This is a genomic window from Kitasatospora purpeofusca (genome assembly GCF_042691725.1).
GTDB classification, from domain to species: domain Bacteria; phylum Actinomycetota; class Actinomycetes; order Streptomycetales; family Streptomycetaceae; genus Kitasatospora; species Kitasatospora purpeofusca_B.
Window position 1 is genome coordinate 4,539,897 of record NZ_CP170483.1, and the last position, 114,045, is coordinate 4,653,941.

Genomic DNA, 114,045 nt, shown 5'->3' on the forward strand with positions numbered 1-114,045 from the left:
GCTCTCCAGCGCGCGGGCGATGCCGAAGTCCATGACCTTGACGTTGCCCTTGCGGTCGAACATGACGTTGCCGGGCTTGATGTCGCGGTGCACCAGGCCCATGTCGTGCGAGGCCTCCAGCGCGTTCAGCACGCCGACGATGACCCGCAGCGCCTCCTCGAGCGCGATCGCGCCCTGCTGGGCGACCGCCTCGTTGATGGCGTCCCGCAGGCCCTTGCCGTCGATCAGCTGCATGACGATGTACGGGGTGCTGGAGCCGTCCGGGGCGATGTCCTCGCCGCTGTCGTACACCGTGACGATGTTGGGGTGCTCCAGCCGGGCCACCGCCTGCGCCTCGCGGCGGAACCGCTCCTTGAACGAGTCGTCCCGGCCCAGCTCGGCGTGCATGCTCTTGAGCGCCACCGACCGGTCCAGCACGCTGTCGTACGCGAGGTGGACCGAGGCCATGCCGCCCTCGCCCAGCACCCGCTGCAGCACGTACCGCCCGTTGCCCAGGGAGTAGCCTTCGACCGCCGCGTTGCCGTGCTCGCTCATGGTCCTCTGCTCCCCCTCGGTGCGGCCCTGCCGCCGCGACCGTGACATTCGGTCTCGTCCGTGCTGTGTCCGGGCCCGGCCCGCTGGCCCGCCCGACCCCTGTCGCGGTGCTCGCCCGGCCTGCGACAGGGGCCCAGGGTATCGGCTCGCGCCGACGCCGACCGGCCCAGGGCCGACACTGTGTCCGGCTCGCGACCGGGCGCCGGCCGCTCGTGCGTCCGGCACCGGGGCGCCCTGTCGCGCCCGGTGCCCCACGGCCCCGACGGGGCCGTGGCGGTACGGGTACGGCCTACAGGTAGGGGCCGGAGCGGATGCCGCGGCCCTCGCCCGGCTCCTCGCCCTCCGGATCCCCGCCGTGCAGGCCGGGCGGCAGCGCCCGCCGCATCTGCTCCAGCTGCGCCCGCGCCGCCATCTGCTGGGCGAACAGCGCGGTCTGGATGCCGTGGAACAGGCCCTCCAGCCAGCCCACCAGCTGCGCCTGCGCGATCCGCAGCTCGGCCTCGGTCGGGATCGAGTCCTCGGTGAACGGCAGCGACAGCCGTTCCAGCTCAGCGACCAGCTCGGGGGCCAGGCCGAGCTCCAGCTCCTTGATCGAGCTGGCGTGGATGTCCTTCAGCCGGGCCCGGCTGGCCTCGTCGAGGGGAGCCGCCCGGACCTCCTCCAGCAGCTGCTTGATCATGCTGCCGATCCGCATGACCTTGGCGGGCTGCTCGACCATCTCGGTCACCGGCAGCTCACGCGGGCCGTCCCCCTCGTCGTCCCCCGCCATGCCGACCATCCCCTGGCCGACCGGCAGCCCGTCCGGTCCGACGATCAGCACCTTCTGGCCGTCCTGCGACTGCCCGCCCATGGCCTGGTGGAACTCGTGCGACGAGCGCTCGTTCATCGGATTCGTCATGAACCACATTCTCCCTCACTGGGATTGCCCGGGTGGAGGCCCCCGGCCACCCGGACACGACGCTACGCCCCGGACCCGGGGCCGGGTATCCGTACGGATACTCAGTCCGCCCGGGTACCGGGGCGCGGCGGGCGCGCGGTCAGCCGCGCCGCAGCCGCAGGCCGATCAGGCCCAGCCCGCAGCCGATCAGGCCGAGGCCGGCGCCGAGCGGGAACTGGCGGGTGGAGACGTCGTCCCACCGGGTGGGCAGCACGAGGGGGGCGGCCGCCACGCTCTGCGGCCCGGGGCCGCCGAGCGCCAGCGTCCCGCTCCCGGAGCCGTCGGCGGGCCCGGCCGGGGCGTCCTCGGCGGGATCCGTCCCGGTCTCGGCGAGCTGCTCCGGGGTCTGCTCGGGAGGCTGTTCCGGGGCCTGTTCGACGGCCTGCTCCGGGCTCTGCTCGGAGCGTTCGGGCGCCGAGGCCGGGCGGTGCCGCTGCCGGCGCTGCTCCCACTCGGCCCAGGGGACGCCGGGGCGCAGGCGCCCGGCCCGCTGCCACCCGGGCGCACCGGCCGGCACGACCGCGGACGCGCCGGCGGTCACGGGCGCCTCGGCGTCGTCGGACGCCGTGGCCTCGGACGACGGGCCCTCGGCGGCGGGCTCCGCGTCGTCGGCCGCCTCCGGGGACGGGAACGCCTCGGGTGACGGGGCGGACGCCACCGGGACCGGAACGGCACCGGCGGAACCGGTCGGCACGGCCACCGCCACCGGGCCGACGGCCAGCGGCACGGCGAGCCCGAGCACCGCCAGCACCAGCAGCCGCCGCGCACGGCGCCCGGCACGGTGGGTGCCGGGCCGCACACGGCCCCGGGCGCGCCCGGGGAGGCGGCGGGAGGAGGACGGCGGCGGTGCTGCGGGCAGCGGCCCGAGGAACACGGACGAAGGTGCGGGCACGGTCGAGGTCCTTCCGCGACGGCCGACCGCGCGGGGCGGGGTCGGCGGCGGGACAGCTCCCGTCCAGCGTCACACAGACCGACAATCCGGGCATGTCGGACGGTCCGGCCCGGCCGGACGGCGGAGCGGCGGGTCCGGGGACCCGCCGCTCCGCCGTCCGCGCGCGGGCTCAGGCCCGCAGCACCACCTTGCCGACCTGCGCGCCGGCCTCCAGCACCCGGTGCGCCTCGGCGGCCTCCGCCAGCGGCAGCACCCGGTCGACCACCGGCTTCACCACCCCGGAGGCGACCAGCGGCCAGACGTGCTCGCGCACCGCCGCCACGATCGCCGCCTTCTCGGACAGCGGCCGCCCGCGCAGATTGGTCGCGATCACCGCGCCGCGCTTGCGCAGCAGGGTGTTGAGGTTCAGCTCGCCGTTCACCCCGCCCTGCAGCCCGATGATCACCAGCCGCCCGTTGACGGCCAGCGCGTCCACGTTCCGCTGCAGGTACCTGGCGCCCATGATGTCGAGGATGACGTCCGCCCCGGCGCCGCCGGTGGCCTCCCGGAGCACCTCGACGAAGTCCTGCGCGCGGTAGTCGATCAGCACGTCGGCGCCCAGCTCCGCGCAGCGGGCGAGCTTCTCCGGGCCGCCCGCCGTCACCGCCACCCGGGCACCGACCGCCTTGGCCAGCTGGATCGCCATCGTCCCGATGCCGCTGGCGCCGCCGTGCACCAGCACCGTCTCGCCCGGCCGCAGGTGCGCGGTGAGGAAGACGTTGGACCACACCGTGCAGACCACCTCCGGCAGCGCGGCCGCCTGCTCCGGGGTCAGCCCCGGCGGCATCGGCAGCAGTTGGCCGACCGGCACCGCGACCCGCTGCGCGTAGCCGCCGCCGACCAGCAGCGCGCAGACCTCGTCGCCGACCGCCCAGCCGGACACTCCGGGGCCCAGCGCGGTGATCCGGCCCGCGCACTCCAGGCCGGGGTACCGCGGGCTGCCGGGCGGCGGGTCGTAGAAGCCCTGCCGCTGGAGCAGGTCGGCGCGGTTGACGGCGGTGGCGGCCACCTCGACCAGGACCTCGCCCTCCCCGGGCACCGGATCCGGCACCTCGGCCCAGACCAGCGCCTCGGGCCCGCCGGGTTCAGGAATCGTCATCGCATGCATGGCCCGACGCTACTGCGCGGCGGCGGCCCGGCGGGCGGGCGACCCGCCCCGTCAGCCGGCCAGGCCGGGGAGCAGCACGGCGCCGGGCAGCGCGGCCGCCACCCGGCCCGGCAGGATCAGCTTGCCCCGCCGCCGCCCGCTGCCCACCAGGACGAACGGGGTCTGCGCGACGGCCTCGTCGACCAGCAGCGGCCAGCCGGCCGGCAGCCCGACCGGGGTGATGCCGCCGTACTCCATGCCGGTCGCCTCGACGGCGGTGTCCATCGGCGCGAACGAGGCCTTGCGGGCCTCCAGGTGCTTGCGGACCGTCCGGTTGACGTCGACCCGGGTGGTCGCCAGCGCCAGGCAGGCGGCCAGGGCGCTCTCCCCGCCGCGCTTGGCGGCGACCACCACGCAGTTCGCCGAGGCGGCCGGCGGCACGCCGTAGGTCTCGCAGAAGACGGCGGTGTCGGCCTTCTCCGGGTCCGTCTCGACGTACAGCACGGACCGGGCGGCCTCCCGGTCGTCCCAGTTCTTCAGCGCGTCGGCCACCGGGGCGACCAGCCGGTCGGCCACCTCCAGCGCGGGGGCGGAGAAGTCGAACGTGCCGAACGGGAGCTGCGGTTGACCGGTCATGGAGCCGACCCTACGCCCCCTCCGCCGACTTGATGACGATCACCCGGTCGGTGAGCTGGAGCGTCCGCGCCTCCGGCTCGGTGTAGTTGATCACCCGCCGGCCGCGCACCACCGCCACCACCAGGTCGTCGAGTTCGCGCGGGCTGTGCCCGGCCTCGGCCCGGGTGACCGGGCGCTCGACCACGTCCAGGCCGTTGCCGTAGGTGAGCAGGTCCTCCATCACCGCGCCGGTGTGCGGGCTGAGCATCGACATGCCGAGCAGCCGGCCCGCCGAACTGGAGCTGGTGACCACCACGTCGGCCCCGCTCTGCCGCAGCAGCGGGGCGTTCTCGTCCTCCCGCACCGCCGCGACGATGGTCGCCGAGCGGGTCAGCTGGCGGGCGGTCAGGGTGATCAGCGCGGCGGTGTCGTCCCGCTCCGGCGCGACCACCACCCGGGCGGCGGTGGGCAGTCCGGCGCGCAGCAGGGTGTCGGTCCGGGTGGCGTCGCCGACCACGCCCACCAGGCCCAGCTGGGCGGCCTGGTCGATCGCCTTGCGCTGCGGGTCCACCACCACGATCTCGTCCTTGCGCGCCCCCTGCCCGAGCAGGGTGTCGATGGCGCTGCGGCCCTTGGTGCCGAAGCCGATCACGACGGTGTGCTCGCGCACGGTGGACCTCCAGCGGTTCAACCGCCACTGCTGGCGGGTGCGTTCGGTGAGCACTTCGAGGGTGGTGCCGACCAGGATGATCAGGAAGAGCACCCGCAGCGGAGTGACCACGAAGATGTTGGTGAGCCGGGCGCTGTCGCTGAACGGGGTGATGTCGCCGTACCCGGTGGTGGAGAGCGTCACGGTGGCGTAGTACGCGGAGTCCAGGAAGCTCAGCCCGCCGCCGGCGTTGTCGTTGTAGCCGTCGCGGTCCAGCCAGACGATCACCGTGGTGGCGACCAGGACGCCCAGCGCCAGCAGCAGCCGGAAGCCGACCTGCCGCAGCGCCGGGGCGGTGCGGCGGGCGGGCAGCACGATCCCGGAGTCGGCCCAGGGCTCGGTACCGGGAGCGGACGGCCCGGCCAGCCGCTCGCGGACACGTCGGACACTCACGGTGCCTCCAGCAGTTCGATCGTCTCGCCCGCCGCCGCGCCGCCCGGCGGCACCACCGCGAGCGCCTCGGCCCGGGCCAGGCCGCGGAGCATCGCCGGGCCGTCGTACGGGAGGGGGACCACCCCGCGGGCGGTCCGGCGGACCGGCAGCAGCCGGGTGTCCGCCGGGTGGCCGGGCAGCGGGTCGACGGCGGTGGCCAGGACCGGCTCGCCGGTGCTCCGGCCGGCCAGCGCGTGCAGCAGCGGCAGGGCGAGCGTCACCATGCCGGCGACCGCGGCCAGCGGATTGCCGGGCAGGCCCACCAGGTGCCGCCCGCCGGGGAGTTCGGCCAGCAGCATGGGGTGGCCGGGGCGGACGGCGACCCCGTCCACCAGCAGTCGGGCACCGGACTCGGCGAGCACCCGGTGCAGGAAGTCCACCGGACCGGCCGCCGTCCCGCCGGTGGTGACCACCACATCGGCGGCGGAGTGCCGCAGGGCGTCCCGGAGCAGGTCCACGTCGTCGCGGACGGCCCGGGGTTCGCCGGTCTCGGCGCCGGCCGCGCGCAGCCACGGCGGCAGCAGCGGGCCGAGCGCGTCCCGGACCAGGCCGGGCCGGGGCAGACCGGAGCCGAGCAGCTCGTCACCGAGCACCAGCAGCTCCACCACCGGGGGGCGGTGGACGGCCAGCCGGTCGTGGCCGCAGGCGGCGGCCAGGCCGAGCACCGCCGGGCCGACCGCGGTGCCGGCCGGCAGCAGCACCTCGCCGCGCCGGCACTCCTGGCCGCGTGGCCGGACGTCCTGGCCGGTGGTCAGCGCACCGGGGGTGCGCTCGGACAGCAGCGCCCCGCCCGGCTCGCCGTGCTCACGGCGGAGCACGGCGGTGGCGCCGGGCGGAAGCTGCGCGCCGGTGGCGATCTCGACGGCGGCGCCGTCGGCCAGCGGGCCGCCGGCCGGGCGCCCGGCGAGCAGCCGGCCGGTCACCCGCCAGGGGCCGGGGCCGGCGACCGCCCAGCCGTCCATCGCCGAGGTGTCGAAGGCCGGCAGGTCGCTGAGCGCGGTGAGCGGCTCGGCGAGGGTGCGGCCGAGCGCGCGGTCCAGCGGCAGGCTCAGCGGCGGCAGCGCGCGGCGGCCGGCCCGGCGGGCGGCCTCCGGGCCGCCGCCCAGCGGGCCGGGCGGGCCGGGGCGGGCGCGGCGGGTTGCGCCATCACGCTCACGGCTGCCCCGGGTCGACGGCGCGGGCCGCCGCCCAGCGCTCGGCGAGCGCGGCGGTGTGCCGGGACGCCTCGGCGACCGCCTCCGGGCCGCCGCCGCGCTGCGCGGCGGCGTAGCCGATCAGAAAGGCGGTCAGCGGGGCGGCGGGCCGGTCCACCCCGTGCGCGACCACCCGGGCCAGGTCGAGCAGGCCGCGGACGTCGACCTCCAGGTCGATGTCCAGCTCGGCACGGACCTCGGCGATCCAGTCATCCAGCGTGCGCTCCATGCGCACATGCTGCCCGATCGGTGGTTGACCCGGGATGTTTGCCCGGTGAGCGACGCGCGTCGTTTCGCTCACGTCCGGGCGCCGGGCCGGTGAGCGGCCCGGTGAGCGGGCCCGGTGAGCGGCCCGGTCCGGGCGGGGGTCAGTCCCGGGCGGCGTCGCGCGCGCGGGCCCGTTCCAGGTCCTCCCAGGTGTCGCAGTCGTGGGCGACGTCCTCGGTGTCGGCCAGCCGGAGGGTGGGCAGGGCGCCGGTCAGCCGGCGCAGCGGGAGGCCGGCCGGGTCGCCCGCGGCGGCCAGGGCGGCGCGCAGGGCGGCGGTGCGGTAGGCGGCGGCGAGCGGCTGGTCGCGGCCGGCGGCGTCGACCAGGACGGCCGCCGCGGTGTCCGGCCCGGCCCCGTCGAGGGCGGTGGCCAGCCGGTGGACGGTCCGCCGGTCGAGGAACGGCAGGTCGGCGGCGAACAGCAGCACCAGGTCGGCGGTCACCTCGGTAAGGCCGGCGGCGACGGCGGCCACCGGCCCGCCGCCGGGCGGGCGCTCGCGGGTCCACCGGATCCCGGGCCGGGCGGTGGGGCGGGCCGGGCCGACCACCACCGTGGTCCGGGCGCCCGCGCAGGCGGCGAGCACCCGGTCCAGCAGGGTGGTCTCACCGACGGTCAGGCCGGGCTTGTCGGCCCCGCCGAGCCGCCGGGCGGCGCCCCCGGCCGGGACGATCACGTCGTACGGCGTCATGCCGCCAGTATCCGCCCGAGGCTCAGGCGGTGTCCCCGTCGTCCTCGGGCTCGCGCACGACGGCCGCCTCGACGGTGTCGTCCGGCTCGGCGGCGACGGCTGCGGTCTCCACGGTGTCGTCCGGCTCGGGGGTGGACGGCTCGGCGGTGGCCGGCTCGGCGGCGGTGGCGGCGGTGCGGGCCGCCGCGGTGTTGGCGGCGGCGCTCAGCTCCAGCACGGCCGGCAGGGTCAGCTCCCCGTACCGCTCGTTCACCGCCGCGGCCAGCGCCTGCGCGTCGTCCGGGTGCTCGGCCAGCAGCCGGTCGAAGTCCTGCAGGTACTCCCCGGTGAACGCCAGCACCCGGCCCGCGTCGTCGCCCTGGTCGGGCGCCCGGTGCCCGGCGATCACCCGCTGCGCGCCGAGCTCGGCGATCCGTCCCAGGTTACGGACCCACGCGGTGCGCTGCTCCGGCGTGGTGTCGGCGGTCCAGACGTGGGTGCCGTTGTACACGAAGTCGCCGGCCACCACGGTGCGGATGCTCGGCACGTGCACCACCGTGGAGCCGCCGCAGTCGCCCTGCCCGAGCAGCAGCACCGGGATCACCTGCCGGTCGATCATCAGCGGCTGGGGCAGCAGCGGGGCCGGGACCAGCGGGTGGTCCGGGATGTCGTCGCCGTACACCGGCTTCCACTGGGCGACCTTCGCGGCGGCGGTGCGCAGGATGCCGTCGACGACGGTCGGCGCGGCCAGCAGCCGCGCCTCGGGGAACAGCCGCAGCACCTCCTCGGCGCCGAAGTAGTGGTCGGGGTGCTGATGGGTGATCACGATGGCGAGCAGCCGGCGGCCCTTGCCCGCCACCCACTCGGCCAGTTGGCGCCCGGCGCTGCGGGTGAGCTGGGCGTCGACCAGGATCGCCGTGTGCTCGCCGAGGATCAGCGTGGAGGTGGCGAAGAAGGCCGACTCGGGGCCGGTGAAGACGTCGACCTCCAGCGGCCGCACCGGCGCTCCGGCGGCGGGCGCCGCGTCGACCGGGTCCGCGCCGGCGTTCTCCTCGGACGGGGACGACGTCACTGGCTGCTCCCTCTGGTCGGCGGTCCCGGTCCCGGTCCGGCGTCGGTGGTGCGTACGGCGCGGCGGTGGCCGCGCGGCCGGGGCCGTACCCCGCGCCCTACAGCATGGGAGCACGGCGCGCGGAAAACGCGGAAGGCGCGCCCGGTGGGGCGCGCCTTCCCGCTCACGTGTCCGGGCGGTGACCCTCCGCCGCGGGGATCAGCCCTTGCGGCCGGTCAGCTTGGCGAAGCGGTCGGCGACGCCCCAGGAGGTGACCCGCCAGAGCGCCTCGACGACGATGCTCCGGCTCATCTTGGAGGCGCCCAGCTCCCGCTCGACGAAGGTGATCGGCACCTCGGCGACCTTGAAGCCGGCCTTCACCGTCCGCCAGGCCAGGTCGACCTGGAAGCAGTAGCCGGCCGAGGCGACCTGGTCCATGCCGAGGCCGAGCAGGGTCTCCTTGCGGAACGCCCGGTAGCCGCCGGTGACGTCCCGGATCGGCACGCCCAGCATCAGCCGGGAGTAGGTCGAGCCGCCGCGCGAGAGCAGCAGCCGGGACTTCGGCCAGTTCACCACCCGGCCGCCGGGGACCCAGCGCGAGCCCAGCACCAGGTCGGCCCCGCGCAGCGCGGTGAGCAGCCGGCCCAGCTCCTCGGGGCGGTGGGAGCCGTCGGCGTCCATCTCGACGAGCACGTCGTAGCCCTCGTCGATGCCCCAGCGGAAGCCCGCCAGGTAGGCGGCGCCCAGCCCCTCCTTGCCCCGGCGGTGCATGACGTGCACCTGGGGGTCCTCGGCGGCCAGCTTGTCGGCCAGCTCGCCGGTGCCGTCCGGGCTGTTGTCGTCGGCGACGAGGACGTGCACCTCCGGCACGGCGGCGCGCACCCGGCCGACGATGAGCTCGACGTTCTCCGCCTCGTTGTAGGTGGGGATGATCACCAGCACCCGGCCCAGATCGGCGAAACCCTGCTGGTTGACGGTCACGTACTAACCTCTCGGCCGGTGGCGGGACGTGCCGGTCACCATTGCCCGCACTCATCGGAAGACACAGTCCCGGCCGGCACCCCGCCGACCCGGACGACACCGTGGAAAACACTGGGTCCAGGCATCCTACTACCGCGTTCCAGGGCCGACTCTCCGCCCGGGCACTCCCGGCTGGTGCCCGCCGTTTCCCCGGCGGGGGTGCAGGTCGGCTAGGGTCGATGCCCGGCCTTTGCCCGGATTCCCGCACCCGTCCGCCCCCGCCTGCGGCCGCCTGACGGCGGCGAGGCCCACCAGCCACTGCAGCAAGGAGCAGGACCGCGCCCATGGACAAGCTCGTCAACACCGTCCGCCCGTACGCCTGGGGTTCGGTCACCGCGCTCCCCGAACTGCTCGGGCAGGAGCCGACCGGCGAACCGCAGGCCGAGCTGTGGATGGGCGCCCACCCGGGGGACCCGTCCCGGGCGGACCGGGGCGACGGGCCGCGCCGGCTGGACGAGTTGATCGCCGCCGACCCGGAGGGCGAGCTGGGCGCCGCCTCGGTGGCCCGGTTCGGCCCCGCCCTGCCGTTCCTGCTCAAGGTCCTCGCCCCGGGCATCCCGATCTCCATCCAGGCCCACCCCTCGCTCGACCAGGCCCGCGCCGGGTTCGCCGCCGAGAACGCCCTGGGGATCCCGCTGGACGCCCCGAACCGGAACTACCGGGACGCCAACCACAAGCCCGAACTGATCTGCGCGCTCGGCGACTTCGACGGCCTCTGCGGCTTCCGCCGGCCCGCCGGGGCGGCCGCGCTGCTGGCCGGGCTGGGGGTGCCCGCGCTGGAGCCGGTGATCGCCCTGCTGGGTGCCGAGGACGAGTCCGAGGCGCTCAGCCGCGCGCTGGCCGCCGTCCTCACCCTGTCCGGTCCCGCGGCGGCGGAGGCGGTCCGGGACACCGCCGAGGCGCTCGGCAAGGCCGCCGCCGAGGACCCGGCCGGCCCGTACGCGCCCTACACCCGGATCGCCCGGGACTTCCCGGGGGACGTCGGGCTGATCGCCGGGCTGCTGCTCAACCACGTCCGGCTGCGCGACGGCGAGGCGCTCTACCTGGGCGCCGGCGTCCCGCACGCGTACCTGCACGGCGTGTGCGTCGAGCTCCAGGCCAACTCGGACAACGTGCTGCGGGCCGGGCTCACCCCCAAGCACATCGACGTGCCGGAACTGCTCCGGGTGGTCGAGTTCGCCGCCTGCTCGCCGGAGCCGCTGCGCCCGGTCGCGGTCGACCGGACGCCCGGCGAGGAGCTGTACCCGGTGCCGATCGACGAGTTCCGGCTCTCCCGGTTCGTCCTGGACGGCCGGGAGCGGACGGTCGGCGGCGACGCCTCGCAGATCCTGCTCTGCACCGCCGGCGCCGTCCGGCTGACCGCCGCCGACGGCGTCGTACTGGACCTGGCCCGCGGCGAGTCCGCCTTCCTGCCCGCCACCGGCGCCGCGACCCGTCTGGACGGCGCCGCCGCCACCGTCTTCCGCGCGACCGTCACGCTCTGACGGCCGCGGTGCCGGACGGCCCCCGAGGCGCGGCCGGGCTCGCCGCGGGGGTCCATCGACGATGAGACGAGCAGAGGCAGGTCCGACGCTTCGATCGACCGCGATCCGACCACCGGACTCAGTGGGACCCATAAGAACGAATCCGGCGGCCGCCGTGATGTTCCGCAAGGCCGAACATCGGGTGCGTCAGAGCCGTATCGTGGTGAACAGGGTGGTCCCGCGCACCGCGTCCACTTCCTTCCGCTCGGTCTCGGTGAACCCGACCTTGGCCAGAACGCGGCGAGAAGCGGTGTTCCAGTCCCAGACCGTGGCCCACAGACGTTCGTACCCGGATGCTCTCGCCCATTCCAGAACCGCCAACGAGGCCTCGGTCGCGTATCCCTGACACCAAACCCGGCGCAGCAGTTCGAAGGCCAGTTCGGGTTCCCCTGCCGCTCCTCGCCCACTGTCGACCAGCCCGCAGTAGCCGATGACGTCACGAGAGGCCTTCCGCTCGACCGCCAGCAACCAGGTCGACCACACCTGGTTGGTGCGGATCGAATCCTCGAGCTCCGCGACCGTGGGGTGTCCGTCCGCGTCGATCCGGCGGTGCGGCGGCACTCGTGGATCACGTTCGGTCCACAGCTCACGCTGGACGACAGCCTCGGCTACCCGCCAAGGCCTGAGGAGCAGACGACTCGTCTCAAGTACAACCTCGCTGCCCGGAGTTGCGTCAACTGTCATGACAGAAACCATCTCACGGGCGAACGCGCTGCCCTGCCCCGGGGCGGACGGTCGGTCCTGCCGATCGTGGACGCTCGACATGCGGGACAACCGAGATCAATGACACGGGATTTGAGAACCTACACCGCCACGCCTCAGTCCCGGGTCATGTCGACGAAGCGGGAGTAGTGGCCCTGGAAGGCCACGGTGATGGTGGCGGTGGGGCCGTTACGGTGCTTGGCGACGATGAGGTCGGCCTCGCCCGCGCGCGGGGACTCCTTCTCGTAGGCGTCCTCGCGGTGCAGCAGGATGACCATGTCGGCGTCCTGCTCGATCGAGCCGGACTCACGCAGGTCGGAGACCATCGGGCGCTTGTCGGTGCGCTGTTCGGGACCACGGTTCAGCTGGGAGAGCGCGATCACCGGCACCTCCAGCTCCTTGGCCAGCAGCTTCAGGTTTCGCGACATGTCGGAGACCTCCTGCTGGCGGTTCTCGGCCCGGCGGGAGCCGCCGGACTGCATCAGCTGGAGGTAGTCGATGACGACCAGCTTGATGTCGTTGCGCTGCTTGAGCCGGCGGCACTTGGCGCGGATCTCCATCATCGACAGGTTCGGCGAGTCGTCGATGAACAGCGGCGCCTCGCTGACGTCCGGCATCCGGCGGGCGACCCTGGTCCAGTCGTCGTCCGTCATGGAGCCGGAACGCATGTGGTGCAGCGCCACCCGGGCCTCGGCGGAGAGCAGGCGCATGGCGATCTCGTTGCGGCCCATTTCGAGCGAGAAGATCACGCTCGGCAGCTTGTTCTGGATCGAGCAGGCCCGGGCGAAGTCCAGCGCCAGGGTGGACTTGCCCATCGCGGGACGGGCCGCGATGACGATCATCTGGCCGGGGTGGAGCCCGTTGGTGAGCGCGTCGAAGTCGGCGAAGCCGGTCGGCACGCCGGACATCTGGCCGTTGCGGGAGCCGATCGACTCGATCTCGTCGAGGGCGCCCTCCATGATGTCGGCGAGCGGCGCGTAGTCCTCGTTGGTGCGCTGCTCGGTGACGGCGTAGATCTCCGCCTGGGCCGCGTTGACGATCTCGTCGACGTCGCCCTCGGCGGCGTAGCCCATGCCGGCGATCCGGGTGCCGGCCTCGACCAGCCGGCGCAGCACCGCGCGCTCGTGCACGATCTGCGCGTAGTACTCGGCGTTGGCGGCGGTCGGGACGGAGTTGACCAGGGTGTGCAGGTAGCCGGGGCCGCCGACCCGCTGGAGCTCGCCGCGCTTGGTCAGCTCGCCGGCCACGGTGATCGGGTCGGCCGGCTCGCCGCGCGCGTACAGGTCGAGGATGGCGCCGTGGACCAGCTCGTGCGCGGGCCGGTAGTAGTCGGCCGGCTTGAGCACCTCGACCACGTCGGCGATGGCGTCCTTGGAGAGCAGCATGCCGCCGAGGACGGACTGCTCGGCCGCGAGGTCCTGCGGGGGGACGCGCTCGAAGCCGTCCAGGCCGCCCTCGCCGCGTTCCTCCTCGCCGCCCTGGCGCCGCTTGCCGCCGTCCCGCTGGAAGCCGCCGGAGCCGCCCTTGCCGCCCTTCTGGAAGCCGCCGCCCTGGCCCTGGCCGCCCTGGCCCTGGCCCTGGCCGCCGCGGCCGCGGGAGACCGGCAGCCGGTCGCCGGGGCCGTCCGGGAACGGCGGGTCGGCGAAGGCGCCGACCGGGAAGGGGTCGTCGGCGCCCTGCCAGTCGTCCTCCGGCGGCGGAGCGTCGTGGTCGTCGTACTGGGGGCCGGTCACGCGTGTTCCCCGATCAGCGAGTGGTGCGAGTTGGAGCGGGCCTTGCCGGTGGCTGGGACGGTGCGGAACCCGACTCCGCGCCACCGCATTTTCTACGCCACCGCACCGACAAATCGGACGCCGAGGCGGGTGGGAGTGTCGGACGGAGGGCCCACGCTAAGGCGCCGGACGGCCTTCAGCCAAGGCGGTTATCCACAGGGGGTGTGGACGAGCGGCCCACGACTGTGGAGAAGTGCCGCAAACCTGTGGACGCCCCTGTGGAAAGCCCTGTGGATAACCAGACCATCGATCCACCGTCAACCCGCTGACCTGCACTTCCCCCTTCCCGGGCCTGTGTATGAGAAATTCTTCACACGGAGCCGGGTGGCGGTGGACACACACCCGGACGACACGGTCGCTCGCTCGTACGAGTAAGCGGCACGATGGCCTGGCGTCACTTACCTGTGGATGAGTAGCCTGGAGCCCATGACCCTCACCACCGACCGCCGCCGGCACGACCGCGAGATCCTCGCCCTCGCCGTCCCCGCCTTCGGCGCCCTGGTCGCCGAGCCGCTCTTCCTGATGGCCGACTCGGCGATCGTGGGCCACCTCGGCACCGCCCAGCTGGCCGGCGTCGGCGTGGCCTCGGCGGCCCTCACCACCGCCACCGGGGTCTTCGTCTTCCTCGCCTACGCCACCACCGCCGCGGTCGCCCGCCGGATCGGCGCCGGGGACCGCCGGGCCGCGATCCAGCAGGGCATCGACGGCATCTGGCTGGCCCTGGCGCTCTCCGCCGCAGTGGTCGCGCTGACCCTGCTGCTCGCCCCTCAGGTGGCCGACGTGCTCGGCGCCTCGCCGACGGCCGCCCCGTACGCCGTGACGTACCTGCGGATCAGCGCGCTCGGCATCCCGGCGATCCTCATGGTGATGGCCGCCACCGGTGTGCTGCGCGGCCTCCAGGACACCCGGACGCCGCTCTACGTGGCCGTCGCCGGGTTCGCCGCCAACCTCGGGCTGAACGCCGGACTGGTGTACGGCGCCGGGCTCGGGGTGGCCGGTTCGGCCTGGGGCACGGTGATCGCCCAGACCGGCATGGCCGCCGTCTACGTGTGCGTGGTGGTCCGCGGCGCCCGCCGGGAGCAGGCCTCGCTGCGGCCGGACGCGGCCGGGATACGGGCGAGCGCCAGGGCCGGCGGGCCGCTGATGGTCCGCACCCTGAGCCTGCGCGCCGTCCTGATGATCGCCACCGCGGTGGCCGCCGGGCTCGGCGACGACGAGATCGCCGCGCACCAGATCGCCATGACGGTCTTCCTGTTCATCGCCTTCGCCCTGGACGCCATCGCGATCGCCGGCCAGGCCATCGTCGGCCGCCACCTGGGCGCCGGGGACGTGCCGGGCACCCGGGCCGCCACCCGGCGGATGATCGAGTGGGGCATCGGCTCCGGCGTGCTGCTGGGCCTGCTGGTGGTGGTCGCCCGGCCGCTGTACGTCCCGCTGTTCACCCCGGACCCGGCGGTGCAGCACCAGCTGAACACCGTCCTGCTGCTGCTCGCGCTCTGCCAGCCGGTCTCCGGCCTGGTCTACGTGCTGGACGGCGTGCTGATGGGCGCCGGGGACGGCCCGTTCCTGGCCTGGGCGATGCTCGGCACGCTGGCGGTCTTCGCGCCGGCCGCGCTCGCCGTCCCGTCCAGCGGCACCGGGCTCGCCGGGCTCTGGTGGGCGATGAACCTCTTCATGCTGGTCCGCGGCGGCTTCCTGGCCTGGCGGGCCCGCGGCGGCAGGTGGCTGGTCACCGGCGCCGTGCGGAGCTGAGCTGCGCCGCCCGGCGAACGACCGAGGGCCGGCCCCCTGGAAGGGGACCGGCCCTCGGGCCACTGCTACGGAGCTGACGCTACCGGTGCGTGGTCGTGGCTCAGGCGGCGACGACGGCGATGTCCAGGTTGGCCTGGACGTCCGAGTGCAGCTTGACCGAGACCTTGTGGGTGCCCACGGTCTTGATCGGCGAGGCGATCGCGACGGCGCGCTTGTCGACCGCCGGGCCGCCGGCGGCCTTGATGGCCTCGACGACGTCGGCCTGGGTCACCGAGCCGAACAGACGGCCGGCCTCGCCCGAGCGGACGGCCAGCTTGACCTGGACGCCCTCCAGCTTGCCCTTGACCTCGTTCGCGGCCTCGAGGGTCTGGATCTGGTGGATCTTGCGGGCGCGACGGATGGCGTCGACGTCCTTCTGGCCGCCCTTGGTCCAGCGGATGGCGTAGCCACGCGGGACCAGGTAGTTGCGGGCGTAGCCGTCCTTGACCTCGACGACCTCGCCGGCCGAGCCCAGGCCCGGCACCTCGTGGGTGAGGATGATCTTCATTGTTCGGTCACCCTCTCTTAGCGCGCGGTGCTGGTGTAGGGCAGCAGCGCCATCTCACGGCTGTTCTTCACGGCCGTGGCGACGTCGCGCTGGTGCTGGGTGCAGTTGCCGGTGACCCGGCGGGCACGGATCTTGCCGCGGTCGGAGATGAACTTCCGCAGCAGGTTCGTGTCCTTGTAGTCAACGTAGTTGACCTTGTCCTTGCAGAAGACGCAAACCTTCTTCTTCGGCTTGCGAGCAGGCGGCTTCGCCATTGTGTGCTCCATTGGGGTTCACGGCCGCGCGGGCGTCTCGCGACGCCCGCGGCCAGGCCGCACGAAATCTGTCAGCTCTAGAACGGGGGCTCTTCCGAGAAGCCGCCACCCGACGGGGCACCCCAGCTGCCGCCACCCTGGTTGCCACCAGAGGGAGCGCTGGACGCCCAGGGGTCGTCGGAGGGGCCGGACTGGCCGCCGGAGTTGCCACCCCAGCCGCCGCCCTGCTGGCCGCCACCGCCGCCGCCGCCCCAGTTACCGCCCTGGCCGCCGCCCTGCGGGCCGCCGCCGAAGCCGCCGCCCTGGGGACCGCCGGACCGGTTGGCCCGGGTGACCTTCGCGGTCGCCGAGCGCAGGCTCGGACCGACCTCGTCGACCTCGACCTCGAAGACCGTCCGCTTCTCGCCTTCCTTGGTCTCGTAAGACCGCTGGCGCAGCCGGCCCTGCACGATGACCCGCATGCCGCGCTGGAGCGACTCGGCCACGTTCTCCGCCGGCTGCCGCCAGACGTTGCACGTGAGGAAGAGGCTCTCGCCGTCCTTCCACTCGTTCGTCTGACGGTCGAAGGTGCGGGGGGTGGACGCGATGCGGAACTTCGCGACCGCCGCACCCGACGGGGTGAAGCGCAGCTCGGGGTCGTCGACGAGATTGCCGACGAGGGTGATGACGGTCTCGCCTGCCATGGTGGTGATGACCTCTCGGGAAGATGTCCGTTCACCGCTGTTTCACGTGAAACAGCGGTCGCGAGCTACCCGAGACCCGAAGGCCTCAGAGGTGGCTCAGTGGGTGTCCGGGCGCAGGACCTTGGTCCGCAGAACCGACTCGCTCAGGCCGAGCTGGCGGTCGAGCTCCTTGACGACCTCAGGCGTGGCCTGGAGGTCGATGACCGAGTAGATGCCCTCGGACTGCTTGTTGATCTCGTAGGCCAGACGGCGGCGACCCCAGGTGTCGATCTTCTCGACCTTGCCACCCGCGTTGCGGACGACAGCCATGAAGCTCTCGATCAGGGGGGAAACGGCGCGCTCCTCGACCGAGGGGTCGAGGATCACCATCACCTCGTAGTGACGCATGAGTAACCCACCTCCTTTGGACTCAGCGGCCACGGTCTCTCCGTGGCAGGAGGGTTGTGCAGCGTCGGCACCGGAGCAGTGACGACACCAGCCACCGTAGCGGCCGGGTCGGACAGCCCGTCCTCGTTCACCCGGAAGAGGGCAGAGGGGGGCACAACTACACCAGTGCAGACGACACACCCTACCCGCACCCGGACGGACGAACAAAACGCATAGGGGTTGTGAGACCCGTCCAACCGCCGCAATCTGGACGGAACGGGTTTCCCGCCCGTTCGTCTCCACGCCAGGAGGTGGGACTCATGGCCCAGACCGTCCACCGCATGCCCGCCCTCACCCTGAACACCGACGGACACCCGCACCCGCGGGAGAACACCCTGGTCGGCCTCACCGCCGTGCTGGGCGCGATCTCCTTCATCACGTCGTTCTTCCACAACCTGCACCTGCTGACCTCGTGGACCGGCCTGTTCGGGATCGTCACCGGTCTGCTGGGGATGTACGTCTCCGTCACCACGGCCGAGCGCTTCGTCCTGATGATCACGCTCGGCGCCTCGGCGATCGGCTTCTACCTCGGCATCGCACGCGGCGGTCTGTGGGGTTAGCCCCACCACCCCGAGGAACCCCCGGCGCCCCCGTGGCGTACTTGTCTTCAGGCGGACGGGTACGCGGCGGGGGCGCCGCCGTGCCCGCGGCCGACGGGACCCCGGACGATAGGGTCACCCCGAGAAGACGGGGCCCACCGCAGCCCGACCGACGAGGAGCACCGAGCATGAGCCTGCGCCTGAGGACGATCACCCGCGAGGAGCACCTCGCCTTCATCAGGAGCCGCGCCTCGGCGAGCCACATGCAGGTGCCGTCCTGGGGCGACGTGAAGGCCGAGTGGCGCTCCGAGTCGATCGGCTGGTTCGACGGGGCCAACCAGCTCGTCGGCGCCGGCCTGGTGCTCTACCGGCAGCTGCCCAAGCTCAAGCGCTACCTGGCCTACCTGCCCGAGGGCCCGGTGATCGACTGGTTCGACCGCGACCTCGACCGCTGGCTGCAGCCGATGCTGGCGCACCTGAAGTCCCAGGGCGCCTTCTCGGTGAAGATGGGCCCGCCGGTGGTCATCCGCCGCTGGAACGCCCCGACCATCAAGGAGGCCATCGCCGCCAAGCAGGCCAAGCGCCTGCGCGACATCGAGGCCGACTGGTACGAGCCGCGCGCCTTCGAGGTCGCCGACCGGCTGCGCAAGGCCGGCTGGCTGCAGGGCGAGGACGGCGGCGCCGGCTTCGGCGACGTCCAGCCGCGCTACGTCTTCCAGGTGCCGCTGGCCAACCGCTCGCTGGACGACATCCAGAAGGGCTTCAACCAGCTCTGGCGCCGCAACATCAAGAAGGCCGAGAAGAGCGGCGTCGAGGTGGTCCAGGGCGGCTACGACGAGCTGCCGGTCTTCCACCAGCTCTACCTGGTGACCGCCGAGCGCGACAAGTTCACCCCGCGCCCGCTGGCCTACTTCCAGCGCATGTGGAAGGCCCTCACCGCCGAGGACCCGAACCGCATGCGGCTGTACATCGCCTACCACGAGGGCGAGCCGCTGGCCGCGACCACGATGCTGGTCGTCGGCGAGCACGTCTGGTACTCCTACGGCGCCTCGGCCAACCACAAGCGCGAGGTCAAGCCGTCGAACGCGATCCAGTGGCGGATGATGCGCGACTCCTACGCCCTGGGCGGCGGGGTGTACGACCTGCGCGGCATCTCCGACACCCTGGACGAGAACGACCACCTGTTCGGCCTGATCCAGTTCAAGGTCGGCACCGGCGGCCAGGCCGCCGAGTACCTCGGCGAGTGGGACTTCCCGCTCAACAAGCTGCTGCACAAGGCCCTCGACCTCTACATGTCGCGCCGCTGAGCAGCCCTCACCGAGCCACCGAGCAGCCGTGCCCAACACTCCCTGGGAGATGACCCCATGACGCTGTCGCTCTATCTCGACACCGAACGCTGGCGCACCCACCAGCGCTCCGTACTGGCCGAGTTCCCCGGCCTGGTGCCGGTGGCGAAGGGCAACGGCTACGGCTTGGGCAACCACCGCCTGGCCGAGGAGGCGACCCTCCTCGGCACCGGCGTGCTGGCGGTCGGCACCGCGTACGAGGCGGCCGACGCGGCCGACTGGTACGGCGGCGAGCTGCTGGTGCTCACCCCGTACCGGGTGGGCGAGGAGGCGCTGCCGCTGCCGCACGCCCGGGTGATCCGGACGGTGGCGAGCGTGGAGGGCCTGCGGGCGCTGCACGGCGCCCGGGTGGTGGTGGAGTGCATGACCACCATGCGCCGGCACGGCGTCTCGGCGGCCGACCTCACCACGGTCGCCGCCGAGCTGGACGGCATCCACTTCGAGGGCCTCGCGCTGCACCTGCCGATGGACCGGCCGGACGGCTCCAGCCCGGTCGACGAGGTCGCCTACTGGGTGGAGACCGCCCGGGCGGCCGGCATCCCGGTGCACACCGTGTTCGTCAGCCACCTCGGCGCGGCGGGCATGGAGCAGCTGGGCGAGCGCTTCCCGGACACCGTCTTCCGGGCCCGGATCGGCACCCGGCTCTGGCTGGGCGACCACGGCGCGCTGGAGGTCCGGGCGACGGTGCTGGACGTCACCCCGGTGCAGAAGGGCGACCGCTACGGCTACCGCCAGCACCCGGCGCCGTCCGACGGCCACCTGCTGGTGGTGGCCGGCGGCACCGCGCACGGCATCGGCCTGGAGGCGCCCAAGTACGTGCAGGGCATGTCCTCGCGCGCCAAGGGCATCGCCCGGGCCGGGCTGGCGACGGTCAACAAGACGAAGTCGCCGTACCACTGGGCCGGCAAGCAGCTCTGGTTCGCCGAGCCGCCGCACATGCAGGTCTCGCTGCTCTTCCTGGACGGGGAGGCCAAGCCGCCGGCGGTCGGCGACGAGCTCGGCCTGCAGGTGCGGCACACCACCACGCACTTCGACCGCGTGGTGGACCGCTGAGTCCCGCCGGTCAGTCCTTGGCGGCCGGTTCCGCGGCGGGCGGCTCCTCGAGCCACGCCTCGGGGCCGGCCGGCGCGTACCCGGCGTAGCTCTCCTCCTCGCGCAGCCGGCGGGCGGTGCCGAGCACGAAGACGTCCGGGGCGCCGTCGAGCACCCCGCCGGACGGGTCGTCGCTGCCGTCCCAGCGCACCGGGTCGCGGTCCGGCAGCAGGATGTCCCGGATCACCATGCCGACCAGGTACAGCGTGCCGAGCAGGTGCAGCAGGATCGCGAAGTGGTACCAGGACTCGCCGATGCCGTGCTGCTTGGGCCCGGTGACGAAGCCCAGGTGGGACCAGATGCCCAGGGTGTAGAGCACCTCGCAGGCCTGCCAGATCAGGAAGTCCCGCCAGCGCGGCCGGGCCAGCACCGCGAGCGGCAGCAGCCAGAGCACGTACTGCGGCGAGTACACCTTGTTGAACACCACGAAGGCGGCCACCACCAGGAAGGCCAGCTGGACCACCCGCGGCCGGCGGGGCGCCGCGAGGCCGAGCCACGCTATCCCCGCGCAGCTCAGCACCATCAGGACGGCGATGAAGGTGTCGAGGTTCGCCAGCCCCACGCCCCGGTTCTGCATGAGGATCAGCCACAGCGAGCCGTAGTCCTCGGTGCGGTGCTTGCTGAAGACGTAGAAGGTCGACCAGCCCTGCCAGTTGGCCATCATGATCGGCAGGTTGACCAGCAGCCAGGTCCCGACGGCGCCGCCGAGCAGCGCCCGCAGGTCGCGCGTGCGGCCGGCCCGCCAGCAGAGCACCACCAGCGGTCCGAGCAGCAGCACCGGGTAGAGCTTGGCCGCGGTGGCCAGGCCGATGAACACCCCGGCCCAGACCGGCCGCGAGCCGGACCACCAGGCCAGCGCGACGGCGGCCAGCGCGACGGCCAGCAGGTCCCAGTTGACGGTGGCGTTGAGCAGCAGGACCGGTGCCAGGGCGAACATCAGCGCGTCCCAGGGACGGCGCCGGTGGGTGCGGGAGAGCGCGACCACGGCGACCACCGCGCAGGCCATCAGCAGGCCGGCGTTGATCGTCCAGAACCACCGCTCCTGGTCCTGCAGCGCGCCGCCGCCGGGCGTCAGCCAGGCCGCGATCTGCATGAACAGGCCGGTCAGCACCGGGTACTCGAGGAACTGGAGGTCGCCGGTGGTGCCCGGGATCCGGTCCACGTACGGGTGCAGGCCGGCCGCGAAGCCCCGCCCGGAGAACAGGTGCGGGATGTCGCTGTAGCAGGCGTGCACGTACTGCGGCGAGCCGGGCTGGAACCAGGCGGCGTTGTAGCAGGGCAGCTTCTGCGCCATGCCCAGCACCGAGACCACGATCACCACCAGCGCCAGGAAGCGCGCCGGGATCCACCAGGAGACGCCGAGCAGCGCGCGCCGTCCGGGCGGGCCGCCGATCACCTCGCTGCCGGCCGCCGCGACCGGATCCTCGTCCGCCGGCACCACCACGGTGTTGGCCTGCGGACCGGCCGGCGGCGCGGCGGGGACCTCTTCGTCACGAACGCTGGACGTCATGGCGGACATCCTGCCGCACCCCGCCCGTCCGTACGAGGAGGCCCCTGTCCCTTTTCCCGGGCGGGCGGCGACGGCCCGGCCGCCGGGTGACGGGGTACCGGCACGAATCGCTCCGAATACGGCGAAACGGCGGTGGGGGGCTCCGAAGAGCCTCCCACCGCCGTTGTCGGGTCACCGTCCTACGGAGCCGCGTTGCCGCCGCCCGTGGTCGCCGTGGCCGATCCGCTGGGCCTGGGCGGCCTGGTGGTCGGACCGCCGGTCGCGCCGCCGGCTCCGCCGCCCGGATCGGTGGTCGCCGGCGGCGTCGGCGTGGTGCAGCCGATCGGACCGAGCAGGCAGGTCGGCGACGGGCTGGTGCCACCCGTTCCGCCGCCGTTGGTGCCGCCGCCGGTACCGCCGCCGTTGCTTCCGCCGGTACCGCCGCCGGTGTTGCCGCCACCGGTACCGCCGCCGTTGCTTCCGCCGCCGGGGTTCGGGTTGGTCTTGGTCGGCACCGGCGCGGTGGGCACGGTGCCCGGGCAGTCGACGCCGGGGACGCAGGCCGGCCCCTGGGTGGCCGGCGGCTGGACCGGCTGCTCGGCGTTCGGGTCGGCCGGGGCGGTGGGCGCGGTCTCGGTCGAGGTCGGCATGGCGCTCGCCGTGCTGGGCGCGCCCGAGGAGTCGACCTGCGAGCCGACCGGCTGCGGGGTCGGGAAGTCCAGCTTCTTCTCGTTGGCCAGCGCGACCTTCATGTACCGGGTGAAGACGTCCGCCGGGACGTCACCACCGTGCACCGAGTCCTTGCCGCCGGTGCCGTTCAGCGAGAGCCGCCCGGGGTGGGTCGGGTCCTCGCGCCACATCGCCACGCTGGTGGTCAGCTGCGGGGTGTAGCCGACCCACCAGGCCGACTTGTTCTCGTCGGTGGTACCGGTCTTGCCGGCCACCGGGCGGCCCAGGGTGTTGGTCTTCTTGCCGGTACCGTTCTTCGCCACGTTCACCAGCACGTCGGTGACGTTGTCGGCGACGGCCGGCTCCAGCGCCTGCTTGGTCTCGTGCTTGCCGAAGCCGGCCCGCTCCTTGCCGTCCAGCAGGACCTTGGTGACCGAGTACGGGTCGGCCTGCTTGCCGCTGGCGGCGAAGGTCGCGTAGGCGTCGGCCATCCGGATCGGGCTGATGGTGGAGACGCCGAGCGGGAAGGTGGCGGTCTTCGCCTCCTTCTCGATGTTCTCCTTGCGGATGCCCATCGCCTCGGCGATCTGCATCACGTTCTCGCCGCCGACGTCCTGGTTCAGCTGGACGAAGGGGACGTTGTAGGAGTACTGCATGGCCATCCGCAGCGAGACGTAGCCGCGCTTGCCCTTCTCCTCGTTCTTCTGGTGGTAGGGCTTGCCGTCGTCCCCCATCACCAGCGAGCCGTCCGGCTTGCGGATCTCCGACATGTCGTCGGAGAGGTAGCGGCTGTCGGCGTTGATCCGCTTCGGCTTGCCCTTGTCGTCGGTCGCGGTCAGCACGCCGGTCTGCATGGCGGTGGCCAGCACGAAGGGCTTGAAGGTCGAGCCGACCTGGACGCCCTGGGCGTCGGCGTTGTTGTCGTGGTGGCCGTTCTCCACGCCGTCACCGCCGTAGATGGCGACGATCGCTCCGTCGTTGGGGACGACGCTGGCCGCGCCGAACTGGACGAAGTTGTCGTTGTCCGGGCGCTTCTGCGGGTTCAGGGTCTCGCCCTTGACCTCGTCCACGGCCTTCTTCAGGGCCTCGACCTTTTCCTTCTGGAAGGTCGTGTAGATCTTGAAGCCGCCCTTGTCGATCGCCCGCTGGTCGATCGACGGGTCCTTGGCCATGACGAACTTGTTGGCGGTCTCGACCAGGTAGCTGATCTGGCCGTTCATGTTGGCCGGCGGGACCTGCTTGATCGGCTCGGGGAAGGCGGTGCACTTCGCCCGCTCCTCGGGGGTGGTGTTCTTGGTCTCCACCATCCGGTTGAGGATCCACGTCCAGCGCTCCTCGGCGCGGGCGTGGTTGTCCTTGATCGTCGGGTCGTAGAACGACGCGCCCTTGAGCAGGCCGGCCAGCATGGCGCTCTGGCACAGGTCGAGGTCCTTGGCGTTGACGCCGTAGTACGCCTGCGCGGCGGCCTGGGCGCCGGTCGCGCCGCGGCCGAACCAGCTGGTGTTCAGGTACCCCTTGAGGATGTCGTTCTTCTCGAACTCCTGATTGACCTTCAGGGTGATGAAGAACTCCTTCATCTTGCGCGAGAGCGTCTGCTCCTGCGTCAGGTAGGCGTTCTTCACGTACTGCTGGGTGATCGTCGAGGCACCCTGGGTCTCGCCGCCCTTGGCCATGTTGACGACCGCGCGCATCATGCCCTTGGGGTCGATGCCGCTGTCGGTGCGGAAGGTCGCGTTCTCCGCCGAGATGACCGCGTTCTGCAGGTTGGGCGAGATGTCGGCGAGCTCGACGATCTGCCGGTTGGTCTCGCCCTTGCGGACCATCTCGGTGCCGTCGGCCCAGAAGTAGATGTTGTTCTGGTCGTTGACCAGGGCGTTCAGCTTCGGGATCTCGGTCGTCTGGTAGACGAAGAACACCGAGCCCACGCAGGCCGCGACGAAGAGCAGCGCGGCGCTCAGCCACTGCCGCCAGGACGGCAGCCAGCGGCGGAAGCCCTGCTTGCCGAAGCGCGGATAGTCGATGAACCGCTTCTTGCCGGGGCCGTCGCCCGAGCCGGCCGCCGCCGCGCCAGCGGCGGTCGCCGCACCGCGCCGACCGCCCTTCTGGGCCGCCTTGCGCATCTCGGCGCGGGTCATCCGGGGCTGCTGGGCGGTGTCCCGCCCGCCCTGGGGCCGGCGCCGGCCGAGGCCCTCCGAGCCGATCTCGTCGGGCCCGGTGCCCGCCGCGCGCCCGTTGTCTCCGCCCGGGGGACGACCGTCGCCACCTGGCGACCTGCGTCGTCGTTCGCTCATGTTCCAGCTACTCCTCGCCAGGCCGGTCGAGCCTGAAGGCAGGGTCCACGTCCGATGCCCGCAACCGCCCTAACCCCGGAGGTGGTCCTCGTGCACACGCGACAGCGTACGCAGCCCGGAACCCGACCTAATCGGGCATCAGTCGCCAATAGCCACAAAACGGCGGTAGATCATTACACGCCCGTTGCCAAGCCCGCCCGCGCGTCGGCTTGTGATCACATTCACGCGCGTCCCCCTTGCCCGTTCGGAGACCCAGGTTTACTGTTCTCGATATATCGAGCCGATACATCGGAGCGACATACCGCCGAGGGAGGCGGGTCGCGGACCGGCCGGGGAAGGGAGGACGACAGCAGTGGGCAGGCGCTCAGGAGTGCTGGAGTTCGCCGTTCTCGGACTGCTCCACGACGCCCCGATGCACGGGTACGAGCTGCGCAAGCGGCTCAACGTCCTGCTCGGCTCGTTCCGCGCGTTCTCCTACGGGACGCTCTATCCCTGTCTGAAGAGCCTGGTGGCACAGGGTTTCCTCGTCGAGGACAACCCGGACGTCGAGTACGTCCCGGCCACCGCGCTCAACGGAAAGCGGTCCAAGATCGTCTACCGGCTCTCCGCCGAGGGCAAGCAGCGGTTCGAGGAACTGCTCGCCGACTCCGGCCCGGACGCCTGGGAGGACGAGCACTTCGGCGTGCACTTCGCCTTCTTCGGCCAGACCGACCGGGCCGTGCGGATGCGCGTGCTGGAGGGCCGCCGCAGCCGGCTGGAGGAGCGCCTGGAGCGGATGCGCAACTCGCTCGCCCGCGCCCGCGAGCGGTTCGACGACTACACCGTCGAGCTGCAGCGGCACGGACTGGAGTCGGTGGAGCGCGAGGTCCGCTGGCTCAACGAGCTGATCGAGACCGAACGGGCCAACCGCACCGGCCGGACCGGATCGGCGGCCGGCGCGACCGGCTCCGCAGTACCCAAGACTTCGGACGGCCGAGGCGAGGAGGACGGGTCCGTGGACCCGCCCGGGCCACCGTACGACCGCCCGGGGCGCTCCGACCAGGAGCGCTGACACCGCGTCAGCCCTGTGCCGCGCGGCAGGAGTGGGCGCGCACGCGCCCGTCAAGCAGTCATCGAAGAAGCAGGACGAGTCCCGCCGACCCCCGGCGGCGCTCATGAGATCACAGGGAGCAACCGGAATGGGTTCGGTTCGCGTAGCCATCGTGGGTGTGGGCAACTGCGCCACGTCGCTGGTGCAGGGTGTCGAGTACTACAAGGACGCCGACCCGGCCGGCAAGGTCCCCGGGCTGATGCACGTCCAGTTCGGTGACTACCACGTCCGTGACGTGGAGTTCGTCGCCGCCTTCGACGTCGACGCCAAGAAGGTCGGCCAGGACCTCGCGCACGCCATCACGGCGTCCGAGAACAACACCATCAAGATCTGCGACGTGCCGCCGACCGGCATCACCGTCCAGCGCGGCCACACCCTCGACGGTCTGGGCAAGTACTACCGGGAGACCATCGAGGAGTCGGACGAGGCCCCGGTCGACGTCGTCCAGGCCCTGAAGGACGCCCAGGTCGACGTCCTGGTCTGCTACCTGCCGGTCGGTTCCGAGCAGGCCGCCAAGTTCTACGCCCAGTGCGCCATCGACGCCAAGGTCGCCTTCGTGAACGCCCTCCCGGTGTTCATCGCGGGCACCAAGGAGTGGGCGGACAAGTTCACCGAGGCCGGCGTGCCGATCGTCGGTGACGACATCAAGTCCCAGGTCGGCGCCACCATCACGCACCGCGTGATGGCCAAGCTGTTCGAGGACCGCGGTGTCATCCTCGAGCGCACCATGCAGCTGAACGTCGGCGGCAACATGGACTTCAAGAACATGCTCGAGCGCGAGCGCCTGGAGTCCAAGAAGATCTCCAAGACCCAGGCCGTCACCTCGCAGATCCGCGACCGCGAGCTGGGCGCCAACAACGTCCACATCGGCCCCTCGGACTACGTGGCCTGGCTGGACGACCGCAAGTGGGCCTACGTCCGCCTGGAGGGTCGCGCGTTCGGCGACGTCCCGCTGAACCTGGAGTACAAGCTCGAGGTCTGGGACTCCCCGAACTCCGCCGGTGTCATCATCGACGCCGTGCGCGCCGCGAAGATCGCCAAGGACCGCGGCATCGGCGGCCCGATCCTCTCCGCCTCCTCGTACTTCATGAAGTCCCCGCCGGTCCAGTACTTCGACGACGAGGCCCGCGTGAACGTCGAGAAGTTCATCCGCGGCGAGGTCGAGCGCTGAACCTGAGCACCTCCGGGCACTGAGCCCGGACCCGCTCGGACACCGGACGGGCCCACGGTCGACGACCGTGGGCCCGTTCATCTTCTCCCGGCGAATGTTTCACGTGAAACAGCGGCCGGTTCCATGGCACTCTGGGCACGTGGCGATCACCGAGAACGGCAGTACCCACCGTGCCGCGCACCGCGCCACGCTCCGCGACCTGCTCCGCGCCCGCGACTTCCGCCGGCTGCTGACGGCCCGGGTGCTGTCCCAGCTCTCCGACGGCGTCTTCCAGGTCTCGCTGGCCGCCTACGTCGTCTTCTCCCCGGAGAAGCAGTCCTCGCCCGCCGACATCGCCTCGGTGCTGGCCGTGATGCTGCTGCCGTTCTCGGTGATCGGCCCCTTCGCCGGCGTCCTGCTGGACCGCTGGCGCCGCCGCCAGGTGCTCTACCTGGGCAACCTGGCCCGCTTCGGGCTCGGCCTGGTCACCGGCGCGCTCCTCCTGGTCCAGGCACCGACCTGGCTCTTCTTCGCCTCCGCGCTGCTGGTCACCGCGCTCAACCGGTTCATCCTGGCCGGCCTGTCGGCGGCCCTGCCCCGGGTGGTGCGCGGCGAGCAACTGGTCACCGCCAACGCCCTCTCCCCCACCCTGGGCACCGTCGCCGCCGCGGTCGGCGGCGGGCTGGGCTTCCTGCTGCACCAGACGATGGCCCCCGGGCCGCGGGCCGACGCCGCCCTGGTCTCGCTCGCCGCGCTCCTCTACCTCTGCGCCGCGCTGGCGGCGCTGCGGATGGACCGGGACCTGCTCGGCCCCGAGCACCACCCGGGCCGCCCGGCGCTCGGCCAGGCACTGGCCCAGGCCGCCCGCGAGCTGAAGGCCGCCGTCACCCACCTGGTGCGCGACCGCCGTCCGGCGGCCCATGCGCTGGCCGCCGTGACCGCGGCCCGGTTCTGCTACGGCGTGCTGATCGTGGTCGTGGTGATGCTCGCCCGGTACACCTTCAACGACCCCGCCGACAGCGCGGCCGGCCTGGCCACCCTGGGGCAGGCGGTCGGCCTCTCCGCCGCCGGGTTCTTCATCGCCGCGGTGATCAGCCCCTGGTGCAGCCGGCGGCTCGGGCTGGCCGGCTGGATGACGCTCTGCCTGGCCGCGCCGGTGCTCTTCGTGCCCGCGCTGGGGCTCAGCTTCCGCCTGGTGCCCTGCCTGTTCGCGGCGCTGCTGCTCGGCGTGGTCACCCAGGGCACCAAGATCTGCGCCGACACCGTGGTCCAGGAGTCGGTCGAGGACGCGTACCGCGGCCGGATCTTCGCCATCTACGACGTGCTCTTCAACGTCGCCTTCGTGGCCGCCGCCCTGGTGACCGCGCTGGTGCTGCCGCTCTCCGGACGCTCGGTGCCGGTCGTCCTGGGCGTGGCCCTGGTGTACGCCGCCTCGGCCGTGCTCTATCTGCGCGCCGCCCGCCGCACCGGTCCGCTCCCCGGCGACCCGGCCCCCTGAGCGCCGCCGCCGGACCGGCGGTGGCCCCGGCGCACCGGACCCGTCGGCGCGAGTCGCTAAGGTACGTCAGATCTGTCGGAGCGACAGCAGCCTGTCTCGGGGGACAATCTGATGAGCACACCGCCTAGCGCGTACGGGCCGCCACAGCCGTACGGTCCCCCGGCCGCCCAGGCCGCGCCCCCGTACCCGCCCCAGCCCTACCCGCCCCAGCCCTACCCGCAGGCCCCCTACGGCCAGCCCTCGCCGCACGGCTACCCGCCGGTCGCCCCGCTCCCGCCCGGCGGACCGGCCGCGAAGGGCCGCGGCAAGGCCCGGCTGAAGGCGGCCGGCCTGGTCCTGAGCGCCGGCGCGCTGATCGTCGGTTACTTCGTCAGCGGTCCGGGCGTCACCGGCGCCAAGGCCGGCGACTGCGTCAAGGCCGGCGGCCCGCGCGACGTCTCGGTGGTCAAGTGCACCGACGGCAAGGCGAACTACAAGGTGCTGGCGACGTACGACTCCACCACCGACACCACCCGGTGCCGCGGCACCGCGGGCACCACCAGCACCGTCTCGGGCAAGAGCGGCCGCCGCTGGAACAAGAAGCGGTACGTGCTCTGCCTCGGCCCGCTCACCGGCGTCCCGCCGGTCAAGAAGTCCTGAACCCGCCCGACCTTCCTTCCGGGGGATCCCCTTGTCCGTTCCGCCACCCCAGCTGCCGTACGGCTCGACGCCGCCCGCCGACGGCGCCAACCCGTACGCCACCGGCAACCCGTACGCCGGTGCGCCCGCCCCGCCGCCGCCGGCCGCCCCCGCGCCGGCCGGCTACGGCTACCCGGCCGCCCCGCCGCCGGCCGCCCCGCCCGGGTACGGCATGCCCGCCCAGGCCCCGCCCGGCGGCTACGCCTACCCGCCACAGGCCGGGGGCTACCCGCCACAGGCCGGGGGCTACCCGCCGCAGGCCGGGGGCTACCCGGCTCCGGCCGGCTACGCCCACCAGGGCGGGCCGGTCTGCCGGTTCTGCGGCGGCTTCCCGGCCGTCGACACCACCGTCCGGGGCCACCAGGGCATCATCATCATCATGCGGTTCCTGAAGCAGCCGGGACCGTTCTGCCGCACCTGCGGCACCGCGGTGGTCCGCGACATGTCGGCCCGCACCCTGGTCCAGGGCTGGTGGGGCTACCTCTCCGGGATCTTCACCGTGGTCACCCTGCTGCGGAACCTCGCCGCCCACAACCGGATCAAGGACCTGCCGCCGCCGGTGCCCGGCACCCACGGCCCGCAGCTCGACCCGGGCGTGCCGCTCACCAAGCGCCCGCACATCTTCATGCTGCTGCTGCCGGTGCTCGGGATCGGCTCGACGCTCGTCCTGATCGCGACCGGGGCGTTCCTCGGTGCCCGGCACGACGACGACCCGTACCGGCCGCTGGTGCTGCCCACGCCCACCACCACGGTGACCTTCCCCACGCCGACCTTCCCGCCGGCCCACTCGCCGAGCTTCTCGCTGCCGCCGGCGCCGGCGCCGACGATCACCCTGCCGACGCCGTCCGCCACCTCCAAGGTGCCCAGCGACATCGACTTCGCCAAGGCCGGCGACTGCCTGCGCAACGAGAACGGCACGGCGGCCACCCACGACGCCAGTCCGCGGATCACCATGCTCCCCTGCACCGACACCCGGGCCCAGTACAAGGTGATCAAGAAGGTCTACGCGACCAGCGACAACGAGAAGGCCTGCGACAACGTCGACGGCACCGAGAGCACCTTCACCCGGTCGTCCAGCACCGAGGCGCTCAGCTTCGTCCTCTGCCTGAAGAAGATCTGAGCCCCGCGAACGGGGCGGGGGCGGTCCCGGGTTCCCCCGGTACCGCCCCCGCCCGCCACTGCCCGTCCTACTGCTGGGCGTCCCACCAGGAGCGCAGCGCGGCCACCGCCGCGTCGTGCTCCATCGGGCCGTGCTCCAGCCGCAGCTCCAGCATGTGCCGGTACGCCTTGCCGACCATCGGGCCGGGCCCGAGGTCGAGCAGCTCCATGATCTGGTTGCCGTCCAGCGCGGGGCGGACGGCGTCCAGCTCCTCCTGCGCCCTGAGCTCGCCGATCCGCTCCTCCAGGCCGTCGTAGGTGCGGGAGAGCGTGGCCGCCTTCTTCTTGTTCCGGGTGGTGCAGTCCGAGCGGGTCAGCTTGTGCAGCCGCTCCAGCAGCGGGCCGGCGTCGGTGATGTAGCGGCGCACCGCCGAGTCGGTCCACTCGCCGCCGCCGTAGCCGTGGAACCGCAGGTGCAGCTCGACCAGGCGCGAGACGTCCTCGGTGAGCTCCTTCGAGTACTTCAGCTCGCGCATCCGCTTGCGGGTCATCTTGGCGCCGACCACCTCGTGGTGGTGGAAGGAGACCCGGCCGTCCGACTCGAAGCGGCGGGTGCGCGGCTTGCCGATGTCGTGCAGCAGCGCGGCCAGCCGCAGGGTGAGGTCCGGGCCGTCCTGCTCCAGGTCGACGGCCTGCTCCAGGACGGTCAGCGAGTGCTCGTAGACGTCCTTGTGCCGGTGGTGCTCGTCACGCTCCAGGCGCAGCGCGGGCAGCTCGGGCAGCACGTGGTCGGCCAGCCCGGTGTCGACCAGCAGCCGCAGGCCCTTGACCGGGTGCTCGGCCAGCAGCAGCTTGTTCAGCTCGGCCTGGACCCGCTCGGCGGAGACGATCGCGATCCGGTCGGCCATCGCGGTCATCGCCGCGATCACCTCGGGGGCCGGCTCGAAGTCCAGCTGGGCGGCGAACCGGGCGGCCCGCATCATCCGCAGCGGGTCGTCGGAGAAGGACTCCTCGGGGGTGGCGGGGGTGCGCAGCACCCGGGCCTCCAGGTCCTCCAGGCCGTGGTGCGGGTCGACGAAGCCGCGGCCGGGCAGGTCGACGGCCATCGCGTTGACCGTGAAGTCGCGGCGGACCAGGTCCTCCTCGATGGTGTCGCCGTAGGTCACCTCGGGCTTGCGGGAGGTGCGGTCGTACGCCTCGGAGCGGTAGGTGGTGATCTCGATCAGGAAGGAGCCCTGCGGGGTGTCCTTGCGCGCGCCGACCGTGCCGAAGGCGATGCCGACGTCCCAGACCGCGTCGGCCCAGCCGCGCACGAGCCTGAGCACCTGCTCCGGGCGGGCGTCGGTGGTGAAGTCCAGGTCGTTGCCGAGCCGGCCCAGCAGGGCGTCCCGTACCGAGCCGCCGACCAGCGCGAGCCGGTGACCGGCCGCCTGGAAGCGGCGGGCGATCTCGTCGGCGACCGGGGAGACCCGCAGCAGTTCCTGCAGGCCCAGGGTCTGGGCCTCGCTCAGGACGGGGACGACCTGGGCGGCGGAACTGGAATGATGGGCGCCGGTCGGGTGGGCGGTGGGCTCATTGGCAGTGGACACGGCTCACAAGGGTACGTGGCCCGGCGGCCCCGTCGCCCGCGCGTTTCCACCCGCTCACTCCCCGGCCCGCAACACCGCACCCCTCACCACATCGTTACCATGCCGGTGGAACGAGTCCGGGGTACCGGCGGCGGGCCGCGGTGCCGTGCGCCGTCATGGCCACGCGGGCGACGGACGGCCACATGTTCTTCACGGCTGATCCTCACGGCATCCCCCACGGCCGGCGGAGCATCCGCAGCAGCACGGCACCAGCAGCAGCGATCGAGAACGGCGAGGGCGAACCCGTGAGCGAGGGCGGACCGCGTGAGTGAGCCGGCACGGTACCCGGGACAGCAGGCGAACGAACGCCGTGGGCGGGTCCTGCAACGGGCCGCCCGGCGGCTGGCCGGTGCGCTCGGCGCCGCGCTGGTGCTCGCCGGGACGCTGCCCGGCTTCCCGGCGGCGGCGGCCGGCGGATCACGCCCGGCGGCCGATTCGGCGGTCAGCGCCGAGTACCCGGTGACGCTGACCATCGAGTCGGTGAACAAGCCGGTGGCCGTCCCGAACGGCATCGTGACCATCTCCGGGCACGTCACCAACGGCGGGACGTCCGTCCTCAAGTCCGCGCACGCGACGGTCCGCAAGCCCTGGGCGGGCAAGCCGCTCACCACCCGCAGCGAGCTGGCCGGGGTGGTCGCCCGGACCAGCCCGCAGGGGTCGGACGGCATCTCGCTGGACAGCCCGCAGTACGCGCTGAACGAGCTCGGCCCCGGCCAGAGCCAGCCGTACACGCTGAGCGTCGCCGTCGCCGACCTCCAGCTCTCCACCGAGGGCGTCTACGAGCTGGCGGTGGACGTCTGGGGCTCGACCACCGACAACCAGCGCGACCGCCCGCTGGGCATCGCCCGGACCTTCCTGCCGTACACCCCGACGACCCAGCCCGAGGCACTGCCGTCCAAGGTCACCACCCTCTGGCCGCTGGTGCACGCCCCGGTCCTGGTCGCGCAGACCCTGTCCGACAGCGACCAGACCGTCCCGGTGCTGCGCGACGACAGCCTGGCCGCCGAGTTCGCGCCCGGTGGGCGGCTGTACGCGCTGGTCGACACCGGTGCCTCGCTGACCGGGCTGACCTGGGTGGTCGACCCGGACCTGCTGGACACCGCGTTCGCGATGACCAAGGACTACCGGGTGCAGAAGCCCGGCACCTCGGGCCACGCGGCCAAGGAGGAGAACACCGTCCGCGGCACCGGCACGGCCGCCGCCACGGCCTGGCTGGAGAAGCTGCGGGCCGCCGTCGCCAAGCCGGGCAGCCAGGTGGTGGCGCTGCCCTACGCCGACCCGGACCTCGCCTCGATCGCGCACAACGCCCCCGAGCTGGAGGGCATCGACACCGCGCTCGGCAAGGCGGCCACCGCCGGCCGGCTGACCGTCGAGGGCCGGCTCTCGGTGGACACCCGCGCCGACGTCGCCTGGCCCTACCAGGGCTACCTGGACCAGCGGATCGCCTCCGTCGCCCAGCGCGCCGGCGCCGGCCTGGTGCTGGTGAACGGTGCGAGCATGCCCGAGTCGGACGCGCTGAAGTACACCCCCTCGGCCACCCGGCCGATCGGCAACGGCCAGAGCGCCGTGGTCGCCGACCAGATGGTCTCCTCGCTGTTCGAGGAGGACCTGGCGACCCCGCAGAACCAGACGCTGGCCCTCCAGCGGTTCCTCGCCGAGACCTTCGTGATCTCCCGGCAGGAGCCGCAGAACCAGCGCGGGCTGCTCATCATGCCGCCGCGCGATCTCACCCCCGGCACCGCCAAGGTGCTCGCCAGTGCCCTCCAGACGGCCCAGGACGGCAAGTGGGTGGAGCCGGCCAAGCTGGACGCGCTCGCCCAGTCGACGCCCGACTCGAAGGCCAACACGGCCGTCCCGGCGCCCGCCGACTACCCGGCCCGGATCCGCGACTCGGAACTGCCCGCCGCCGACCTGACCGCCACCACCCGGATCCAGGCCGACCTGGACACCCTGATGCGGGTGCTGACCCTGCCGCAGCGGGTGCGCGGGCCGTTCAGCGCGGCCATGGTCCGCTCGCTGTCCACCGAGTGGCGCACCGAGGCCCCGGCCGGCAGCGTCTACCGCGACGGCGTGCAGAGCTACCTCGACGAGCTCACCAACGCGGTGAAGGTGCCACCGAAACGGGTCATCACCTTCGCCGGGGACACCGGCGTGCTCCAGGTCAGCGTCCGCAACGACCTGACCCAGACGGTCACCAACCTCAAGCTGGTGCTGAGTCCAAGCCAGCCCAACCGGCTCCGGGTCGAGATGCCGGCGGAGGAGCTGGTGCTGCCCGCCTCGCAGAGCGTCACCCTGCGCTTCCCGGCCGAGGCGAAGAACAACGGGACGGTCGGCATGACCGCCCAGCTGTACACCACCGGGCCCAACCCGGAGCCGTACGGCAAACCGGTGCACTTCACCGTGGAGGTCACCTCGGTGACCAACGGCGTGCTGTACGTCTTCGGCGGCGGCCTGGTGCTGCTCCTGCTCGCCGCCCTGCGGTTCGTCCGCCAGCGCAAGCGGCGGGTGGCGCACGACGACGAGGGCGACGCGCCGCTCGCCCCGACCGGCGAACCGGCGGACGGGCCGGACGGCGAACCGGGCGGCGAACCGGCCGACGGAGCGGCCGACGGACCTGCGGAAGGCGCGACGGACGGCCCGGCCGAACCCGACGGCGGCGGCGGAACCGCGCGGACACCGCACGACAGCCGCGCGGATGGCCGGGATCGGGCCACCAGTGATGAGAAGGTTGGTCCTTGACACCGCCGACACCGCCCGACCACGGGGCGGCCTCCCCCACGACAGCGAAGAGGTGACATGACCGGGCGCAGCGAGGAGCGGCCTCCGGGCCGCGGAGAGGTCCGTCCGGGCGCCGAGTCGCCGTCCGGCGACTGGTACGTGGCCGACACCTACGCCCAGGACCCGTACGCGGCCGACGCGTACCAGGGCGGTCCGGGCGAGCAGGACCCGTACGGCCTGCGGGCCGCCCGGCCCGCCGCGCCGCAGCAGCCGGCGGCCGCGTACGACGTGCCGCCGCAGCTGCCGCCGCAGGGCGGCGAGTACCCGGCCCCGGTGCCGCCGACGCCGTTCGCGCCGCCGGTGCCGCCGGTGCAGCCCGGCTGGGACACCCCGCCGCAGGCCGGTTGGCGCGAGGACCTGCCGCCGCAGGCCGCCGCCCCCGCCGGGCCGCCCGCTCCGCAGGGTCCGGCCGCTCCCGCCGAGGGCTGGGGCGTCGGGCCGCAGTGGCAGCCCGGCCCGGCGCACTCCGCCTGGGACTCCGAGTCCACCGAGTACGTCGGGGTGGACGCGCTGTTCGGCGGGAACCAGGTGACCGCCGAGGCACCCCGCCCGCCGGCCCAGCAGTCCCCCGTCCAGCAGTCCCCCGTCCAGCAGCCGGCGGCCGCCCAGCCGCCCGGCGCGCCGGTCCCGCCCGCCCCGCCCGCGCCGTTCCCCCCGGCCGGCGCGTACCCGGGGCAGCACGGGCCGCAGCCGCCGTACGGACCCGGCCCGGGCGTCCACCCCGGTATCCACCCCGGCGGCCACGCCCCGGACGGGCACCGTCCCTTCGTGCCGCCGATCGAGTTCGACCCGCCGCTCGCCGAGGACGAGGCCACCCTGCAGGTGGCCGCCGTGCAGCTGCCGCCCGCGGTGGAGCCGCTCGCCGACCTCGCGGCCGAGGAGCAGTCCGCCCCCGCCGCCCCCCAGGAGAGCGCCGGCCGGACGTCCGGCGGCGGCAAGGTCGCCTCGCTGCTGAACTCCAGTGCGATCATGGCGGCCGGCACCCTGGTCTCCCGGGGCACCGGCTTCCTGCGCACCATGGTGATCGCCGGCGCGATCGGCATCGCCGTGATGGGTGACTCCTACAACGCCGCCAACACCCTGCCGACCCTGCTCTACATCCTGATCGGCGGCGGCGCGCTGAACGCCGTCTTCGTGCCGCAGCTGGTCCGCAGCATGAAGAACGACGCGGACGGCGGCACCGCCTACGCCAACCGGCTGCTCACCCTGGTGATGGTCGGCCTGGCCGGCGTGGTCTTCCTGGCCGTGCTCGGGGCACCGGTGCTCGTCCAGCTGATCGCCCACAAGATGATGGAGAACCCGGCCCGCGCGGACACCACGGTCGCGCTGGCCCGGTACTGCCTGCCGAGCATCTTCTTCATGGGCATCCATGTGGTGATGGGCCAGATCCTCAACGCCCGCGGCCGGTTCGGCGCGATGATGTGGACCCCGGTCCTCAACAACATCGTGGTGGTCTTCACCTTCGGCGCCTACATCTGGGTGTACGGCGGCTTCGACGGCACCCACGTCACCCCGGAGACCATCACCCCCGAGGGCGTCCGGCTGCTCGGCATCGGCACCCTGGTGGGCCTCGCCGTGCAGTCGCTGGCGATGGTCCCGTACCTGCGGGCGGCCGGCTTCTCCTTCCGCCCGCGCTTCGACTGGCGCGGCCACGGCCTGGGCAAGGCGGCCCGGCTGGCCAAGTGGACCTTCTTCTTCGTCCTCGCCAACCAGGCCGGCTACCTGGTCATCACCCAGCTGGCCACCGCCGCCGGCAGCAACGCCGAGGCGGGCGGCCACGGCGGTGTCGGCCTCGCGGCCTTCTCCAACGCCCTGCTGATCTGGCAGCTCCCGCAGGCCGTCATCACCGTCTCGATCATGAGCGCGGTGCTGCCCCGGCTGTCCCGCGCGGCCGCCGACGAGGACGCCGGCGCCGTCCGCGACGACCTCTCCTACGGGCTGCGCACCACGGCCGTCGCGGTCGTCCCGGCGGCGTTCCTCTTCCTCTCGCTCGGCCCGGCCATCGGCCAGGCCATCTACGCGGTGGGCGGCGGCGACACCGCCCTGGACAACGCCCGCAACGTGGGCCTGATGCTCTCCGCCTTCGCCCTGGGCCTCATCCCCTACTCGGCGCAGTACGTGATGCTCCGCGGCTTCTACGCCTACGAGGACACCCGTACGCCGTTCTCCAACACCGTCTGGGTGGCCGCCTGCCAGGCCGGCTTCTCGCTGCTCTGCTGGGTGCTGCTGCCGGCCGAGTGGACGGTCATCGGCATGGCCCTCGGCTACGGTCTCGCGTACGCCGTCGGGGTGACGGTCGCGGTACCCAAGCTGAAGAAGAAGATCGGCGGCCTGGACACCAAGCGGATCGGCAAGACCTACTCCCGGCTCGCCACGGCCTCCGTCCCGGCCGCCCTGGTGGGCCTGGGCGCGAGCCTGGCGGTCACCCGGGTGGTCGACGGCTGGGCCGGGGCCGTGCTGACCGTCGTGGTGGCCGGCGGACTCCAGCTGGCCGTCTTCGTACTCATCGCGAAGCAGCTGCGGATCGAGGAACTGAACGCCATGCTGGGTATGGTGCGCGGCCGACTGGGCCGCTGACCCGGCATCGGGCCGCCCGCGCTCCCCGGACCGTCCCGGGCCGGGGCCGGCGGCCCGATGCCGACTGCGCCACATCTCTCCGCCATCAGGCAACCGCGCGGACCTCTCAGCGGTCGTACCCGGTGGAGAACAGTGGGCACAATTGTCCTGGAGCACCGGGGCCACCGGCCCGGGCGCTCCAACGACTCTCTCTCAGGCCCGGGGCGACACAAGGGGAGGCTGGACCACGGTGGCTGATGGCACCAAGGCGGTCGTCGACACGTCAGCAGCTGACGGAGCGGCGGACGAGGCCGCGCTGGCCGCGGCGATCGACGAACTCGCCGACGGCACGGCCCGGGCCACCGCGGCCGGTTCCCCGACGGGCGAGCGCCCCGCTGCGGGCGGCTCCGCCACCCGGAAGGGCCCGGCCGCCGAGGAGGACACCGAGGACGGACCCGCCGCCGAGGACGACGCCCCGGCCGAGGACGACGGCCCGGCCGAGGACGCCCCGACCCGGAGCGAGGAGACCTCGGAGATCACCGCCCCGCTGTCGGCCACCGAGATCGCCGCCGAACTGGCCGCCGGCGACGCCGCCCGCCGGGCCGAGGCCGCTGCGAAGGCCGACCGCCCCGCCAAGCGCCCGCCCCGGGACCCGCAGCCCACCCACGACCCCCGGGACACCGCCACCCTGCCGCGGACCCTGCCCGCCCCGCTGCGGCACAGCGGCGACCTCATCGGCCACCGCTACCGGCTGGACGAGTGCATCTCCTCCACCGAGACCTTCAGCAGCTGGCGCGCGGTCGACGAGAAGCTGCGCCGCGCCGTCGGCGTCCACCTGATGGCCGCCGGCCACCAGCGCGCCCGCAAGGTCCTGGCCGCCGCCAAGTCGGCGGCCCTGCTCGGCGACCCGCGCTTCGTACAGGTCCTGGACGCCGTCCAGGAGGGCGAGCTGGTCTACGTCGTGCGCGAGTGGCTGCCGCACGCCTCCGACCTCGCCAAGCTGCTCGCCGACGGGCCGATGGAGCCGCACGAGGCGTACCAGATGGTCCGCCAGGTCACCGACGCGGTGGCCGCCGCCCACCGGCGCGGCCAGGCCCACCTGCGGCTCACCCCGCGCTGCGTGCTGCGCACCGACAGCGGCCAGTACCGGATCAACGGCATCGCGGTGGACGCCGCCCTGCGCGGCCTGCCCGACGAGGACTCCGAGCGCACCGACACCCGGGCCATCGGCGCCCTGCTGTTCGCCGCGCTCACCCACCGCTGGCCCTTCCCCGAGGACCGCTACGACCTCCAGGGCCTGCCCAGGAACGTCGGCGAGGTGGCCCCGGACCAGGTCCGGGCCGGGGTCCACAAGGGCCTGTCCGACCTCGCCGCCCGCGCCCTGTTCGACCACCCGCCGCACCACGCCGAGCCGATCACCACTCCCGAGGCGCTCGCCCGGGCGATCGCGCTGATGCCGCGCATCCGCCAGCCCGAGCCCGAGCTGCCGGTCTTCACCAACCCGCCGCGGCACAACACCCACGCCCTGCCGACCGCGCCCAACCCGACCCGGGTGGTCGCCGCCCCCGGCACCGGCCCCACCCCCGTGGCGGCCCCGGTGCGGCGCGCCGGCCGGCGGCTGCGCCGGGTCGTCAAGGTGACCGCCTGGACGATCGCCCTCGGCGCCATCGGCGCGGCCTCCTGGCAGCTGGTCGACCACCTGCGCCAGGACGGCACCGCCGTCGCGGCCCCCCAGCCCAGCGCCTCCTCCGCCACACCCAGCGCCCACACGACGACACACGACCCGGTGCCGATCCCGGTCAAGGAGGCGATCTCCTTCAACCCCCTGGGCGACGGCCCGGAGGGCACGGCCAGCCTGGCCAAGGCCATCGACGACGACCCGAACAGCGAGTGGCTCACCAACTGGTACAGCGACCCCTTCCCCAGGGCCAAGGAGGGCACCGGCCTGCTGCTCGACCTCGGCTCGGTGCAGACCGTCTCCAGCGTGAGCGTCAAGTTCGGCACCCCCACCACGGCCGAGCTGAGGGTGCCCGGCAAGAACGTCAGTGCCCCCCTGTCCGCCAAGCCGAAGGACTTCGGCGTCGTCGGCAAGGAAGCCGGGACCAACGTCTCCTACAAGCTGGACAGCCCGGTCAGCACTCGCTATCTCTTGATCTGGCTGACCAGCCTGTCCAAGAACCCGGAGGGCATGGCGTCCGCCGGTCAGTACCAGGGCCACGTCTCCGACGTGAAGGTCTCCGGCTGACCCGCGGACCGCGGCGACGGGACGCGAGCGACGAGGGGTGGACGTGGCGCAGGACGGACCGGGGCGCGGCGACGACGCCGCGCTCCTCGCCCGGCACGTCGCGGGCGACCGGGAGGCCTTCGGCCTCCTGGTGAACCGCCACCGCGACCGGCTCTGGGCGGTCGCCCTGCGCACCCTGGGCGACCGCGAGGAGGCCGCCGACGCCCTCCAGGACGCCCTGGTCTCCGCCTTCCGCTCCGCCCACACCTTCCAGGGCCGCTCGGCCGTCACCACCTGGCTGCACCGGATCGTGGTCAACGCCTGCCTGGACCGCGCCCGGCGCGCCGCCACCCGCCGGACCAGGCCGCTCGACGACGACCCGCGGCGGCTGGACGCCCTGGTCGGCTCCGCCGAGCCCGCCGACTCCCCGGTGGTCCGCGCCGAGGTGCACCGCGAGCTGTCCGCCGCGCTCGCCGAGCTGCCCGCCGAGCAGCGCGCCGCACTCGTCCTGGTCGACATGCAGGGCTACCCCGTCGCCGAGGCCGCCGCACTGCTGGGGGTGCCGGTCGGCACGGTGAAGAGCCGCTGCGCCCGCGGCCGGGCCCGGCTGCTGCCGCTGGTCCGGCATCTGCGCGAGGAGCGCGCGGAGACGGGTGCCGGGGCGCCGGCGGCCGGTGTTTCACGTGAAACAGCGCCCGCCCCCGGCGCCGTCCCTCCGCCCGGGAACCCACCCGGGCCCCGTACCGTCACAGGGACGGTCCCGGACCCAGCCCGACCGATCCTGGAAGGAGACGCGAGCACGCGATGACGGCGCCCCTCTCCTCCCCCGGCCCCGCCGCGGGCGCGCACCCCGAGGTCGACGAGCTGGCCGACCTCGCCGAGGACCTGCTCCCGCCCGCCGACGCCGACGCGCTGCGCCGGCACCTGACCGGCTGCGCCGAGTGCCGGGAGACCGTCGACGCGCTCGCCGAGGTGCGGACGCTGCTCGGCGGGGCCGAGCCCCCGGCCATACCGGCCGACGTCGCCGCCCGGATCGACGCCGCCCTCGCGGCCGCGGCCTCCGGCACCGCAAAGCCGCCCCTCCCGGCCGCGCCGACCGCCCTTCCCAAGGCACCGGCCACCCCGCCGACCGCTCCGCCCGGGGCACCGACCGCCCGGCCCGCCGCCGCCACCGGACCGGGCCGCACCGCCCGCCCCCGGCGCCGTCGGACCCTGCTGCTGGGCTCGGCCGCCACGCTGCTCGTCCTCGGCCTCGGCGGGGCCTTCCTGGCCCTGCCCGGCTCCTCCCAGAAGCAGGACTCCACCACCGCCGCCAACGCGCCCGCCCCGGGCAGCACGGCCGCCGCCAAGGCCGACCGGCACCCGGACGGCACCGTCTACCGGGAGGAGCAGCTCGCCGCGCAGGTCCGGGCACTGCTCGCCGGGACCGCCGGCGGCCGCCCCGTCCTGCCCGCCAAGCCGTCCGCCGGCCCCGGCGCCGCCCCCGCGGACGGCTCCGGGGCGACCGCCGCACCGCCCGCCGAGGGCGGCCAGGGCCTCACCGGCGGCGGCCGCTCCACCCCGGCCTGCCCGCCGCCCAGCACCGCCGCCCTGCTGGCCACCGACCGCGGCAGCTACGCCGGGACCTCCGCCGAGCTGCTCGTCTACGCCCTGCCCGACCGCCCCGACCAGCTCGACGTCTACCTCCGCTCCCCCGACTGCGGACTCCTGCTGCACCGCACCCTCCCGGCCGACTGACCGGTGGTTCCCGTGCGATCCATGCCGTCGGCCGCACGACACTCCCAGAGTGCGGGCACCTGGTACTGATCCTCCTGGGAATGCGAGACACTGGTCAGTCGTTGTCCCGGGCGGCGGAGCAGGACCGCCCTCCCCGCAGCAAACGCGGGTCGCGATGCGAACCAGGAGATGCAGTGAGCGACGTCCGTAACGTGATCATCATCGGTTCCGGCCCGGCCGGCTACACGGCAGCGCTCTACACCGCCCGTGCCTCCCTCGATCCGCTGGTCTTCGAGGGTGCCGTCACCGCCGGTGGCGCGCTGATGAACACCACCGAGGTCGAGAACTTCCCCGGCTTCCGGGACGGCATCATGGGCCCCGAGCTGATGGACAACATGCGGGCGCAGGCCGAGCGCTTCGGCGCCGAGCTGATCCCCGACGACATCGTCGCGGTCGACCTCACCGGTGACGTCAAGACCGTCACCGACTCCGAGGGCAACGTCCACAAGGCCCGCGCCGTGATCGTCACCACCGGCTCCCAGCACCGCAAGCTGGGCCTGCCGAACGAGGACCAGCTGTCCGGGCGCGGCGTCTCCTGGTGCGCCACCTGTGACGGCTTCTTCTTCCGCGACCAGGACATCGCGGTGGTCGGCGGCGGTGACACCGCCCTGGAGGAGGCGACCTTCCTCTCCCGTTTCGCCCGCAGCGTCAAGGTCATCCACCGCCGGGACACCCTGCGCGCCTCCAAGGCGATGCAGGAGCGCGCCTTCGCCGACGAGAAGATCAGCTTCGAGTGGGACAGCGCCGTCGAGGCGATCCACGGCGACCCGAAGCTGACCGGTGTCACCCTGCGCGACACCACCACCGGCGAGACCCGCGAGCTCCCGGTCACCGGCCTGTTCATCGCCATCGGCCACGACCCGCGCACCGAGCTCTTCAAGGGCCAGCTGGACCTCGACGCCGAGGGCTACCTCAAGGTCGAGTCCCCCTCCACCCGCACCAACATCCCGGGTGTCTTCGCCGCCGGCGACGTCGTCGACCACACCTACCGCCAGGCCATCACCGCCTCCGGCACCGGCTGCTCCGCCGCCCTGGACGCCGAGCGCTACCTGGCCTCGCTGGCCGACCTGGAGGCCCAGGCCGCCACCGTCGCGGTCTGACCCCCACCGACCCCACCGTCCGGGTGGGTGTGTTCCACGTGAAACACGCCCACCCCGCCGGGCCGAAACAGAACCGCCCCGCGCGGTGTTGTAGACCTGGCAGAGCCCCCCTCCCGCTTGACCCTTAGGAGTGATCGTGGCCGGCGCCACCACCATCGTGACCGACGCGACGTTCGATGCCGACGTCATCAAGAGCGACAAGCCCGTCCTCGTCGACTTCTGGGCCGAATGGTGCGGCCCGTGCCGCCAGGTGGCCCCGGTCCTGGAGGAGATCGCGGCCGACGAGAGCGACAAGCTCACCATCGCCAAGCTCGACGTCGACGCCAACCAGCAGACCGCCGCGGCGTACAACGTCATCTCCATCCCGACCCTGATCCTCTTCAAGAACGGCGAGCCGGTGAAGCAGATCACCGGTGCCCGTCCGAAGGCCGCGCTGCTGCGCGAGCTGGACGGCCTGATCTGAGGCCGCTCCCCCAGGACGCCACGAGGGCGGGACTCCCCACCGGGAGTCCCGCCCTCGTTCGTTTGCCGCCCCCGTGCGTGGCCGCGCTCAGAACGGCCGCAGCGCCGGCTCCTTCCGCCCGCCGCCCAGCAGTCGCTCCAGCGCCCCCTCGACGTCCCCCCGCCAGGAGAGCGTGGTCCGCGCCTCCAGCCGCAGCCGCGGGTAGCGGTGGTGCGGGCGGACCGTCTTGAAGCCCACCGCCAACAGGTGCTCGGCCGGCAGCACACAGCTGACCGGCTGCCGACCGACCGCCCCGAACGCCTCGATCGCCCGGAACCCCCGACCCAGCAGGTCCTTGGCCACCGTCTGCACCAGCACCCGCCCGATCCCCTGCCGCTGGAAGCCCGGCAGCACCCGGCTGACCATCAGCTGAACGGCGTCCGAGGAGACCGGGCTGGTGGGAAAGGACTGCGAGCGCGGCACATAGGCGGGCGGGGCGTAGAGCACGAAGCCGGCCGGCCGGTCGTCCACGTAGACCACCCGGCCGCAGGAGCCCCACTCCAGCAGGACGGCGGAGATCCACCCCTCCTTCTCCAGCGCGGGCTTGCCGGACTCGACCGCCGCCCGGCCACTGACCGGGTCCAGCTCCCAGAACACGCAGGAACGGCAGGTCGACGGCAGATCCGCGAGGTTGTCCAGCGTCAGCGGAACGATCCGGCGTCCCATGCCCCGCACCTCCTCGTCCACTCCACAGTCGAGCATTCCCCCCGAACGCCGACGGGTGCATGTTTCACGTGAAACAACGCTCACGCGGAACATGCACCCGTCTCCACGGCAATGCCGACCCCGGCTCAGCCCTGCGACAGCCGCAGCCCGTCGTCGCCGGGCGCCATGCTGTCCAGGATCCGGTTGAGGTCCTCCACCGAGCCGAACTCCAGGACGACCTTGCCCTTGCCGAGCCTGCCGCCCCGCTGCGAGACCTCGACCTTCACCCGGGTGTCGAAGCGGTCGGAGAGCCGGCTCGCCAGGTCGTTGAAGGCCGGCGAGAGGATCTTGCCCGCCTTCGGCCCGGCCGAGCGCTTGGGCTTCGGCTCCTCACCGTTCATCACCGTGACGAGCTCCTCGGTCATCCGGACCGTGAGCGCCTCGGCGATCACCCGGGCGGCGAGCTCCTCCTGCCGCTCGGCCTCCACGAGCCCGAGCAGCGCCCGGCCGTGCCCGGCCGTGATCGTCCCGGCGGCCAGCCGTCGCTGCACCCCCGTCGAGAGCTTCAGCATCCGCAGGGTGTTGGACACATGCGAACGCGAGCGGCCGATCCGGTCGGCCAGCTCCTCATGGGTGCAGGAGAAGTCCCGCAGCAGCTGGTCGTAGGCGGCCGCCTCCTCCAGCGCGTTCAGCTCGGCCCGGTGCAGGTTCTCCAGCAGGGCGTCCAGGAGCAGCTTGTCGTCCTCGGTGGCCCGGACGATCGCCGGGATCTGCTCCAGTCCGGCCTCCCGGGAGGCCCGCCAGCGCCGTTCGCCCATGATGAGCTCGAAGCGCCCGGGCGCCGTCTGGCGCACCACCACCGGCTGGAGCAGGCCCACCTCCTTGATCGAGGTGACCAGCTCGGCCAGCTTGTCCTCGTCGAACACCTCGCGCGGCTGGCGCGGGTTCGGGGTGATCGCGTCCAGCGGCAGCTCGGCGAAGTAGGCGCCGGCCACCGGCACGGGCTGCGCCTCGACGGCCTGCTCCCGCAGGCTCTCCGCGGCCGCCTTGGCCGCCAACGTGCCCCGGCCGGACGGCAGCACCGGCACCGCGGCCGGCGAGACCGCCCCGGGCGAGGCCACCGGGACCGCCGCCGGCTGCGCCGCGGCGCCGGCCCCGGCTCCGCCACCCGCCGGGACGGCGGGGCCGATCAGCGCCTCCAGCCCTCGTCCCAGACCCCTACGACCACTCACCGATTGCCCTCCGTCGTACCGTGCTGTGCCCCCGGGGCGCCCTGCCCCGAACCGTCCCGCTGCTGCCCCACCAACGAGCCGCCGCTCCCTGCGGACACCGCCCGCAGCGCCAGCTCCCGGGCGGCCTCCAGGTAGGAGAGCGCGCCGGTGGAGCCCGGGTCGTAGGTGAGCACCGTCTGACCGTAGCTGGGCGCCTCGGAGATGCGGACCGAGCGCGGGATCGCGGTCTGCAGGACCTCCTGCTGGAAGTGCGTCCGGACCTCCTCCGCCACCTGGGCGGCCAGCCTGGTCCGGGCGTCGTACATGGTGAGCAGGATGGTGGAGACGTGCAGCGCCTGGTTGAGGTGCGCCCGGACCAGCTCGACGTTGCGCAGCAGCTGGCCGAGGCCCTCCAGCGCGTAGTACTCGCACTGGATCGGGATCAGCACCTCCTGGCCGGCGACCAGGGCGTTGACCGTCAACAGGCCCAGCGAGGGCGGACAGTCGATGAGGATGTAGTCCAGCGGCTGCTCGTAGGCGGCGATGGCGCGCTGCAGCCGGCTCTCCCGGGCCACCAGCGACACCAGCTCGATCTCGGCGCCGGCCAGGTCGATCGTGGCGGGGACGCAGAACAGCCCCTCGACCTCGACCACCGGCTGCACCACGTCGGCCAGCGGCTTGCCCTCCACCAGGACGTCGTAGATCGAGGGCACCTCGGCGTGGTGGTCGATACCGAGCGCGGTCGAGGCGTTGCCTTGCGGGTCGAGGTCGATCACCAGCACGCGCAGGCCGTGCATGGCCAGCGAGGCGGCGATATTGACGGTGGTGGTGGTCTTGCCCACCCCGCCCTTCTGGTTGGCCACCACCATCACCCGGGTGGCTGCGGGGCGGGGCAGTCCCTCGCCCGCTCGGCCGATGGCCTGGACCGCAGCCTGGGCAGCACGCGCGATGGGCGTGTCATCGATCTGGTCGATGGTCTCCGAGTCCTGCATGGGGCTCAGTGTTTCACGTGAAACCGGAGCGGCAACAGTCGCCGCCCGGCTGCGCGAGAGGATTCCCGAGAGGAGTGAGCGACGTTTCACGTGAAACACCATGCCCGCAATGTCGGAATTCTGACGATGCGACACTCCGGTGGTCCGATGTCGTCCTGCCGTCCGCCCGCCCGTCACCCGAACGCCTCTGGCCGCCGAAAAGCACACGGGCGGGGTGGTCCGAGGACCACCCCGCCCGTGCCGGGCATCACGTCCGGATCAACGGCCGCGCCGCCGAGGGGTCCGGCCGCGGTCGCCGCCGCGCACCGGGCCGCCGACCCGGCCGGCCCTGGCCGCGGCCCTGGCCCGGCGGGTCGCCGCCTTCACACCGCCGGGGCTCTCCCCCACCTTGACCTGGACCACCCGGGTCGAGGTCTCCAGGGTGCCCTCGCCGACCGCGATCACCGACCACTCCACCGCACCGAGCTTCGCCAGCCCGGCCCGGGAATCGGCCAGCTCCTGCTCGGCGCTGTCGCCCTTGAGCGCCAGCATCTGGCCGTGCGGCCGCAGCAGCGGCAGCCCCCAGCCGGCCAGCCGCTCCATCGGCGCCACCGCGCGCGCGGTCACCACGTCCACCGCCAGCTTGCCGACCATCTCCTCGGCACGGCCGCGGAGCACGGTGACGTTCTCCAGCCCCAGCTCGCGGACCACCTCCTCCAGGAAGGTGGTGCGCCGCAGCAGCGGCTCCAGCAGGGTCACCGAGACGTCCGGCCGCGCCAGCGCCACCGGGATGCCGGGCAGGCCGGCCCCGGAGCCCACGTCGCAGAGCGTCGTCCCGGCCGGCAGCAGCTCGGCGAGGACGGCGCAGTTCAGCACGTGCCTGTCCCAGAGCCGGGGCACCTCGCGCGGGCCGATCAGCCCCCGGGTCACTCCCGAGGTGGCCAGCAGCTCGGTGTAGCGGACCGCGGCGTCGAACCGCTCGCCGAAGACCTCCCGGGCCACGGCCGGCGGCGCGGGCGGCGGCTCGACCGCCGGCCGCCCGCCGGCCGCCGCACCCTCGGTACCCGGACCGCCGGCGCCCGTCTCCGACCCGCCGGCAGGCGCGCTCTCCGTGTCCATCTCGAACTCTCCGCTCCCCGGATCCACCGACCCGCTCCTGCACCGTTTCACGTGAAACATCTCTCGCGGGGCCACCGCCCGCGAAGGGACGACGACCCCGCCCGCGCGTGGCGGACGGGGTCGGGCCCTCGTGTCGCATGCCGACCGCCGAAGCCGCCGGCGGTCACCCTGCCGTCAGGCCGGCAGGACGACCACGCACCGCTGGGGCTCCTCGCCCTCCGACTCGCTGCGCAGACCGGCTGCGGCCACCGCGTCGTGGACGACCTTGCGCTCGAACGGGGTCATCGGACGCAACTTGACCTGCTCCCCCGAGCTCTTCACCTGCTCGGCGGCCTGGGCGCCGAGGGCGGCGAGCTCCGAGCGCTTGCGCGCCCGGAAGCCGGCGATGTCCAGCATGAGGCGGCTGCGCTCGCCGGTCTCCCGGTGGACGGCCAACCGGGTCAGCTCCTGCAGCGCCTCCAGCACCTCGCCGTCCTGGCCGACCAGCCGCTGCAGGGTGCGGTCGTCGCCGTCACCGACGATGGAGACCAGGGCGCGGTCGCCCTCGACGTCCATGTCGATGTCACCGTCGAGGTCGGCGATGTCGAGCAGACCCTCCAGGTAGTCCGCCGCGATGTCGCCCTCCTGCTCCAGGCGGGCGACGACGCTCTCGTCGGCGCTGGCTTCGGCCTCGGCCTCGACGGCGGAGGTGATGCCTTCCGTCACTGATGGACTCCTTCGGAGATGGGCCCGGGTGGTGGGCCGGTAACGAGGTTCAGGGGGCCGCAGGAACGGTCCGGAGCGGACCGGTCACTTCTTCTTGGGCCGCTGACCGCTGCCGCGCTTGGGCTGCTGCCGGCCGCTCTGCTGCCGGGCCGCACCCGGCTTGGCACCCGCCGGACGTGCCGCGGTCTGCTTGGCCGCACCGGTGCCGGCGGACGCCGCGGACGTGCCGGACGTCCCGGTGGCGGCGCCGGTGTCGGCGGAATCCGCCGGGGCGGCGTCGGCGGGCTCCTCGGCCGGGGCGTCCTTGGTCAGGCTCGCCGGCTGGGCGCCGCCGTGCTGGCGCTGCGACTTGCTCTGCTTCCGCGGCTGCTGCCGGCGCACCTGCACCGACTCCTCGACCACGGCCTCGGCGCTGACGGCCGACTTCTTCGCGGGGAGCAGACCGAACAGCGGGCCCTTGATGACCGAGCCGTCCGGGTTCAGCCGGCCGGTCTTCTTCAGGCGGGCCTGACGCTCGTCCCAGGCCTTGCTGCCCGGCGTCGGGTTGTTGCGGATGACGATCAGCTGCTGGCCCATCGACCAGACGTTGGTGGTCAGCCAGTAGACCAGGACACCGACCGGGAAGTTGATGCCCATCACGGCGAACATGATCGGGAAGACGTACATCAGCATCTTCTGCTGCTGCATGAACGGCGTCTTCACGGTGAGGTCGACGTTCTTCGTCATCAGCTGGCGCTGGGTGATGAACTGCGACAGCGACATCATGATGATCATCACCGCGACGACGATCTTGACGCTGACGTCGCTGCTGCCCACGAAGGTGGCCGACAGCGGAGCGCCGAAGATGTGCGCCTTGCCGGCGCTCACCAGCAGCTCGCCGTTGATCACGCCGATCTCGTGGCCCTTGGCGACCGAGGCCAGCACGCCGTAGAGCGCGGTGAAGAACGGCGCCTGCACGAGGATGGGAAGGCAGCTGGAGAACGGGTTGGTACCCGCCTCCTTGTACAGCTTCATCATCTCTTCGGACTGGCGCTGGCGGTCGTTCTTGTACCGCTCCTGGATGGCCTTCATCTTCGGCTGGATCGCCTGCATGGCCCGGGTCGCCTTGATCTGCTTCACGAAGAGCGGGATCAGGCAGATCCGGATGACGACCACCATCGAGGCGATGGCCAGACCCCAGGCCCAGCCACCATCCGGATTGAAGACGTGGCTGTACAGCGAGTGGAACTGGACGATGATCCAGGACACCGCTGTGTACAGGGGGTTGAGGAAGGAGAAGGTCACCGGTCAGGCTCCTTGGACATTGGGATTGGCCCCATGGGGCCAATGGTCGCCGGGCCCTCAGGGTCCGGACCGGCGGGGGGCATGATCACCGGCTGGTCGGCGGCGGACCGGCCCTTCAGCCAGTCCCGCAGCCGGCGGTGCCACACCGGATGCTTGCGCGGCGGGACATGATCGACCCCGCCGGGAGTCCACGGATTGCAGCGCAGGATGCGCCACACGGTCAGTGCGCCGCCCTTCACCGCCCCGTGCGTCCGCACGGCCTCGAAGCCGTAGTGGGAGCAGGACGGGTAGTAGCGGCACACCGGACCGAGCAGTGGGCTGATGGTCCACTGGTAGACCCTGATCAGACCCATCAGCAGGTACTTCATCGCCCTGCTCCCGTCGGCGCCGAGGCGGCGTGCTCGACCTTGAGCAGCCGTTTGAGCGCCGCGTCCAGGTCGCGTTCGAGTTCCTGGTACGAGGCGGACGCGGCCGGGGGCAGCGCACGCACCACTATCAGGCTACCGGCGGGCAGCCGGGACAGACGATCACACACAAGGTGGCGCAACCGGCGCTTGACCAGGTTGCGGGTGACCGCCGGGCCGACGGCCTTGCTCACGACGAAACCCGCACGCGCCGAAGGAGTCCCCTCGGCGACGTGCGGGCGGGTGTCGCTGGTCCGGTCGGTGCGGCCCCCGGGGGCGTCCTCTCTGGCGAGATGGACGACCAGCAGGGGCCTACCGGCCCGGCGACCGCGTTTCACCGCGGTCGCGAAGTCCTGGCGCCGCCGCAGCCGATTCTCGGAGGGCAGCACAGCAGACTCTGGTGCGGATCAGGCGGACAGGCTGGCGCGGCCCTTGCCACGGCGGGCAGCCAGGATGGCGCGGCCGGCGCGGGTACGCATCCGCAGCCGGAAGCCGTGGGTCTTGGCGCGACGACGGTTGTTCGGCTGGAAGGTGCGCTTGCTCACTCGGGGGCTCCTGAGGTGAATCGTAGGATGACGGGGTGTCGCTTGGCCGTCACCGTGCGTCCGCGTGATCTCCCCTGTTTCGGAAATCCGGCCCATCACCCCAGTTCGGCTGGGGTTTGAGGCAATCCACGGCGCCCGTGCTGCGCGCCTTATGGAGCGGGTGGACCCGCGGACATGCGGCAGCGGCCATCGACAACTCGACCTGGTTACGGTACGCGGGACGGGGCACGAGGGTCAAACCGGCCGCCCGGAGGCCGTTTACCCACAGCCTGTGGACAACGACTTGATCCCGCCCTGTTCGCTGACTACCGTTGCAGGACTTGTCTGGTTTGTTCATCGGAAAGCGTGCACCAGTGGCTGATGTCAACAGCGACCTTGTCCCGGTCTGGGCGAGGGTCGTCGAGCGGCTGGTCGGCGACCCGGACATCGGGGAGATGGACAAGCAGTGGGTGCAGCGCACCCAGCCCATGTGGATGATGCACGACACCGCCCTGCTGGCGGCCCCGAACGAGCGGGCCAAGCAGGTGCTGGAGGGCCGGCTGCTGCCGCAGCTGACCGAGGCGCTCTCCCGCGAGCTGGCCCGCCCGGTGCGGATCGCCGTGATGGTCGACGCCAACGCCGTGCCGACCACCCCGGCCCCGCATCCCCCCGTCGAGCCGTACCCGAGCCCGTCCGAGCAGGACGCCGGCGGCTACGGCGACCAGGGCTACCCGCAGGGGTACGAGCAGGACTACGAGCAGAGCTACGAGCGGCCCCCCTACGACAGCGGCGGCTACGAGCAGCACCCCGCGCCGTACGGCGCCCCGGCGGGCGGCCCCCAGGCCTGGCCCGGCTACCAGGAGCAGCCGCCGGCCTATCGCGAACCCGAGGAGCCCGCGCCCCGGCCCGCGCCGCGCCCGCTCCCCGCGCCGCCCTCGACCACCCAGGGCGACCTCTTCGGCGGCGCCTACGGCCCCGGCCCGGGCGAGCACCCGCGGACCGCGGCCGGACGCCGCTCCCCGGCGGCCGCCCGGCCGCCGGACGCGGCGGGGACAGGGCCCCCGCCGAGCGCGGCACCGACCGGCCGGCGGTGCCCGGCGTGCCCGCCCCGCCCGGCGCGCCCCCGGCGGGCGGCTCCCGCAAGGACGAGCCGGCCGCCCGGCTGAACCCCAGGTACCTGTTCGACACCTTCGTCATCGGCGCGAGCAACCGCTTCGCGCACGCGGCGGCGGTGGCGGTCGCCGAGGCTCCGGCCAAGGCGTACAACCCGCTCTTCATCTACGGCGAGTCCGGGCTGGGCAAGACCCACCTGCTGCACGCCATCGGTCACTACTCGCGCAGCCTCTTCCCGGGCACCCGGGTGCGGTACGTGTCCTCGGAGGAGTTCACCAACGAGTTCATCAACTCCATCCGGGACGGCAAGGCGGACACCTTCCGCAAGCGCTACCGGGACATGGACATCCTGCTCGTGGACGACGTGCAGTTCCTGGCGAGCAAGGAGTCCACGCAGGAGGAGTTCTTCCACACCTTCAACACCCTGCACAACGCCAACAAGCAGATCGTCCTCTCCTCCGACCGGCCGCCCAGGCTGCTGACCACGCTGGAGGACCGGCTGCGCAACCGCTTCGAGTGGGGGCTGATCACCGACGTCACCCCGCCGGAGCTGGAGACCCGGATCGCGATCCTGCGCAAGAAGGCGATCCAGGAGCAACTCAACGCTCCCGCCGACGTGTTGGAGTTCATCGCGTCCCGGATCACCCGGAACATCCGGGAGTTGGAGGGGGCCCTCATCCGGGTCACCGCCTTCGCCAACCTCAACCGGGCGCCGGTGGACCTGGAGCTGGCCGGGATCGTCCTCAAGGACCTCATCCCGGGCGGCGACGAGGACGCCGGACCGGAGATCACCGCCCAGGTGATCATGCAGCAGACCGCCGCCTACTTCGGGCTGGGGGTCGACGACCTCTGCGGATCCTCGCGCAGCCGCGTGCTGGTGACGGCGCGACAGATCGCCATGTACCTCTGCCGGGAGCTCACCGACCTCTCGCTGCCGAAGATCGGCGCGCAGTTCGGCGGCCGCGACCACACCACCGTGATGCACGCCGACCGCAAGATCCGGTCACTCATGGCCGAGCGTCGCTCGATCTACAACCAGGTCACCGAGCTGACCAACCGCATCAAGAGCTAGCCGGCCGGCCCGTCGGGGCCGGGCCCCCAGGTGGCCGGAAAAGGGCGTCAGGAGCGATCCTGGCGCCCTTTCGGCATATCCACAGGTGTGCGCGGCGCGGCGGCGGGGCAGGGATGCCGGTGACGGACGCTCCGCCAGTCCACAGCCCGCGCCGAACATCTGACCGGTGATTCGAACTCCACCGGTGCGCGAGGCGGAAATCCACAGGCCGGGGCGGTTCTCCGTCATCCACAGGCCCGGGCGCCGTGAGTTATCCAGAATTCCTCCACAGGGCTGCCGCCGCTACGCTCTTCCGCGCAGGTCAGGTGCCTGTGGACTTGTGCACAACCGTTATCCACAGGCTGTGGACAATTGGCGGCCCGTCAGTGGGCCGTCCGGGTTGTCCACCGGTTGTCCCCAGGCCGGGCGAGGTTATCCCCAGGTTGTCCACAGCTGTGTCCACAGTTCGACAAGCTTCTGCCGTCGTTCACGCCCAGGTGTGAAAGCCGTCACGAAAAGTTGACCGGCGCCCGTGGATAACCACGTCCCGATCTGGGGATGGTGCTGGGGATAACCTGTGGATACCCAGCGTGCCCTGTGGGTAACGCTCCGCCGTCCACAGCGGGCCGTGTTCGTCCACAGCCGCCATCCACATGTCCTGTGGACAAAAAACCGGACCTGACCTGCGCAAACAGGGTTATCCACGGTTTCCACAGGCCCTACTACTACCACTACACCTATAGACCGTTCGCCTGGTTCAAAAGCGGGTGGGCTCGAAATCTGTGGACAACCGCTCCCCGACATCCGTTCGACTTGCTTCCGCCCGTCTGCCCCGTCTGTCGGTGGAGTACGTCAGACTGTCCTCGGCGACTGGAAGCGGAGCGGCGGAGCTCGGCGGGACAGCCGCACCGAAGACCAAGATCAGAAGAACCAGACGTGCGAGCGGGAGCGCTCGATCCAGGAGGCGGTTACCGGTGAAGTTCCGGGTGGAGCGTGACGTCCTCGCGGAGGCGGTGGCCTGGGCTGCTCGCAGCCTCCCGGCACGGCCGCCGGTGCCGGTGCTGGCCGGCCTGCTGCTGACGGCGCAGGACGGCAGCCTGGCGCTGTCCGGCTTCGACTACGAGGTCTCGGCCCGGGTCGAGCTCGAGGCCGACATCGAGGAGGCCGGCACCGTGCTGGTCTCCGGCCGGCTGCTCAACGACATCTCGCGCAACCTCCCCAACCGGCCGGTGGAGATCTCCACCGACGGCCAGCGGGTCAGCGTGGTCTGCGGCAGCTCCCGGTTCACCCTGCCGACCCTGCCGGTGGACGAGTACCCGGCCCTGCCCCAGATGCCGACCGCGACCGGCACCGTCCCCGGCGACGTCTTCGCCTCCGCGGTCAGCCAGGCCGCCGTGGCCGCCGGCCGCGACGACACCCTGCCGGTGCTCACCGGCGTCCGGGTCGAGATCGAGGGCGACCGGATCACCCTGGCCGCCACCGACCGCTACCGCTTCGCGGTCCGCGAGCTGCTGTGGAAGCCCGAGCAAGCCGACATCTCGGCGGTCGCGCTCGTCCCGGCCAAGACCCTGCAGGACATCGCCAAGTCCCTGGGCAGCGGTGACAGCGTCTCCATCGCGCTCTCCTCGGGCGGCGCGGGCGAGGGCCTGATCGGCTTCGAGGGCGCCGGCCGGCGGACCACCACCCGCCTGCTGGAGGGCGAGTTCCCCAAGTACCGCAGCCTCTTCCCGACCGAGTTCAACGCGATCGCGGCGATCCAGACCCAGCCCTTCCTGGAGGCGCTCAAGCGCGTCTCGCTGGTCGCCGAGCGCAACACCCCGGTCCGGCTGAACTTCGAGGAGGGCGTGCTCACCCTGGAGGCCGGCTCCGGTGACGACGCCCAGGCCACCGAGCGGATCGACGCCTCCCTGGAGGGCGACGCCATCTCGATCGCGTTCAACCCGGGCTACCTGGAGGAGGGCCTCAAGGCCATCGACTCCGCCTACGCCCAGCTGAGCTTCACCACCCCGACCAAGCCCGCGCTGCTCAGCGGCAAGGCCGCGGTGGACGCCGAGGCGGACGAGGCCTACCAGTACCTGATCATGCCGGTCCGCCTCTCCGGCTGAGCCGACCGCGCTTCCGGGCCGGCCGGCCGCCACCGGCCCGGCCCGGAAGCGTCGAGTCCACGGCTCCGTCCACAGCCCTGTGAACAAACCTGTGGAGCCCTCCCCCGGTCGGCCCGACCGCGCGGAGGCCCTTTCGCTCCAGCACGTAGGCTCAAGGAGGCGCGGCAACGGCGCCGCCCGCAGGGACGTCACCACAGGTAAGGATTTGGCTATGGAGCTCGGCCTCATCGGTCTCGGCAAGATGGGCGGCAACATGCGCGAGCGGATCCGCCGCGCCGGCCACACCGTCATCGGCTACGACCGCAACCCCGACATCTCCGACGTCGAGAGCCTCCAGGAGCTGGTCACCAAGCTGCAGGGCCCGCGCGTCGTCTGGGTCATGGTCCCGGCAGGCGCCGCCACCCAGGCCACCGTGGACGAGCTGGCCGAGCTGCTCTCCCCCGGCGACGTGGTCGTCGACGGCGGCAACTCCCGCTGGACCGACGACATCAAGCACGCCGAGGCGCTCGCCGCCAAGGGCATCGGCTTCGTCGACTGCGGCGTCTCCGGCGGCGTCTGGGGCCTGGAGAACGGCTACGCGCTGATGTACGGCGGCGACGCCGAGCACGTCGCCAAGGCCCAGCCGGTCTTCGACGCGCTCAAGCCCGAGAGCGAGTTCGGCTCGGTGCACGCGGGCGCGGTCGGCGCCGGCCACTTCGCCAAGATGGTCCACAACGGCATCGAGTACGCGATGATGCAGGCCTTCGCCGAGGGCTGGGAGCTGCTGGAGGCCGCCCCCGAGGTCACCGACGTCCGCGAGGTCTTCCGCAGCTGGCAGGAGGGCACCGTGATCCGCTCCTGGCTGCTCGACCTGGCCGTGCGCGCCCTGGACGAGGACGAGCACCTGGGCAAGCTCAAGGGCTGGGCCGCCGACTCCGGCGAGGGCCGCTGGACCGTCGAGGCCGCGATCGACCACGCCGTGCCGCTGCCGGCGATCACCGCCTCGCTGTTCGCCCGCTTCGCCTCCCGCCAGGACGACTCGCCGCAGATGAAGATGATTGCCGCGCTGCGCAACCAGTTCGGCGGCCACGCGGTCGAGTCGAAGTAGTCCCCGCAGGTCCCTCCCCAGAAGGCGAGCGCAGTCCACCGTCATGCACGTCGCGCACCTGTCGCTCGCCGACTTCCGCTCCTACGCCCGGGCCGAGGTCCCCCTCGACCCGGGCGTCACGGCGTTCGTCGGCCCCAACGGCCAGGGCAAGACCAACCTGGTCGAGGCGGTCGGCTACGTCGCCACCCTGGGCAGCCACCGGGTCGCCACCGACGCCCCGCTGATCCGGCTGGGCGCCGAGCGCGCGGTGATCCGCACCTCGGTCGTGGACCGCGGCCGCTCCACCCTGGTCGAGCTGGAGATCACCCCCGGCAAGGCCAACCGGGCCCGGATCAACCGCTCCGACAACGTCCGCCCGCGCGATGTGCTGGGCCTGCTGCGCACCGTGCTGTTCGCCCCGGAGGACCTCGCCCTGGTCAAGGGCGACCCGGGGGAGCGCCGGCGTTTCCTGGACGAGCTGCTGACCGCCCGCGCGCCCCGGCTGGCCGGGGTCCGGCAGGACTACGAGCGGGTGCTCAAGCAGCGCAACGCCCTGCTGAAGACCGCCGCGATGGCCCGCCGGGCCGGCGGCGGCAAGGGCGCCGACCTGTCCACCCTGGAGGTCTGGGACGGCCACCTGGCCCGGGCCGGCGCCGAGCTCACCGCCTTCCGCCTCCAGCTGGTGGCCTCCCTCCAGCCGCTGGTCACGGCCGCCTACGGGCAGCTCGCGCCGGGCGGCGGCGACACCGCGCTGGAGTACCGCAGCTCCTTCGAGGGCGAGCTGCCGACCAGCCGCGAGCAGGCCGAGGAGCAGCTGCTGGAGGCGCTGCGGACGGCCCGCAAGCAGGAGGTCGAGCGCGGGGTCACCCTGGTCGGCCCGCACCGCGACGAACTGGTGCTCAAGCTCGGCCCGCTGCCCGCCAAGGGCTACGCCAGCCACGGCGAGTCCTGGTCGTTCGCGCTGGCGCTGCGGCTGGCGTCGTACGAGCTGCTGCGCGCCGACGGGGGAGAGCCGGTGCTGATCCTGGACGACGTCTTCGCCGAACTGGACGCCGCCCGCCGCGACCGGCTGGCCGAGCTGGTGGCCGGCGGCGAGCAGGTCCTGGTGACCGCGGCGGTGGCCGAGGACGTCCCGAAGGCGCTGGCCGGCGCCCGGTACACGGTTGCCGACGGCGCCGTCCAGCGCGTCACCGGCTGACCGCGCCCGAGCCGCGCCCGAGCCGCGCCGGAATCGCGCCGAGCCGCGCCGCGCCCGACCACCCCCGACCCACCGCCGCCGGTGGTCGCACACCCCGCGTCCGTACCCCCGGGAACGCCCACCCGCGCCGCCGCGTGCCGTCCCGCCTCCCGTACGCTGGACGGCTCACCGTTGTCCACAGGGTGGGGATAAGGAGATCGCCGTGAGCGATTCGGCGGAGCACCCCGAGCCGACCGGTGCGGACCTGGCGCGTTCGGCGCTGCGGGCGGCCCGGGCGCAGGCCCGCCAGCGCGGTGAGCAGGTGCGCGAGAAGCGCGAGGCGAAGCGGCACGGCCTGCGCAGCGGGGCCCGCTCGGACGGCCGCGACCCGGTGCCGCTGGGGGCGGCGCTGACCCGGCTGCTGACCGAGCGGGGCTGGGAGTCCTCGGCCGCGGTCGGCGGGGTGATGGGCCGTTGGCCGCAGATCGTCGGCCCCGACATCGCCGCGCACTGCACGCCCACCTCCTACGACGACGAGGCCGCGGTGCTCACGGTGCAGTGCGACTCCACTGCCTGGGCCACCCAACTGCGATGGCTGGCACGGCAGTTGGTGGCCCGTCTGAACCACGAGCTGGGCCACGGCACGGTCCGCACCATCAAGGTGCTCGGCCCCGCCGCCCCGGTGCGCGGCTACGGCCGGCTGCGCGCCCCCGGCAGCAAGGGCCCCGGCGACACCTGGGGCTAGCCGCCACTCGCCCGCTCGCCCCCGGCGCGGCCCTTCGGCTCGGGGCGGCCGGCCGCGAGCGGAGCGGACCGTGATCCTCCGGAACCCCTGACGGCCCTGCCAGGCGGTCTGAGCCCCCCGGGCGAGTATCGGGACATGTCCCGAGGGGATTCAGGGCGCCATTTCTGCCCTCAGAGGCTGCCAAACGCCCATCGATGTCAGTCGTACCGGTAGACTGGGGGCCAAACACTGTTGCTAGTGGCAACCGAGTCGAAACGCCGTGGTCGCACGCCCGCCCGTAGGGGGCCGGGGATGCGGCCCGCGCTGTGCCAGAGAGGGCGCTTCGTGGCCGATTCCGGCAACCCCAGCCAGATCCCAGACCAGACCGACCAGTCCGACAGGTCGTACGACGCGAGCGCCATCCAGGTGCTGGAAGGCCTCGACGCCGTCCGCAAGCGCCCCGGCATGTACATCGGCTCGACCGGTGAGCGCGGCCTGCACCACCTGGTGCAGGAGATCGTGGACAACTCCGTCGACGAGGCGATGGCCGGGCACGCGGACACCATCGACGTGACGCTCCTGGCCGACGGCGGCGTGCGCGTGGTCGACAACGGCCGCGGCATCCCGGTCGGCATCATGCCGGGCCAGGGCAAGCCGGCCGTCGAGGTCGTGCTGACGGTTCTGCACGCGGGCGGCAAGTTCGGCAACGGCGGCTACGCGGTCTCCGGCGGTCTGCACGGCGTCGGCGTCTCCGTGGTGAACGCGCTGTCCGTCCGCCTCGCGGTGGAGATCCACACCGACGGCCACCGCTGGACGCAGGAGTACAAGGCGGGCACCCCGACCGCTCCGCTGGCCCAGCACGAGGCCGCCGAGCGCACCGGCACCAGCGTCACCTTCTGGGCCGACCCGGACATCTTCGAGACCACGGTCTACTCCTTCGAGACGCTCTCCCGCCGGTTCCAGGAGATGGCGTTCCTCAACAAGGGCCTGACCATCGCGCTGACCGACGAGCGCCCCGAGCACGTCGACGAGGAGGGCAAGCCGCTCTCCGTCACGTACAAGTACGACGGCGGCATCGCCGACTTCGTCGCCCACCTGAACTCCCGCAAGGGCGACGTCGTCCACCCCTCGGTGATCGACTTCGAGGCGGAGGACAAGGACAAGGCGATCTCGGTGGAGATCGCCATGCAGTGGAACTCCTCGTACACCGAGGGGGTCTACTCCTTCGCCAACACCATCCACACCCACGGCGGCGGTACCCACGAGGAGGGCTTCCGCGCCGCGCTGACCGGCCTGGTCAACCGCTACGCGCGGGACAAGAAGCTGCTCCGCGAGAAGGATGACAACCTCTCCGGCGAGGACATCCGCGAGGGTCTGACCGCGATCATCTCGGTCAAGCTCGGCGAGCCGCAGTTCGAGGGCCAGACCAAGGACAAGCTGGGCAACACCGAGGCGAAGACCTTCGTCCAGAAGGTCGTCCACGAGCACCTGAACGACTGGCTGGACCGCAACCCCAACGAGGCCGCGGACATCATCCGCAAGTCCATCCAGGCCGCCACCGCGCGCGTCGCCGCCCGCAAGGCCCGCGACCTCACCCGCCGCAAGGGCCTGCTGGAGTCCGCCTCGCTGCCCGGCAAGCTCAGCGACTGCCAGTCCAAGGACCCGGCCGAGTGCGAGATCTTCATCGTCGAGGGTGACTCCGCCGGCGGCTCGGCCAAGCAGGGCCGCGACCCGCGCATCCAGGCGATCCTCCCGATCCGCGGCAAGATCCTGAACGTCGAGAAGGCCCGGATCGACAAGGTGCTGCAGAACACCGAGGTCCAGGCGCTGATCTCGGCCTTCGGCTGCGGCATCCAGGAGGACTACGACGAGTCCAAGCTGCGGTACCACAAGATCGTCCTGATGGCCGACGCCGACGTCGACGGACAGCACATCCGCACCCTGCTGCTGACCCTGCTGTTCCGCTTCATGCGGCCGCTGGTCGAGTCCGGCTACGTCTACCTGGCGATGCCGCCGCTGTACAAGATCAAGTGGGGCAAGGACGACTTCGAGTACGTCTACTCCGACCGCGAGCGCGACGCCGTGATCGCGGCGGGTGTGGCCGCCGGGCGCAGGCTGCCGAAGGACGACGCGATCCAGCGGTTCAAGGGTCTCGGCGAGATGAACGCCGAGGAGCTCCGGGTCACCACCATGGACCAGGCCCACCGCCTGCTGCTCCAGGTCACCCTGGAGGACGCCGCCCGTGCCGACGAACTGTTCTCGATCCTCATGGGCGAGGACGTCGAGGCCCGCCGCTCCTTCATCCAGCGCAACGCCAAGGACGTCCGCTTCCTGGACGTGTGACGCCTGCCCGCAGGCCCCGCACGTACCAGTCCGCGTGAAAGGAAACTGACCACCAGTGGTCGACGACAACCGTCCCGAAGGCGAGCAGCCCGAGACTCCCGAGGCCGCCACGGCCACCATGCGCATCGAGCCGGTCGAACTCGAGACCGAGATGCAGCGCTCGTACCTCGACTACGCGATGAGCGTCATCGTCAGCCGGGCGCTGCCCGAGGTGCGCGACGGCCTGAAGCCGGTGCACCGCCGCGTGCTGTACGCGATGTACGACGGCGGCTACCGCCCCGAGAAGGGCTACTACAAGTGCGCCCGCGTCGTCGGCGACGTCATGGGCAACTACCACCCGCACGGCGACACCTCGATCTACGACACCGTGGTCCGCCTGGCCCAGCCGTGGTCGATGCGGATGCCGCTGGTGGACGGCAACGGCAACTTCGGCTCCCCGGGCAACGACCCGGCCGCGGCCATGCGCTACACCGAGTGCAAGATGGCGCCGCTGGCGATGGAGATGATGCGCGACATCGACGAGGAGACCGTCGACTTCGCGCCGAACTACGACGGCCGCTCGCAGGAGCCCACCGTCCTGCCCGCCCGCTTCCCCAACCTGCTGGTCAACGGTGCCACCGGCATCGCGGTCGGCATGGCCACCAACATCCCGCCGCACAACCTCCGCGAGGTCGCCTCCGGCGCGCTCTGGTACCTGGAGAACCCGCAGGCCTCCAACGAGGAACTGCTGGACGCCCTGATCGAGCGGATCAAGGGCCCGGACTTCCCCACCGGCGCGCTGATCGTCGGCCGCCGCGGCATCGACGACTACTACCGCACCGGCCGCGGCTCGGTCACCATGCGGGCCGTCGTCGAGGTCGAGGAGATCCAGGGCCGGCAGTGCCTGGTGATCACCGAGCTGCCGTTCCAGGTCAACCCGGACAACCTCGCGCTGAAGATCGCCGACCTGGTCAAGGACGGCAGGGTCGCCGGCATCGCCGACGTCCGCGACGAGTCCTCCTCGCGCACCGGCCAGCGACTGGTGATCGTGCTCAAGCGCGACGCGGTCGCCAAGGTCGTGCTGAACAACCTCTACAAGCACACCGACCTGCAGACCAACTTCGGCGCCAACATGCTGGCCCTGGTCGACGGCGTGCCGCGCACCCTGTCGCTGGACGCCTTCATCCGGCACTGGGTCAACCACCAGGTCGAGGTCATCGTCCGGCGCACCACCTTCCGGCTGCGCAAGGCCGAGGAGCGCGCCCACATCCTGCGCGCGCTGCTGCGCGCCCTGGACATGATCGACGAGGTCATCGCGCTGATCCGGGCCTCGGCGAGCGCCGACGCCGCCCGCACCGGCCTGATGGAGCTGCTCGTGATCGACGAGCTCCAGGCCAACGCCATCCTGGAGATGCAGCTGCGCCGCCTGGCCGCCCTGGAGCGCCAGCGCATCACCGACGAGCACGACGAGCTGCAGCGCAAGATCGACGAGTACAACGCGATCCTGGCCTCGCCGACCCGCCAGCGCGGGATCATCTCCGAGGAGCTCACCGCGATCGTCGAGAAGTACGGCGACGAGCGGCGCTCGACCCTCATCCCCTCCGACGGCGACCTCTCCATCGAGGACCTCATCGCCGAGGAGGACATCGTCGTCACGATCACCCGCGGCGGCTACGTCAAGCGGACCCGCTCCGACCTCTACCGCTCGCAGAAGCGCGGCGGCAAGGGCGTGCGCGGCGCCCAGCTCAAGCAGGACGACATCGTCGACCACTTCTTCGTGACGACGACCCACAACTGGATCCTGTTCTTCACCAACAAGGGCCGGGTCTACCGCGCCAAGGGCTACGAGCTGCCGGACGCCGGGCGCGACGCCCGCGGCCAGCACGTGGCCAACCTGCTGGCCTTCCAGCCGGACGAGCACATCGCCCAGGTGATGGCCGTCCGCACCTACGAGGACAAGCCCTACCTGGTCCTCGCCACCCGGGCCGGCCTGGTGAAGAAGTCCCCGCTGAAGGACTACGACTCCCCGCGCTCCGGCGGCCTGATCGCGATCAACCTGCGCCAGGACGAGGAGGGCCGGGACGACGAGCTGATCGGCGCCGAGCTGGTCTCCGCCGAGGACGACCTGCTGCTGGTCTCCCGCAAGGCGCAGTCGATCCGCTTCACCGCCACCGACGACGCGCTGCGCTCCACCGGCCGCGCCACCTCCGGCGTCAAGGGCATGTCGTTCCGCGCGGACGACGAACTGCTCTCGATGAACGTGGTCCGTCCGGGCACCTACGTCTTCACCGCGACCGACGGCGGTTACGCCAAGCGCACCGGGGTGGACGAGTACCGTGTCCAGGGACGCGGCGGCTACGGCACCAAGGCGGCGAAGATCGTCGAGGGCCGGGGCTCGCTGGTCGGCGCGCTCGTCGTCGACGAGAGCGACGAGATCATGGCGATCACCCTGTCCGGTGGAGTGATCCGCACGAGGGTTTCCGAGGTTCGTGAAACCGGACGTGACACCATGGGCGTCCAACTGATCAACCTGGGTAAGCGCGATGCGGTCGTGGGAATGGCCCGCAACGCGGAGGCCGAGGACGAGGAGTCGGCGGAGGACGAGGTGACGGGCACCGAGTCCACCGAGGTGGCCGAGGGTACGGAGACGGCGCCGGGCGGCGGGACCGCCCAGGCCTGACCTCGTACCGCGTCGGCCGGTACCGTCACGTCCGTACACGACGTGGCGGTACCGGCCGCCGACCAGTACCGGGCAATCCCGCCGGGCGCTGGATGACGAGTGACGAAGCAGGGCGGTGCGCCGTCCCTGGTGGGAAGTGCGGGAGGACCAGTGAGTGGAGCCACGGGTGCTGGGGGAGGCGCCGCCGGCGGCCGTCCGGGCGCAGCACAGGGCGGTGGGGCGTACGGCGTTCCGCAGCCGCCGGCCGAGCACCCGGCCGCGTCCACCTCGCTGATGCCGCCGGTCGGCGGGGCGGGTCAGGGCGGGACGTACGGCGGCCAGCCGACGCCTCCGCCGCCGGGCGCCCCGGCGGCGGGCAACGGCTTCTCCCAGCCGACCACCTACGCCAAGGGGCAGCCGACCCCGCCCCGGGGCACCCGGGTCGGCGGCGGCAACACCCCGCCCGGCGGGACGCCGGCCGCGGGCGCGCGCCGTCCGGCCGCGCCGCCGGCCTCGGGCGGCGGCGCGCTGGGCCGGACCAGGAAGGCCCGGCTGCGGGTGACCAAGGCCGACCCGTGGTCGGTCATGAAGGTCAGCTTCCTGCTGTCGCTGGCGGTCGGGATCATCATCATCGTGGCGGCCGCGGTGCTGTGGATGACGCTGGACTCGCTCGGCGTCTTCGACTCGCTCGGCAAGACCCTGAAGGACGTCACCGGCTCGGACACCAACGGCGGCGGCCTGAACATCATGGACTACGTGGGCTTCGGCAAGGTGATGACCTTCACCTCGCTGATCGCCGTGGTGGACGTGGTGCTGCTGACCGCGCTCTCCACCCTCTCGGCGTTCATCTACAACGCGGCGGCCGGCTTCACCGGCGGCATCGAGCTCACCCTGGCCGAGGAGGACTGATCCCCAGGATGTGATCCGGGATCAGTTTCCGCCATGGGCGGGGACTTTCCGTCCGCGGGCGGAATCAGCGGGCCCCACCGGCTGTTGCAGCCGGTGGGGCCCGTCGGCATTCGGGTGACAGCCGCGCAGCGCGGCGCGCCTCCCGGACGGGCCGGGGTCGCGGTGGGCTTGGATGAGTCCGCTCGTTCCGCGTCACCCGGCCGCCGCAGGCCTCCCCGGTCCCCACCGGACGGGTCCGGGACGGCTGCTCAGGCACGGCAGGACGGAGACGCGCGATGGCGGAGCTCGCAAGGCGGCTGGTCGAGGCCCTGGACGGGCTGCTGGGGATCCCGGTGCCGCTGCGGGTGCAGGCCTGGGACGGCAGTGTCGCCGGGCCGCCGGGGGCGCCCACCGTGGTGCTGCGCAACCGCCGGGCGCTGCGCCGGCTGCTCTGGCACCCGGGCGAGCTGGGCCTGGCCCGCGCCTACGTCTCGGGGGACCTGGAGGTCGCCCCGGGCACCGACCTGTACGACGTGCTGCGGGCCGTGGCGCGCTTCGCCGAGCGTCCGGAGATCCGCCGGCTGCGGCTGGGCCCCGGCGACGTGCTGGGCGCCAGGGGCCGCCGGGTGGTGGGCGCGCTGCTGCGGGCCGGTGCGCTCGGCCCCGAGCCGGTGCCGCCGCCGGAGGAGGCCCCGACGGGCCGCGGGCGGCTGCACAGCCGCGGCCGGGACCGCGCCGCGATCCACCACCACTACGACGTCGGCAACGACTTCTACGGCCTGGTGCTGGGTCCCTCGATGGTCTACTCGTGCGCCTACTGGGAGCCCGCCGCGAAGAGCCTGGAGGCGGCGCAGGAGGCCAAGCTGGACCTCATCTGCCGCAAGCTCGGCCTGCGGCCGGGGATGCGGCTGCTGGACGTCGGCTCCGGCTGGGGCTCACTGGTGCTGCACGCGGCCCGGCACTACGGAGTGAGGGCGGTCGGCGTCTCGATCTCCGAGGAGCAGGTGGCGCTGGCCCGCCGGCGGGTCGAGGAGGCCGGGCTGGCGGACCGGGTGGAGATCCGGCTCCAGGACTACCGGGAGATCCCGGACGGCCCGTTCGACGCGATCTCCAGCGTGGGCATGGCCGAGCACGTCGGCGAGGCCCAGTACCGGGTGTACGCCGAGGGCCTGTACCGGCTGCTGGCGCCCGGCGGCCGGCTGCTCAACCACCAGATCGCCCGCCGCCCCGATCACCCCGGTGAGCCGTACCGTCCCAGCCCGTTCATCAACCGCTACGTCTTCCCGGACGGCGAGCTGTCCCCGGTCGGTTCCACCGTCTCCCGGCTGGAGGAGGCGGGCTTCGAGGTGCGGGACGTCGAGTCGCTCCGCGAGCACTACGGGCTGACCCTGCGTGAGTGGGTGGCCAATCTGGAGGCGCGCTGGACGGAGGCGGTCGGGCTGGTGGGGCGCGGCCGGGCGCGGGTCTGGCGGCTCTACATGGCGGCCTCGGCGCTGGCCTTCGAGGAGAACCGGATCGGGGTCAACCAGATCCTCGCGGTGCGCAGCACCGCCGAGGGCGCCGCGCACCTGCCGGCGACCCGCGCGGAGTGGCTGGCCGCCCCCGGAACCGTCCCCGGTACTGTCCCCGGCACCGCCTCCGACCTGCCGGTCCCGGAGGGGCCCGGGGCGGGCCCGGCCCAAACGGATTTGGGGGATCGGGGATCGGTCCGCTAATCTTTCAGTGCGGCAAGGGGCTATAGCTCAGACGGTTAGAGCGCTTCCCTGATAAGGAAGAGGCCACAGGTTCAAGTCCTGTTAGCCCCACCACCGCGAAGGGCCCGGAGCGATGCTCCGGGCCCTTCGGCGTTGTGTCCGCGTTCCCGGAACCACGGGCGCCGTCCGGGTGTTCTACCGGTGGAGGCCGGGGCTCGCCCCGGCGGTGTCCGACGGTGGAGGCGGTGACGCAATGGGTCTGGTCTTCGCGATGACCATCCCCGGCCTGGTCTGTCTGCTGGTGGCGCTGGCCTTCGTCGACCAGCTGGCGTTACGGGCGCGCCGGTCGCGCCTGGTGCCGTGGCGGGGGACCGGCCGGGAGGGGCAGATCTCGGCGACCGGTTTCGAGCAGCTGCACGCGCAGTTCGCGGCCGGCAAGCAGCACGAGCTCGACGAGCGGCAGAGCACCCTGATGCTGCGCGACGAGGAGGACGACGGGGCCCCGCCGCGCACCCGGGTGGACCTGGCCTCGGGGGTGGCGGTGGTGGTGCCGCCGTCCGGTTCCCGGGCCGGTTCCGGGCCCGGTGCGCAGCCCGGTTCCGGCTCCGTCGGGCGGGAACGGTGACGGCTTGGGGCCGGGCCGACCGTACGACAGGAGGTGTGGCGTCAATCCTCCGGCCGGACCGGTCGGTTGGAGGCAGCGGTGGCTGGTCACGATTGGGACACCGGTGTGTATCATCGGCCGCAAGGGCAGTCCGGCATCCCGACCGCCCGTTCGTGCTCGTAACACAACCACGGACTCCTCGGCCCGATCGGAACGATCGGCGCCCGGCTGCCGAGTCCGTCAACGCAAGAAGGACGAGGTCCCGCGGTGAAGAAGCTTCTCCTGGTCGCCCTGGTCGCCCTCGGCGGCTTCTTTGTCTACCGTCAGGTCCAGGCGGACCGCGCCGAGCAGGACCTGTGGACCGAGGCCACCGACCCGGTCCCGGCCGGTCGCTGAGGCCCCCGGCGATCTGACGATCGACAGTCTTCCCAGGCGCCGGACGGCGCCTCCAGGGCCGGTCGGCCCGGTCGGGTGACCGGGTCGGCCGGAGTTTCCGGTCCCGCACGGCAGGAGTGCCGGGACGGGGCACCGGATCCGCACCGGAACCGGGTACGCTGGTGTCCGGCGGTGCGCCCGGTGCCGCCCCGGGGCTTTAGCTCAGTTGGTAGAGCGCTGCCTTTGCAAGGCAGATGTCAGGAGTTCGAGTCTCCTAAGCTCCACAGTTCTCTCCACCGCGCGTGGACGGCGATCGGCCGCTGACCTGATTCCCGGTCAGCGGCCGATTCGCGTTCTCACTGCGGGTCGCGCGGGTCCTGCGGCTCGGAGCGGTCCTCCGCGGGCGCCGCGGCCGACGCGGGGCCGGCGGCGTCCGGCGAGCCGTTCACCGAGGCGTCCGGGCCGGTGCCCGAGGCGGGCGCGTCGGCCGGTCGGGTCGCCGACGGGGGCTCCACCAGCCATTCCGGGTTGCTGCGGTGCCGCCACCACTGCCAGGTGGCGATGCCGCTGCCGATCGCGATCAGGCCGGCCACGGCCAGTCCGGTCGCCCAGCCGGCCCGGCACGACCTGCGGGCGTTGCGGGCCGCGAGGTCGCTGATCTCGGCCGAGGTGACGTTGCCGCGCATGGCGGTCAGCGCGGCGGCGCCGCGGGTCTGGGCCTCCTGGGCGACCGGGACGACGGCGGCGCGGGCCTCCTCGACGGCGTGCGCGACCTTGGGGGCGACGGTGCACCGCGCCTGGTCGGCGGCCCTGGCCGCCGAATGTCGGGCGGCCAGGGCGGCCTCCTGGGTGCGGTGCAGGGCTTTCAGGGCGTTCTGCTGGGCCTCCGGCGGCAGGCTGGCGAAGGCGTGACCGACCTGGGGGGCGATGTGCCGGTCGTACTGGACGCGGACGGTGTGGGCGGCCTGCGAGGCCTGCTGCCGGGCGCTGTCCGCGAAGCTGCCGGCCGTCGCTCGGGCCGAGTCCAAACGGGTCACGAGTCTCTCCTCCTGGTGGCGTCCTTTATGCACATATCCACCTGAATGCTGATCATGCATCCTGGTTTGTCCGATGGCATGCCGGAGTGGGCCGTACGCGGGGCGGGCTGGGCCGGTGGGAGGCCGTCGGAGGGCGGTCCGGGGCCGGACGGGCCGCTCGGTCGGGTGTGCGGCCGCAGTAGGCTGGCGGTTCCGGCGGGGGTGCCCGTCGGGAGCGCGTACGTGTCGTCGCAGCAAGTCGTGGCAGAAGGGGATAGCCGATGCTCCCGGACGAGCCGAGGCCGCCGATCGACCCGACCCCCGGGACGGGTGGCGGGAGCGGGCTGTCGCGCTGCTACCGGCACCCCGAGCAGGAGACCGGCATCGGCTGCTCGCGCTGCGGCCGGCCGATCTGCCCGCAGTGCATGGTGAACGCCTCGGTGGGCTTCCACTGCCCGGAGTGCGTCAGCGAGGGCGGCCGCCAGGTGCGGCGGGCGACCACCCGCTTCGGCGGGCGCCCGGCCACGGACGCCGCGCTGGTCACCAAGGCGCTGATCGGCGTCAACCTGGTGGTCTTCGTGCTGGCCGCCTACGTGCTCACGCCCTGGCTGGCCTTCGACCTCGAACTGCGCAGCTTCTCCCCCGACCGGTTCTACCCGTTCGCCAACGGCGTCGCCGAGGGCCCGGGCCAGTGGTACCGGCTGCTGACCGCCGTGTTCCTGCACACCGCGCCCTGGCACATCGCCACCAACATGCTGGTGCTCTGGGTGCTCGGCCCGCAGCTGGAGGCGGCCCTTGGACGGGTCCGTTTCCTCGCGCTCTACCTGCTCTCCGGCCTGGCCGGCAGTGCCTTCGCCTTCCTGCTGGCCGGGGACGGGATGCGCTCGCTCGGCGCCTCTGGGGCGGTCTTCGGCCTGCTGGGCGCGACCGTGGTGCTCTACCGCCGGGTCCGGGCGCCGCTCGGGCCGATCATCGCGCTGCTGGTGTTCAACCTGATCGTCACCTTCTCGGTGCAGGGGATCGACTGGCGCGCGCACCTCGGCGGCCTGATCGCCGGGATGCTGACCGCGGCCGGCCTGATGTACGCCCCGCGGGCCCACCGGGCGGCGGTGCAGGGGCTGACGCTGGCGGGCGTGGCCGGCCTGGTGCTGGCGATGGTGCTCGCCGGGACGGCTGCCTACGGCGGGTGATCCGCCGGCGGCGGACCGCACGGACGGGCGTGCGGTGCCCGCACGGTTGTCCACAGCATGTGCGGGGTTGTGCACAGGCCGTGCGAACAATCCGGGGCGGACACCTGTTCTACGCGTGTCCTGCTGTGCGGATCCCCTGGGCGAAGCGAGGGCGCGCGGCGAGGTGGAAAGCGCCCCCGGCGTGAGTTATCCACAGGCCGGTGCGACTTTTCCCCAGTGTGGATAACTATGTGGATAAGCATGATGAGCAGATGATCGCGAGCGCCATCGCGGAGCCTGTCCGCCGTCCGGGCGCACCACGAAGCCGCCCCGGACGGATCCGCCCGGGGCGGCGGTGAAGGAGCTCAGGGCAGCAGCCCCGGCGTCACTTCCACTGGGTGGAGACGCCGAAACCCGCCGCGATGAAGCCGAAGCCCACCAGGATGTTCCAGTTCCGCCAGCTCTCCACCGGCCAGCTGCCGCTGGTCACGTAGTAGGTGACGATCCAGACCAGGCCGATCAGGAACATCGCCAGCATCAGCGGGGCAACCCAGCTGCGGCCCGAGCTGATCTTCACCGTTGCCGTGGTCGGCGGGGTGTAGTCGGACTTCTTGCGGAGTCGAGACTTCGGCACGAGGAGCTCTCCTGTCGATGCGCTGTGACCGCGCAGGGGTTCACGGTGGTGTGGCGGCGTCCGTTAGCGTAGTGGTTCGGCGGGTCCGAAGGAGATAAGGGTACGGTGCCTAATTTGTCGATTCCCCCTCGGCCGGCCCCTACCCGCGGCTCCGGCACCCGAATTGTCGGACGTGCCCTGACCTGCGCCGTCTTCGCGCTCGCCGGACTGCTCTTCTACATCAGCGCGCAGACGGCGCGCGGCACCGACCTGCGCACCGACAACTCGCTGCTCAGCCTCTCCGACGTGATAAGGCAGCGCAGCGCCCAGAACCAGCAGTCCCAGGCCCAGCTCGCCGAGCTCCAGGAGCGGGCCCAGCGGCTCACCGGCCGGCAGGGGAGCCCGGCCGACGCCGCGCAGCTCACCGCCCTGGAACAGGCCGCCGCCCTGGACCCGCTGCAGGGCCCCGGCCTCACCGTCACCCTCAATGACGCCCCGCCGAACGCGACCGCGCGCGTCCCCGGGGTGCGCGAGCCGGACGTCAACGACCTGGTCATCCACCAGCAGGACATCCAGGCCGTGGTCAACGCGCTGTGGCGCGGCGGCGCCGAGGGCGTCCAGGTGATGGACCAGCGGCTGATCTCCACCAGCGCCGTCCGCTGCGTCGGCAACACCCTGCTGCTCCAGGGCCGGGTCTACTCGCCGCCGTACGTGGTCAAGGCGGTCGGGAAGACCGACGCGCTGCGCGCCGCGGTGGAGGCGGACCCGACGGTCCGCAACTACCTGCAGTACGTCCAGGCGTACGGACTGGGCTGGAAGGTGCAGGAGGGCGGCGACCTCTCGCTGCCCGGCTACTCGGGAACGGCGGACCTGCGCGCGGCCACCGGCCAGCAGTAGACCGGCCGGCGGTAGACCGGCGGGAAGGACCTGACGGTGACGGGCCGGGGTCTAGTCTTGACCCCAGTCCGCTACGTCGAGGGAGCACCATGTACGGCTGGATCTGGCGTCACCTGCCGGGGAACACCCTGGTCAAGGCCGTCGTCTCGGTGCTCCTCGTGCTGGGGATCGTCTACCTCCTCTTCACCTACGTCTTCCCGTGGGCGGAACCGCTCCTCCCCTTCGGCGACGTCACAGTGGACGGAGACGGCGACGGCGCCGTCGGCTGACCCGGCGGCCCCGCCACCCGCTCCAGTCCCCGCACCCACCGGAGAACGCGCGCCCATGACCTCCCGGCCGATCCCGCCCCGCATCCTGGTCGTCGACAACTACGACAGCTTCGTCTTCAACCTGGTCCAGTACCTCTACCAGCTCGGCGCCACCTGCGAGGTGGTCCGCAACGACGAGGTGACCGTCGAGCACGCGGTGCGCCGCGACGGCGACGGCGGCTTCGACGGGGTGCTGCTCTCCCCCGGCCCGGGCGCCCCCGAGGAGGCCGGCGTCTGCATCGAGATGGTGCACCACTGCGCGCGGATCGGACTGCCGGTGTTCGGCGTCTGCCTGGGCCTGCAGTCGATCGCGGTGGCCTACGGGGCCGTGGTCGGCCGGGCGCCCGAGCTGCTGCACGGCAAGACCTCGCCGGTCGAGCACGAGGACGGCGGGGTGTTCGCCGGCCTGCCCTCGCCGCTCGTCGCGACCCGGTACCACTCGCTGGCGGTCGAACCCGCCACCGTGCCGGACGAGCTGGTGGTCACCGCGCGCACCGCAAGCGGCGTGATCATGGGGCTGCGCCACCGCGACCTCGCGGTGGAGGGCGTGCAGTTCCACCCGGAGTCGGTGCTCACCGAGGGCGGTCACCGGATGCTCGCCAACTGGCTGGCCGAGTGCGGCGACCCGCAGGCCGTCGACCGGTCGGCCGGGCTCGCCCCGGTGATCGGCCGGGGCTGAGCGGCGTGACCGCGGTGCGTCCGGAGGCGGACCCGCAGGGCGGCGGCGCGTACGGACAGCAGCACCCTCCGGCCGCGGACCACCCGTACCGGCAGGAGCAGTACGGCGAGCAGGGCCAGTACGGCCAGTACGGTCCGCACGAAGGGGCGCCGTACCCGCCGGGGCCGTACCAGCAGGGCCAGTACCAGGGGTACGACCCGTACCAGGAGCAGCAGCTCCGGCAGGGCGGCTACATCCCCGCCCAACCGGCCCAGGGCCAGAGCCAGGTCCAGAGCCAGGGCTGGGCGGGCCAGTACGGAGCCGAGGACGGCTGGGGCGTCTACGAGCAGGCCGCGTCCCCCGTGGCGCCCGAGCGGGCGGAGGAGACGCTCCGCCTGCACCTGGAGAGCCCGGACGCGCCCGGGACGGAGCAGGCGGTGTTCGCCGCCGCCGAGACGGTCACCATGGACGCGGTGGCGGGCGCCCCCGCGGCGCCGCCCGCCCCCGGCGGGCGGGCCGAGCGCCGCCGGGCCGCGCAGGGGCGCGGACGGCGCCGCGGGGGCGCCCGGACCGCCGCCGCGGACCGGCCCCGCCCGAAGGAGTCGGTGGCGGTGGTCCTCGCCCGGTTCCTCGGCGAGCTGTGCATCACCCTCGGCCTGGTCATGCTGCTCTTCGTCTCGTACCAGCTCTGGTGGACCAATGTGCAGGCCGACGCGGCCGCCGACGGGGCCCGCAGCCAGCTGGAGGAGCAGTTCGACGCGGCCGCCCCGGCCCCGGCGGCGGGACAGCCGGCCCCGGATCCGGCCAAACCCGAGACGTTCGAGCCCGGCAAGGGCTTCGCGATCATCCACCTGCCGAAGCTCGGCCAGAAGTTCCCGATCGCCGAGGGCACCGCCAAGGGCGCGGTGCTCGACAAGGGCCTGGTGGGGCACTACACGGGGACCGGCATGCCGGCCGACAAGGCGGGCAACTTCGCGCTGGCCGCGCACCGCAACACCCACGGCGAGCCGTTCCGGCGGATCAACCAGCTCGGCAAGGGCGACCGGATCGTGGTGGAGACCGCGACCGCGTACTACACCTACGAGGTCACCGGTGGCATCCCGGAGACCCCGCCGTCCAACGTGAGCGTGATCAAGCCGGTGCCGAACGGCGCCGGGTACGGCGGCGCGGGCCGCTACATCACGCTGACCACGTGCACGCCGGAGTTCAGTTCGAAGTACCGGCTGATCGTCTTTGGCAAGATGATCGAGGAACGGCCGCGCAGCCAGGGCAAGCCGGCCGCCCTCACGGGAGGCTGACCGCGAGCGGGCGAGTAGCAAGGGGAGAGACGTGACGCAGGAGACCGAAGCGGTGGCCGAGGAGGCCTTCCCGCAGCCCGGGCCGCAGGCCCGGACCGGCCGGCCGCCGCGGCGCGGGCGGGCGCTGGCCGTACTGGGGCTCCTCGGCGAGCTGCTGATCACCCTCGGCCTGGTGCTCGGCCTGTTCGTCACCTACTCGCTCTGGTGGACCGACGTGCTGGCGGACCGCTCCGCCGCGGCGGCCTCCGACCAGCTGCGCGACTCCTGGGCGGCCGGCGGACCGGCCGCCCTCCCGTCCGGCTCCCCGTCCGGTCCGGCCGCCCAGGGCGACCCGAACGCCCCAAACGCCCCGGGCGCCCCGGTGCCCGGCGGCGGTCCGACGTCCGGCGCGGGCGGCACCGGCACGGCCCTCGCGGCGGGCACGGGCGTCGGCTTCCTGCACGTCCCCGCGATGGGCCGGAACTACCAGGTGCTGATCCGGATGGGCACCGACGCCGACACCCTGGCCGAGGGCGTCGCCGGGGTCTACGAGCAGCCCTACCGTGCGGCGATGCCCTGGGACGCGTCCGGCAACTTCGCGCTGGCCGCCCACCGGGACGGGCACGGGGCGAAGTTCCACGACCTCGACGCCCTGCACAAGGGTGACCCGATCGTCGTCGAGACCCGGGACAAGTGGTACGTCTACCGGGTCGACAGCACCCTGCCGGAGACCACCAAGTTCGACACCGGCATCGTCGCCCCGGTGCCGAAGGGCTCGGGCTACACCGAGCCCGGCCGGTACATCACGCTGACCACCTGCACCCCGGTCTACACCTCGCGCTACCGGATGGCGGTCTGGGGGAGCCTGGTGCGGGTGGACGACATGGACGCCAAGCGCACCCCGCCCGCCGAGCTGCGGCGCGGCTGAGGCCCCCGAGAGGGCCGGGGAACGCGGGGGCGCACCGGAAACGCCCGAGGGCCCGTCGACGCGGTGTCGACGGGCCCTCGGGCGTTTCCGGGGGACAACCCGGCCGGCCGGCCCGGTGCTGAGGGACTCAGGACCAGGGGAACCAGGGCCTAGTTGTTGTTGGGTCCCCCTTTGGTGTTCGTGGGGTTGGGGAAACCGGGGATCCCGGGGAGGGTGGGTGTGTCGTTCCCTTTGGGCGGGTCGACCGCCTTGGTCATCAGCCCGACCGCGGTGCTCGGGTCCACCTGCGTCCCGGCGGCCGGGGTCGAGGCGAGGACGATCGCGTTCGGGTCCTGCGGGCCACTGGTGACGGTGTACTTCAGGCCCAGGCTCTCCAGCTTCGCGATGGCTTCCTTCAGCGTGACGTTCTGCAGCGGCGGGACGGTGACCTTGTCCGGCGCCTTGAAGATGGTCAGGGTGATCTTGGTGTTGGCCGGCTGCTTGCCGCCCGCCGGGTTCTGCGAGGCCACCGTGTTGACCTTGGTCGGGTCGGTGGTCTGCGCCGTCTTCGAGGCGTCCACCTGGAAGCCCGCGCCCTCCAGCGCGGCCTGCGCGGCCTCCTTCTGCTGGCCGACCACGCTCGGCACGTTGATCTTGGCCTTGCCCTGCGAGACGGTCAGCTTGACCGGGGCGGTCGGGTCGGCGCCGCCGCTGGCCGGGTCCTGGGCCACGACCTGGTCCAGCGGGGCGTTGTCGTCGTCCTTGTACTCGCTCGTGACGTTGGTGAAGCCGGCGTCGGTGAGCGCCTTGAGGGCCTGGTCCTTGGTCTTGCCGACCACGCCCGGCACGGTGGCCTTGGCCGGGCCGGAGGACAGCTGCACGGTGATCGTGGCGGTCTCGGCCACCTGGCCGCCGACCGCCGGGTTCTGCGTGCAGACCTGGTCCTTCTTGACGTTGGCGTCCGGGCAGGCGATCTTCTCGCCCTCGGTGACCACCAGCTTGGGACCGGCCTGCGTGGCGGCCGTCCTGGCGTCCGCCAGGGTCTTGCCGACCAGGTTGGGCACCGCGATCTGCGGTGCCTCCTTCTTGTCGCCGCCCTTGTTGCCGAACATCGCCTGGGCCACGAAGAAGGTGCCGACCAGGACCAGCACGGCGGCGACCGCCAGCACGATCCAGGAGGTGTTGCTCTTCTTCGGCGGCTCCTCGCCGCGCCGGCCGCCGCGGCCGTAGCCGTCGTCGTAGCCGTCGTTGCCGCCGCCCGGGGCGCCGGCGTAGGTCTGGCCGTAGCCGTCGTCGTAGCCGCCGGCCTGCGGCTGGGCGGGGTAGCCGGCCGGGGCGGCCTGCGGCAGGACGGTGGTCGGACCGCCGGGGGCCTGCTGCGGCAGCACGTTGGTCTGGCCGTACGGGTCGTGCTGCTGCGGGTAGCCGTTCTGGTCGTAGCCGTACCCCGCGCCCATGCCGTACGCGGCGGCCTGCTGGGCGGCGGCCACCGGCAGGCCGTCGAGGAAGCGCTCGATGTCGTCGCGCATCTCGTCGGCGCTCTGGTAGCGGTAGTCGCGGTCCTTGGCGAGCGCCTTGAGCACGATCGCGTCGACCTCGGGGCGGACCTCGGGGTCGAAGACGGACGGCGGCTGCGCCTCCTCCCGGACGTGCTGGTAGGCGACCGCCACGGGGGAGTCGCCGACGAACGGGGGGCGGACGGTGAGCAGCTCGTAGAGCAGGCAGCCGGTGGAGTAGAGGTCGGAGCGGGCGTCCACCTGCTCGCCCTTGGCCTGCTCCGGGGAGAGGTACTGGGCGGTGCCGATGACGGCGGAGGTCTGCGTCATCGTCATGCCGGCGTCGCCCATCGCGCGGGCGATGCCGAAGTCCATCACCTTGACGTTGCCCTGCCGGGTCAGCATGACGTTGGCGGGCTTGATGTCGCGGTGCACGATGCCGGCCCGGTGCGAGTACTCCAGGGCCTGGAGGATGCCGATGGTCATCTCCAGCGCCCGCTCCGGCAGCAGCCGGCGGCCGGAGTGCAGCAGCTCGCGCAGGGTGGAGCCCTCGACGTACTCCATCACGATGTACGGGATGGAGATGCCGTCGATGTAGTCCTCGCCGGTGTCGTACACGGCGACGATCGCGGGGTGGTTCAGTGACGCCGCGGACTGCGCCTCGCGGCGGAAGCGGGCCTGGAACGACGGATCACGGGCCATGTCGGCCCGGAGCGTCTTCACGGCGACGGAACGGCCGAGCCGGGTGTCATGGGCGAGGTACACCTCGGCCATGCCGCCGCGTCCGAGGACGCCGCCGAGCTCGTACCTGCCGCCGAGGCGACGAGGCTCTTCCATAGTTCCGACCCTCTCCCTCACCCGCCGGTGAGGTTATGACGTAGGTGTCCCCACATGCTCCGTGTGACGCCGTCCGGGCCCCGGGTGGTTCTGCGATCAGGACCGTCCGGCACCGCGCGGACGGCAACGGGTACACCCGTTGCTGCGGATACGCTACCGGTCGGACCGGGTCGGACCCGAGTCGGCCGCAGGCCGATATCAGACCGGTATCCGGACAGGGGTGCCGATCGTGACATTTCCCTCACCCGTGGACGCATGCCGTCACTTGCCCAGGACGGCCTGCATCACCGACTTGGCGATCGGCGCGGCGAGCCGGCCGCCGCTGATGCCGTCGCGGTTGTTGGAGCCGTCCTCGACGACCACCGCGACCGCGACCGAGCGGCCGTCGGAGGCCTTGGCGTAGGAGGTGAACCAGGCGAACGGCAGGCCCGCGTTGCCCTCGCCGTGCTGGGCGGTGCCGGTCTTGCCGCCGACCGTCAGGCCGGGGATCTTGGCGTTCTTGCCGGTGCCGTTCTCGACGACCGAGACCATGAGGTCCTGGAGCTTCTGCGCGGTGGCCGGGCTGACCGGCTGGGAGAACTGCTTGTCGGTGTGCTTGGAGATGGTGGTCAGCGAGGCGGAGCGCTCCTCTTCGACCAGGTAGGGCTGCATCAGCGTGCCGTTGTTGGCGATCGCCGCGGAGACCATCGCCATCTGCAGCGGGGTGGCCTGGGTGTCGTGCTGGCCGATCGAGTCCTGGGCGGTGCCGTCCGGGGTGGAGTTGGACGGGTAGACGCTCTTCTCGGAGCGGATCGGGGTGTCCACGGTGCTGTTGAAGCCGAACTTCTCGGCCTGCACCCGCATCTTGTCCTTGCCCAGGTCGGCGCCCATCTTGGCGAAGACGGTGTTGCAGGACTGGTCCATGCCGGACTTGATCGTGGCGTTGCCGCACAGCTCCCGGTCGGACTCGTTCTTCAGCACGAAGCTGGTGCCCGGCAGGGTGTACGGGTCCGGGGTCTGGGTCTGGTCGTCGATGTTCTGGTACAGGCCGTTCTCGAACGCCGCCGCCGCGGTGACCAGCTTGAAGGTCGAGCCGGGCGGGTACGTCTCGCGCAGCGCGCGGTTGAGCATCGGCTTGTTCGGGTCGGCGTTGAGGTCGGTCCAGGCCTTTTCGTCCGACTTCTCGTTGCCGGCGAAGCTGGCCGGGTCGTAGGACGGCGTGGAGACCAGGGCGAGGATCGCGCCGGTCTTCGGGTCGATCGCGACGGCGGCGCCCTTCTTGTTGCCGAGCCCGTCGAAGGCGGCCTTCTGGGCCTTGGAGTTGATCGTGGTGACGACGTCGCCGCCGCGCTTCTGCTCGCCGGTCAGCATGTCCAGGGTGTTGCGGAAGAACAGCCGGTCGTCGCTGCCGGAGAGGATGCCGTCCTCCAACTGCTCCAGCTGGCTGGAGCCGAAGGCCTGCGAGGAGTAGCCGGTCACCGGGGCGTACATCAGGGGGTCGGTCCAGGACCGCTTGTACTTGTAGCGCAGGCCGTTCACGAAGGTGGACTGGGTGATCGGCTGGCCGTCGACGATGATGTTGCCGCGCGGGTAGGCGTAGCGGTCGTAGACCTGGCGCTTGTTGTACTTGTTGCTGGCCCAGGCGTCGGCCTGCACGCCCTGGATCCAGTTGGTGCGCACCATGAGGGCCAGGATCAGGACGAGGCAGAAGATCGAGACCCGGCGGATCGGCTTGTTCACGAGGCGGTACCCCCCTGGATCTCGGGTGTGGGGGTGGGTTCCACCCCGGGGCGGCGGGCGTTGTCGCTGATCTTCAGCAGGATGGCGACCAGCGCCCAGTTGGCGACCACCGAGGAGCCGCCCTGGGCGAGGAACGGCATGGTCATACCGGTCAGCGGGATCAGGCCGGTGACACCGCCGGCGACCACGAAGACCTGCAGGGCCATCGCCGAGGAGAGGCCGACGGCGAAGAGCTTGCCGAACGGGTCGCGGGCGGCGACCGCGGTGCGCAGGCCGCGCTGGATCAGCAGGGCGTACAGCATGAAGATCGCCATCATGCCGGTGAGGCCCAGCTCCTCGCCGAAGGAGCCGAGGATGAAGTCGCTCTTGGCGGCGAAGTCGATCAGCCAGGAGCGGCCCTGGCCGAGGCCGGAGCCGGTCACCCCGCCGGAGCCGAAGGACATCAGCGCCTGGCCGATCTGCTCGGTGGCGTTGTCCGGGTGGTTGGGCCCGAAGGCGGCCATCGGGTCCAGCCAGGCGTCGATGCGGGTCTTCACGTGGCTGGTGGTGGAGGCCACCGCGACCGCGCCGCCGACCGACATCAGCAGGCCGAAGACGATCCAGCTGGTCCGCTCGGTGGCGACGTAGAGCATCACCACGAAGAGGCCGAAGTACAGGAAGGACGAGCCGAGGTCGTTCTCGAAGATCAGGATGAGCAGGCTGAGCAGCCAGATCACGATGATCGGGCCGAGGTCGCGGCCGCGCGGCAGGTACAGGCCCATGAAGCGGCGGCTGGCCAGTGCCAGGGCGTCCCGCTTGACCATCAGGTAGCCGGCGAAGAACACGGTCAGGATGATCTTGGCGAACTCACCGGGCTGGATGGAGAAGGAGCCCATCCGGATCCAGATCTTGGCGCCGAAGTCCTCCCTGCGCTCCGGGAAGAACGCCGGCGCGGCGAGCAGCACCAGGGCCACCGCCATCGAGATGTAGGTGTAGCGCTGGAGGACGCGGTGGTCCTTCAGGAAGACCATCACCACGATGAAGAACGCGATGCCCAGGCCCGACCACATCAGCTGGTTGGCGGCGGCCGGGAAGTTGTTGTGTATCAGCGGCCCGGCCTTGTCGAGCCGCCAGATCATCACCAGGCCGAGCCCGTTCAGCAGGGTGGCGATGGGCAGCATCAGCGGGTCCGCGTAGGGCGCGAACTTGCGCATCAGCAGGTGCGCGATCAGCGCGAGGGCGCCCATGCCCAGGCCGTAGCCGAGCATGCCGGTCGGCAGTTTGCCGTCCATCGCCAGGCCCACGTTGGCGTACGCCAGGACGGGCAGCACCACCGCGAAGGCGAGCATCGCCAGTTCGGTGTTGCGCCGGTTGGGCGTGGCCTGCGGCGAGATGGTGGTGTTGCGGCGGCGCCGCGAGGACGCGCGGTCGGCCGGCACACCGGCATCCCGGTGGTTGGCGTCGCTGCTCACATCGAAGGTACTCACGTCGTAGCCGCTCCCTGACGGCCGGCGGGTCCGCGCCGGGCGGGCGTATGTCGGGTCGCGTCCATCACGGCTTCGGGCAGGAGTCGGCGCGCTGCCGCTCCTCGTCGGTCAGGCCGGGCAGGTCGCCCTGCGGGGCCGCGGGGGCCGCGGTGCCCTGGCCGGGCGTGGCGGCCGGGGCGGTGGCGCTCGGGGCCGGGACCGGCGCGGTCGTGGGGACGCCGGCCGCCGGGGCGCGGCCGGTGGTGGACGGGCTGGGCGGCGTGGTGGCCGTCACGAACCCGGCGTGCGTCGCCACCGTCCCGGCGGCCTGCTGGGCGGCCGGGTTGGCGGCCGCGGCCCGGACGTCGGCGACCTTCTTGCAGAGCGCGGCCTGCTCGCCCAGCTTCTTCACCTTGTCGTCGGCGTCGTCGAGGCTGGTCGCCGAGATGGTGTTGGTGACGTGGGTGCGCTGGTCCTGCGGCAGGTACTTGAGTTCGATGTCCTTGTACGGCGTGTGCACCGAGGACAGGTTCAGTCCCGCCAGGCTCTGGTTGACGCCCTGGTAGACGGCGACGTGGTCGTCCTCGGCGCCGACGTAGTACTGGCTCTGGGTCCACTGGTAGCCGAAGAAGCCGCCCGCGCCGAGCAGGCCCACCGTGACCAGGCCCACCAGCGAGAACGTCAGCGCCCGGCTCCGGCGCTTCTTGCGGGGCGCCTCGTCGTCGAAGTCCTCGCTCCCGTAGACCGGGGGTTCGCCGCCGCGGCCGTCCGGGAAGCCCTCGGCCGGTCCGAAGCCGCCCCGGCCGTCGGGGCGGCCGGCGCCGTAGCCCTCGGCGGGGCCGAAGGCGCCCTGCGGGCCTCGGCCCAGTCCGGCGGCGCGGCCGGCCGGGGTGTCCGCGATCGAGCGGTCGGCGGCGGACGAGGACGGCGGGGTCTCGGCGACCGCGCCGACCACCACCGGCACGTCGTTGAACTGGCCGCTCAGGGTGTCCGTGGCGCCGACGTCGAGGACGTCCGCCACGATGCAGGTGATGTTGTCCGGGCCGCCGCCGCGCAGGGCGAGCTGGATCAGCTCCTGCACGGTCTGCTCGGGCGCGTAGAAGCTGCCCAGGGTGTCCTGGAGGGTCTGGTGGCTGACCGGGCCGGAGAGGCCGTCGGAGCAGATCAGGTAGCGGTCGCCGGCCCGGACCTCGCGGATCGACAGGTCGGGCTCGACCTGGCCGCGGCCGTCCAGGGCGCGCATCAGCAGCGAGCGCTGCGGGTGGGTCTCGGCCTCCTCGGGCGTGATCCGCCCCTCGTCGACCAGCCGCTGCACCCAGGTGTGGTCCTGGGTGATCTGCACCAGCGCGCCGTCCCGCAGCAGGTAGGCGCGCGAGTCGCCGACGTGCACCAGGCCCATCCGCTGGCCGGTCCAGAGCATCGCGGTGAGGGTGCAGCCCATGCCTTCGAGCTGCGGATCCTCCTCGACCATCTGGCGGAGCCGGTCGTTGGCGCCCTGGACCGCGTCGCCGAGCAGGGTCAGCAGGTCGGCGCCCGGCACGTCCTCGTCCAGCCGGACGATCGAGCCGAGCACCTCGGAGGACGCGACCTCACCGGCCGCCGCGCCGCCCATGCCGTCGGCCACGGCCAGCAGCCGCGGGCCGGCATAGCCGGAGTCCTCGTTCCCCTCCCGGATCAGTCCCTTGTGGGAGCCGGCGGCGAAGCGCAGCACCAGGGTCATGCGACCTGTGCCCCCCTCTGGGTCATGGACGGGATGCTGTCCCTCATGCGCTACTACTTCCGCAGTTCGATGACGGTCCTGCCGATACGGATCGGCATGCCCGGCTGGAGCGGGGTCGGCGCGGTCAGGCGCTGACGGTCCAGATAGGTGCCGTTGGTGGAGCCTAGATCCTCCACCGTCCACTGCCCAGTCTGGTCGGGATAGATCCTGGCATGCCGGGAGGACGCGTAGTCGTCGTCCAGCACGATGGTGGAGTCGTGGGCCCGGCCGAGCGTGATGGTCTGGCCCTGCAGCGCCACGGTGGTCCCGGCCAGCGAGCCCTGCACCACGACGAGCTGGGTCGGGGCGCCGCGGCGGCGCCCGCCGCCCTGGGTCGGCGGCCCGCCCGGGGCCGGCTGGCCCTGCGGGGCGCGCCCGGCGGCTCCGGCCGCTCCGGCGGCGGCAGGGGGGGCTGGTGCGGCGGAACCGCCGCCCCGGCGGGAGGCCCGCGGGTTCACCCGGGTCCCGAACAGATCGCTGCGGATCACCTGCACCGCGACGATCACGAACAGCCACAGCACGGCCAGGAAACCCAGCCGCATGACCGTGAGGGTCAGTTCTGACATAACCGCGCCCGCTCTACCCTTCGACCTGTCGGTAGACGATGGTGGTGGAGCCCACGACGATTCGAGAGCCGTCGCGGAGCGTAGCGCGCTGGGTGTGCTGCCCGTCCACCACGATGCCGTTGGTGGACCCCAGGTCCAGCACCATCGAGGGGGTGCCGGGGCGGATCTCGGCGTGCTTGCGGGAGACCCCGGGGTCGTCGATGCGGACGTCCGCCTCGGTGGAGCGGCCGAGCACGCAGGCGTTTCCGGAGATCTGGTGGCGGGCGCCGTTGACCTCGATCCAGCGGCGGACCGAGGTGCCGTGGCCGGCGCCCGGGAACGGGCGCACGTTGCCGCCGGCCGGTGCGGGCGGGCCGGGGGGCATCGCGGGAGGCGCGGCGGGCGGCGGGGGCGCACCGTACGGGGCGGCGCCGGGCTGCTGCCACGGTGCGCCGGGGGCCGGGGCGGCCGGCGGGCGGCCGTAGCCGGGCTGGGTCGGCTGCGCGGGGGCCTGCTGCTGCGGCTCCTCCGCGGCGAGGGTGCGGCTGCGCACCCGGTACAGGCCGGTGTCGAGGTCCTCGGCCTTCTCCAGGTTCACCTGGAGCGGGCCCATGAAGCTGTAGCGCTGGGCCTCCGCGTACTCGCGGACCATGCCGGCGAGCTCGTTGCCCAACTGCCCGGAGTAGGGGCTCAGCCGCTCGTGGTCGTGCGGGCTGAGCTCGACGATGAAGTCGTTGGGCACGACGGTGCGGTCGCGGTTCCAGATGCTGGCGTTGTTGTCGCACTCGCGCTGCAGCGCACCGGCGATCTCCACGGGCTGGACCTCGGACTTGAACACCTTGGCGAAGGTGCCGTTGACGAGACCCTCGAGTCGCTGCTCGAACTTCTTCAGCACTCCCATGGGGCACCCCCTTCCAGGGTTCGTTCGCCTGCCTGCCGACCGGTTTCCGGAGAACCGATCACGCCTACTTGCGGTACTTCCGTACTGATCGTATCCACGCCGGGGCCATCCGTACGGTTCCCGGAACACGTGGTGCCCGGGGGTGGGCTCGGACACACAGGGTGACGCATGCGGGCGGCAACATGCCAGGGCCACCCGCCCGGCGGGGCCGCCGTCCTTCGCTCGCCTGTTCGCCGGGCATCCGTTCGGATGCGCCCGGGTGCCCCGGGGAACGGATTCGGAGGTGACCCGCAGGTCGTGCTACTGTTTTCCACGTCGGAAGGGGCGCCCACCGGGTGGCCCGATCGAAGAACCGCGAAGGCCACATGGTACCGAGCGGGACGGCTGATCGACCGGCAAGCGGTGAAAACACCCATGCGCGGGTGGCGGAATAGGCAGACGCGCTGGATTCAGGTTCCAGTGCCCGAAAGGGCGTGGGGGTTCAACTCCCCCCTCGCGCACAGCGAAGCCCCGCAGATCTTCGGATCTGCGGGGCTTTTTTGTTTCCCTTTCCAGGGCGGATTTCCCGGGGTGCCGCGGGGTGACCCGGGCGGGGTGGCTCAGGAGGACGGGGCCGGCAGGTCGGCGCGGACCTCGAAGCCGCCGTCCGGGGTCGGACCGGCGGTGAGCGAACCGCCGAGCAACTGGGCGCGCTCGCGCAGTCCGACCAGGCCGTGGCCGCCGCCCGGCAGGGTCTGCGCGGGGCGGACCGGCGGCGCGTCGTTGCGCACCTCGACCCGCAGCCGCCGGCCGCGGGCCCGGACCCGGACGTGCACCGCAGACTCGGGCGCGTACTTGGTGATGTTGGTGAGCGCCTCCTGCACGGTGCGGTAGGCGGCCCGCTCGACCGCCTCCGGCCAGGGGTGGTCGCCCGGGAGGAGCTCGGTGTCGGCGGCCAGCCCGCTCTCCTCGATCAGCCGGGGCAGGTCGGCCAGCCTGGGCTGCGGGGCCAGCGGGGTGTCCATCCGCGGACCGCCGGCCCGCAGCACCCCGACCATCTGGCGCAGCTCCTCCAGGGTGCGCACGGAGAGTTCGCGGATGGTCCGGGCGACGCCCGCGGCCGCCGGGTCGGGGGAGGACACCTGGAGCGCGCCGGCCTGGATGCTGATCAGGCTGACCTGGTGCGAGACCACGTCGTGCATCTCCCGGGCGAGCCGGCCGCGCTCCGCGCTGAGCACCCGCTCGGCGAGCAGCCGGCTCTCCCGCTCCTGCCCGCGGGTCAGCTCGTCCAGCCGGGAGGCCAGCTCCCGCCGGGTGCGGGAGAGCAGACCGGTGGCGGCCGGGCCGGCCGCGAGCATCACGGACTGGATGGCGTACAGGGCGGTGTCCCGGCTGATCGTGAAGGACTGCTCGGAGACCGGCCAGTGGAAGAACTCGACGAGGGCGAACAGGGTGGCGCAGGGCACCACCACCCGGGGGCGGGGGCGTTCGGCGGCCACCGTGTAGACGGCGGTGATCGGGGCGAGCCAGATGTCGTCGATGTAGCTGCCGGGCATGGTCAGCAGCAGCACGGCGACGGGGAAGCGCCGCCGCCACGGCAGCGCGACGGCGGCCAGCACCGACAGCAGGCTCTGCCAGAGCGGGGCGCCCCGGGCCACCAGGGCGGCGTCCGCCAGCGAGTAGAGGGCGGGCAGCAGGAGCATCAGCCAGGGCGCGGTCAGCCCGGCCGGGAGGCGTCGTACGGGAAGGTCTCCGCCGCTCATGCCCCGTCGCTCGGCTTCGGGCGGACCAGCCCGGCCCGGTGGGCGATCACGGCCGCCTGGACCCGGTTGGCGGCGCCGAGCTTGCCGAGGATCGCGCTGATGTGGTCCTTCACGGTGCCGGTGCCCAGGAACAGCCGGTCGGCGATCTCGGCGTTGGACAGGCCCTCGCCGAGCAGCGCCAGCACGTCCAGCTCCCGGCCGGTCAGCGTGCGGGCCAGGGTGGCCGCCTCGGCGTCCGGGCCGCCGCCGTCCACGTAGCCGCCGATCACGGTGCGGGTCACCGTCGGGGAGAGGATGTTGCCGCCGGCCGCGAGCACCCGGACCGCGTGCACCAGCTGCTCCGGGGCGGTGTCCTTGAGCAGGAAGCCGGACGCGCCGGCCCGCAGCGCGGTGCCGATGTACTCCTCGGTGTCGAAGGTGGTGAGCATCGCCACAGCCGGCGGGTCGGGCAGCGCCCGGAGCCGGCGGAGCACCGAGATGCCGTCCAGGTCGGGCATCCGGATGTCGAGCAGCACCACGTGCGGGCGCAGCAGCCGGACGCACTCCTCGGTCTGCGCGCCGGAGCAGTCGCCGACCACCTCCAGGTCGGGGGCGGAACCGACGATGAGGCCGAGTCCGGACCGGACCAGGATCTCGTCGTCGACGATCAGCACGCGGGTGGTGGTGATGGGTCCCTCCTCGGTTCGGCGGCCGGGCCGGGCCGGTCCGCATGACTGGAATCGAGGGTAGGGCCTGACCGGCGGCTTCGCGGGACCCCGGGACCTGCCGGGGGCACCCCCGCCGAACGGCGGGGGTGTGAATCCGCTACCTGGTTCACGCCATTCTCACCGTGAGTGGGGAACCATGGAATTGGCTGCCGCTCAGTCGGCCTGCGGCCGGGGTGGGCGTCCGGCCGGGTCGCGTGCGGATGCGACCCACCACCTGATCGTTTGGAATTGAGCTGTGTCGTCCACTGTGAAGCCGGAGCCGTCCACCTCCCCCACCGGGTCCGGGTCCGAGCCCGGCGCCGTCATGGCGCGCTGGCGCCCGCGGGCCGCCGTGGCGACCGTGTGGTACCTGCGGCTGATTGCCCTGCTGAACCTCGTCACCGTGCTGCTGGAGCCGTTCCGGGACCAGGTCGAGACGCACAACGAGGGTGAGTACTTCACCCCCTACCTGATGACCGCGGGCCTGAGCAGCGCGGTGCTCTCGGTCTTCCTGGCGATCGCCATGCGGCGCCGCAAGCGGGCCGCCTGGATCTTCAACCTCGCCCTGGCCGGCCTGTTCGCGCTGCTCTACCTGGCGGCCATGGCGCTGCCCGGCGAAGGCTTCGACCGGCACCCGCTGAACTATGTCTCAACCGTGCTGACCTGCGGTTTCGTGCTGGCGCTGCTGGTCGGCCGGAAGGAGTTCACCTCCAAGGGCGACCGCTCCAACCCGAAGACCGCCGCCGCGACCTTCGTGGCGGGCCTGGGCTTCGGCGGTGTGGTCGGCGCCGCGCTGGTCGCGCTGACCAACAACCTGCCGACCGCGGACTTCTGGGACATGTTCCGCTACTCGGTCGGCCGGATGATCACCATCACCCCGTCCGAGCACCTGCGCTCCGTGATCGACGCGCCGACCTGGGTGAACGCGGTCATCAACGCGATGGGCGCGCTGCTCTTCCTGCTCGTCCTCTACGTGGCATTCCGCAGCCCGCGCGGCACCGAGCTGCTCAGCGCCGAGGACGAGCAGCGGCTCCGGGTGCTGCTGGACAAGCAGGGCGAGCGGGACTCGCTCGGCTACTTCGCGCTGCGCCGGGACAAGGCGGTGATCTTCTCTCCGAGCGGCAAGGCGGCGATCGCCTACCGGGTGGTCGGCGGCGTCTCGCTGGCCTCCGGCGACCCGATCGGCGACCCGGAGGCCTGGCCGGGCGCGATCGACGCCTGGCTGGCCGAGGCCCGCGAGCACGCCTGGGCGCCGGCCGTGATGGGCGCCTCCGAGGAAGCCGGCGTGATCTACGCCCGGCACGGCCTGGACGCGCTGGAGCTGGGCGACGAGGCGATCGTCGAGCTGGACGAGTTCTCGCTGGACGGCCGGGCGATGCGGGTGGTGCGCCAGGCCTACAACCGGGTCAAGCGGGCCGGGTACACCGTGCGGATCCGCCGCCACGAGGAGATCCCCGAGAGCGAGATGGCCGACCTGGTCGCCAAGGCCGACCAGTGGCGCGACGGCGCGACCGAGCGCGGCTTCTCGATGGCGCTGGGCCGGCTCGGCGACCCGGGCGACGGGCGCTGCGTGATGCTGGAGTGCCACGACGCCGACGGCGAGCTGAAGGCCCTGCTCAGCTTCGTGCCGTGGGGTGCGGACGGGCTCTCGCTGGACCTCATGCGCCGGGCCCGGGACACCGAGAACGGCCTGATGGAGTTCATGGTGATCGAACTCCTGCAGCGTGCCCGTGAGGTGAACCTGGCCAGGGTCTCGTTGAACTTCGCCATGTTCCGTTCCGTTTTCGAGCGCGGGTCGAAGCTCGGCGCCGGGCCGGTGCTGCGGCTCTGGCGTTCCGTTCTGGGCTTCTTCTCGCGCTGGTGGCAGATCGAATCGCTCTACCGGGCCAACGCCAAGTACCGGCCGATCTGGGAGCCGCGTTATCTGCTCTTCGAGAAGAGCAGCGAGATTCCGCGGATCGGCATCGCCAGCGCCCGGGCCGAGGGCTTCATCACCGCACCGAGCCTGCCCGCGCTGTTCCGTCGCCGGCACCAGGGGCCGCCCGCCGGCGAGGCGCCCCGCGTGCCGGTGGCGGCACGGAACGGGAAGGGGTAGACCCCTCCGCCGGGGGGCGGAGGGGACCGGTCGTCCGGATGGGGGGATTTCGGGGTGGAGCCTCCCCCCTGAGGATGACGGGGATCCGCACAAATGCCGATGTGGATTCGTAAAGCGGCTTCTAATGTGGGAGTAGTCGGGAAGGCGCTTGCGCCGACGGGGATTTGGAGAACGGGTTGTGATGCGGAGGACCCACGCGGGGGGCGTGCGAAAGGGGCCGGTGGCTATTGCCAAAGAGGCCGCTGTCGCCGAGTGGGGAACGCTGTTCGGCACGGTGCGGGAGCAGGTGGCGCGCAAGAAGTTCGCGGCCGTCCCGCTGGCCACGGCGGCGACCTGCCTGATCCTGCTGTTCAGCATCGTCCAGCACCTGCCGGGCGGGGAGCGCTTCGTCACCCAGATCGGTGTGGTGAAGGCGGCCCTGCCGCTGGAGGTCTCGCTGCTGCGGACGCCGCTGTCGCTGTACGTGCCGGCCCTGGACCTGCCGGTGTGGGGCGCGCTGGCGCAGGTCTTCGTGGTCTTCGGGATCGCCGAGATCGTGCTCGGCCGGCGGCTGACCCTGGTGGTGGCCTACACCTGCACGGTGGCCGGGACGCTGTTCGCCCGGGTCGGGGTGGCGATCGGGCCGGACCACCTGTTCGGGTTCCCGAAGTGGGTCGCGTACGTGCGGGACACCGGGCCGTCGGCCGCGGTGGTGGCGCTGGCGATCTGCATCGCGTTCCGCTGCCGGGCCTGGTTCACCGCCGGGCTGGTGGTGGCGCTGATGGTCGGTGAGGCGGTCGTGCTGCCGAACCTGGCGGGCATGGAGCACGTGGTCGCGGTGATCGCGGCGCTGCTGATCGCGGTCTCGGTGGAGGTCTTCGGGGACTTCTGGCCGCGGGTGCTGGCCGGGGTCGGGGCGGCCGCCGTGGTGGCGACGGCCACCGCCTCGCTGGAGGCGGCCGCCGAGGCCCGCCGCCGCGCCCCGGCCGGCGCCTGAGCGAGCACGCCCATCCCGGCACGCAGCCCACGAGCACAGGGCCACCCGAGCACGCCCACCCGAGCACGCAGCCCACGAGCCGAAGGGCCGCGCCGGTGCCGAAAGGGAGAAGCGAGGACGCCGTGACGAAGGAGCGGCGTTGGAGCGACGACCGTCGGCGCCGGACCGAAGCGGCCCGGAGGCGAGTGGGCTCCAATCAAAGGGGCAGTTCGAACCAGACCACCTTGCCGACCGCCTTGCGGGCGGTGCCCCAGCGGTCGGCGAGTTTGGTGACCAGGGTCAGGCCGCGGCCGGTCTCGCCGAGTTGTTCGGCGGGTTCCAGGGACGGCAGGTTGTGGCTGTCGTCGCTGACCTCGACCAGCAGCTTGTCGACCCGGATCAGCTGGAGCTGGACCCGGTCGCGGGCGACCCGGACGGCGTTCGTGACCAGTTCGCTGACCAGCAGCACGGTGGTGTCGCTGAGCGACTCCAGGTGCCAGGCGGCCAGCTGCTCGCGGACCAGGGCGCGGGCCCGGCCCACCTCGCGCTGGTCGACGGTGAGGTCCCAGGTGGCGACCTCGCTCGGCGCGACCCCGTCGAAGCGGGCCACCAGCAGCGCGACGTCGTCCTTGCGGTCGTCCGAGTGCAGTCGCTCCAGGACCACGTCGCAGGCCTGCTCGGGGCTCTGCGTGGGGTCGATGAGGTTGCCGCAGAGCGCGGCCAGCCCGGCCCCTATGTCGCCGCCCCGCACCTCGACCAGACCGTCGGTGCACAGCACCAGCATCGAGCCGTCCGAGACGTCGATGGTCTTGGCGACGAACGGGACCCCGCCCACGCCGATCGGGGCGCCGGCCGGGATCTCCAGCAGCTCGCCGGTCCCGTCCGGGTGGACCAGGACCGGCGGGACGTGGCCGGCGCTGGCCAGCTCGCAGGTCCGGTTGATCGGGTCGTAGACCGCGTACAGGCAGGTGGCGAGGTGGTCGTCGCCGAGCTTGTGGGCCAGGTTGTCCAGGTGGCGCAGCAGTTGGCCGGGCGGCAGGTCGAGGGCGGCGAGGGTCTGCATCGCGGTGCGGAAGCGGCCCATCGCGGCGGCCGAGTGCAGGCCGTGGCCCATGACGTCGCCGACCACCAGGGCGACCCGGCTGCCGGGCAGTTGGATCGCGTCGAACCAGTCGCCGCCGACCTCGGCCCGGGAGTCGCCGGGCAGGTAGCGGTGGGCGATCTGGACGCCGGGGATCTGCGGTGGGCGGGTCGGGATCATCGACCGTTGGAGGGTGGTGGCGACCCGGGCCTCGGCCCGGTGCAGCCGGGCGTTGTCGAGCGAGAGCGCGGCCCGGGCGGCCAGCTCCTTGAGGGTGGCGGCGTCGCTCTCGTCGAAGGAGCCGCGGTCGGGGAGCCGGAGCAGCTTGAGGATGCCGAGCACGGTGCCGCGGGCGGAGAGCGGCACCACCAGCATCGAGCGGCCGGAGACCACCGGGACGAGTTCCGGGCCGCCGAGCGCGGCGGCGTAGTCGACGGCGACGTCCCGGGTGACCACCGGGACCAGCACCGGCTGGTTGAGCTGGAGGGCCATCCCGGGCGGGGTGCGGCGGGGCATCGCGACCAGCGAGCCCTCGGCGAGCACGTGGTCCCACTGGCCGCTGGACTCGTTGCAGGCGAGCGCGACCCGGCGGAGCATCGTGTCGTCGTCCGGGCGGGCCTCGGGCAGCTCGGAGTCGGAGATCAGGCCGTCGACGAGGTCGACGCAGGCGAAGTCGGCGACCCGGGGGACGAGCACCCGGCACAGCTCGTGGGCGGTGAAGCCGAGGTCGAGGGTGGTGCCGACCTTGCCGCCGACCTCGTTGAGCAGGGCCAACTGCTCGCCGGCGTGGCCGTTGGTGAGGAACGGGCCGAACCGGCCCGCCGACGGCGCGGGGGCGGGTGGCGTGGCCGGCTCGCCGGGGAGGAGCCGATGGCCGTGGGCGGGGGGTTCGACGGTGGTCTGCTCGATGGCGGTGCCTGCTCTCGGCGGGGCCGGGACGACCGGGCCGGCGGTCGGCGTGCCGAGGCCGGCCGAGGTCGGGGCGGCGGCCTGCGCGGCGGCGGCCTCGCGCTGGGCGGGCAGCGGTCCGGCCGGGCGGCGGCCGGGCGCGGACTGCTCCGGCTGCGGCGGCGGGCCGAGCCGGGCGGTGCGCTGCTGCGCGGTCGGGTAGCGGCGGCCGATCCCGGCCGCGGCGTGCGCGGTGCCGGCCGCCGGGTCGGCCGGGCGCAGCGGCAGCACGGTGGCCGGGTCCAGCCGCAGGGCGGGCAGGCCGGCCCGGTCCAGGGCGGCGAGCAGCGGTCCGCGGCGCTCGGCGGAGCCGGGCAGCAGCGCGGCGAGCGGTCCGGGGACCGGCCGGCCGGGGGCGGTCAGCGCGGCGGAGAGCCGGTGGAAGCCGCCCAGCGCGCCGGGGGCGGCGGCGAACGGCAGCAGCCGCTCGCCGACGGCCAGCCGGGGGCCGGAGGAGCGCAGCGGGCGGGCGTCGGCGGCCAGCGCCAGCAGTGCGCCGGCCGGGCCGTCCACCGGGTAGGCCCACCAGAGCACGTCCCGCAGGTGCTCCTCGCGGTCGACCACGGGCAGCTGCCCCGCCCAGGGGGCGCCGGCGGCGGTCAGTTCGGCGAGGGTGGCGAAGGTGTCCCGGCGGCGCCCCGCGGCCGGGAGCGCGGCCGGGCCGGGCACGCTGCGCGGCTCGGCGGCGGGCAGCAGGCCGGCGGCCGGGCGGTCGTGGACGGCCTCCGCGCGGTGTCCGAACAGCTCCTCGGCGGCCCGGCTCCACTGGGCGATCCGCCCGTCGCGGTCGACCAGCACGAGGGCGAGCCGCACCAGGGCGACCACCCCTGACGGCTGGTCGCCCGGTGCGGTGCCGGGCCCCGGGTCGGTGCCCGCCGGACGCGGTGTGGAGTTGGGATCGTCCACCATGGATTCGGTCTGCTCCCGCCTGGCCGCCCTGTCGGGAGACGGCCGTTTCTCCGGGGGAAGGCATGCTGTGCGGATACCAGCGAAGCACGGACGGGCCGGGAGTCGATAGCGAAACGGGGAGATTCCTCGGTATCAGTTGCGTGTCACGTGCCGTGCGCCGGTACGCACTCCCCGTCCGCTGCGCGGCGGCCCCGCGCGGGCGGGCGGTAGGGTCGCAGGACGGCACGCAGGAGGAGGCGAGAGATGACCGCGCAGATCCCGGTCCGCTGGACCGATCCGGAGCAGCAGGAGCTGGAGGAGCGGGTCGAGGCCGCCGAACTCGCCTGGCTCACCATGGACGTCGACGTGCGGACGCTGCGGGTCGAGATCGACAACTTCGCGCTGATCCACCACCAGCTGCTCGGGCCGCTGTACGCCCGGCTCGACGAGCTGGACGCGCTGCTCGCCGAGGCGGCGGCCGTCCGCTCCGGGGACCCGGAGGACCTCCGGCGGGCCCGTGAGGCGCGGCAGCGGGTCGAGGACCTGCCGGACCTGGACGCGCTGTTCGACAGCGTCCGGGAGCAGAGCGAGCAGGAGCAGGCCCCGCCGCCGCCCGCCGCGCCCGCCCGGGTGCGGCCCGGCCGGGACGCCCAGCGGATCTACCGCGAGCTGGTCCGCCGCGCCCACCCGGACCTGTCCACCGACCCGGAGGAGCAGCGGCGCCGGGCGGCGTTCCTGGCCCGGGTCAACGAGGCCTACGCGTACGGCGACACCGGCGCGCTGGAGGCGCTGGCCTCCGAGTGGTCCACCGCGCCCGAGGCGGCGCCCGCCGCCGACTCCCCCGACCGGCTCGGCTGGCTGCGCCGCCGGCTGGAGTGGCTGACCGGCCGGATCGGTGAGCTCGCCGCCGAGCAGGTCCGGCTGGAGCGCAGCGCGATGGGCGAGCTGCTGGCCCTGGCCCCGCAGGACCCGGACGGGCTGCTGACCGAGCTGGCCGAGCAGCTGCTGGCCAAGGCCGCCGCCCAGCAGGCCGAGCTGGAACGGTTGGTGGGGGACAATGGCGGGGCCGATCCCGACCCTCAGGAGGACCAGACGATGTTCGCGCAGATCCCCACCATCGCCGCCGCCGCCGTGCCGGCCGACGCCGCCCTGCTGGACGTCCGGGAGCAGGACGAGTGGGACGCCGGGCACGTGGAGGGCGCGCTGCACATCCCGATCGGCGAGGTGGTCGCGCGGATCGGCGAGCTGCCGGACGAGAAGCTGTTCGTGCTCTGCCGGGTCGGCGGGCGCTCCGCGCAGGTCGTCCAGTACCTGGTGCAGAACGGCCGGGACGCGGTCAACGTGGACGGCGGGATGTACGCCTGGGACGGCGCGGGCCGTCCGATGGTGAGCGGCAACGGGCAGGACGCCTTCGTCCTGTAGCGCGCGACCGAGGGGGGAACGTGCACGGCGAGCCGGACGGACGGCCGGAGCGGTCCGGGGAGGTGCCGCGGGCGCTGCGGTATCCGTGGTCGGTGCTGCCGGGGGTGCTGCTCATGGTGGTCGGCCAGGTGCTGACGGCGGCCGGACACCCGATGGCCGCGATCGCGGTGGTCGCGACCGGTGCGGCGGTCCTGCTGCCCGTCGTGGGCGTGCTGCTGTGGCGGCGTCGCCGGAGCGGACCGGCCGGGACCGGGGGCTCCGCAGGGCGGCGCGAGTAGGGCAGGATGGGCGCGCTACCGGGCCGGCGCGGTGCCGGCCCCACCCGTCCCCGGGGGAGTTCATGGCCGAGAGTGCCGAGGCCGCCGAGAACGCCGAGAACGCCGAGAGCACGGACCCGCCGCCCGTCCGCCGGACCTGGTCGACGCCGGCCCGGGTCGTCCTGGGCGGCGCCGCCGTCCTGCTGGTGACGGCCACCGGGCTGTTCCTCGGCGCGGTCTTCCTGCACGTGGCGCCCGCCAACCCGCTCTCCCGGGAGTACCGGGAGCAGCTGGACGGCCTGATCTACCCGGAGTTCGAGCAGAACTGGAAGCTGTTCGCGCCCAATCCGCTGCAGCAGAACGTCGCGGTGGACGCCCGGGTGCGCACGGTGTCGGCGGACGGGGACCCCGTGGTCCACGACTGGGTGGGGCTGACCGCGCAGGACGTCGCGGCGATCCGGGGCAATCCGGCGCCCAGCCACGCCGACCAGAACCTGCTGCGCCGGGCCTGGGACTTCTACGACGGTTCGCACAGCGCGCAGGACGAGTCGTTGACCACCGAACGCGGGCGGCTGGCCGAGGAGTACCTGAAGCGGATCGCGGTGCAGCGGATCGGCCGCGGTGTGGAGGGGCGGCCGGTGGTGGCGGTCGAGCTGCGGGTGACCACGGCGACCGTCGCCCCGCCGGAGTGGAGCGGGGAGGCGGCGCCGCCCGGGCCGAAGGTGCGCGAGCTGCCCTGGTGGCCGGTACGGGACGAGGACCTGCGGGGGCTGTGGTGAGCGGCACGACGCCGGCCGGGGCGCAGGAGCGGCTGCTCGACGGGATCCCCCGTCAGCCCGGGCCGGCGGCCGGTGACGACGGGCCGCCCGGTCCGCACCGGCCGGGGCTGGCCGGGCTCGCGGCCCGGGCGTTCGCGGTGTTCGCCGGCCGGGTGCTCGGGCGCCACCAGGCGGCGACGGTGCGGATCGGCTTCGGGCTGGTCTGGCTGGCGTACCTGCTGCGCGAGTGGCCCAACCGGCGGCTGCTGTACGGCGACACCTCGCCGTGGTCGGCGGAGCTGGCGGACCGGCTGCTGGCGGAGAACGGGGCGTTCACCGTGCTGCCCTGGTTCGGCGGGCGGCCCTGGTTCGAGCTGGTCTACCACCTGGCGGTGCTGGCCGCGCTGGCGGTGCTGCTGGGTTGGCGGACCAGGGCGGCCACGGTGCTGTTCCTGGTCACCGTGCTGTCGCTGCAGAACCGCAACGTCTTCCTCGGCGACGGCGGCGACAACATCGTCCACCTGATGGCGGTCTACCTGGTCTTCACCCGGTGCGCCGAGGTGTGGTCGCTGGACGCCCGGCGGCGCCGGTCCGGGCGGGGCGGGGCGGCCGGGGTGCTGCTGTGGGCGGTGCTCGGGGCGGTGCTGCTGGTCTGTCAGCTGGGGGGCTTCGCCGGGACGAGCCTGGACTGGACGGTCCCGGCGTTCCCGTACGTCGGCTGGGGGCCGCTGTTCTGGCTGCTCTGGGCGGTGGCCGGGCTCTGGTGGCTGGTGGACCGGCTCGCGCCGCGGGGCGAGATGCGGGCGGTGCTGGACGCGCTGGCGACCATGGTGCACAACTGCGCGATGCTGGTGATCGCCGTCGAGGTGGTGCTGATTTATGCCACGGCCGGCTGGTACAAGGTGCAGGGCTCGCGCTGGCAGGACGGCACCGCGCTGTACTACCCGTTGCACCTGGACTACTTCACGCCCTGGCCGGGGCTGTCCGGGCTGGTCGGCGGGGCGCTGCTGCCGGTGTTCCTGATCACCTACGGGACGGTGCTGCTCCAGGTGGCCTTCCCGTTCACCTTGGTGAACCGGCGGATCAAGAACGCGCTGCTGGTGGTGATGATGGCCGAGCACGTGGGGATCGCGGTGCTGCTCGGGCTGCCGGTGTTCTCGCTGGCGATGATCGCGGCGGACGCGGTGTTCCTGCCCACGGCGGCGCTGCTGTGGGCCGGGGAGCGGGTCGCGCGGATCCGGCCGAGGGGCCACCACTAAGCTGACCGGTATGTCCTGGTTCGCTGCTCTTCGAGACACCGCGCGGACCGGACTGACCATCGACCGGACGCTCACCGACCCCAAGCGCGCGGTGCGCGGGGCGGTCGCCGTCGCCCTGGTGCTCTTCCCGACCCTCGCGCTCGGCGACGCCCGCCTCGCCACCTCGGCCGCGATGGGCGCGTTCATCGCCGGGACGGCGACCTTCCAGCGCAGCTTCCGGCCGCGGGCCACGCTGGCCGTCGCCGCCGGGATCGGACTCGGCGTCAGCACCTTCCTCGGCTACCTGGCGGCCGGGGTGACCGGGCTGTTCCCGGTGCTGCTGGCGGTCTGGGCCTTCGGCGCCGGGCTCACCTGGGCGATCGGGCCGACCGCCGGGGTGGTCGCCGCCAACACCCTCTCGGTGATGCTGATCGTCGTCCAGCTGCCGGTCAGCCCGCTGACCGCGCTCGGCCACGGGCTGGTCTGCGCGCTCGGCGGCGCCGTCCAGGCGCTGGTCATCACCGTCTGGCCGATCGGCAGCTGGACCGCCCAGCGCGAGGCGCTCGCCGACACCTACGCCGAACTCGCCGACTACGCGCGCCGACTGCGCCAGGACCCGACCGCGCACGTGGACCCGGAGCCGTTCATGGAGGCCCGGCACGCCGCCGCGCTGACGCCCTGGCAGGACCGGCACCGGCCGCCCGAACTGCGCGGCCTGCGCGGCCTCGCCGAGCGGATCCGGCCCACCCTGGCGGCGATCGCCGACCCCAAGGTCGGAGCCCCCGAGGAGGGGCCGGAGCGCGACCGGGCCCGGGAGGTGCTGGCCGCCTCCGCCGAGGCGATGGACGCGCTGGCCCGGGCGATCCGCACCGGCGCCCCGCTCCAGCTGCCACGCTCCGCGCCGGCGCTCACCCTGGTCGCCCGGACCGAGGGGCCGGAGCTGCGGGGCGCCGCCCGCCGGGCCGCGCGCCGGCTGGCCGGGCTGCTCCGCAAGGCCTCCGACACGCTCGACCGGAGCTCCGAGGACACCATCGACTCCCCCGTCCTCCAGCCCGGCGGGGCGCTGCGCAAGCCGCCGCTGGTCCGGATGCTGCCGACGGCGCTGCGCGCGGTGCGGCGGCAGTTCCATCCGCGCTCGGCGGTGTTCCAGCATGCCGTGCGGCTGGCCGGGGTGGTCACCGTCGCCTATCTGCTGGCCCGGCTGGTCGGCTTCCAGCACGGCTACTGGGCGCCGATGACGGCCGCGATGGTGATGCGGCCGGACTTCGCGCAGACCTACAGCCGGGGCGTGGCCCGGCTGGCCGGGACGGTCGTCGGCGTGGCCGCCTCCACCCTGGTGGTGCAACTGGCCCGGCCCGGCGAGTGGGTGCTGGCCGCGCTCGCGGTGGTCTCGATCGGCGGCGCCTATCTGACCTTCCGCACCGGCTACGCGGTGATCACCACCTGCATCTCCTCCTACGTGGTCTTCCTGCTCGGACTCCAGGAGGGGAACCCGCTGGTCACGGCGGTGGAGCGGGTCGGGCTCACGCTGCTCGGCGGCTCGGTCGCGCTGCTGGTCTACGCGCTCTTCCCGACCTGGCAGACCGCCCGGCTCGGTGAGCGGCTGGCCGAGTGGCTGGCCGCCGCCGGGCGGTACGCGGCCGAGGTGGTCGCCGTCTACGAGCGGCCGGCCGCGCCGCGCGGACGGGAGGTCCGCTCGGCGCTGCTGGACTCCCGGGAGGCGCGCTCGGAGCTGCTCCAGGCGATGCAGCGGGCCGACGCCGAGCCCGGCCGGCACGCCTCCGGGCTTCCGGGGGTGAGCCGGCGCCAGTTGGACCGGGCGCGCGCGGCGGTCGGCCACCTCGGGCGGGTCGCCGTCCTGCTGGAGGCCCACCTGCCCGGCGCGGACGCCGAACCGGTGCCGGGGGCGGCCGAGTTCGCCGAGGAGCTGCGGCTGGCCACGGCGCTGGCGGCGGGGGCGCTGCTGACCGGGCAGCCGGTGGAGTTCGACGCCGTGCGGGAGGCGCAGGCGCAGCTGGAGCGCCGGCTCGCCGAGCAGCCGGCCGGGGTGCAGGGGGACGTCGTGCGCTCCGGTACCCGGCTGCTGCTCCAGGCGCTGAAGGACCTCGAACGGGCGCTGCGCGGCGGCGGCACGGCGGCCGCCGCCGAGCGGCGCGAGCCGGAGCCCACCGCGCGTTAGCGGGATTCCCCGACGGCGGTGGCCGCGGCCTCCAGCCAGTTGGCGAACTCGCAGGCGAAGTGCCACTGGTGACCGGTGGAGAGCTCGTCCGGCGCGGCGGCCGGGAACTCGACGGTGAGCCGGATCCGCAGCCCCTCGGGGGAGTCGGCGAACTCGTGCATCACCCGCAGCACCTCGGAGCCGTCCGCCAGGTGGCCGGTGCCGCCGATCCGGACCGGGTACGCGGCGGTGGCGGGGGTCGGGTGGAAGCGCAGGAAGAAGCGCAGCGGGCCGCCGCCGACCGTCTCGACGATCTCCACGGTGTCGCCGGCGGAGTCGGCCAGGTAGTGCTCGGGGTTGGCGGCGAGCAGGGCGGCCCGGTCGGGGGCGTGCAGCCGGCCCTGCCACCAGGCGAGGAAGGCCGCGGCGTCGATGCCGGTGGCGGTCAGCTCGGTGACGGCGGCGCGCCACCGGCCGTCGGAGGCGCGCAGCCAGCCGGCCATGGCGGTGTCGGCGGCGGCGGTGTCGGGGGCGAGCAGGTCGCGGGTGCGGTCGTCGCCGAGGCGCTGCTTCAGCAGGCGCAGGGCGGCCCGGCCGCGCTCCAGCTCCCAGCCGAGGACGGCGGCGCGGTCGTGCCGGACGCCGTCGATGTCGGTGCGGATGCGCAGGGGGGTGGTGGTCGTCATGGCGTTGCTCCTCGGAGGGTGCCCGACTTAAGCGGAGAGATTTTCTCCGCCTCTGGTGACGCTAGCATAGGAGGAGAGAATCTCTCCGGTTAAGGGGTTTGGTGATGAGGGCGGACGCGGAACGCAGCCGGCGCAGGATCCTGGACGCCGCCTGCGAGGTCTTCCTGGAGCGCGGCCCGGACGCCCCGCTGGACGCGGTGGTCCGCCGGGCCGGGGTCGGTCCGGGCACCCTCTACCGGCGCTTCCCCGACCGGACGGCGCTGGTCCGGGCGCTGGTCACCGATCTGCTCGGCCGGCTCGCCGAGGCCGCCGGACGGGCGCGGACCGCCGAGCCCGACCCCTACCGGGCGCTGCGCCGCTTCGCGCACGCCGCCGCCGACCTGCGGATGGGCGCGGCGATCGTGGTGCTGCTGGAACGGCTGGTCGTCGACGCGGACCTGGTCGCCGCCCGCGCCCGCGCGGTCGCCGAGGTCGAGGCCCTGCTGCGGGCCGCCCAGGACGCCGGGCAGCTGCGGAGGGACGTCGGCATGGGGGACCTGGTGCTGCTCTGCGTGCGGGTCTCCCGGCCGCTGCCGGGCGGCCTGGCGGCACTGGACGCCGACGGCACGCTCGTCCACCGGCACCTGGACCTCGCGCTGGCGGGCCTGCGGCCGGGCGGCGGGGGCGGCGACGGGGCCGGCGAGGGCGGCGCGGCGCCGCTGTCGTTCGAACAGGTGATCGAGGCCGCCGGGCGGCCCGGTGAGCCCGGCGCGACGGGGATGGCAGAGTGAGCGGGATGAACGAGGAACTGCTGCGGGTCTGGCGGGCCGGTGCCGAGGAGCCGGGGACGGTTCTGCTGGACGGGTTCCACCCGCTGAAGCACGCGCTGCGGTTCGACGGCGCCGTCCGCCAGGTGCTGACCGCCGACCGGGCCGCGCTGCTGGCGCTCGCCGCCGAACTCGCCCCGGACGTCGCCCCCGCGCTGGACGCGCTGGCCGTCGAACTGCCCCAGGCCGCGCTGCGCACGCTCGCCCCCCGGCCGCACCCCACCGGGGTGATCGCGCTGGCGGTGCGGCCCACCGCCGCGGCCAACCGCGCCGCGCTGGCCGTCCGGCCCCGGCCGGCGCCGGTCGTGCTGCTGGAGAACCCGCGCAACCTGGGCAACGTCGGCGCGGTGATCCGGCTGGCGGCCGGCTTCGGCGCGGCCGGCGTGGTCACCACCGGCGAGCTGGACCCCTGGCACCCGGCGGTGCTCCGCGGCAGCGCGGGCCTGCACTTCGCCACCGCCGTCGAGCGGCTGACCCTGCCGGAGCTGCCGGCCGGCCCGCTCTACGTGCTGGACCCTAAGGGCGCGGACATCCGGGCGACGGCCTTCCCGGACGACGCGGTGCTCGCCTTCGGCACCGAGCGGCACGGCGTGACGCCGGAGCTGAAGGCCCGGGCCGACGAGCTGGTCGCGGTGCCGATGCGGCCGGGGGTCTCCAGCTTCAACCTGGCGACCAGCGTGGCGATGGGCCTGTTCCACTGGATGTCCGGACGCCCGCCCGGCGCGCCGGCGTGAACCGGCGGCCGGGGCGGGTCCTGGTGGCGGTCCGTCAGGAGAACAGCCGCTTCCAGGTGTCCGGGCCGGGGTAGCCGTCGGCCTCGGCGCCGCGCCAGCCCTGGGCCTCCTGGAAGGCCTGCACGTTGCGCCGGTCGGCGTCCGACCAGCGCGGGCCCGGGCCCTGGGTGTAGAAGCGGCCGTAGCCCTTGCGGACCAGCTGCTCGCCGAGCCGGCGCACGAAGTCGTTGTCGGCGCCCGGGCCGAACTTGTCGGCGCCCGGGAAGGCCGGCACACCGGTGCCGGGGTTCACCGGCGGGGGCGGCTGCGGGGTGCCGCCGTCGATGTCGCGGCCCTTGCCGTTGACCAGGTAGTCCCAGGTGGCCTTGCCCGGGATGCCGTCCGCCTCGCTGCCGCGCCAGCCCTGGGCGAGCTGGAAGGCCTCGGTGGCCTTGCGGTCAGCCTCGCCCCAGCGCGGGCCGGGGCCCTCGCTGTAGAACCGGCCGCCGCCGCGCTGCACCAGCAGCCGGCCGAGCTGGGTGACGGAGGCGTTGTCGGCGCCCGGGCCGAACGCGCCGGCGCCCGGGAAGGAGGTCGACGTGCTGCCGTCGTTGCCGTTCCCGCCGCTGGAGAGCCCCTTGTAGCGGTACGGGACGTAGGAGGCCGAGTTGTTCCAGTAGGCGTACGGGGTGGAGCGCTTGAGGGTGCTGGGGGAGGTCTGCTCGTAGGCCACGTAGCGGGTGCGGGTGGAGTCCGTCCAGCCGCCGAAGATCGTCACGTGCGAACCGGACTGCGGGCTGGCCGCGTTGTTGTAGACCAGGATGTCGCCGGGCTGGAGGTCGGCCTTGGTGATCCGCTCGGCGAAGTTCGGCAGGGTCCAGGTGGTCTGGCTGCTGCCCAGCCCCCAGGCCATCGAGACGAAGCCGGAGCAGTCCTGGCGGTAGCCGTCCGACCAGTACCGGCTCATGCTGTACGGGACCTTCTGGTCGACCCAGCGCTGGGCCCGTTCGATGATCTGCGCCCGGGTGACCGGCGCCGCCGCGGCGCGCGGGGCGGCGAGCGAGCGGGGGGAGGGGGACTCGCCGTAGAGGCCGCTGACCTCGCCCTGCGGCGTCTCGGTGCGGGGGACGGCCGGGCCGCCCGGGCCCGGGGTCGGCGCGGGGGCCGCGACGGCGCCGGCCGCACCGCCGCCGAGGGCGGTGCCGACGGCGGCCATCAGCACGGCGGCCCGGCGGCGGACGCTGCGGGCTGCCGCGTGTCCGCCCTCGTGCACCGGCGCGGCGCGCAGCCGGGCCCGGCGGCGGGCGCAGCAGCCCCCGCATATGCAGTCGTCGTCCGGTTCCACCTCGTCGAATTCCAGCAGGGGGGTCAGCTGGTCGGTTCGGGTCATTCTCCGCCTCTTGTCTCTTCTGGTGGGGGCGCTGCCGATCAGGCCGCTGACGGCGTGACAGCACGCTCCTTCCCAGGGGCACACCGCGTGTTATCGGGACCAAAGTCCCAAAGCGGACGCCTGTTCGGCACGGCGGATTACTCCGAACGGGTGACGGCCGTTCGGCGCCCGGGCATGGCGCCCGGGCTCAGAGAGGCGCTAGATGGGCCTCCCGCCGGGCTGATGGCCGGACGTCAGGCGACGGGGTGTCGGGTGGCCGGCGGGTCGGCGGGCGAGTGCGCGGGCGCGGTCCAGGTCAGCGGGGTGGCGTCGGCCAGTTCGACCACGCCGGTGACGGTCAGGTCGACCACCCGCTCGGCGCCCGGCAGTTCGGCGGCGGCCGGCCCGGTCCAGTCGGTCCTGGCCTCGCCGGTGATCAGCAGCGCGCCGCCGGTCTCCCAGTCCGGGACGAGCAGCCCGGCCCGGGGGTCGAGCTCCAGGTTTCCCAGCGTCATGAACATGCTGTTGCCCGGGTAGTCGGGCCAGCGCAGCCGGTCCGGTCCGAGTACGTGCAGGAAGCCCGGGTGGCCGCCGCGGTGCGAGGCGTCCATCCGGCCGTCCGGCCCGGCGGTGGCGATGAAGAAGGTGTCGGCGGTGGCCGCCAGCAGCTGCTGGGCGGTGCTGAGCGCGGAGCCGGCCGCCACCCGGCGCGGGCCGCCGGCCCCCGGGCGGTCGGCCGGGTGGCGGCGGTGGATGTACTTCGGGCAGTTGGCGTAGACCTGGTCGGCGGTGATCACCAGGCCGCCCCGGCCGTCCGGGACGGAGCGGCCGTTGACCCGCATCCGGCGCCGTCCGGCCGGGTCCAGCGCGATGGTGCCCACCTCGGCGGGGCCGGCCAGGGCGGCCGCCAGCGGGTCCTCCTCGGCCGGGCGGGCGGCCACTGCCACGGTCCGTTCGTCGGCGGCCCGCAGGAAGCCGGCCGGGCCGCTGAGCTGGGTGGCCCAGAGCCGGCCGTCGGCGTCCGCCGCGCCGGCCACCAGCACCCGGCGCTCGGTGAGGAAGCGGGCGGCCACCGCCGGGATGGTGCCGCCGACGGCGCGTCCGGAGTGGTCGGCGCGGTCGGTCCGGCCGGCCCGGTCCTGCACGGCCCGTTCGCCGGGGTGGTAGGGCCCGGGCTGCCGGGGCGTGGTGGCGGCGGTCATCGCGGGTGCCTCCCTCGGGGTGCCGGTCCTAGAAGAACCCGCAGGTCGGGGCGGAGGGGCTGGGGGCCTCGGCGCCGGCGCCGCGGACGCCCGTCGGGGTGTAGATCTCCAGCCGGATGCCGTCCGGGTCGGTGAAGAAGATCCCGCCGGAGTCGGCCCCCTCGCCGTGCGGGACGACGCCGTCGTGGGTGAAGGAGGCGCCCAGCTCGCGCAGCAGCGTCTCGGCGGCGAGGACCTCGTCGAGCGAGTCGACCTGGAAGGAGAGGTGGTGCAGGCCGGGGGCGCCGGCGGGGAAGGAGCCCTCGCTCTGCTGCCAGAGGGTCAGCACCGGGCGGCCGTCGCGGCCGAGGAAGGCGAAGGGCTGCTCCGGGTCGGTGCCCTCCTTGACCAGCTCCAGGCCGAGGGCGCGCCGGTAGAACGCGGTCGAGCGGGCCAGGTCGGTGACGTTCAGTCCCACGTGGCCGGTCTGCAGGGTGCTGCTGATGGTGCCGGACATGCCTGATCACTCCCGTGGCCAGGGCGCCCCGGGGCGCCGTGCTTAACCGTTGTGATCGACGGTAGTGGTTAGATCGGGAGCGGGTCAACCGGTACTGTCGGTTTCAATGGTTAGGTTCTTCGAGTATGGCTATGCCATGACAAGGATGTGGCGGGGGCGTGCGAGGGAGGCGGCGCGCGGGCGCCGGGCCGCGGTGCGGCTACTCCCACTCCCAGCGGATGCCGATGTGGCCCGGCTGCTGGTCCGGGGCGAGGACGTGGGCGCTGGCCGAGGCGCCGATCCAGAGCTGCTCGCGGCGGCGGTCGACGTCCGCCCCCGGGTCGCGGTCGTACCGCTCGCAGTGCACCGGCACGGTCGCCGGGTCGAAGTGGACCTGGAGCACGTACTCGCGCACCGGCGTGGCGAAGCGGCGGCTGTACTCGGTCGTCCGGGCGCCGCCGGACGGGATCTCCACCTCGTACTCGAAGACGGTGCTGTCACCGAGGCCCAGCGGGCGGTCCAGCATCACCTCGCCGACGATCAGCCCGGCCTCCGGGCGGCGGCGCACCCGGCCGAGCCGGCCGTGCCGCACGCCGGTGATCTCCGGACAGCCGGTCGCCTCCTCGTCGGCCTTGTGCACCACCAGGCAGCGGGTCACCCCGGCCACCGTGGCGCGGACCACCTGGCGCATCCGCAGCAGGTTGCCGCGCCGGTCGGCGTCCACGTAGTAGGAGTCGTGGACCGAGAGCCGCTCCAGCTCGCCGGCCGGCGGCGCGTCCAGCTCGGCGAACACGTCGGAGATGTCCGGCTCGCCCGGCCAGACGTCCTCCAGCCGCAGATGGCTGGTGCTCGCGCTGGCCGCCCAGCGGCCGCGCGGGCGCGGCGGGCCGAGCAGCGCGGACAGCGTGGAGTGCGGCAGGCCGAGCAGTTCCTCGAGCAGGTGGACGGCGCGCAGCGAGCTGGCCCGCTCGGGCTGGCTGCGTCCGCGCCGCCAGTAACTCAGGGTCGTGACACTGACCCTGACGCCCCGTTGGGCGAGTGCGGCGCGGATCCGGTCCAGGCTGAGGCCGCTGGCCTCGATCGCCACGTGCAGGGTGTCGGCGAAGCCGCCGGTGGGGCTGGGGCGTCCGGGCGTCGGGGCGGGCGACAGCGGCGGAGCGGGTGGCCGGGGGGCGGACGCCGAGGCGTCCTGGCGCGGCCCGACCAGTCTGAGTCGTGCGTCCTGGGGGTGCTGTGAGGCCATGTGGTTACCTTCCCCACCGAGCGGGTTCGGCAGACCCGGTGCGGCACCGGAACGCGCCGTCAATGGCCTCGCCGAGCTGTGGGGAACCCTATGCACGGTCGAGAGGCTACGTCATCAGTCGTGCGTATGACAGTGGTCACGGGGGGTGGACCTCCCGGTGAGCGATCTTGAAACAGTACGGAAACAGACCGCCCTTCTCCCGGGCGGGCGGCGTGATCCGGCCGCTCGACTGTCCTGTTCCGGCCAGGAACCGCCCGGGCGGGGCCGGACGTAGACTCGGGGACCGTTCGAGAGCGAGGGAGTGCCGATGACGGAGCGGACAGCAGACCCGCGGGACCCGCGCCCGCTGCTCGGAGAGCCGCCGGCGCTCGACCTGCTGAACACGCGGTGGGCCGGGACGCCGGTCAACGACCTGCTCGCCGCGCCGGACGGCCATGCGATCTGGCTCTCCTCGGCCGGGCTGGCCGGGCGGTGCGCGGCGGACGAGGCCGGGCTGGCCGCCCTGCGGGAGGCGCGCGAGGCCCTGGCGGCGGCGGTCCGCGAACTGGACGCGGGCCGGCTGCCCGGGGCCGGCGAGCTGGCCGGGCTGGACGCCGTGCTGCGGCACGGACGGGTCCGGCGGGAGGCCTCGGCGGCCGGGCCGGTGGACCGGGTCGAGGTGGACGAGCCGCACCGGCTGGCCGCCTGGCTGGTGGTGGACGACTTCCTGGGGCTGCTGGCCCAGGGGCCGCAGCGGATCAGGAAGTGCGCGCACGAGGCCTGCATCCTGCACTTCTTCGACACCTCGCAGAACGGCCGCCGCCGCTGGTGCCGGATGGCGGTGTGCGGCAACCGGGCGAAGGCGGCCCGGCACTACGAGAAGGCGAAGGGCTGACCCCGGAGCGGTCCCACCGCCCCGGGGCCGGCCCGGTGGTCAGACCTCGCCGAGCCACTCGGTGAGCGCGGCGCGCAGCTCGCCGGCGCCCGGGTCGACGGCGGCCCAGGCGGCGTAGCCGTCGGGGCGGATCAGCAGCACGGTGTCGCGCAGCTTGCCGTGCGGGTCGGCCGGGGCGGCGGTGACCAGGCGGTCCGCCCACGGGTCGGCGGCGGCCACCTCGTCATTGCTGACCAGGACGAACTTCCCGGCCCGCAGGGCCTCGTAGAGCCGCTGCGGCGCGGCCGGCCCGCCCTCGCGGGGCGGCTCCAGGCCGGTCAGCCGCAGGTCCGGGACGCGCTTGCCGACCAGCGGGTGGGCGTCCTTGGGCGCCGGGTAGGCGATGCCGATGCCGGAGATGGTGCGGGCGCCGCGCTCCACGACCAGGTCGACGTGCTCGGCGATCGAGGCGAGCGCGCCGCGCAGGGCCCGGGTGGCCGCCGACTGGGCGAGGGCGAGCCGGATCAGCGCGCCGGAGGTGCGCAGCACCGCCTTGCCGACCGGGTGCCGCTCGGTCTGGTAGGTGTCGAGCAGGGCGTCGGTGGCCCGGCCGCGGACGGCGGCGGCGAGCTTCCAGGAGAGGTTGGCGGCGTCCTGGAGGCCGGTGTTCATGCCCAGGCCGCCCGCCGGGGAGTGGCAGTGGGCCGCGTCTCCGGCCAGGAAGACCCGCCCGGAGCGGTAGTTGGGGACCTGCCGCTCGTCGCTGTGGAAGGTGGAGCTCCAGCGGACGTCGTGCAGGCCGTAGTCCTCGCCGAGGGTGTCGCGGGCGATGTCGGCGATCACCTCGAGCGGGGGCGGGGTGCCGTCGGCGAACCGCTCGGCGCGGTCCCAGGCGATGATCCGGTACCAGCCGTCGCCGAACGGCACCAGGAAGGAGAAGCCGTGCTCGTTGGCGCCGACGGTGACCGCCTCGTCGGGCTCGCGCTCCAGCCGGACGTCCGCCAGCAGCACGGAGTCGACCACCGACTCGCCGGGGAAGGGCAGCCCGAGCAGCTCGCGGACGGTGGAGTGGACGCCGTCGGCGCCGACCGCGTAGCGGGCCCGGTGGGTGGCGGCGGCGCCGTCCTCGACGGTCTCGACGGTGACGCCGTCGGCGTCCTGGCGCAGGCCGGTCACCTCGGCGCCGCGCAGGATCGTCACGCCGGCCTTCACCGCCCGGTCGTGGAGCAGCTGCTCGGTGCGGTACTGCGGGGTGATCAGGACGAAGGGGAAGCGGGTGGGGAGATCGGTGAGGTCGACCCGGAGCTTGTTGAAGAGCCGCAGGTGGCCGAGCGGGCTGCCGGTGGCGATGAGCTCGTCGGCGAGGCCGCGGGCGTCCAGGAGCTCCAGGCTGCGGGCGTGCACGCCGAAGGCCCGGGTGAGGTTGGACTCGGCGGTGCGCCGCTCCAGCAGGGTGACGCCCGCTCCGGCGGCGGCGAGGTCGCCGGCCAGCAGCAGGCCGGTCGGTCCGGCGCCGACCACGATGACGTCGGTGACGGTCTGCTTCTCGGTCATGTGTCAGCTCCCGGTGCTCGAACAGCGGCTGGACGCCGGTGGTGGCGTTTCCCCGCCTCCATCATCGCTGCCCGGGAGCGACGTTGTGAATCTCCGGCCCCCGGCGAGTGGCCGGGGACCGGAGGCGACCGGGTGACACGTCCGCAGGGCGGCTTTGACCAGTCCCGCCGGGCGTGCGACGCGAATGGTCGGGCACCCCCTAGCTGTGGCGGCGGATCTCCACGGTGCGGAACCGGTTGGCGACGAAGGCGCCGTCGCAGTACGCGGAGTTGGCGGCCGGGTTGGCGCCGGTGCCGTGCAGGTCGGAGAAGGCGGCGGTCTGGTTGGCGTACACCCCGCCGGTGAGGTTGAGCGACAGCGAGACGCCGGCGTCGAGGGCGGCCTCGACCAGGGCGGCCTCGACCTCGGGCGAGGTGGTGTAGCCGGAGGCGGTCATCGCGCCCCGGGTGCGGACGGTGTCGCGCAGCAACTCGACGGCGGCGGCGGTGCTCTCGACCGCGACGGCGAAGGAGACCGGGCCGAAGCACTCGCTGCGGTAGACCGCCCGGTCGTCCGGCTTGTCGGCGTCCAGCTTGACCAGCGCGGGGGTGCGGACCGTCGCGCCGGGGAACTCCGGGTGCTCCACCGCCCGCGGGGCGAGGGCGAGTTCGCCGTACTCGCCGCCGGCCGCGGCGGCCGAGCGCTGCAGCACGCCCGGGTTGACCACGGCGCCGAGGACGGCGGTGGCGCGGGCGTCGTCGGAGAGCAGCCCCTCGATGGCGGCGGCGAGGTCGCGGACCACCTCGTCGTAGGACTTGGCGCCCTGGTCGGTGTCGATGCCGCCGCGCGGGATCAGCAGGTTCTGCGGGGTGGTGCACATCTGGCCGCTGTACAGCGAGAGCGAGAAGGCCAGGTTGTTCAGCATCCCCCGGTAGTCGCCGGTGGAGTCGACGACCACGGTGTTGACGCCGGCCTTCTCGGTGTAGACCTCGGCCTGCCGGGCGTGCTCCTCCAGCCAGTCGCCGAAGGCGGTGGAGCCGGTGTAGTCGATCAGCCTGATCTCCGGGCGCACGGCCAGGGTGGCGGCCACGGTGCCGCCCTCGTGCTCGGCGGCCAGGCAGACCACGTTGGGGTCGAAGCCGGCCTCGGCGAGCACCTCGCGGGCGATCCGCGCGGTGAGCGCCAGCGGGAGGACGGCCCGCGGGTGCGGCTTGACCAGCACCGGGTTGCCGGTGGCCAGCGAGGCGAACAGGCCGGGGAAGCCGTTCCAGGTGGGGAAGGTGTTGCAGCCGATCAGCAGCGCCAGGCCGCGCGGGACGACGGTGAAGTCCTTGGTCATCACCAGCGGGTCGCGCTTGCCCTGCGGCTTGGTCCAGCCGGCGCTCTCGGGCAGCCGGGTCTGCTCGGTGTACGCGTAGGCGACGGCCTCCAGGCCGCGGTCCTGGGCGTGCGGGCCGCCGGCCTGGAAGGCCATCGGGTAGGCCTGGCCGGTGGTGTGCATGACGGCGTTGGCGTACTCGTGCGAGCGGGCGTTGATCCGGGCCAGGATCTCCAGGCAGACGGCGGCGCGGGCGAGCGGTCCGGCGGCGGCCCAGGCCGGGCGGGCGGCGGTCAGCGCGGCGATCAGGGCCTCCGGGCCGGCGTGCGGGTAGCCGATGCCCAGCTCCAGGCCGTACGGGGAGGCCTCGCCGCCGACCAGGTCGCCGTCGGCGGGGTGGCCGGGCAGCTCGAACGGCCGGTTCAGCAGGGACTCGAAGGCGGCCTTGCCGTCCGCGGCGGCGCTCTCGCCGTAGGCCTTGGGGAACTCGGGGTAGGGCGACCAGTAGTCGCGCTTGGCGGCGGCGTCGACGGCGGCCTCCAGGGTGGCCCGGTGGCGTTCGACGAGCTCGGCGACGTGGGGGTGGGTGACCGCTGCGGACATGGTGTGCGCTCCTCAGAGGGGAGGACGGGACACGTCACAGAGTAACCGAACGATCGGTCGGCTCAAGAGGGCGAACGGTGAACGGCGGCGGACAGGGAACGACAACGAGGGCGCGTCCGGATCGGACGCGCCCTCGGGGGTGTGTGGCAACCGGGGGTCTACGGGATGCCCAGCTCGAAGATGACGTACCCGCCGTACCAGCCGGAGGCGACCGCCCCCGTGCCGAGCACCCCGGCCAGCACCGGCCAGCTGAGTTTGCGCATCGCCACCGCGAGCGCGATCAGCAGCGGGAAGGCCGGCAGCAGGTAGCGCGAGGTGTTGCCGAAGATGCCCAGGCTGCCGAGCACCGAGACGATGGTCGCCAGGGTGTAGGCGGTCAGCACCAGCGGCGGGCGCAGCCGGATCAGCAGGATGATCAGCACCGGCAGGCTCAGCACCAGCAGCGTCGCCAGCATGTCGGCGGTGTGGTAGGCGAACGGGTAGTCGTTGCGGCCCAGCAGCACGCCGCGGATCGCGTACCAGGTGCCCTGGCCCCAGTCGAAGTAGTGCAGCCAGGCGTCCCGCTGGAGGGTGAAGTAGCCGCCCCAGTCGCCCATCCGCCAGCCCACCCAGCCGACGTAGCCGAGCAGCCCGACGGGGGCCAGCAGCATCGCGGCCAGCGGGCGCAGCACTCCGCTCTCCCGCCGGTACAGCTCCACCAGCGCGGCCAGGCCGACCGCGCCGATCAGCGCCGCCGAGGTGGGCCGGTTGAGGCCGGCGATCAGGGTGATCACCCCGGCCGCCACCCACTGCTTGGCCATCACGAAGTAGCAGGCCCAGGCGGCCAGCGCGATGAACAGCGAGTCCGAGTAGAGCGCCCACTCGGCGCCCGAGCCGGGGGCGATCGCCCACAGTCCGGCCGCGATCACGCCCGCGCGCGGACCGGCCATCCTGTCCACCACCGCGTAGATGCCGGCCGCGGCGAACAGCGAGGCGACCACCGAGATCAGCATCCCGGCGCCGTACAGGCCGAACGGGCTGATCTCCGAGACCAGCCGCATCAGGCCCGGGTAGAGCGGGAAGAAGGCCGCCGAGTTCTGCTCGATGGTGAATCCGGGGGTGCCGCCCGGCACCGGCACCAGCGCCGGGTGGTAGCCGAACTGGGCGACCTGCTGGTACCACCAGCCGTCCCAGCTGGCGGGCACGTCCCAGGGGTTGGCACCGCCGCCGAACCGGGGGTGCTTCTCGAGGTAGTCCCCGGAGAAGGAGAGCAGTTTCATGAAGACGGTGAAGCCGACCAGCTTCAGGACGGCGTAGCACCACACGGCCGGACCGAAGCGCAGGACCAGCTCACGAGCGCGTTCGCGCCAGTCGGCCGCGGCCTCGGCCGCCGATTCGCCGTGGCGCTGTTCGGGCAGATCGGATTCGACTGCCGGTATTGCGCTCATGCGACTTCCCCACCTGCTCGCTCATGGACGGATCGTCCGCCGAGTCTAGGGTCTGCCGCCGGGCTTTGGTGTGGACCAGGGCACCCGGGCGCCGCCGTACCGGGGAGGGCGGGGATACTCGGAGGATGGCCGATCACACCACGCGTACCGCCTACACCGTGGAGTCCCTGCTCGCGGTGACCGTCGACGTCTTCAACGAGCGCGGCTACGACGGCACCTCGATGGAGGACCTGTCGCGTGCGGCCGGGATCTCCAAGTCGTCGATCTACCACCATGTGCGCGGCAAGGAGGAGCTGCTGCGGCTCGCCGTCGGGCGGGCGCTGGACGGGCTGTTCGCGATCCTGGCGGAGCCGGACGCGCTGGACGGCTCGGCGGTGGAGCGGCTGGAGCACGTCGTGCGGCGGACCGCCGAGGTGCTGCTGGCGGAGCTGCCCTACGTCACCCTGCTGCTGCGGGTGCGCGGCAACACGGCCACCGAGCAGTGGGCGCTGGAGCGCCGCCGGGAGTTCGACCACCAGGTGGCCGAGCTGCTGCGGGCCGCGGTGGCGGACGGCGCGCTGCGGGCGGACGTCGAACCGCGGCTGGCCACCCGGCTGCTCTTCGGCATGATCAACTCGATCGTGGAGTGGTACCGGCCGGGCCTCAAGGCCGCCGACGGGGTCGCCGACGCGGTGGTCCACCTGGCCTTCGACGGCCTGCGGGCCCGCTAGTCGGGGGGTACCTGGTCGGTCTCCTCGAAGACCAGCATGGTGCGGGTGCCGAGGACCTGGGGGATGGACTGGATGCTGCCCAGCACCAGCTCCCGCAGGGCGCGGTTGTCGGCGGTGTGCACCAGCAGCAGGACGTCGAAGTCGCCGCCGACGAGGGCGATGTGCGCGACCCCGGGCAGGGCCAGCAGCTGCTCGCGCACGGTGCGCCAGGAGTTCTGCACGATCTTCAGGGTGATGTAGGCGGAAGCCCCCTGACCTGCCCGTTCGTGATCCACCCGGGCGGTGAAGCCGCGAATGACGCCGTCCTCGACCATCCTGGATATCCGGGCGTACGCGTTCGCCCGGGACACGTGCACCCGCTCGGCCACCGAGCGGATCGAGGCGCGACCGTCCTGCTGCAGCAGCCGCAGGATCGCCCGGTCGACCCGGTCGAGTCTGGACGTCTGTTCAGCCGACATGTCCCCCCACCCCCACGGATTGGACGCACTGCCACCAGTCGACCGCCACCCGGGCCGATTGTCCACCACCTTCGCACGCTTCTGGTCAAGATGAACAGACGACCGAACAATCGGTAGGGAGCCCCCGCCACCCCTGGAGGTGCCCGAGATGACCGTTCTCGACCACAGACACCACACGGCGGTACCCGGTTGGCTGCCCGGGGCCACCGCCCCCCGCACCGACCCGGCACCGCTGCTCCCGGACCCCGCTCCGGTCCGCGTCCTCGGTACTCCCGCGCTGGAGAAGTACGACCCCGACCTGCTGCGCGAGCTGTACCGCCGCCTGGTCGTCGGCCGCCGGTACAACCAGCAGGCCACCACCCTCACCAAGCAGGGCCGGCTCGCCGTCTACCCGGCCTCGACCGGGCAGGAGGCCTGCCAGGTCGCCGCCGCGCTGGTGCTCGGCGAGCGCGACTGGCTGTTCCCCAGCTACCGCGACACCCTGGCCGTCGTCTCGCGCGGGGTGGACCCGCTGGAGGCGCTCACCCTGCTGCGCGGCAACGCCCACACCGGCTACGACCCGCGGGCCAGCCGGACCGCCCCGCTCTGCACCCCGCTGGCCACCCAGGGCCCGCACGCCGTCGGGCTGGCGCACGCCGCCCGGCTGAGCGGCGAGGCGGTGGTCGCGCTGGCGATGCTCGGCGACGGCGGCACCAGCGAGGGCGACTTCCACGAGGCGCTGAACTTCGCCGCCGTGCTGCGGGCCCCGGTGGTCTTCCTGGTCCAGAACAACGGCTACGCCATCTCCGTCCCGCTCAGCGCGCAGTCCGCCGCCCCGACGCTGGCCCACAAGGCCGTCGGCTACGGGATGCCCGGCCGGCTGGTGGACGGCAACGACGCGCCCGCCGTGCACGGCGTGCTGGCCGAGGCCGTCGAGCGGGCCCGGACCGGCGGCGGCCCGACCCTGGTGGAGGCGCTGACCTACCGGGCCGAGGCGCACACCAACGCCGACGACGCCACCCGTTACCGGACCGAGGCCGAGGTGGCGGCCTGGCGCGAGCACGACCCGATCCTGCTGATGGAGCGCGCGCTGCGCGGGCTCGGGGTGCTGGACGACGCCCTGGTGCAGGAGGCGGCCGACGAGGCGGAGGCGCTCGCCGCCCGGATGCGCGCCGAGTTCCACGCCGACCCGGAGCTCGACCCGATGTCCCTGTTCGCCCATGTGTACGCCGAGCCGACCCCGCAGCTGCGCGAGCAGGCGGCGCGGCTGGCCGAGGAGCTGGCCGCCGAGGCCGAGGTGCAGCACTGATGACGACGGCCTCTTCCCCCACCGCCGCCGGCGCGCGCACCGCGAGCATGGCGCAGGCGCTCAACTCGGCGCTGCGCGACGCCATGCGCGAGGACCCGACGGTGCACGTGCTCGGCGAGGACGTCGGCGCGCTCGGCGGCGTCTTCCGGATCACCGACGGGCTGACCGCCGAGTTCGGCCCGGACCGCTGCCTGGACACCCCGCTGGCCGAGGCGGGCATCCTCGGCACCGCCGTCGGCATGGCGATGTACGGGCTGCGGCCGGTGGTGGAGATGCAGTTCGACGCCTTCGCCTACCCGGCGCTGGAGCAGTTGTTCTCGCACGTCGCCAAGATGCGCAACCGCACGGCCGGCCGGCTGCCGCTGCCGATCACCGTCCGGATCCCGTACGGCGGCGGCATCGGCGGCGTCGAGCACCACAGCGACGCCTCCGAGGCGTACTACGCCTCGACCCCGGGTCTGCACGTGGTCACCCCCGCGACGGTGGCCGACGCGTACGGGCTGCTGCGGGCCTCGATCGCCTCCGAGGACCCGGTGGTCTTCCTGGAGCCCAAGCGGATGTACTGGGGCAAGGCGGAGTTCGATCCGGCCGCCCCGGTGGAGCCGGTCGGGCGGGCCGTGCTGCGGCGCACCGGCACCTCGGCGGTGCTGATCACCTACGGCCCCTCGCTGCCGGTCTGCCTGGAGGCGGCCGAGGTGGCGAAGGCCGAGGGGTGGGACCTCGCGGTGCTGGACCTGCGCACCCTGGTGCCGTTCGACGACGAGACGGTCTGCCGGGTGGTGCGCTCGCTCGGCCGGGCCGTGGTGGTGCACGAGGCCGGCGGCTTCGGCGGCACCGGCGCGGAGATCGCCGCCCGGGTCACCGAGCGCTGCTTCCACCACCTGGCCGCGCCCGTGCTGCGGGTCACCGGCTTCGACATCCCGTACCCGCCGCCGATGCTGGAGCACCACCACCTGCCCGGGGTGGACCGGATCCTGGACGCGGTCGCCCGGCTCCAGTGGGAGGACTGAGGATGATGCCCGTCGTGCGCGAGTTCACCCTGCCCGACCTCGGTGAGGGGCTCACCGGGGCGGAGGTGGTGCGCTGGCTGGTCGAGGTCGGCGAGGTGATCGCGGTCGACCAGCCGGTGGTGGAGGTGGAGACCGCCAAGGCCGTGGTCGAGGTGCCCTGCCCGTACGGCGGGGTGGTGACCGCGCTGTTCGGCGAGGTGGGCCAGGAGGTCGCGGTCGGCGCGCCGCTGGTGACGGTCGCGGTGTCGCCGGGCGAGGGCGGGAAGCCGCTCGCGGCGGCGGCGGTGGCCGCGAGGTCGGCGCAGCCCGCGGCGGAGGTGGAGCGGCCGCTGGTCGGGTACGGGGTCGCCGAGCCGGGGCGCAGCGGGCGGCGGCGCCGGGTCGGGGGCGCGGCCGCTCCCGTCGCCGCGGCGGCCGTGCGGGTTGCGGTGGCCGTGCGGGCGCAGGGCGTGCCGGCGGTGATCTCGCCGCTGGTGCGCCGGCTGGCCCGGGAGCAGGGGGTCGACCTGGCGGCGGTCACCGGCAGCGGGCGGGAGGGCCTGATCATGCGGGCGGACGTCGAACGGGCGGTCGCGGCGAAGGTCTCCGGCCCGGTCGGCGCGTCGGCCGGCGCGCCGGTGCCGTCGGTGCCCTCGGCGCCGGCCGTCGTCGGGGAGGTCGTCCCGCTACGCGGGCTGCGCAAGGCGGTGGCCGAGAAGCTCGGCCGCAGCCACCGGGAGATCCCCGCCGCGACCTGCTGGGTGGACGCCGATGCCACCGAACTGATGGCGCTGCGGCGGCAGTTGAACGCCGCACCGGGGCCGAAGGTGAGCGTGCTCGCACTGCTCGCCCGGATCTGCACCGTCGCACTGGAGCGCTTCCCCGAACTCAACTCCAGTGTGACCGAGGACGGTTCGGGCATCCTGCGGCACCCGGCGGTGCACCTGGGCTTCGCGGCGCAGGGCGAGCGCGGGCTCGTCGTCCCGGTGGTGCGGGACGCTCAGCGCCTGACCACCGAGCAACTCGGCGTCGAGCTGGGCCGGTTGACCGAGGCGGCGCGGACCGGGTCGATCGCCCCGGCCGAGCTGACCGGCGGCACGTTCACCCTGAACAACTACGGGGTGTTCGGGGTGGACGGCTCCACCCCGATCCTCAACCACCCGGAGGCGGCGATGCTCGGCGTCGGCCGGATCGTCGCCAAACCCTGGGTCCACCAGGGGGAGTTGGCGGTGCGCGAGGTCACCCAGCTGTCGTTCACCTTCGACCACCGGGTCTGCGACGGCGGCACCGCGGGCGGGTTCCTGCGGTTCGTGGCGGACTGTGTCGAGCAGCCGGGCATGCTGCTGCGGCGGCTCTAGGGCGCGCCGGAGCAGGGTCGCCCTGGGTGGTGGAGCCGCCACCCAGGGCGACGCGGAACGGGTGAGAGTAGCGCGTCCCGGGGGCGGGTGTCCGGGCTTCGCGCGATTCGTCGGATGAGCAGTCCGGGCGTGTCACGCTTCCTGGGCGTCAGCAGAGACAAGCCAGGTGGTGGCGAAGGCCGGCCGGAGGCGAAACGATTCTCTTGGGTACTCGAAACGTTGCGGTGAAGTCCCGCAGAACACTCCTGGTCCGGACCGGTCACGGCTCGGCGGCGGCCTCGGCCGTCCCCGGTCTGCCGGCCGCCGCTCCGGACACCGCGCAGGCCGTCCGGCCGGTGCCGCCGGTGCCGTTGGACCCGCCGGACCTGCCGCCGGCCGTGCCGCCGCGGCCGGTCGACCCGCCCGCGGTCCCGGCGCCGAGCCGCCCGGAGGCCGCCGCGCCGGGGCCCGTGCCCGAGCCGCTGTTCACCAGCGCCCCCGGCCTCAACTGGGCCGTTCCGGCCCTCGCCCCGGCGCCGCCCGCGCCGGACCCGCGCGCGGCGGCCGAACTGCCGCCCACCGCCCGGGACCTCGAACTGATCCGGGCCAGCCTGGCCGTGGTCGAGCCGGTCGCCGACCGGGCCACCGCGCACTTCTACGCGCTGATCTTCCTCGGCCACCCCGAGATCCGGGCGCTCTTCCCGGCCGCCATGGACGTCCAGCGTGACCGCCTCTTCCGTGCCCTGCTGATGGCCGCCCGCGGCGCCGGCGATCCGGAGGGCCTGCGCGCGTACCTGCGGGCGCTGGGCTGCGTCCACCGCCGGTACGGCACCCTGACCGGCCACTACGGTCCGGTCGGCGAGTGCCTGGTGGCGGCGCTGGCCAGGTACGCGGGCAGCCGGTGGACCGCCGAGACGGAGCTTGCCTGGCGCCGGGTCTACCGGCTGATCTCCACGATCATGATCGAGGCCGCCGAGGAGGACGCCCGCACCTCGCCGCCCTGGTGGCAGGGCGAGGTGGTCGCGCACGAGCGCCGAACCCCGGACGTCGCGGTGCTCACCGTCCGCCCCGATCAGGCCTACCCGTACCGGGCCGGGCAGTACACGAGCCTGGAGACGCCCTGGTGGCCGCGGGTCTGGCGGCACTTCTCGTTCGCCTCGGCGCCCCGGCCGGACGGTCTGCTGACCTTCCACGTCAAGGCGGTGCAGGCGGGCTGGGTGAGCAACGCGCTGGTGCACCGGGCCGCGCCCGGGGACGTGCTGCGGCTCGGTCCGGCGGCCGGCGGGATGACCCTGGACCACGCCGAGGGCGCGGACCTGCTGCTGGTGGGCGGCGGTACCGGGATCGCGCCGCTGCGGGCGCTGGTCGAGGAGGCGCTGGGGCACGGCGCGGCGGGCCGCTCGGTGGAGGTGTTCTACGGCGCCCGGCGCGCCGAGGAGCTCTACGAGCTGGCCGGGTTGCGGGAGTTGGCGCGGGGATGCGGCCGGCTGTCCGTCCGGCCGGTGCTGTCCGGTCCCGGGGCCGGCCCGGCCGGGGCGGCGGCCGGCCTGCTGACGGGCGGACTCCCGGAGGCGGTGGCCCGGTCCGGGCCGTGGACCGGGCGGACGGCCTACCTCGCGGGGCCGCCCGCGATGGTCCGGCGGACCAGCGGGATCCTGCTGCGGGCCGGTGTGCCGGCGGAGCGGATCCGGCACGACCTGGCCGCGCGGTGAGCGGGCCCCGGGCGCCGGGGCGGGTCGGACGTCAGCCGAGGTCGGGCGCGAGCAGCGCGCGGATGCCCTCGACGTTGGCGGCCAGGTACGCCCGCAGGCTCGGCGGCACCACGTTGACCGAGGTGACGCCCTCGCGGGTGAACGGCACCCGGACCACCTCGTAGCCGCCGTTGGGCTCGTCGACCTCGGGGCCGTGCCGGCGGTCGAGGTCCATCGAGGCGAGCCGGCAGACGAAGAAGTGCTGCACCTTGACCCCGTGCGGGTGGAGCAGGGTGCCGTCGGGGTGGTGGGTGTGGCTGA

The 114,045-nt window shown here is 73.3% G+C and carries 96 protein-coding genes, 3 tRNA genes and 3 pseudogenes (2 of these 102 running past the window's edge); 52 read left to right on the forward strand and 50 right to left on the reverse strand.

Features of this window, described 5'->3' with window-relative positions:
- The 11 genes and pseudogenes from ACFCLZ_RS19140 to ACFCLZ_RS19190 all read right to left on the reverse strand — a co-directional run.
- Positions 1-534 carry the 5' end (the start) of a protein kinase gene (locus ACFCLZ_RS19140; RefSeq protein ID WP_380277574.1) on the reverse strand. The gene continues 840 nt to the left of window position 1, outside the view, so 534 of the gene's 1,374 nt are visible here — the first part of the coding sequence; it begins with the start codon at positions 532-534; its stop codon lies beyond the left edge, outside the window.
- 289 nt (positions 535-823) lie between these two features.
- Positions 824-1,384 carry a bacterial proteasome activator family protein gene (locus tag ACFCLZ_RS19145; RefSeq protein ID WP_380286211.1) on the reverse strand — a complete coding sequence of 187 codons (561 nt, stop codon included), beginning with the start codon at positions 1,382-1,384 and terminating at the stop codon, positions 824-826.
- Positions 1,385-1,571: 187 nt separating this feature from the next.
- The gene (locus ACFCLZ_RS19150; protein ID WP_380277575.1) at positions 1,572-2,363 is read right to left on the reverse strand and encodes a hypothetical protein; all 792 of its coding nucleotides are present in this window, start codon (positions 2,361-2,363) and stop codon (positions 1,572-1,574) included.
- A gap of 169 nt (positions 2,364-2,532) precedes the next feature.
- Positions 2,533-3,510: an NAD(P)H-quinone oxidoreductase gene (locus ACFCLZ_RS19155; RefSeq protein ID WP_380277577.1), complete on the reverse strand. Its 978-nt coding sequence runs from the start codon at positions 3,508-3,510 to the stop codon at positions 2,533-2,535.
- A 51-nt stretch (positions 3,511-3,561) separates the two neighbouring features.
- The gene (locus tag ACFCLZ_RS19160; protein WP_380277579.1) at positions 3,562-4,125 is read right to left on the reverse strand and encodes a YbaK/EbsC family protein; all 564 of its coding nucleotides are present in this window, start codon (positions 4,123-4,125) and stop codon (positions 3,562-3,564) included.
- A gap of 10 nt (positions 4,126-4,135) precedes the next feature.
- Complete coding sequence (locus ACFCLZ_RS19165) at positions 4,136-5,179, reverse strand: potassium channel family protein (RefSeq protein ID WP_380286212.1); 1,044 nt, start codon at positions 5,177-5,179, stop codon at positions 4,136-4,138.
- Positions 5,180-5,202: 23 nt separating this feature from the next.
- The gene (locus ACFCLZ_RS19170) at positions 5,203-6,351 is read right to left on the reverse strand and encodes a molybdopterin molybdotransferase MoeA (RefSeq protein WP_380286213.1); all 1,149 of its coding nucleotides are present in this window, start codon (positions 6,349-6,351) and stop codon (positions 5,203-5,205) included.
- A 46-nt stretch (positions 6,352-6,397) separates the two neighbouring features.
- Positions 6,398-6,655: pseudogene (locus ACFCLZ_RS19175) on the reverse strand (DUF6457 domain-containing protein); the annotation flags it as partial.
- 156 nt (positions 6,656-6,811) lie between these two features.
- Positions 6,812-7,394, reverse strand: a pseudogene (locus ACFCLZ_RS19180) (molybdenum cofactor guanylyltransferase); the annotation flags it as partial.
- 22 nt (positions 7,395-7,416) lie between these two features.
- On the reverse strand, positions 7,417-8,445 hold the full coding sequence (locus ACFCLZ_RS19185; RefSeq protein ID WP_380277581.1) for an MBL fold metallo-hydrolase: 1,029 nt from the start codon (positions 8,443-8,445) through the stop codon (positions 7,417-7,419).
- 198 nt (positions 8,446-8,643) lie between these two features.
- On the reverse strand, positions 8,644-9,405 hold the full coding sequence (locus tag ACFCLZ_RS19190) for a polyprenol monophosphomannose synthase (protein WP_380277583.1): 762 nt from the start codon (positions 9,403-9,405) through the stop codon (positions 8,644-8,646).
- 323 nt (positions 9,406-9,728) lie between these two features.
- On the opposite strand from ACFCLZ_RS19190, the gene manA reads away from it, so the two are divergent.
- The gene (gene manA, locus ACFCLZ_RS19195) at positions 9,729-10,928 is read left to right on the forward strand and encodes a mannose-6-phosphate isomerase, class I (RefSeq protein ID WP_380277585.1); all 1,200 of its coding nucleotides are present in this window, start codon (positions 9,729-9,731) and stop codon (positions 10,926-10,928) included.
- Between the two features lie 186 nt (positions 10,929-11,114).
- Here the strand turns inward: manA and ACFCLZ_RS19200 are convergent, their stop codons facing one another.
- Both ACFCLZ_RS19200 and dnaB read right to left on the reverse strand, forming a co-directional pair.
- Positions 11,115-11,651 carry a GNAT family N-acetyltransferase gene (locus ACFCLZ_RS19200; protein ID WP_380277587.1) on the reverse strand — a complete coding sequence of 179 codons (537 nt, stop codon included), beginning with the start codon at positions 11,649-11,651 and terminating at the stop codon, positions 11,115-11,117.
- Positions 11,652-11,785: 134 nt separating this feature from the next.
- Positions 11,786-13,276: a replicative DNA helicase gene (gene dnaB, locus ACFCLZ_RS19205; RefSeq protein WP_380286214.1), complete on the reverse strand. Its 1,491-nt coding sequence runs from the start codon at positions 13,274-13,276 to the stop codon at positions 11,786-11,788.
- A gap of 591 nt (positions 13,277-13,867) precedes the next feature.
- Here dnaB and ACFCLZ_RS19210 point away from each other — a divergent pair.
- Positions 13,868-15,193, forward strand: coding sequence for an MATE family efflux transporter (locus ACFCLZ_RS19210; protein WP_380277589.1), 1,326 nt, complete (start codon positions 13,868-13,870; stop codon positions 15,191-15,193).
- Between the two features lie 100 nt (positions 15,194-15,293).
- Here the strand turns inward: ACFCLZ_RS19210 and rplI are convergent, their stop codons facing one another.
- From rplI to rpsF, 4 genes are all read right to left on the reverse strand, one after another.
- Positions 15,294-15,740 carry a 50S ribosomal protein L9 gene (gene rplI / locus ACFCLZ_RS19215; RefSeq protein WP_380277591.1) on the reverse strand — a complete coding sequence of 149 codons (447 nt, stop codon included), beginning with the start codon at positions 15,738-15,740 and terminating at the stop codon, positions 15,294-15,296.
- A 17-nt stretch (positions 15,741-15,757) separates the two neighbouring features.
- A complete protein-coding gene (gene rpsR, locus ACFCLZ_RS19220; protein ID WP_030304537.1) occupies positions 15,758-15,994 on the reverse strand; it encodes a 30S ribosomal protein S18 in 237 nt (78 codons plus the stop codon).
- Between the two features lie 77 nt (positions 15,995-16,071).
- Positions 16,072-16,677 (reverse strand): single-stranded DNA-binding protein, encoded by a 606-nt coding sequence (locus tag ACFCLZ_RS19225; protein WP_380277593.1) that lies wholly within the window; start codon positions 16,675-16,677, stop codon positions 16,072-16,074.
- Positions 16,678-16,773: 96 nt separating this feature from the next.
- Positions 16,774-17,064 carry a 30S ribosomal protein S6 gene (gene rpsF, locus ACFCLZ_RS19230; RefSeq protein WP_350570360.1) on the reverse strand — a complete coding sequence of 97 codons (291 nt, stop codon included), beginning with the start codon at positions 17,062-17,064 and terminating at the stop codon, positions 16,774-16,776.
- A 299-nt stretch (positions 17,065-17,363) separates the two neighbouring features.
- Here rpsF and ACFCLZ_RS19235 point away from each other — a divergent pair, with 299 nt between their 5' ends.
- The 3 genes from ACFCLZ_RS19235 (at position 17,364) to ACFCLZ_RS19245 (ending at position 20,041) form a co-directional block, all read left to right on the forward strand.
- The gene (locus tag ACFCLZ_RS19235; protein ID WP_350543136.1) at positions 17,364-17,663 is read left to right on the forward strand and encodes a hypothetical protein; all 300 of its coding nucleotides are present in this window, start codon (positions 17,364-17,366) and stop codon (positions 17,661-17,663) included.
- Positions 17,664-17,830: 167 nt separating this feature from the next.
- Complete coding sequence (locus tag ACFCLZ_RS19240; protein WP_380277596.1) at positions 17,831-18,949, forward strand: lipid II:glycine glycyltransferase FemX; 1,119 nt, start codon at positions 17,831-17,833, stop codon at positions 18,947-18,949.
- 57 nt (positions 18,950-19,006) lie between these two features.
- Positions 19,007-20,041, forward strand: coding sequence for an alanine racemase (locus ACFCLZ_RS19245; RefSeq protein WP_380277598.1), 1,035 nt, complete (start codon positions 19,007-19,009; stop codon positions 20,039-20,041).
- A gap of 10 nt (positions 20,042-20,051) precedes the next feature.
- On the opposite strand, the gene ACFCLZ_RS19250 is transcribed toward ACFCLZ_RS19245, so the two are convergent.
- Both ACFCLZ_RS19250 and ACFCLZ_RS19255 read right to left on the reverse strand, forming a co-directional pair.
- Positions 20,052-21,590: a glycosyltransferase family 87 protein gene (locus ACFCLZ_RS19250; RefSeq protein ID WP_380277600.1), complete on the reverse strand. Its 1,539-nt coding sequence runs from the start codon at positions 21,588-21,590 to the stop codon at positions 20,052-20,054.
- A gap of 179 nt (positions 21,591-21,769) precedes the next feature.
- Entirely contained in the window at positions 21,770-24,529 is a 2,760-nt protein-coding gene (locus ACFCLZ_RS19255) for a transglycosylase domain-containing protein (protein ID WP_380277602.1), read from the reverse strand.
- A 352-nt stretch (positions 24,530-24,881) separates the two neighbouring features.
- Here ACFCLZ_RS19255 and ACFCLZ_RS19260 point away from each other — a divergent pair, with 352 nt between their 5' ends.
- From ACFCLZ_RS19260 to ACFCLZ_RS19280, 5 genes are all read left to right on the forward strand, one after another.
- Positions 24,882-25,580, forward strand: coding sequence for a helix-turn-helix transcriptional regulator (locus ACFCLZ_RS19260; protein WP_380277604.1), 699 nt, complete (start codon positions 24,882-24,884; stop codon positions 25,578-25,580).
- A gap of 127 nt (positions 25,581-25,707) precedes the next feature.
- On the forward strand, positions 25,708-26,790 hold the full coding sequence (locus ACFCLZ_RS19265) for an inositol-3-phosphate synthase (protein WP_380277606.1): 1,083 nt from the start codon (positions 25,708-25,710) through the stop codon (positions 26,788-26,790).
- Between the two features lie 139 nt (positions 26,791-26,929).
- Positions 26,930-28,267 (forward strand): MFS transporter, encoded by a 1,338-nt coding sequence (locus ACFCLZ_RS19270; RefSeq protein WP_380277608.1) that lies wholly within the window; start codon positions 26,930-26,932, stop codon positions 28,265-28,267.
- A 111-nt stretch (positions 28,268-28,378) separates the two neighbouring features.
- Positions 28,379-28,906, forward strand: coding sequence for a hypothetical protein (locus ACFCLZ_RS19275; RefSeq protein WP_380277610.1), 528 nt, complete (start codon positions 28,379-28,381; stop codon positions 28,904-28,906).
- Between the two features lie 31 nt (positions 28,907-28,937).
- Positions 28,938-30,065 (forward strand): hypothetical protein, encoded by a 1,128-nt coding sequence (locus tag ACFCLZ_RS19280; protein ID WP_380277612.1) that lies wholly within the window; start codon positions 28,938-28,940, stop codon positions 30,063-30,065.
- A 67-nt stretch (positions 30,066-30,132) separates the two neighbouring features.
- On the opposite strand, the gene ACFCLZ_RS19285 is transcribed toward ACFCLZ_RS19280, so the two are convergent.
- Positions 30,133-31,554 carry a CCA tRNA nucleotidyltransferase gene (locus ACFCLZ_RS19285; RefSeq protein WP_380286215.1) on the reverse strand — a complete coding sequence of 474 codons (1,422 nt, stop codon included), beginning with the start codon at positions 31,552-31,554 and terminating at the stop codon, positions 30,133-30,135.
- 381 nt (positions 31,555-31,935) lie between these two features.
- On the opposite strand from ACFCLZ_RS19285, the gene ACFCLZ_RS19290 reads away from it, so the two are divergent.
- The 7 genes from ACFCLZ_RS19290 to trxA all read left to right on the forward strand — a co-directional run bounded on the left by ACFCLZ_RS19290 (position 31,936) and on the right by trxA (position 42,568).
- Positions 31,936-34,410 (forward strand): DUF6049 family protein, encoded by a 2,475-nt coding sequence (locus ACFCLZ_RS19290; RefSeq protein ID WP_380277614.1) that lies wholly within the window; start codon positions 31,936-31,938, stop codon positions 34,408-34,410.
- 57 nt (positions 34,411-34,467) lie between these two features.
- A complete protein-coding gene (murJ, locus tag ACFCLZ_RS19295; protein ID WP_380277616.1) occupies positions 34,468-37,026 on the forward strand; it encodes a murein biosynthesis integral membrane protein MurJ in 2,559 nt (852 codons plus the stop codon).
- Positions 37,027-37,255: 229 nt separating this feature from the next.
- Positions 37,256-39,250 carry a serine/threonine protein kinase gene (locus ACFCLZ_RS19300; RefSeq protein WP_380277617.1) on the forward strand — a complete coding sequence of 665 codons (1,995 nt, stop codon included), beginning with the start codon at positions 37,256-37,258 and terminating at the stop codon, positions 39,248-39,250.
- A 43-nt stretch (positions 39,251-39,293) separates the two neighbouring features.
- A complete protein-coding gene (gene sigM, locus ACFCLZ_RS19305) occupies positions 39,294-40,037 on the forward strand; it encodes an RNA polymerase sigma factor SigM (RefSeq protein ID WP_380277619.1) in 744 nt (247 codons plus the stop codon).
- Positions 40,034-40,966 carry an anti-sigma factor family protein gene (locus tag ACFCLZ_RS19310; protein WP_380277621.1) on the forward strand — a complete coding sequence of 311 codons (933 nt, stop codon included), beginning with the start codon at positions 40,034-40,036 and terminating at the stop codon, positions 40,964-40,966. The genes sigM and ACFCLZ_RS19310 overlap by 4 nt, the downstream gene beginning before the upstream one ends.
- A gap of 173 nt (positions 40,967-41,139) precedes the next feature.
- On the forward strand, positions 41,140-42,105 hold the full coding sequence (trxB, locus tag ACFCLZ_RS19315) for a thioredoxin-disulfide reductase (protein ID WP_380277623.1): 966 nt from the start codon (positions 41,140-41,142) through the stop codon (positions 42,103-42,105).
- A 136-nt stretch (positions 42,106-42,241) separates the two neighbouring features.
- Positions 42,242-42,568, forward strand: a complete 327-nt coding sequence (gene trxA / locus ACFCLZ_RS19320; protein ID WP_380277624.1) for a thioredoxin — start codon at positions 42,242-42,244, stop codon at positions 42,566-42,568.
- Positions 42,569-42,655: 87 nt separating this feature from the next.
- Here the strand turns inward: trxA and ACFCLZ_RS19325 are convergent, their stop codons facing one another.
- The 9 genes from ACFCLZ_RS19325 to rpmH all read right to left on the reverse strand — a co-directional run bounded on the left by ACFCLZ_RS19325 (position 42,656) and on the right by rpmH (position 49,491).
- Complete coding sequence (locus ACFCLZ_RS19325) at positions 42,656-43,273, reverse strand: GNAT family N-acetyltransferase (RefSeq protein ID WP_380277626.1); 618 nt, start codon at positions 43,271-43,273, stop codon at positions 42,656-42,658.
- 125 nt (positions 43,274-43,398) lie between these two features.
- Positions 43,399-44,484, reverse strand: coding sequence for a ParB/RepB/Spo0J family partition protein (locus ACFCLZ_RS19330; RefSeq protein WP_380277628.1), 1,086 nt, complete (start codon positions 44,482-44,484; stop codon positions 43,399-43,401).
- On the reverse strand, positions 44,481-45,455 hold the full coding sequence (locus tag ACFCLZ_RS19335) for a ParA family protein (protein ID WP_380277630.1): 975 nt from the start codon (positions 45,453-45,455) through the stop codon (positions 44,481-44,483). The genes ACFCLZ_RS19330 and ACFCLZ_RS19335 overlap by 4 nt, the downstream gene beginning before the upstream one ends.
- A gap of 258 nt (positions 45,456-45,713) precedes the next feature.
- A complete protein-coding gene (gene rsmG, locus ACFCLZ_RS19340; RefSeq protein WP_380277632.1) occupies positions 45,714-46,553 on the reverse strand; it encodes a 16S rRNA (guanine(527)-N(7))-methyltransferase RsmG in 840 nt (279 codons plus the stop codon).
- A gap of 174 nt (positions 46,554-46,727) precedes the next feature.
- Positions 46,728-47,258: a protein jag gene (locus ACFCLZ_RS19345; protein WP_380277634.1), complete on the reverse strand. Its 531-nt coding sequence runs from the start codon at positions 47,256-47,258 to the stop codon at positions 46,728-46,730.
- A gap of 84 nt (positions 47,259-47,342) precedes the next feature.
- Complete coding sequence (gene yidC, locus ACFCLZ_RS19350; protein ID WP_380277636.1) at positions 47,343-48,542, reverse strand: membrane protein insertase YidC; 1,200 nt, start codon at positions 48,540-48,542, stop codon at positions 47,343-47,345.
- Complete coding sequence (yidD, locus tag ACFCLZ_RS19355) at positions 48,539-48,910, reverse strand: membrane protein insertion efficiency factor YidD (RefSeq protein WP_380277638.1); 372 nt, start codon at positions 48,908-48,910, stop codon at positions 48,539-48,541. Before yidD ends, yidC begins: the two co-directional genes overlap by 4 nt.
- A complete protein-coding gene (gene rnpA, locus ACFCLZ_RS19360; RefSeq protein ID WP_380277640.1) occupies positions 48,907-49,335 on the reverse strand; it encodes a ribonuclease P protein component in 429 nt (142 codons plus the stop codon). Before rnpA ends, yidD begins: the two co-directional genes overlap by 4 nt.
- A gap of 18 nt (positions 49,336-49,353) precedes the next feature.
- Positions 49,354-49,491 (reverse strand): 50S ribosomal protein L34, encoded by a 138-nt coding sequence (gene rpmH, locus ACFCLZ_RS19365; protein ID WP_030059672.1) that lies wholly within the window; start codon positions 49,489-49,491, stop codon positions 49,354-49,356.
- 353 nt (positions 49,492-49,844) lie between these two features.
- Here rpmH and dnaA point away from each other — a divergent pair.
- The 13 genes and pseudogenes from dnaA to ACFCLZ_RS19430 all read left to right on the forward strand — a co-directional run bounded on the left by dnaA (position 49,845) and on the right by ACFCLZ_RS19430 (position 65,532).
- A pseudogene (gene dnaA, locus ACFCLZ_RS19370) lies at positions 49,845-51,655 on the forward strand (chromosomal replication initiator protein DnaA).
- A 953-nt stretch (positions 51,656-52,608) separates the two neighbouring features.
- Positions 52,609-53,739, forward strand: a complete 1,131-nt coding sequence (gene dnaN, locus ACFCLZ_RS19375) for a DNA polymerase III subunit beta (RefSeq protein WP_376086409.1) — start codon at positions 52,609-52,611, stop codon at positions 53,737-53,739.
- Positions 53,740-53,830: 91 nt separating this feature from the next.
- Positions 53,831-54,826 (forward strand): phosphogluconate dehydrogenase (NAD(+)-dependent, decarboxylating), encoded by a 996-nt coding sequence (gene gnd, locus ACFCLZ_RS19380; protein ID WP_380286216.1) that lies wholly within the window; start codon positions 53,831-53,833, stop codon positions 54,824-54,826.
- Between the two features lie 43 nt (positions 54,827-54,869).
- A complete protein-coding gene (gene recF / locus ACFCLZ_RS19385) occupies positions 54,870-56,003 on the forward strand; it encodes a DNA replication/repair protein RecF (RefSeq protein ID WP_380277642.1) in 1,134 nt (377 codons plus the stop codon).
- Positions 56,004-56,205: 202 nt separating this feature from the next.
- Entirely contained in the window at positions 56,206-56,727 is a 522-nt protein-coding gene (locus ACFCLZ_RS19390; protein ID WP_350560574.1) for a DciA family protein, read from the forward strand.
- Between the two features lie 291 nt (positions 56,728-57,018).
- Positions 57,019-59,049: a DNA topoisomerase (ATP-hydrolyzing) subunit B gene (gyrB, locus tag ACFCLZ_RS19395; protein ID WP_380277644.1), complete on the forward strand. Its 2,031-nt coding sequence runs from the start codon at positions 57,019-57,021 to the stop codon at positions 59,047-59,049.
- Positions 59,050-59,167: 118 nt separating this feature from the next.
- Entirely contained in the window at positions 59,168-61,708 is a 2,541-nt protein-coding gene (gyrA, locus tag ACFCLZ_RS19400; protein WP_380286217.1) for a DNA gyrase subunit A, read from the forward strand.
- Positions 61,709-61,858: 150 nt separating this feature from the next.
- The gene (locus ACFCLZ_RS19405; protein WP_380277646.1) at positions 61,859-62,596 is read left to right on the forward strand and encodes a DUF3566 domain-containing protein; all 738 of its coding nucleotides are present in this window, start codon (positions 61,859-61,861) and stop codon (positions 62,594-62,596) included.
- 275 nt (positions 62,597-62,871) lie between these two features.
- Entirely contained in the window at positions 62,872-64,290 is a 1,419-nt protein-coding gene (locus tag ACFCLZ_RS19410; protein WP_380277648.1) for a class I SAM-dependent methyltransferase, read from the forward strand.
- 16 nt (positions 64,291-64,306) lie between these two features.
- Positions 64,307-64,383 (forward strand) — tRNA-Ile (locus tag ACFCLZ_RS19415).
- A gap of 139 nt (positions 64,384-64,522) precedes the next feature.
- Positions 64,523-64,894: a DUF6191 domain-containing protein gene (locus tag ACFCLZ_RS19420; protein ID WP_380277649.1), complete on the forward strand. Its 372-nt coding sequence runs from the start codon at positions 64,523-64,525 to the stop codon at positions 64,892-64,894.
- 246 nt (positions 64,895-65,140) lie between these two features.
- Positions 65,141-65,269 carry a DLW-39 family protein gene (locus ACFCLZ_RS19425; protein ID WP_014137031.1) on the forward strand — a complete coding sequence of 43 codons (129 nt, stop codon included), beginning with the start codon at positions 65,141-65,143 and terminating at the stop codon, positions 65,267-65,269.
- A 190-nt stretch (positions 65,270-65,459) separates the two neighbouring features.
- Positions 65,460-65,532 (forward strand) — tRNA-Ala (locus ACFCLZ_RS19430).
- A 72-nt stretch (positions 65,533-65,604) separates the two neighbouring features.
- On the opposite strand, the gene ACFCLZ_RS19435 is transcribed toward ACFCLZ_RS19430, so the two are convergent.
- Entirely contained in the window at positions 65,605-66,345 is a 741-nt protein-coding gene (locus tag ACFCLZ_RS19435; protein WP_380277651.1) for a DUF5324 family protein, read from the reverse strand.
- A 200-nt stretch (positions 66,346-66,545) separates the two neighbouring features.
- On the opposite strand from ACFCLZ_RS19435, the gene ACFCLZ_RS19440 reads away from it, so the two are divergent.
- On the forward strand, positions 66,546-67,454 hold the full coding sequence (locus ACFCLZ_RS19440) for a rhomboid family intramembrane serine protease (protein WP_380277652.1): 909 nt from the start codon (positions 66,546-66,548) through the stop codon (positions 67,452-67,454).
- Positions 67,455-67,818: 364 nt separating this feature from the next.
- Here ACFCLZ_RS19440 and crgA read toward each other — a convergent pair whose 3' ends face one another.
- Positions 67,819-68,067 (reverse strand): cell division protein CrgA, encoded by a 249-nt coding sequence (crgA, locus tag ACFCLZ_RS19445; protein ID WP_380277654.1) that lies wholly within the window; start codon positions 68,065-68,067, stop codon positions 67,819-67,821.
- Between the two features lie 114 nt (positions 68,068-68,181).
- On the opposite strand from crgA, the gene ACFCLZ_RS19450 reads away from it, so the two are divergent.
- From ACFCLZ_RS19450 to ACFCLZ_RS19470, 5 genes are all read left to right on the forward strand, one after another.
- Positions 68,182-68,943: a DUF881 domain-containing protein gene (locus ACFCLZ_RS19450; RefSeq protein WP_380277656.1), complete on the forward strand. Its 762-nt coding sequence runs from the start codon at positions 68,182-68,184 to the stop codon at positions 68,941-68,943.
- An 89-nt stretch (positions 68,944-69,032) separates the two neighbouring features.
- A complete protein-coding gene (locus ACFCLZ_RS19455) occupies positions 69,033-69,212 on the forward strand; it encodes a hypothetical protein (RefSeq protein ID WP_355362472.1) in 180 nt (59 codons plus the stop codon).
- Between the two features lie 70 nt (positions 69,213-69,282).
- Entirely contained in the window at positions 69,283-69,930 is a 648-nt protein-coding gene (locus ACFCLZ_RS19460) for an aminodeoxychorismate/anthranilate synthase component II (RefSeq protein WP_380286218.1), read from the forward strand.
- 5 nt (positions 69,931-69,935) lie between these two features.
- Entirely contained in the window at positions 69,936-71,207 is a 1,272-nt protein-coding gene (locus ACFCLZ_RS19465; protein WP_380277658.1) for a class E sortase, read from the forward strand.
- 31 nt (positions 71,208-71,238) lie between these two features.
- Positions 71,239-72,114 (forward strand): class E sortase, encoded by an 876-nt coding sequence (locus tag ACFCLZ_RS19470; protein ID WP_380277660.1) that lies wholly within the window; start codon positions 71,239-71,241, stop codon positions 72,112-72,114.
- Positions 72,115-72,263: 149 nt separating this feature from the next.
- Here the strand turns inward: ACFCLZ_RS19470 and pknB are convergent, their stop codons facing one another.
- From pknB to ACFCLZ_RS19500, 6 genes are all read right to left on the reverse strand, one after another.
- The gene (gene pknB, locus ACFCLZ_RS19475) at positions 72,264-74,426 is read right to left on the reverse strand and encodes a Stk1 family PASTA domain-containing Ser/Thr kinase (protein ID WP_380277662.1); all 2,163 of its coding nucleotides are present in this window, start codon (positions 74,424-74,426) and stop codon (positions 72,264-72,266) included.
- A gap of 261 nt (positions 74,427-74,687) precedes the next feature.
- Entirely contained in the window at positions 74,688-76,145 is a 1,458-nt protein-coding gene (locus ACFCLZ_RS19480; protein ID WP_380277664.1) for a peptidoglycan D,D-transpeptidase FtsI family protein, read from the reverse strand.
- Positions 76,142-77,563, reverse strand: coding sequence for an FtsW/RodA/SpoVE family cell cycle protein (locus tag ACFCLZ_RS19485; RefSeq protein ID WP_380286219.1), 1,422 nt, complete (start codon positions 77,561-77,563; stop codon positions 76,142-76,144). Before ACFCLZ_RS19485 ends, ACFCLZ_RS19480 begins: the two co-directional genes overlap by 4 nt.
- 112 nt (positions 77,564-77,675) lie before the next feature.
- On the reverse strand, positions 77,676-79,310 hold the full coding sequence (locus ACFCLZ_RS19490) for a PP2C family protein-serine/threonine phosphatase (protein ID WP_380277666.1): 1,635 nt from the start codon (positions 79,308-79,310) through the stop codon (positions 77,676-77,678).
- A 53-nt stretch (positions 79,311-79,363) separates the two neighbouring features.
- Positions 79,364-79,915 (reverse strand): FHA domain-containing protein, encoded by a 552-nt coding sequence (locus ACFCLZ_RS19495; protein ID WP_380277667.1) that lies wholly within the window; start codon positions 79,913-79,915, stop codon positions 79,364-79,366.
- 13 nt (positions 79,916-79,928) lie between these two features.
- A complete protein-coding gene (locus ACFCLZ_RS19500; RefSeq protein WP_380277669.1) occupies positions 79,929-80,795 on the reverse strand; it encodes an FhaA domain-containing protein in 867 nt (288 codons plus the stop codon).
- A 416-nt stretch (positions 80,796-81,211) separates the two neighbouring features.
- On the opposite strand from ACFCLZ_RS19500, the gene ACFCLZ_RS19505 reads away from it, so the two are divergent.
- Positions 81,212-81,295, forward strand: a tRNA-Leu gene (locus tag ACFCLZ_RS19505).
- A gap of 99 nt (positions 81,296-81,394) precedes the next feature.
- On the opposite strand, the gene ACFCLZ_RS19510 is transcribed toward ACFCLZ_RS19505, so the two are convergent.
- Positions 81,395-82,537 (reverse strand): sensor histidine kinase, encoded by a 1,143-nt coding sequence (locus tag ACFCLZ_RS19510; protein ID WP_380277670.1) that lies wholly within the window; start codon positions 82,535-82,537, stop codon positions 81,395-81,397.
- Complete coding sequence (locus ACFCLZ_RS19515) at positions 82,534-83,184, reverse strand: response regulator (RefSeq protein ID WP_380286220.1); 651 nt, start codon at positions 83,182-83,184, stop codon at positions 82,534-82,536. The genes ACFCLZ_RS19510 and ACFCLZ_RS19515 overlap by 4 nt, the downstream gene beginning before the upstream one ends.
- Positions 83,185-83,548: 364 nt before the next feature.
- Here ACFCLZ_RS19515 and ACFCLZ_RS19520 point away from each other — a divergent pair, with 364 nt between their 5' ends.
- Together ACFCLZ_RS19520 and ACFCLZ_RS19525 are read left to right on the forward strand one after the other, a co-directional pair.
- The gene (locus tag ACFCLZ_RS19520) at positions 83,549-85,318 is read left to right on the forward strand and encodes a phosphatidylglycerol lysyltransferase domain-containing protein (protein ID WP_380286222.1); all 1,770 of its coding nucleotides are present in this window, start codon (positions 83,549-83,551) and stop codon (positions 85,316-85,318) included.
- 220 nt (positions 85,319-85,538) lie between these two features.
- Positions 85,539-86,294 carry a hypothetical protein gene (locus tag ACFCLZ_RS19525; RefSeq protein WP_380277672.1) on the forward strand — a complete coding sequence of 252 codons (756 nt, stop codon included), beginning with the start codon at positions 85,539-85,541 and terminating at the stop codon, positions 86,292-86,294.
- Positions 86,295-86,490: 196 nt separating this feature from the next.
- Here ACFCLZ_RS19525 and ACFCLZ_RS19530 read toward each other — a convergent pair whose 3' ends face one another.
- Positions 86,491-89,211: a SpoIIE family protein phosphatase gene (locus ACFCLZ_RS19530; RefSeq protein WP_380277674.1), complete on the reverse strand. Its 2,721-nt coding sequence runs from the start codon at positions 89,209-89,211 to the stop codon at positions 86,491-86,493.
- A gap of 243 nt (positions 89,212-89,454) precedes the next feature.
- On the opposite strand from ACFCLZ_RS19530, the gene ACFCLZ_RS19535 reads away from it, so the two are divergent.
- The 5 genes from ACFCLZ_RS19535 to ACFCLZ_RS19555 all read left to right on the forward strand — a co-directional run bounded on the left by ACFCLZ_RS19535 (position 89,455) and on the right by ACFCLZ_RS19555 (position 95,044).
- A complete protein-coding gene (locus tag ACFCLZ_RS19535) occupies positions 89,455-90,612 on the forward strand; it encodes a rhodanese-like domain-containing protein (RefSeq protein WP_380277676.1) in 1,158 nt (385 codons plus the stop codon).
- 20 nt (positions 90,613-90,632) lie between these two features.
- A complete protein-coding gene (locus ACFCLZ_RS19540; protein ID WP_380277678.1) occupies positions 90,633-90,890 on the forward strand; it encodes a hypothetical protein in 258 nt (85 codons plus the stop codon).
- 62 nt (positions 90,891-90,952) lie between these two features.
- Complete coding sequence (locus ACFCLZ_RS19545) at positions 90,953-91,648, forward strand: DUF5819 family protein (protein WP_380277680.1); 696 nt, start codon at positions 90,953-90,955, stop codon at positions 91,646-91,648.
- Positions 91,645-92,886, forward strand: a complete 1,242-nt coding sequence (locus tag ACFCLZ_RS19550) for an HTTM domain-containing protein (protein WP_380277681.1) — start codon at positions 91,645-91,647, stop codon at positions 92,884-92,886. Before ACFCLZ_RS19545 ends, ACFCLZ_RS19550 begins: the two co-directional genes overlap by 4 nt.
- Before the next feature lie 10 nt (positions 92,887-92,896).
- Complete coding sequence (locus ACFCLZ_RS19555; protein ID WP_380277683.1) at positions 92,897-95,044, forward strand: FUSC family protein; 2,148 nt, start codon at positions 92,897-92,899, stop codon at positions 95,042-95,044.
- On the opposite strand, the gene ACFCLZ_RS19560 is transcribed toward ACFCLZ_RS19555, so the two are convergent.
- Positions 95,041-95,709, reverse strand: coding sequence for a hypothetical protein (locus tag ACFCLZ_RS19560; protein ID WP_380277685.1), 669 nt, complete (start codon positions 95,707-95,709; stop codon positions 95,041-95,043). The two genes, ACFCLZ_RS19555 and ACFCLZ_RS19560, sit on opposite strands and share 4 nt — an antisense overlap.
- A 104-nt stretch (positions 95,710-95,813) precedes the next feature.
- Here ACFCLZ_RS19560 and ACFCLZ_RS19565 point away from each other — a divergent pair, with 104 nt between their 5' ends.
- Together ACFCLZ_RS19565 and ACFCLZ_RS19570 are read left to right on the forward strand one after the other, a co-directional pair.
- On the forward strand, positions 95,814-96,479 hold the full coding sequence (locus ACFCLZ_RS19565; protein WP_380277686.1) for a TetR family transcriptional regulator: 666 nt from the start codon (positions 95,814-95,816) through the stop codon (positions 96,477-96,479).
- A gap of 5 nt (positions 96,480-96,484) precedes the next feature.
- Entirely contained in the window at positions 96,485-97,249 is a 765-nt protein-coding gene (locus ACFCLZ_RS19570) for a TrmH family RNA methyltransferase (protein ID WP_380277688.1), read from the forward strand.
- Between the two features lie 34 nt (positions 97,250-97,283).
- Here the strand turns inward: ACFCLZ_RS19570 and ACFCLZ_RS19575 are convergent, their stop codons facing one another.
- The 4 genes from ACFCLZ_RS19575 to ACFCLZ_RS19590 form a co-directional block, all read right to left on the reverse strand.
- Entirely contained in the window at positions 97,284-98,618 is a 1,335-nt protein-coding gene (locus ACFCLZ_RS19575; RefSeq protein WP_380277690.1) for a peptidoglycan-binding protein, read from the reverse strand.
- Between the two features lie 233 nt (positions 98,619-98,851).
- The gene (locus ACFCLZ_RS19580) at positions 98,852-99,799 is read right to left on the reverse strand and encodes a pyridoxamine 5'-phosphate oxidase family protein (RefSeq protein WP_380277692.1); all 948 of its coding nucleotides are present in this window, start codon (positions 99,797-99,799) and stop codon (positions 98,852-98,854) included.
- A 28-nt stretch (positions 99,800-99,827) separates the two neighbouring features.
- A complete protein-coding gene (locus ACFCLZ_RS19585) occupies positions 99,828-100,295 on the reverse strand; it encodes a VOC family protein (protein WP_380277694.1) in 468 nt (155 codons plus the stop codon).
- Positions 100,296-100,494: 199 nt separating this feature from the next.
- Positions 100,495-101,517, reverse strand: coding sequence for an XRE family transcriptional regulator (locus tag ACFCLZ_RS19590; protein ID WP_380277696.1), 1,023 nt, complete (start codon positions 101,515-101,517; stop codon positions 100,495-100,497).
- 307 nt (positions 101,518-101,824) lie between these two features.
- Here ACFCLZ_RS19590 and ACFCLZ_RS19595 point away from each other — a divergent pair, with 307 nt between their 5' ends.
- A complete protein-coding gene (locus ACFCLZ_RS19595) occupies positions 101,825-102,391 on the forward strand; it encodes a CGNR zinc finger domain-containing protein (RefSeq protein ID WP_380277697.1) in 567 nt (188 codons plus the stop codon).
- A gap of 39 nt (positions 102,392-102,430) precedes the next feature.
- Here the strand turns inward: ACFCLZ_RS19595 and ACFCLZ_RS19600 are convergent, their stop codons facing one another.
- From ACFCLZ_RS19600 to ACFCLZ_RS19610, 3 genes are all read right to left on the reverse strand, one after another.
- Entirely contained in the window at positions 102,431-103,924 is a 1,494-nt protein-coding gene (locus ACFCLZ_RS19600) for an FAD-dependent monooxygenase (RefSeq protein WP_380277699.1), read from the reverse strand.
- A gap of 199 nt (positions 103,925-104,123) precedes the next feature.
- A complete protein-coding gene (gene paaN, locus ACFCLZ_RS19605; protein ID WP_380277701.1) occupies positions 104,124-105,824 on the reverse strand; it encodes a phenylacetic acid degradation protein PaaN in 1,701 nt (566 codons plus the stop codon).
- Positions 105,825-105,982: 158 nt separating this feature from the next.
- Positions 105,983-107,251 carry a hypothetical protein gene (locus ACFCLZ_RS19610; protein WP_380277703.1) on the reverse strand — a complete coding sequence of 423 codons (1,269 nt, stop codon included), beginning with the start codon at positions 107,249-107,251 and terminating at the stop codon, positions 105,983-105,985.
- A 125-nt stretch (positions 107,252-107,376) separates the two neighbouring features.
- Between ACFCLZ_RS19610 and ACFCLZ_RS19615 the strand changes: the two genes are divergently transcribed.
- Complete coding sequence (locus tag ACFCLZ_RS19615) at positions 107,377-107,961, forward strand: TetR/AcrR family transcriptional regulator (RefSeq protein ID WP_380277705.1); 585 nt, start codon at positions 107,377-107,379, stop codon at positions 107,959-107,961.
- Here the strand turns inward: ACFCLZ_RS19615 and ACFCLZ_RS19620 are convergent.
- Positions 107,958-108,419, reverse strand: a complete 462-nt coding sequence (locus tag ACFCLZ_RS19620) for an Lrp/AsnC family transcriptional regulator (protein WP_380277707.1) — start codon at positions 108,417-108,419, stop codon at positions 107,958-107,960. The two genes, ACFCLZ_RS19615 and ACFCLZ_RS19620, sit on opposite strands and share 4 nt — an antisense overlap.
- A 148-nt stretch (positions 108,420-108,567) precedes the next feature.
- On the opposite strand from ACFCLZ_RS19620, the gene pdhA reads away from it, so the two are divergent.
- From pdhA to ACFCLZ_RS19640, 4 genes are all read left to right on the forward strand, one after another.
- Positions 108,568-109,707, forward strand: a complete 1,140-nt coding sequence (gene pdhA / locus ACFCLZ_RS19625) for a pyruvate dehydrogenase (acetyl-transferring) E1 component subunit alpha (RefSeq protein ID WP_380277709.1) — start codon at positions 108,568-108,570, stop codon at positions 109,705-109,707.
- Positions 109,707-110,717 (forward strand): alpha-ketoacid dehydrogenase subunit beta, encoded by a 1,011-nt coding sequence (locus ACFCLZ_RS19630; protein ID WP_380277711.1) that lies wholly within the window; start codon positions 109,707-109,709, stop codon positions 110,715-110,717. The genes pdhA and ACFCLZ_RS19630 overlap by 1 nt, the downstream gene beginning before the upstream one ends.
- A gap of 5 nt (positions 110,718-110,722) precedes the next feature.
- Positions 110,723-112,054, forward strand: coding sequence for a dihydrolipoamide acetyltransferase family protein (locus ACFCLZ_RS19635; RefSeq protein WP_380286223.1), 1,332 nt, complete (start codon positions 110,723-110,725; stop codon positions 112,052-112,054).
- 224 nt (positions 112,055-112,278) lie between these two features.
- Positions 112,279-113,745 carry a globin domain-containing protein gene (locus ACFCLZ_RS19640; RefSeq protein ID WP_380277713.1) on the forward strand — a complete coding sequence of 489 codons (1,467 nt, stop codon included), beginning with the start codon at positions 112,279-112,281 and terminating at the stop codon, positions 113,743-113,745.
- 31 nt (positions 113,746-113,776) lie between these two features.
- Here the strand turns inward: ACFCLZ_RS19640 and ACFCLZ_RS19645 are convergent, their stop codons facing one another.
- Positions 113,777-114,045, reverse strand: the 3' portion of a protein-coding gene (locus ACFCLZ_RS19645; RefSeq protein WP_380277714.1) for an NUDIX domain-containing protein. 259 nt of this gene lie beyond the right edge of the window; 269 of the gene's 528 nt are visible here — the last part of the coding sequence; its start codon lies off the right edge, out of view; it ends in the stop codon at positions 113,777-113,779.

Bases quoted from the DNA above. Each gene is read 5' to 3' on its own strand.
- ACFCLZ_RS19145 (WP_380286211.1), bottom strand. From the start codon at position 1,384: ATGGGCGGGCAGTCGCAGGACGGCCAGAAGGTGCTGATCGTCGGACCG.
- ACFCLZ_RS19155 (WP_380277577.1), bottom strand. From the start codon at position 3,510: ATGCATGCGATGACGATTCCTGAACCCGGCGGGCCCGAGGCGCTGGTC.
- ACFCLZ_RS19160 (WP_380277579.1), bottom strand. From the start codon at position 4,125: ATGACCGGTCAACCGCAGCTCCCGTTCGGCACGTTCGACTTCTCCGCC.
- manA (WP_380277585.1), top strand. From the start codon at position 9,729: ATGGACAAGCTCGTCAACACCGTCCGCCCGTACGCCTGGGGTTCGGTC.
- ACFCLZ_RS19200 (WP_380277587.1), bottom strand. From the start codon at position 11,651: ATGACAGTTGACGCAACTCCGGGCAGCGAGGTTGTACTTGAGACGAGT.
- ACFCLZ_RS19210 (WP_380277589.1), top strand. From the start codon at position 13,868: ATGACCCTCACCACCGACCGCCGCCGGCACGACCGCGAGATCCTCGCC.
- rplI (WP_380277591.1), bottom strand. From the start codon at position 15,740: ATGAAGATCATCCTCACCCACGAGGTGCCGGGCCTGGGCTCGGCCGGC.
- rpsR (WP_030304537.1), bottom strand. From the start codon at position 15,994: ATGGCGAAGCCGCCTGCTCGCAAGCCGAAGAAGAAGGTTTGCGTCTTC.
- ACFCLZ_RS19225 (WP_380277593.1), bottom strand. From the start codon at position 16,677: ATGGCAGGCGAGACCGTCATCACCCTCGTCGGCAATCTCGTCGACGAC.
- rpsF (WP_350570360.1), bottom strand. From the start codon at position 17,064: ATGCGTCACTACGAGGTGATGGTGATCCTCGACCCCTCGGTCGAGGAG.
- ACFCLZ_RS19235 (WP_350543136.1), top strand. From the start codon at position 17,364: ATGGCCCAGACCGTCCACCGCATGCCCGCCCTCACCCTGAACACCGAC.
- ACFCLZ_RS19240 (WP_380277596.1), top strand. From the start codon at position 17,831: ATGAGCCTGCGCCTGAGGACGATCACCCGCGAGGAGCACCTCGCCTTC.
- ACFCLZ_RS19245 (WP_380277598.1), top strand. From the start codon at position 19,007: ATGACGCTGTCGCTCTATCTCGACACCGAACGCTGGCGCACCCACCAG.
- ACFCLZ_RS19250 (WP_380277600.1), bottom strand. From the start codon at position 21,590: ATGACGTCCAGCGTTCGTGACGAAGAGGTCCCCGCCGCGCCGCCGGCC.
- ACFCLZ_RS19255 (WP_380277602.1), bottom strand. From the start codon at position 24,529: ATGAGCGAACGACGACGCAGGTCGCCAGGTGGCGACGGTCGTCCCCCG.
- ACFCLZ_RS19265 (WP_380277606.1), top strand. From the start codon at position 25,708: ATGGGTTCGGTTCGCGTAGCCATCGTGGGTGTGGGCAACTGCGCCACG.
- ACFCLZ_RS19275 (WP_380277610.1), top strand. From the start codon at position 28,379: ATGAGCACACCGCCTAGCGCGTACGGGCCGCCACAGCCGTACGGTCCC.
- murJ (WP_380277616.1), top strand. From the start codon at position 34,468: ATGACCGGGCGCAGCGAGGAGCGGCCTCCGGGCCGCGGAGAGGTCCGT.
- ACFCLZ_RS19310 (WP_380277621.1), top strand. From the start codon at position 40,034: ATGACGGCGCCCCTCTCCTCCCCCGGCCCCGCCGCGGGCGCGCACCCC.
- ACFCLZ_RS19325 (WP_380277626.1), bottom strand. From the start codon at position 43,273: ATGGGACGCCGGATCGTTCCGCTGACGCTGGACAACCTCGCGGATCTG.
- ACFCLZ_RS19335 (WP_380277630.1), bottom strand. From the start codon at position 45,455: ATGCAGGACTCGGAGACCATCGACCAGATCGATGACACGCCCATCGCG.
- rsmG (WP_380277632.1), bottom strand. From the start codon at position 46,553: ATGGACACGGAGAGCGCGCCTGCCGGCGGGTCGGAGACGGGCGCCGGC.
- yidD (WP_380277638.1), bottom strand. From the start codon at position 48,910: ATGAAGTACCTGCTGATGGGTCTGATCAGGGTCTACCAGTGGACCATC.
- recF (WP_380277642.1), top strand. From the start codon at position 54,870: ATGCACGTCGCGCACCTGTCGCTCGCCGACTTCCGCTCCTACGCCCGG.
- gyrB (WP_380277644.1), top strand. From the start codon at position 57,019: ATGCGGCCCGCGCTGTGCCAGAGAGGGCGCTTCGTGGCCGATTCCGGC.
- gyrA (WP_380286217.1), top strand. From the start codon at position 59,168: ATGCGCATCGAGCCGGTCGAACTCGAGACCGAGATGCAGCGCTCGTAC.
- ACFCLZ_RS19410 (WP_380277648.1), top strand. From the start codon at position 62,872: ATGGCGGAGCTCGCAAGGCGGCTGGTCGAGGCCCTGGACGGGCTGCTG.
- ACFCLZ_RS19420 (WP_380277649.1), top strand. From the start codon at position 64,523: ATGGGTCTGGTCTTCGCGATGACCATCCCCGGCCTGGTCTGTCTGCTG.
- ACFCLZ_RS19435 (WP_380277651.1), bottom strand. From the start codon at position 66,345: ATGCATGATCAGCATTCAGGTGGATATGTGCATAAAGGACGCCACCAG.
- ACFCLZ_RS19440 (WP_380277652.1), top strand. From the start codon at position 66,546: ATGCTCCCGGACGAGCCGAGGCCGCCGATCGACCCGACCCCCGGGACG.
- ACFCLZ_RS19455 (WP_355362472.1), top strand. From the start codon at position 69,033: ATGTACGGCTGGATCTGGCGTCACCTGCCGGGGAACACCCTGGTCAAG.
- pknB (WP_380277662.1), bottom strand. From the start codon at position 74,426: ATGGAAGAGCCTCGTCGCCTCGGCGGCAGGTACGAGCTCGGCGGCGTC.
- ACFCLZ_RS19490 (WP_380277666.1), bottom strand. From the start codon at position 79,310: ATGACCCTGGTGCTGCGCTTCGCCGCCGGCTCCCACAAGGGACTGATC.
- ACFCLZ_RS19495 (WP_380277667.1), bottom strand. From the start codon at position 79,915: ATGTCAGAACTGACCCTCACGGTCATGCGGCTGGGTTTCCTGGCCGTG.
- ACFCLZ_RS19500 (WP_380277669.1), bottom strand. From the start codon at position 80,795: ATGGGAGTGCTGAAGAAGTTCGAGCAGCGACTCGAGGGTCTCGTCAAC.
- ACFCLZ_RS19510 (WP_380277670.1), bottom strand. From the start codon at position 82,537: ATGAGCGGCGGAGACCTTCCCGTACGACGCCTCCCGGCCGGGCTGACC.
- ACFCLZ_RS19520 (WP_380286222.1), top strand. From the start codon at position 83,549: ATGGCGCGCTGGCGCCCGCGGGCCGCCGTGGCGACCGTGTGGTACCTG.
- ACFCLZ_RS19530 (WP_380277674.1), bottom strand. From the start codon at position 89,211: ATGGTGGACGATCCCAACTCCACACCGCGTCCGGCGGGCACCGACCCG.
- ACFCLZ_RS19535 (WP_380277676.1), top strand. From the start codon at position 89,455: ATGACCGCGCAGATCCCGGTCCGCTGGACCGATCCGGAGCAGCAGGAG.
- ACFCLZ_RS19545 (WP_380277680.1), top strand. From the start codon at position 90,953: ATGGCCGAGAGTGCCGAGGCCGCCGAGAACGCCGAGAACGCCGAGAGC.
- ACFCLZ_RS19555 (WP_380277683.1), top strand. From the start codon at position 92,897: ATGTCCTGGTTCGCTGCTCTTCGAGACACCGCGCGGACCGGACTGACC.
- ACFCLZ_RS19560 (WP_380277685.1), bottom strand. From the start codon at position 95,709: ATGACGACCACCACCCCCCTGCGCATCCGCACCGACATCGACGGCGTC.
- ACFCLZ_RS19565 (WP_380277686.1), top strand. From the start codon at position 95,814: ATGAGGGCGGACGCGGAACGCAGCCGGCGCAGGATCCTGGACGCCGCC.
- ACFCLZ_RS19570 (WP_380277688.1), top strand. From the start codon at position 96,485: ATGAACGAGGAACTGCTGCGGGTCTGGCGGGCCGGTGCCGAGGAGCCG.
- ACFCLZ_RS19575 (WP_380277690.1), bottom strand. From the start codon at position 98,618: ATGACCCGAACCGACCAGCTGACCCCCCTGCTGGAATTCGACGAGGTG.
- ACFCLZ_RS19580 (WP_380277692.1), bottom strand. From the start codon at position 99,799: ATGACCGCCGCCACCACGCCCCGGCAGCCCGGGCCCTACCACCCCGGC.
- ACFCLZ_RS19585 (WP_380277694.1), bottom strand. From the start codon at position 100,295: ATGTCCGGCACCATCAGCAGCACCCTGCAGACCGGCCACGTGGGACTG.
- ACFCLZ_RS19590 (WP_380277696.1), bottom strand. From the start codon at position 101,517: ATGGCCTCACAGCACCCCCAGGACGCACGACTCAGACTGGTCGGGCCG.
- ACFCLZ_RS19595 (WP_380277697.1), top strand. From the start codon at position 101,825: ATGACGGAGCGGACAGCAGACCCGCGGGACCCGCGCCCGCTGCTCGGA.
- ACFCLZ_RS19600 (WP_380277699.1), bottom strand. From the start codon at position 103,924: ATGACCGAGAAGCAGACCGTCACCGACGTCATCGTGGTCGGCGCCGGA.
- paaN (WP_380277701.1), bottom strand. From the start codon at position 105,824: ATGTCCGCAGCGGTCACCCACCCCCACGTCGCCGAGCTCGTCGAACGC.
- ACFCLZ_RS19610 (WP_380277703.1), bottom strand. From the start codon at position 107,251: ATGAGCGCAATACCGGCAGTCGAATCCGATCTGCCCGAACAGCGCCAC.
- ACFCLZ_RS19615 (WP_380277705.1), top strand. From the start codon at position 107,377: ATGGCCGATCACACCACGCGTACCGCCTACACCGTGGAGTCCCTGCTC.
- ACFCLZ_RS19620 (WP_380277707.1), bottom strand. From the start codon at position 108,419: ATGTCGGCTGAACAGACGTCCAGACTCGACCGGGTCGACCGGGCGATC.
- pdhA (WP_380277709.1), top strand. From the start codon at position 108,568: ATGACCGTTCTCGACCACAGACACCACACGGCGGTACCCGGTTGGCTG.
- ACFCLZ_RS19630 (WP_380277711.1), top strand. From the start codon at position 109,707: ATGACGACGGCCTCTTCCCCCACCGCCGCCGGCGCGCGCACCGCGAGC.
- ACFCLZ_RS19635 (WP_380286223.1), top strand. From the start codon at position 110,723: ATGCCCGTCGTGCGCGAGTTCACCCTGCCCGACCTCGGTGAGGGGCTC.